This window comes from Streptomyces sp. XM4193 (assembly GCF_023072595.1).
Classification (GTDB): domain Bacteria; phylum Actinomycetota; class Actinomycetes; order Streptomycetales; family Streptomycetaceae; genus Streptomyces.
In genome coordinates this window covers 802,534-915,654 of record NZ_JALLGK010000002.1, presented here as the reverse complement: position 1 = coordinate 915,654, position 113,121 = coordinate 802,534, and the positions used below count along the sequence as shown (strand labels likewise).

Genomic DNA, 113,121 nt, shown 5'->3' with positions numbered 1-113,121 from the left:
TGTTACTCACCCGTTCGCCACTAATCCACCACCGAAGCGGCTTCATCGTTCGACTTGCATGTGTTAAGCACGCCGCCAGCGTTCGTCCTGAGCCAGGATCAAACTCTCCATGAATGCTTTCACCAGACAGAACAAATCCATCCGATGGCACAGTCACAAGAGCGGAACCGGCACGAGCGGAAATACCCGACCGGTTCACAGCGTCCTCGCTGTGTATCTCTCAAAAGAACCACGTCTCCCACATGATGCGGGGACGGGGTATCAACATATCTGGCGTTGACTTTTGGCACACTGTTGAGTTCTCAAGGAACGGACGCTTCCTTTGTATTCACCCAATCTCTCGGGCTTTCCTCCGGGCTTCCCTTCGGTGTTCTCTACTTTACCGATCCTCCCGCCAAACTCATAATCGAGTTCTGCGGGAAATGCTGCGGACATGCCGAAGCAGGACCCTGTGAAGGTCGGTAGTAGAGGTTTGTCGCGATCTTGGCGGCTTCGCCGGACCCAGAGAGGTCTCGAAGCACCCGCCGTTTTCAGCGACTCGGACTACGTTAGGGGTTCCGCGGTGCGCGAGTCAAGCTCGGGCCGGAATCCGTCAGCGAGTGCGTCGTTTGCGCGGCTGATGCGGTCGGTACGGGCTGACCGTCGGATCGCCGTCGATCCAGAAGCGCCACGGGCGGGCGGCTCCCTCTCCCCCGACGCCGGTGCGCGGGCCCCTGCGGATTCGCCGGGCCGGCACCGGGTCGCCGTCCTGGGCGAGCAGGGGCGCAGGGGTGCTTGAGGGACACACGTCCGTTCCGTTCAACCTGCGGTCCACCGAGAGAGCGGTCGCCAGCCGGGCCGGGCCCTTGGCCAACTCGTGGTCGTTCCTGGCCTTCGGCCGGTTGGAGCGCGCCTGCTCCGTGCCCTCCAGGACCTCGCCCCCGCGCAGCAGCAGCCCGCTCGCGACGCCTTCCTCGCCGCAGACCAGGTTGAGGCAGTGCCACATGCCGTAGGTGAAGTAGACGTAGGCGTGGCCGGGCGGACCGAACATCGAGGCGTTGCGCTCGGTGCGGCCCCGGTAGGCGTGCGAGCCGGGGTCCCTACTGCCGTTGTACGCCTCGACCTCGGTGATGCGCAGGACCATCGGCCCCTGCTCGGTGGTCCGCAGGAGGTGCTTGCCCAGCAGCTCCGGGGCGACGTCCAGCACAGGCCGGTCGAAGAAGGACCTGGGGAGCGCAGTACGGTCACGGCCGACGAACATGTCGCTCAAGCGTAGTCGAGTCTCGGGGAGTGGAGCATGGCCATCAAGAAGCTGTTCGCGAGTCTGGGTATCGGGGGTGCCTCGGTCGAGACCGTCCTCGCCGAGCCGAACGTACTTCCCGGTGGGGTGGTGCACGGCGAGATACGGATCGAGGGCGGGTCCGTCGCCCAGCAGGTCCAGGGTCTGTCCGTGGGTCTGCAGGCACGGGTCGAGGTGGAGACGGCGGACGGCGAGCGCCGGGAGGACATCTCCTTCCACGGTCAACCACTGGGTGGGGCCTTCGAGTTGGCGCCCGGCGCGGCCCACACGGTCCCCTTCTCGCTCTCCATCCCGTGGGAGACCCCGGTGACCACGGTCCTGGGCCAGCCGCTCGCGGGCGTACGCGTCGGCGTCACCACACAGTTGGACATCGCGCGGGCGATCGACTCGACGGACCTCGATCCGATCGCGGTGCACCCGCTGCCGGCGCAGCAGGCGCTGCTCGACGCCTTCGGGTCGCTGGGATTCCGCTTCAAGAGCGCGGACCTGGAGAAGGGCCGAATCCACGGGACGCGGCAGCAGCTGCCCTTCTACCAGGAGATCGAGTTCAGCGCGCCGGAGAGGTACCGCGGGCTCAAGGAGGTGGAGCTCTCCTTCGTCGCCGACGGTCAGACCATGGACGTGGTGCTGGAGATGGACAAGCGACCCGGGGTGTTCAGCTCGGGCAGCGACGCCTACCGCTGCTTCCAGGTCGACCTCGCTCAGTTCCAGCAGACCGACTGGACCGCGTACCTCAACCACTGGCTCGCGGAGGTGGGCGGCCAGCGCAAGTGGTTCTGAGCACGGCGCTGCGCACGCTCGCCGTGTGACGGGGCTGCCGTACGGGTCCTGCCGGCTCAGGGCTGGACGTCCGGTGCCGGCGAGGATCCGGGCGGCAGTCCCTGGACGAGCAGCGCGGTGAACGGGATGGAGCGGGCCGACCAGTAGGCAGCCGCCGCCGCGAGGATCTCCTCCGCGGTGGCGGCGTCGGCCGGGGAGGCGGTCTCGAACCCGCGCCAGCCGGTCGCCACGAGGAGGTGACCGGCCGGCTCGCCCCACCAGGAGAGGTCCGTCAGGCAGTCGGCGAGCGCGTCCCAGTTGCGGCCGAACCACCCGGGCAGGTCGAGCGCGGCGGCGCAGCGGTCGAGGAACTCGGACTTCCCGCGCACACCGGTGAGTTCCAGCAGCGCCGGGTGCCAGCCGACGGTCGAGGCACGCGCCGGCAGGTCGGCGGTCTCCGCGGCGTCGGGCTCGGCCCGCAGGCGGTAGACGCCCGGCGGCAGCGAACCGTCGAACAGCCGCGGCAGCTCCCGGACGGACAGCTCGGGTGCGGAACCGGTCACGGGGTCACCACCGCCTTGAACGACTCGTAGTGGTCACTGGTGTAGTAGCGCTCCCGGTCGGCGCCCGCGACGATACGGCGGGCGCCGCGGTCCCGCTCGCCCGGCGTGGGCACGGTGTACTCGCGGTAGTGGCCGCGGTCCTGTTTCGGCAGCAGGCCCTCGTGGTTGCCGAAGACGCTGCCGTCCTTCTCGTACGGGAACGGCCCGCCCTCGTCGATCAGTCGCAGCGTGGTGCGCGCCTGTTCGGGGAGTTTCGCGGAGGTGATGACGGTCAGGCCCTCGGCCCAACCGGGGCTGGGGAGCGAGGAGTTGGCGTCGGGTGTCCCGCCCCGGCTCTCGTTCCCGATGCAGCCGGCCGACAGCAGTGCGACCGCGGCCAGCAGGGCGACCAGAATTCTTCGCAGCACCCGACCATGATCGCAGGGCAGCCGCCGGGCGCCTGGTTAGGCTGGCCGGGAAGAGCATTCCCGAACAGGAGGTTCCACGTGACCGAGCAGCGGCGACCGCTTCCGCACGCGTTCCACCCGCCCGTCGCGGACTTCACGGTGACCAGTACGGACGTCCGGGACGGCCGGCTGGCCGACGCCCAGGTGTACGCGGAGGGCAACACCTCGCCACAGCTGCGCTGGGAGGGCGCTCCCGAGGGGACGAAGAGCTACGCGGTGACCTGCTTCGACCCGGACGCGCCCACCGGCAGCGGGTTCTGGCACTGGTCCGTGATCGACATCCCGGCGGAGGTCAACGAGCTGCCCGCCGGGGCGGGTTCCGGCTCCTTCGCAGGGCTGCCCGAGGGGGCCGTGCAGGTGCGCAACGACTACGGCACCGCGGACTTCGGCGGCGCGGCACCGCCCCCCGGCGACGGCCCGCACCGGTACGTGTTCACGGTCTACGCAGTCGGCGAGGACCGGCTCGGACCGGACGCCGACGCGACCCCGGCGGTGGTCGGCTTCAACCTGCGCTTCAAGGCGATCGGCCGCGCACAGCTGATCGCGGAGTACGAGATCCCCGGCGAGTAGACGGGAGTCGGGCCGCGCGGGCGGGGCGTTCGCGCGGACCCGGCCGGCGCGCGCCCGCTGCGCACACGCACCGGGGCGCACACACGCGCCCCCGTCCGTCGCAGACGCGCGTCCCCGTCCGTCGCACACGGCGGTGTACCCCGACCGTCCATCCGCCGTACACCGCGGGGAAATTGCGTTGTCCCCACCAGTGGGCACCGGCACAGTGGTGCCACCCGCCACGGCGGCGGGTCTCACGGGGAGGTGGACGGGATGCGCGAGACGCTCGTACTCAACGCAAGCTTCGAGCCGCTGTCGACTGTCGCGCTGCGGCGGGCGGTGGTGCTCGTCATGCAGGAGAAGGCTGTTGTCGAGCAGTCGCATCCCGGGCTGAAGGTCCGTGCGGCACAGGTCGAACTGCCGGTGCCGCAGGTGATCAGACTCCGCAGGTTCGTGAAGGTCCCGTTCCGACAACGGGCGCCGTGGTCGCGCCGGGGCGTACTGGTGCGCGACCGTCATCGGTGCGCGTACTGCGGACGCCGGGCGACCACGGTGGACCACATCGTGCCCAAGTCCCGCGGTGGCGGGGACAGTTGGCTGAACACCGTGGCCTCCTGCGCCGCGGACAACCACCGCAAGGCCGACCGCACTCCGGTGCAGGCGGGGATGCGGCTGCTGGCCCAGCCGTTCGAGCCGACCCCGGCGGACGCCCTGCTGCTGGCGCTGAACCTCCGGGACGGTACGACGCTGCCGGAGTGGCTGCCGATGCCGAGCGCCGCCTAGCGACGAGAACGGGGCCGGCCCGCCGCGGAGGAGCGGCGGGCCGGCCCCGTTCCGTTGCGGAGCACGGGCGCGGTGCGGGCGGGGCCCGCGGGGCGCGGTGGTGTGTCGGTCAGTCGATGGCGGGACGCTCGGTCGGCGGGCGCACGCTCCTGGACTCGCCGCCCCCGCCGCCACCGTGGCCGGTGAAGCCGTCCAGCGCGCCGCCGAGACCCTTGAGCGCGTCGCCGATCTCGCTGGGGACGATCCAGAGCTTGTTGGCGTCGCCCTCGGCGATCTTCGGCAGCATCTGGAGGTACTGGTAGGAGAGCAGCTTCTGGTCGGGGTCTCCTGCGTGGATGGACTCGAAGACCGTACGGATCGCCTGGGCCTCACCCTCGGCGCGCAGTGCCGCGGCCTTGGCGTCACCCTCGGCGCGCAGGATCTCGGACTGCTTGTGGCCCTCGGCCTGAAGGATCTCCGACTGCCGTACACCCTCGGCCTGGAGGATCGCGGCGCGCTTGTCACGGTCGGCGCGCATCTGCTTCTCCATCGAGTCCTGGATGGAGGTCGGCGGCTCGATGGCCTTCAGCTCGACGCGGTTGACGCGGATGCCCCACTTGCCGGTGGCCTCGTCGAGCACGCCGCGCAGCGCGGCGTTGATCTCCTCGCGCGAGGTGAGCGTCCGCTCCAGGTCCATGCCACCGATGATGTTGCGCAGGGTGGTGACGGTGAGCTGCTCAATGGCCTGGATGTAACTTGCGACCTCGTACGTCGCGGCCCTCGCGTCGGTGACCTGGTAGTAGATCACCGTGTCGATGTTGACCACCAGGTTGTCCTGGGTGATCACGGGCTGCGGCGGGAACGGGACGACCTGCTCGCGGAGGTCGATCCGGTTGCGGATGGTGTCGATGAACGGCACCACGATGTTCAGACCCGCGTTGAGAGTGCGGGTGTAGCGGCCGAAGCGTTCGACGATGGCGGCGCTGGCCTGCGGAATGACCTGGATCGTCTTGATGAGTGCGATGAATACCAGCACCACCAGGATGATCAAGACGATGATGACTGCATCCATCGCGTCCCCCTGGACTCTTGTTTGCGGGACTGAAGTCGCGCTGCGGCAGGCCTGGTTGGGCCGCGCCGTCGTGTACGACCAGTAACTGTGCGGTTGTCGGGAGCCATCACATCACGATGGCGGTGGCTCCGTCGATCTCGACGACGTCGACCCGGCTGCCCGGCTCGTAGGTGTCCCCCTCGAGAGCTCTGGCGGACCAGATCTCCCCGCCGATCTTGACCCGGCCGCCGTGGTCGTCCACGCGCTCGAGCACCACGGCGCGCTGCCCCTTGAGGGCGTCGACACCACTGGCCAACTCCGGCCGCTCGGCGCGCATCCGCCTCGCCACCGGCCGGACCACCACGATCAACGCGGTCGAGACCAGCGCGAAGACCACCACCTGCGCCACGGGGCCTCCGCCCAGCGCAGCGGTGATCGCACCCGCCGCCGCACCGATGGCCAGCATGCCGAACTCCGGCATGGCCGTCAGCACGAGCGGGATGCCGAGCCCTACGGCGGCCACCAGCCACCACACCCATTCATCCACCACCCCATCGTACGGGCGCCCGGGGGTCCGGAACAGGGCGCCTCGGGGACGGGAATCAGCCGACCCCGGCCGCCGACGACGCTCTCGCGACCGGGTGGCGGCGGGGAACCGGCGGGATTCGGCTGGGTTCAGGCGGGATTCGGGCTGGGTTCGGGCGGGTCAGCTCAGCGGAAGCCCGCTCGCGGTCCAACGGTCGCCGCGCTGCTCGACGACGAGCGGCAACCCGAAGCAGCGGGAGAGGTTCGAGGACGTCATCTCGGTCTCCAGCGGGCCGGCGGTGAGCACCTTGCCCTGCCGGATCATCAGGACGTGGGTGAAGCCCGGCGGGATCTCCTCGACGTGGTGCGTGACCATCAGCATCGAGGGCGCGTACGGGTCGCGGGCCAGCCGGCCGAGGCGACGCACCAGGTCCTCGCGCCCGCCGAGGTCCAGACCGGCGGCGGGCTCGTCGAGCAGCAGCATCTCGGGGTCGGCCATCATCGCGCGGGCGATCTGGGTGCGCTTGCGCTCGCCCTCGGAGAGGGTGCCGAACTTGCGGTCCAGGTAGTCGCTCATCCCGAGCCGGTCGAGGAACGCCCTGGCACGGTCCTCGTCGATCGTGTCGTAGGACTCCTGCCAGCCGGCGGTCATGCCGTAGGCGGCGGTGAGCACGGTCTGGAGCACGGTCTGGCTGCGCGGGAGCTTGTCGGTCAGCGCGCTGGAGGAGATGCCGATGCGCGGGCGGAGCTCGAAGACGTCGACCGCACCGAGCCGCTCGCTGAGGATGGAGACCGTCCCCGCGCTCGGGAAGAGGTAGCTGGAGGCGACGTTGAGCAGGGTCGTCTTCCCGGCGCCGTTGGGGCCGAGGATCACCCAGCGCTCGCCCTCCTTGACCGACCAGGAGACGTCCTCCACCAGAGCGCGCCCCCCGCGGACCACGGATACGTCCACCAGTTCCAGTACATCGCTCATGTCCGCGCTGTCTCCCAATTGACTCGCGTTTGCCCGCACCTGTGGGCACGGTCCCCTGCAAACCTACGTCACCGGACCGGCGTCCGGTTCCGCAGGCTTGTACCTATGGTGGTGGGATGCTCGAAGAACCTCGGTCCGGGCGCCTGGCCGCCTGGGGGAACGCACTGTACGCAGGCGCGGTCTCGCCCGACGAAGCGGCCCTGGAGGCCGTCGCGGACGATGCCGTGCACCGTGTCGGCAACCTGCCGGGCGAAGAGGGCCCGGTGGGGCTGACGTTGGCCCTGGGACGGTTGCGGTCGCTCGGCGCGACCGGACTGCGGGTCGCGCTTCCGGTGCCCGGACACCCGCTGGGCCTCACCGGCCCTCCCGACTTCAACTCCCGGGCGCTGGAGGCGGGCGAGGCCGTGCTCGTCTGCGGCGCGCGGCTCGGACTGGTGCCGCGGGTCGATTCCGCGGGCCCCGAGGGGGACCGCCGCGTGGAGGTGCGCTGGGAGTGCGCCGAGGTGCGGGAGGCCCCGCCGGCCGACGTGCCGAGTCTGGGCGAGGCGGAACGGGAGCTGGCGGACGCCCTGCGCGATGCCACCGCTGCGCTGACGCGGCTGGACGTAGCGGGCTCGGGACCGGTCGCGCGTGCGGCGCTCGAGGCGTACCAGGCACGGGCGGAGGCGGGCCGGCAGCTGCTGGCGCCCGGGTATCCGCCGCGGGCGGTCCGGGTGCTGGAGCTGGCTCAGCGGGTGGCCGCGGTGGTGGCCATCGCCCGCGAGCCCGAGCACGGCGGGGCGGTGAGTGCTTCCGAGATGGCGGCGCGCGGCGAGCTGCTGCGTCCGGTGGAGCGGGTCGCGCGGCGGGCCCAGGTGGCGGCGTACAACGCGTACGCGGAGGAGTGGGAGCGGCGCAACTCCTGAGGTGCGGCCGGGCTTTGGGCGGCGGCACACGGCGCGGCGCCCGGGCTTTCGGGAGCACCCGGGGCGGCGGGGCGGCAGGCACCGGCGCCGCGGGTCGGCCAACGCGGGGTCGGCCGGAGCAGGGGCGGCCGGCGCAGGGGCGGCCGGCGCGCTGCGGCGAACACTGCTCCGGGTTCGCGCGCGCCGGGTCCGGACATGCCGAGGGCCCCCGCACCGGGCGGGGGCCCTCGTTGCTTCAGACGCTCAGCCTGTCCTGGTGGACCTGGCTCAGTCGTTGATGCAGGTGTTGCCGAACGCCGGGTTCAGAACGCCGATGACGTTGATGGTGTTGCCGCAGACGTTCACCGGGACGTGCACCGGAACCTGGATCACGTTGCCGGAGATGACGCCGGGCGAGTGCGCGGCCTTGCCCTGGGCGCCGGAGTCGGCGAGAGCGGTACCGGCGGCACCGCCGACAGCGGCGCCGGCAGCGGCGAGAACGACGGCGGCCTTCGTGGCTGCGTTCATGAGATGTTCCTCCTGGTGACGGACCGTGACTCCGACCGCGGAGTCACACGCTGGGCAACGCGGCTGGTCGGAGAGAGACACGGTCTGGTGCGGTGTTCTGCGGCAGATACGCTCGTTCGGAGCAACTGCCGCACCCGGCAACGGATTTGTCGTCCGGGCCTCCCCGGGGCTCGTGCGGTGACGGCCCTCGGGGTGAGCGGCGCCGTGACGCCGCTCGAGGTCACTTGTTGATGCAGGTGTTGCCGAAGGTCGGGTTCAGCAGAGCGATGACGTTCACGGTGTTGCCGCAGACGTTCACCGGGACGCTCACCGGAACCTGGATGACGTTGCCGGAGACGACGCCGGGCGAGTGCACGGCCTGGCCCTCGGCGAGCGCGCCACCGGTCGCGGAAGCGGCACCGGCGGTGGCGGCAACGAAGCCACCGGCCGCCATCGTGATGGCAGCGGCCTTCTTCAGGTTCTTCACTTTCTCAACCCTCCTAGCGGTTGCCGCGGCGAGTTCGCCGCAGCACGCCATGGAGAACGGCGGTGCGCCCCGGCAGGGTGCGCGCTGTCCCGCCCAACCACCCGAGAGAGTGATTCGCGAGATCGCCCAGCAGGGGGTCTTGCCAGCGGCGTCGGGATCTGTCAGCGGGCGGCCGGTGGACCGGTGTTGACCGGCTCGGGCCGGGCGCGGAACTGCCGCCGGCCACGCTTCGGACGGTCGCCGAACAGGCGCGGAGCAGCTGCTGAGCAGGTACGGGCCGCCCGCGGGCCGCCCGGCTCGCGGACGGCCCGGGGCCGGTGCACGGAGCAGCGCGGGGCCGGGCGCGGGAGTGGGCGCGGGCGGGGTGTCAGTCGCCGATGCCGTGCCGAACGGCCCACAGTGCGGCCTGCGTCCGGTCCGCGAGGTCGAGCTTCATGAGGATGTTCGAGACATGGGTCTTGACCGTCTTCTCCGAGAGGACGAGGTGGCGGGCGATGTCCCGGTTGGACCGTCCGTCGGCGATCAGCCCGAGCACCTCGCGCTCGCGGTCGGTCAGCGTGCCCGGCCTCCCCTGCCCGGCGGCGGGGCTCTCCTGGGTCAACAGGGCGTCGGCGACCTCGGGTTGGAGCAGCACGTGGCCGGCGTGCACCGAGCGGATGGCGCCGGCGAGCGCGTCCGGGTCGATGTCCTTGTAGACGTAGCCGGCCGCGCCCGCTCGCAGCGCCGGAACGACGGTGCGCTGTTCGGTGAAACTGGTGACCACCAGCACCCGGGCCGGGTTCTCCGACCGGCGCAGCTCCCGCAGTGCCTGGATGCCGTCCGTCCCGGGCATCTTGACGTCCATCAGGACCACGGCGGGGCGCAACTCCTGCGCGAGCGCGACGGCCTGCGCGCCGTCCGCCGCCTCGCCGACCACCTCGATGTCCTCCTGGACCTCCAGGAAGGTGCGCAGACCTCGCCGTACGACCTGGTGGTCGTCGACCAGCAGTACGCGGATCCGGTCAGCCACCGGGCATCTCCAGCTCGATCGACGTGCCACGCCCGGGTGCGGACGAGACGGTGAGGGTGCCGCCGACACCGGCGGCGCGGTCGTTCATGGAGACCAGGCCCAGATGACGGCCGGCTCTGCGCACCTCGCCGGGGTCGAAGCCGCAGCCGTTGTCGGTGACCGCGAGACGGGCGCCGCCCGCGGCGGTGCGGTCCAGCGCCACCTCGACCCGGTCGGCGTCGGCGTGCCGCAGCGCGTTGTGCAGCGCCTCCTGGGCGACGCGCAGCACCGCCTCCTCCTGGGGCGAGGGCAGCACCCGTACGCCGTGGGCGGTGAAGGTCACGGTCGCGGCGTGGGCGCGGTGCAGCACCTGTACGTGCGCGCGCAGGGCCGCGACGAGACCGTCGTCCTCCAGCGCGGCGGGGCGCAACTCGACGACGGCGGCGCGGAGTTCGTCGGCGGCTTCGGCTGCCAGGGCGGCCACCTCGTGGAGCTCGGCCCTGGCCCGTTCGGGGTCGCGGTGCACCAGGGCGGCGGCGGCCTGCGAGGTGAGGCGCAGGGAGAAGAGCTTCTGGGCGACGGCGTCGTGGAGCTCGTGGGCGATCCGGGTCCGCTCGGCGGCGATGGTCAGCTCCCGCCCCCGTTCGTGGAGCCGGGCGTTGGACAGGGCGATGGCGGCGTGTTCGGCGAGCAGGCCGAGCAGCGCCTCGTCCTCCTCGGTGAAGGCGGACACGTCCTCGGGTGCGACCGCGCGCTCGTCGTCGGCCCCGGGACGGCGCTTGTTGGACAGGAAGAGCGCGCCCAGCACCTCCTCCCCGTCGACGACCGGCATGCCGAGGAAGTCGGTCAGCTCCGGGTGGGCCTGCGGCCATCCGCCGAACCGCGGGTCCCGGCGCACGTCGGCCAGTCGCTGCGGGGTGGCCTCCTGCAGCATCGCCGCGAGGATGCCGTGCTGGCGCGGCAGCGGGCCGATGGCCCTCCACTGCTCGTCGCTGACGCCGTCGACGACGAACTGGGCGAAACCGCCGCGGTCGTCGGGCACGCCCAGCGCCGCGTACTCGGCGTCCAGCAGCTCCCTGGCGGAGCGAACGATCGTCTGGAGCACCTCGCGCACCTGAAGCTGGCGGTTCATGGCGAGGATGGCGGTGCTGACGGCCGCCAACCCGGTGGTGAGCATGGGCTCACGGTACCGGCGGCCCTCCGCGCGCGGATCGGCCGCAGGGCCGGTTCGGCGACTGGTCGATGGTCCTAGGACGGCGGCAGGGCAGCGGCCGGGCGACGGTCTTGGGACGGCGGCCGGGCGACAGAAACGAAACGGTCGTGGCGGGACGGCCGGGGGCGAGCCCCGGAGTGACTCCGCGCACGAGACGCGGGTCACCTACGAAGGCGCTTCGGCGGCGAGGGCCGGGCGCGACGGCTCCGGGAGGCCGTACGCCGTGTTGTCGCGCCTCTTCGGGCGGCCGAGGACGAAGCCGGTTAGTAGCAACCACCTTTGTCCGTTTCGCCATGACTTGTTACCCATATCGGGAGCGCAGGGCGTCTGCGCGACTCTTCCGGAAGGTGAGCACCGCCATGTCCGTGCGCTCAGGACTCGACCGCCTCGCGGGCCGCGCCGAGTCGAGGCTCTCCAACTGCTCCACCGGCCGCCGGGTCGTCGTGGCGGGCGCCGCGACCATCGGCGCGGCGACGCTCGCCCTCTCCGGCCTGTCCGGGCACGCGCACGCGCAGCCGCTCGCGGCGCAGGACACGGTGGACCGCAGTGTGGTCGCCGACGCCCAGCAGGCGGCACGGGAGGCCACCGGGGGCGACCGCCAGTACGAGTGCTTCTCGCGGATCGTCGAGCAGGAGAGCGACTGGGACCACACCGCCCAGGATCCGCAGAGCGACGCGTACGGCCTCCTGCAGGCCGACCCGGAGGACGGGACGGCCGACGCCGGTTCCGACTGGCGCACCGACCCGGCGACGCAGGCCCGGTGGGCCGTGCAGTGGCTGGACGAGCGGTACGGCAGCACCTGCGCGGCCTGGGACGTGTGGAAGCAGCACGACCAGCCCTGAGGCCCGAGGCGCACACCCCCGAGGCGCACACCCCGAGGACGCACGAACGGCGGCGGTGCCCCTGGCGAGGGGCGCCGCCGCCGTGGTGACCGTGCTCCGGACGCACCCGGAGGAGCCGGCCGTTACTTGCGCATGACCTCGGGCTCGTGCCGACGCAGGAAGCGGGCGACGACGAAGCCGCACAGGACCGTCATCCCCAGCAGCACGCCCATGTTCAGGAACCAGGTGCCGAGTTCGTTCTGCCAGAGCCCGTCGTAGTCGTCGGGGTCCTTGGGGTTCCACGGCAGCAGGACGTTCAGCTGGACGGTGTTGCCCATACCGGCGACGGCCCAGCGCGAGGGCATCAGCCAGGCGAACTGCTCGATGCCGGGCTTGTCGTAGATCTGGAAGAGCACACCGGTGAAGACGACCTGCACGATCGCGAACATCACCAGCAGCGGCATCGTCTTCTCGGAGGTCTTCACCAGCGAGGAGATGATCAGGCCGACCATCATGGAGGCCATGCCGAGCGCGATGACCACCAGCGTCATCTCGATCGCGGGGGTGTCCGCGAAGAGCAGGCCCTCCTCGGGCATCTTGCGCGGCAGGAAGCCGATCGCGCAGATGATCACGCCCTGGAGCGCGGTGATCATTCCAAGCACGATGACCTTCGACATCAGATACGCGGACCGGGAGAGGCCGGTCGCGCGTTCGCGCTCGTAGATCACCCGTTCCTTGATGAGTTCCCGCACGGAGTTGGCCGCCGCCGAGAAGCACATGCCGACCACCAGGATCAGCAGGATGGTGCTCGCGTCCCGGTTGGTGAAGGTGGGCTCCGCGCCCAGGCCCAGCCCGTGGTCGGAGGGGATCACCACGCTCACGATGCCGAGCACCGCGGGCAGGATGAACATCAGTCCGATGAAGCCGCGGTCGGAGGCGATCACCGAGCAGTAGCGCCGCATCAGCGTCCACAGCTGGGAGCCCCAGCTCTGGGGTTTCTGCAGTCTGGTCTGCTGCTGCTGCCAGTTGACCGGCTGCGGGGCGACGGCGTCGATGTCGGCGGCGTACAGCTGGTAGTGCTCCGAGCCGCGCCAGCGGCCCATCCAGTCGTAGTCGCGGTAGTTCTCGAAGGCCGAGAAGACGTCGGCCCAGGTGTCGTAGCCGAAGAAGTTCAGGGCTTCCTCGGGCGGGCCGAAGTAGGCCACGCCGCCGCCCGGCGCCATCACCAACAGCTTGTCGCACAGCTGGAGTTCGGCGACGGAGTGGGTGACGACCAGCACGGTGCGGCCGTCGTCGGCCAGTCCGCGCAGCAGCTGCATCACGTCGCGGTCCATGCCCGGGTCCAGGCCCGAGGTCGGCTCGTCCAGGAAGATCAGGGACGGCTTGGTCAGCAGCTCCAGCGCCACCGACACCCGCTTGCGCTGGCCGCCGGAGAGCGAGTGGATGCGCTTGTCGGCGTGGATGTCGAGCTTCAGCTCGGCCAGGACCTCCTCCACGCGCTGGTTGCGCTCGGCGTCGGCGACGTCCCCGGGGAAGCGGAGCTTGGCGGCGTACCGCAGCGCGGTGCGCACCTTGAGCGCGGTGTGCAGGATGTCGTCCTGCGGAACGAGCCCGATGCGGTGCCGCAGCTCGGCGAACTGCAGGTAGAGGTTCCGGTTGTCGTAGAGCACTTCGCCCTGGTTGGCGGGCCGGTAGCCGGTGAGCGCCTTGAGCAGCGTGGACTTGCCGGAGCCGGACGGGCCGATCACCGCAATGACGGACTTCTCGGGCACGCCGAAGGAGACGTCGTTGAGGATCGTCTTGCCGCCGTCGACCTGGACGGTCAGATGGCGGGCGGCGAAGGAGACCTCACCGGTGTCGACGAACTCCTCGAGGCGGTCGCCGACGAGTCGGAACGTCGAGTGGCCGACGCCGACGATGTCGCTGGGGCCCAGCTGCTGGCGGCCGTTCTTGGGCAGCTGCCGGCCGTTGACGTAGGTGCCGTTGTGGCTGCCGAGGTCGTGGATCTCGTAGCGGCCGTCGGGGCTCGCCAGGAACTCCGCGTGCAACCGCGATACCTGGAGGTCGGAGACGACCAGCTCGTTCTCCAGGGCACGGCCGATGCGCATCACCCGGCCGAGCGCCAGCTGGTGGAAGGTGGTCGGGCTGCGGTCGCCCCCGCCCGACGCGGGCGCCCCCTGCGCCTGCGGGCGTCCCTGCGCCTGCGGGCGTCCCTGCGCCTGCTGCCCCGGCCCGCCCTGCTGACCCGACTGGCCCGGGTACTGCTGCGCCTGCTCCGGCTGGCGCTGCTGCGGAGGCGCGCTCTGCGGCGCGGCCTGCTGGTACCCCTGCACCGGCGCCGCCGGCCCGCCCTGCTGCTGCGGCCAGCCTCCCTGCGGCGACTGGTGTCCCTGTGGCTGGTGGCCCTGCTGCGGCGGCTGCTGATACCCCTGCTGCTGCATCTGCGGGGACTGCTGCCAGCCCTGCTGCGCTGCCTGCTGCTGGGCTGCCTGCTGCGGCGCGGCGGGCGCGGGCGCACCCTGGGCCGCCGTCTGCGGCGACATCGCGGGCGAACCGCTGAAGGTCAGCCGCGGCCCGTCCGTCGCGTTGCCGAGGTTGACCACCGAACCGGGCCCCACGTCCACGTGCTGGACGCGATGGCCATGGCTGAAGGTCCCGTTGGTGCTGCCCACGTCCTCGACGATCCAGCCCTGACCGCCCCACCGGACGGCCGCGTGCCGCCAGGAGACGCGAGCGTCGTCGATCACGAGGTCACCCTGCGGATCACGGCCCAGGGTGTACGACCTGGACGGGTCCAACGTCCAGGTCCGACCGTTCAGTTCCAGTACGAGTTCCGGCACTCCACGCCCCACAAATTGGTCCCCCGAGCTACCCCCGGTCCAGGGGGTCTTGGGATGGCGAACATCGTGGGGAACTATTCCAGGCTCGACCTGTTTATCGGAAGTCGGGCCGTGGAACTGCCACCGTCCGGAGACATGCCGCCCGAACTTGCCCTCGACAAAGCATCTCGAAAGCGGCATTCGACGCGGGTCACTCCCCCGGCGCACTCCGCCGGTACGCTCCGCCGGTCCGTACGCCCCCGTACGCCGGACGAGCCGAATCTCCGTCCGTCCGGCACCGCGCTCCCCCGCCGGGGCGTCCTCGTCCCCCGCCGGCCGCCGGTGCGCGCGGAGCCCCACCGCCCGCCGCCGGTCGACGGACAGCGGGCGAACAGCCGGTGACCATCCGTCGACCGGGATACGGACGCGCGTACGGACCCGTCCCACTCCCGATACCGTGGGGATCACCATGAGCGCATCGCACGCATCGCACATCACGCCCGCGGTCACCGACTCGACCGACGAGGACGCCCCCACCCTGCTGGTCAAGATCTTCGGCAGGGACCGCCCCGGCATCACCGCCGGACTCTTCGACACCCTGGCCGCGTACGGGCTGGACGTCATCGACATCGAGCAGGTCGTCACACGTGGCCGGATAACGCTGTGCGCGCTGGTCACCGCGCCCACCGGGGAGGCGGACGGCGCCACCGAGGGCGAGTTGCGGGCCACCGTGCACAGTTGGGCCGACTCGCTGAAGCTCCAGGCGGAGATCATCTCCGGGCACGGCGACAACAGCCCGCGAGGCACCGGCCGTTCACATGTGACGATGCTCGGCCACCCGCTCTCGGCCGAGTCCACGGCCGCCATCACGGCGGCCATCACCGGCACCGGCGGCAACATCGACCGCATCTTCCGGCTGGCCAAGTACCCCGTCACCGCAGTGGAGTTCGACGTCTCGGGCGCCGACACCGCCACCCTGCGCACCGCGCTCGCCACCAAGGCCGCCGCGAAGCGGGTGGACGTCGCGGTGGTCTCCTCCGGGCTCCAGCGTCGCGCCCAGCGGCTGGTGGTGATGGACGTGGACTCCACGCTCATCCAGGACGAGGTGATCGAGCTCTTCGCCGCGCACGCGGGCTGCGAGGCGGAGGTGGCGGGCGTCACCGAGGCGGCGATGCGCGGCGAGCTGGACTTCGAGCAGTCCCTGCACGCCCGGGTGGCGCTGCTGAAAGGCCTGGACGCCTCGGTGGTCGAGAAGGTCCGCTCCGAGGTGCGGCTCACTCCGGGCGCGCGCACCCTGGTCCGTACGCTCAAGCGGCTGGGTTACCAGGTCGGAGTGGTGTCGGGCGGCTTCACCCAGGTCACCGACGACCTCCAGGAGCGCCTCGGCCTGGACTTCGCCTCCGCCAACACCCTGGAGATCGTCGACGGCCGGCTGACCGGTCGGGTCACCGGCGAGATCGTGGACCGCGCCGGCAAGGCCCGGCTGCTGCGCAGGTTCGCCGAGCAGGCCGGCGTACCGCTGGAGCAGACCGTGGCGATCGGCGACGGCGCCAACGATCTGGACATGCTCAACGCCGCCGGCCTCGGGGTGGCGTTCAACGCCAAGCCGCTGGTCCGCGAGGCCGCGCACACCGCGGTGAACGTGCCGTTCCTGGACACCGTGCTCTACCTGCTGGGCATCACCCGTGACGAGGTCGAGGCCGCCGACATCCGGGACTGAGCCGGCGCACCCGGCCCCGCGAGGCGTACGGGCCCGCGCGCCGGCCGTCGGCGCCCCGACGCTCGAAGGGTGCGGCCACGGTGCACGCACCGCGACCGCACCCCGGGGTACGGCTCAACTCATCTGTGCCGAAACGGCGTTGACGCTCCTGGTCCTGCCCTGGCCGCGGTTACTCGTGCGGCGCCCAGTGCTCGGTGAGCCTGGCCGAGCCGGGCTGGAGCGCCTTCCAGTCGCCGGCGAAGGCGAGCACGGCGACCGCGGAGGTCGGGAAGCCCAGCCGCTCCATGTGGCCGGCCGCCGCGGGCTCCGCCTCTCCGGTGAGCACCTCGGCCACGCCCTGGATGCCGGGGTTGTGGCCGACGACCAGAAGCTCGGTGCAGTCCTCGGGCAGCTCGTTGAGGACGGCGATGATCTCGCCGGGCGAGGCTTCGTACAGTCGGTCCTCGTAGACGGTCTTCGGCCGGTGCTCCAGGCGGGAGACCACGAGCTTCCAGGTCTCGCGGGTGCGTACAGCGGTGGAGCAGAGAGTCAGGTCGAAGTTGATCCGCCGGGCGGCGAGCCAGTCCCCGGCGACCGGGGCGTCCTTGCGGCCTCTCTCGGCGAGCGGACGGTCGTGGTCGGCGCCGTCGGGCCAGTCGGCTTTGGCGTGGCGGAGTAGAACGATTCTGCGGGACACATCGACGCTCATGCCTCCAGCTTCGCACGAAATGGCGCGCACAGCCCGGGGAGTTGGGGACTCACTTGACGCGTATGCGCAGCCGCAGAAGGGGCCTCGGCGTCGCCGCGGGCACGGGCGGTCAGCCGCCGAAGGTCTGCTGCACCCGCGCCACCAGCTCGCTGAGCACCCGCCCCGAGGAGACCTCCGAGGGCGCGGGCGTACCGAGCGAGGGCAGCGTCAGCAGTGCGACGAACGCCAGCACCGGGAGGGCCAGGGCCCACCAGGGCAGGGAGGAGGCGCGGGGAGCGAGTGGGCGGGAGGTGTTCGGTCGGGCACGGCCGGTCATCGTCGCTCGCCTCCGTGGCTTCGTCGTCACCGTCGTTGTGACGTTGCTTCGACGCTACGGCGCCCGGCGACGACTTCCCATCCGGTCAACCACCCATCCCACCCTGAGCAACTCCCCCTAGGGGTGCGGGGGCAGGCACCACCACGGCCCCGCGATCCGCAGGTCGCAGCCTGCGCGACGCCGGTCGCCCCGGTGCGCTCAGGGCGAGGCGATGGTGGCGATCACACCGATCACCACGGAGATGCCGATCATGGCGCCGAAGACCAGCAGCAGCTTCTTCTGGCCATCTCGGGGGTTCGGTTCGAGTACGGGCATGACGCCAGTGTCTCACTCAGCCGCCGTCCTCCACGAAGCGGTGCCGACCGGCGAGGACCCCGACGGCGAGCTGCACCACGAGCAGCCCGCACATCATCAGCAGCGGCGGGTTCCAGCTGCCGGAGGCGTCGTGGAGCACGCCCACCAGGAGCGGGCCGGGAATGGCGATCAGATAGCCCGTGCTCTGCACGAAGGCCGACAGCTTCGCCACCCCGACGCCCGTCCGGGACCGCATGCCGATCATGGTCAGCACCAGCGGGAACGCGCAGTTGGAGACGCCGAGCAGCAGCGCCCACAGCACGGGGGCCGACGTCGGGGCAAGGATCAGACCGGTGTATCCGCCCAGACCGCACAGCGCCAGTACGGCGGCGAGCGGTCCCTGGTGGCTGAGCGCCGCGGCCACCCGGGGCAGCACGAAGGAGAGCGGGATGCTCACGCCCATGGCGACGGCCATCAGCGCGCCCGCGGTGCTCGCGGACAGCCCCGAGTCGCGGTAGATCTGCGCCAGCCAACCGATCACCACGTACGCGCCGGTGGCCTGCAGGCCGAAGAAGACGCCGAGCGCCCAGGCGGTGGCGGAACGGCTCATCCGGAACGCCGGCGCGGGTGCGCCCGGCGGGGCGACGGCCGCGCCGCCGGTCGCCGCGGCCTCCCTGCGGCGCCGGAGCAGCAGCACCGCGCCGAACGGCAGCATCGCCACCAGCGCGAGCAGCGCCCACACCCCGAGCCCGAAGCGCCAACTGCCGCCCACCGCCTGGGTGAGCGGCACCGTCAGCGCGGCGGCGCCCGAGGTGCCGACGGCCAGCGCGGTGGAGTACAGCCCGGTCATGGTGCCGACCCGGTCGGGGAACCAGCGCTTGACCACGACGGGCATCAGTACGTTGCCGACCGCGATACCGGCGAGCGCCAGCGCGGTCGTGAGCAGGAAGACGGCGGTTCCGCCGGCCAACGCGCGCAGGGCCAGCCCGGCCGCGAGCGCGCCCATGGCGGCGACCACGACGACGAGCGGCCCGAATCGGCGGGCCAGCCGCGGGGCGAGGCTGCCGAAGACGGCGAAGCACAGCGCCGGCACCGAGGTGAGCACCCCGAGGACCGCGCCGCTGAGGCCGAGGCCGGTGCGGACCTCCTCCAGCAGCGGCCCCAGTCCGGAGACTGCCGGACGCAGGTTGAGCGCGACCAGGACCAGTCCCACGGCGACCAGCACCCGCGTGCCGCGCGAGGCGAGCGCCGAGCGCACGGGCCCCCCGGGCTGCCGACCGCCCGGGACTTCGCGGGGAGCGTCGGTGGTGCCGGCCTCTCCGGTCACGGTTTCGGTCGCGGTTTCGGTCGCGGTGGTGTCGAGGTGGCCGGTGGTGTCGACGGCCGCGGTGGGAGGGGCGGACGGGGCCGTACCGCTGCCGAAAGTGGTCGAGCCGCCGTCGGCCGTGTGCTGTAGTGCGATCCGTTCGTCCTTACCCATGCGGTCCATCATAGAATGATGGGATGAATAAGGGCCAACGGTCCCACCCATCACCGACGCCCGACCGAGGAACCCGATGTCGCTGAACACCCCACGCCGCTCCGCGCTCTCCGACCAGGTCATCGACGCGGTACGCCAGCAGATCGTCTCGGGCGCCTGGCCGGTGGGCAGCCGCATCCCCACCGAGCCCGAGCTCGTGGAACAGCTGGGTGTGGCACGCAACACGGTGCGCGAGGCGATCCGGGCGCTCGCCCACAACGGGCTGCTCGACATCCGGCAGGGCGCCGGCACCTTCGTCGTCGCCACCAGCGAGCTGGCCGGGGTGATGCAGCGCCGCTTCGCCGAGGCCGACCCGCAGCACATCGCGGAGCTGCGCTCGGCGCTGGAGGCCGAGGGCGCCCGACTGGCGGCCCACCGACGCACCGACGCCGACCTGGTCCAGCTCGACCTGCTGCTGGAACGCCGTGAACTCGCCTGGGAATCGGGCGAGGTGGGACGTTTCGTGGAGGCCGACGCCACCCTGCACCTGGCCATCGTCCAGGCCTCCCACAACGAGGTGCTCACGGCCCTGCACGCCGACCTCGGCGACGTGCTGCGCGACTTCCTGCGGTTCGACGTCGGCGAGGAGCTGCGGGAGGAGCGCTACATCGAGCACGCCGCGATGGTCGAGGCGATCCGCCGACAGGACGCGGAGGCAGCGGCGCGGGAGGCGGGCTCGTACGCCGGCGGCTGCCGGAACGTGCGCCGCAAGCGCCGGTAGCCCTGGCGGCCCCGGCGGGCGCGGCACCGGGCGACGACGGTGCGGCGGCAGGGCGGTGCGTGCCCTCGCGGTGCGCGGCCCGGGCGGCCCCGGCGGCGGCTCGTACCCCGGCGGTACGCGGCCCGTACGGAACGCGACGACGCCCGTACCGTGCGGCGGAGCACGGTACGGGCGTCGGTCTGCGGGTGGCGTCGCCGCCCGGCGGATGCCGGGGTGACCGGCACCGGACGACTCGGGCCCGGGGCCCGGGAGTCGCGGGGCGACGGAGTGTCAGCGGGGCGCCGGCTCAGGCACCCATCATGTGCACGCCGCCGTCGACGTGGACGATCTCGCCGGTGGTCTTGGGGAACCAGTCCGACAGCAGCGCGACCACGCCGCGTGCGGCCGGCTCCGGGTCGGCGAGGTCCCAGCCGATGGGCGCGCGGTGGTTCCACACGTCCGCGAGGTCCTCGAAGCCCGGAATGGACTTCGCCGCCATGGACTTGATCGGTCCGGCGGAGATCAGGTTGCAGCGGATGTCCTTGTGGCCGAGGTCGCGGGCCAGGTAGCGGGAGGTCGACTCCAGTGCGGCCTTGGCCACGCCCATCCAGTCGTACTTCGGCCAGGCGAACTGGGCGTCGAAGTCCATGCCGACGACCGATCCGCCGCGCTTCTCCAGCAGCGGAAGCACCGCCGTGGTCACGGACTTGAGCGAGTAGGCCGAGACCTCCACCGCGGTGGCCACCGAGTCCCACTCGGTGTTGAGGAAGTTGCCGCCGAGGGCGTCCTGCGGGGCGAAGGCGATCGAGTGCACGACCCCGTCCAGGCCCACTCCCTCGCCGAGCTGTTCGGCGACCCGGTCGCACAGGGTGTCGAGGTGCTCCTTGTTCTGGACGTCGAGCTCCAGGACGGGCGCCTCCTTCGGAAGGCGCTTGGCGATGCGCTGCACCAGGCTGAGCCGCCCGAAGCCGGTCAACACGACCTCGGCGCCCTCCTCCTGGGCGAGCCGCGCCGCGTGGAAGGCAATCGAGGAGTCGGTCAGCACTCCGGTGACCAGAATGCGCTTGCCTGCGAGAAGTCCGCTCATGATCAGTGCCCCATGCCCAATCCGCCGTCGACAGGGATGACGGCTCCGGTGACGTATGCGGCATCCTCCGATGCCAGGAACCGCGCGGTGGCGGCGATTTCGTCGGGCTGCGCGTAGCGGCCGAGCGGCACCTGGCCGACGATCTTCTCGCGCTGCTCGTCGCTCAGCGCACGGGTCATGTCGGTGTCGACGAAACCGGGCGCGAGGACGTTGCAGGTGATGTTGCGCGAGCCGAGCTCACGGGCGATCGAACGCGCGAACCCGACCAGACCCGCCTTGGAGGCCGCGTAGTTGGCCTGCCCCGCGGAGCCCAGCAGGCCGACGACGGAGGAGATCAGCACGACACGTCCGCTGCGGGCCCGCAGCATGGGACGCGTCGCACGCTTGACCACGCGGAAGGTGCCGGTGAGGTTGGTCTCCAGGACCGAGGTGAAGTCCTCCTCGGACATCCGCAGCAGCAACTGGTCGCGGGTGACGCCGGCGTTGGCGATCAGGACCTGGACCGCGCCCTGCTCCTCCTCGATCGTCTTGAACGCCTGCTCCACCTGCTCCTGGTCGGTGATGTCGCAGCGGACGGCCAGGAAGCCCTCGGGCGGTTCGCCGGACCGATAGGTGATGGCCACCCGGTCCCCCGCGTCGGCGAAGGCCCGCGCGATGGCGAGACCGATGCCGCGGTTGCCTCCCGTGACTAGTACGGAGCGGCTCAAGAGAGACACCTTCTCTGTCGTAGTTCTGTCGTACGGTTCTGTCGTACGTTCTGTCGTGGTCGCACAGAACGGGCGCCGCCGTCGGGGCCGGGCCCCGGACCGCGTACACCTGCACTCCGCAAACTACCGGGCCGGATGCCGCCAGCCGCTCTCAGTCCTCCACAGCGGCATCCACCGACTCCTGTCGGGTCCCGACAGACATCCCCCCGACCTGACAAGGTCCCGCCCTTCCGGCCCCCTTCACGCTCCGCCCTCCGCTTCCCCGCACCGTTCGGGGCCCGTTCCGCACGGCCTGCCCGAAGTGCCCGCTGCGGCGGCCGCGGCCCGCTCCGACATCCGCAGCGCCGTCACGGTCCGACAAGGCATGATCGGTGGCCGACCCCGGGAGGTAGTTGTGCCCCAACCGATTGACGAGACGTTCACCGCGCTGCCGCTGCGCCCGCTCGCAGACGCCGCGCTGGCCCGTGCCAGGGCGCTGGGCGCCGAGCACGCCGACTTCCGCTGCCAGCGCGTGCGCGACGCGACGCTGCGGCTGCGAGACGGCCGGGTGGCGGGGTCCGGTGACTCCACCGACGTCGGCTACGCGGTGCGCGTCGTGCACGACGGCGCCTGGGGCTTCGCCTCCGGCGTCGACTTCACCATGGACGCCGCGGCCCGGGTCGCCGGCCAGGCCGTGGCGATGGCGAAGCTCTCCGCACGGGTACGGCGCACGGCCGGCTCCCAGGAGCGCGTGGAGCTGGCGGAGGAGCCCTCGCACGGCGAGCGCAGCTGGGTCTCGGCGTACGAGAAGAACCCGTTCGACGTGCCCGAGGAGGAGCGCGCCGAGCTGTTGGCCCGATGGAGCCGGCGGCTGCTGGCGGCCGACGGGGTGGACCACGTCGACGCGACGCTGCTCGCGGTGCAGGAGAACAAGTTCTACGCGGACTCCGCGGGGACCGTCACCACCCAGCAACGGGTGCGCACACACCCGGAGCTGACCGCTGTCTCGGTCGCCGACTCCGGTGCCTTCGACTCGATGCGCACCCTCGCGCCGCCGGCCGGCCGCGGCTGGGAGTACCTGGAGGGCACCGGCTGGGACTGGGACGCCGAACTCGCCGAGATCCCGGAGCTGTTGGCGCAGAAGATGGCCGCGCCCAGTGTCGAGGCGGGCGCGTACGACCTGGTGATCGACCCGTCCAACCTCTGGCTGACGATCCACGAGTCCATCGGCCACGCCACCGAACTGGACCGCGCCCTGGGCTACGAAGCGGCGTACGCGGGCACCTCGTTCGCCACCTTCGACCGGCTGGGCACACTCGAGTACGGCTCCTCCTTGATGAACGTGACCGGCGACCGGACCGCCGTGCACGGTCTGGCGACCATCGGCTACGACGACGAGGGCGTCGCCGCGCAGTCCTGGGACCTGGTGCGCGACGGGGTCCTCACCGGCTACCAGCTGGACCGCTCGATGGCCCGGCTGACCGGTCTGGGGCGTTCCAACGGCTGCGCGTTCGCCGATTCGGCCGGCCACGTGCCGGTCCAGCGGATGGCCAACGTCTCCCTGCAGCCGGCGCCGAGCGGCCCGAGCACCGAGGAGCTCATCTCCGGGGTGGAGCGCGGCATCTACGTCGTCGGCGACCGCTCCTGGTCCATCGACATGCAGCGGTACAACTTCCAGTTCACTGCGCAGCGCTTCTACCGGATCGAGAACGGCAGGCTCGCCGGCCAGCTCAAGGACGCGGCGTACCAGGCGACCACCACCGACTTCTGGGGGTCCATGGAGGCGGTGGGCGGCGAGGAGACCTACGTGCTCGGCGGCACCTTCCGCTGCGGCAAGGCCCAGCCGGGCCAGGTCGCCGCCGTCTCGCACGGCTGCCCGAGCGCGCTCTTCCGCGGCGTCAACATCCTCAACACCACCCAGGAGGCCGGCCGATGACCAACGCATCCACCCCCGCACCGCACGAGGTCGTCGAACGCGCGCTCGCGCTTTCCAGGACCGACGGCTGCGTGGTCATCGCCGAGGAGCGCTCCACCGCCAACCTGCGCTGGGCCGCCAACGCGCTCACCACCAACGGCACCACCCGCTCCCGCAACCTCACCGTCATCGCCACGGTCGACGGGCAGGAGGGCACCGCCTCCGCGGTCGTCTCCCGATCCGCCGTCACCGACGGGGAGTTGGAGACGCTCGTACGGGCCGCGGAGCAGGCCGCGCGGAACGCCGGCCCCGCAGAGGACGGACGCCCGCTGGTCCCGGGCGGAGCAGCCGACGAGGACTTCGCCGCTCCGCCCGCCGAGACCTCGCCCGAGGTCTTCGCCGACTTCGCCCCCGCGCTCGGCGAGTCCTTCGCCCGCTCCCGCGCGGCCGACCGCGAGCTGTACGGCTTCGCCCTGCACGAGATGGTCAGCACCTACCTGGGCAGCTCCACCGGGCTGCGGCTGCGCCACGACCAGCCCACCGGGACCCTGGAGCTCAACGCCAAGTCCGGCGACCGTACGCGCTCGGCCTGGGCCGGCCGTGCGACCCGGGACTTCGCCGACATCGACCTGGCCGCCGAGGAGTCCGCGCTGGGCAGGCGCCTGGAGTGGGCGCGACGCCGGGTGGACCTGCCCGCGGGCCGGTACGAGACGCTGCTCCCGCCGAGCTCGGTAGCCGATCTGCTGATCTACCAGCTGTGGTGCTCCGCGGCCCGGGACGCCGCCGAGGGCCGCACGGTCTTCTCCGCGCCCGGCGGCGGCACCCGCGTCGGCGAGCGGCTCACCGACCTGCCGCTGAACCTCTACAGCGATCCGCACGCCGACGGCCTCCAGAGCGCGCCCTTCCTGGTGGCTCACTCCTCGGGCGAGGACACCTCGGTCTTCGACAACGGCCTGCCGCTGGCCCGTACCGACTGGCTGGAGCGGGGCACGCTGGAGCGGCTGGTCACCACCCGCCACTCCGCCGAGCTGACCGGGCTGCCGCTCGCCCCCGCCGCGGACAACCTGGTGCTGGACGGCGGCGGCGGTCGCTCGTTGGAGGAAATGGTCGCCGACACCGAGCGCGGGCTGCTGGTCACCTCGCTGTGGTACATCCGCGAAGTCGACCCGGCCTCGCTGCTGTTGACCGGGCTGACCCGGGACGGCGTGTACCTGGTCGAGGGCGGCGAGATCGTCGGCGCGGTGAACAACTTCCGCTTCAACGAGTCGCCTGTCGCGGTGCTCGGCCGCGCGAGCGAGGCAGGCGTCACCGAGCGCACCCTCTCGCGCGAGTGGGGCGACTACTTCCCGCTCACCGCGATGCCGGCACTGCGCGTTCCGGACTTCAACATGAGCTCGGTCAGCCCCGGCGTGTGACACGGCGGTCCGAACCGGCCCGGCGCACGACACGGGCGGGCCGGTCCGGACGCAGCCGCCCACGCGGCCGGCCACCACCGCCCACACGGCCCGCCCCCGGCGCCCGCCGACCGGCGACCGGTGTCCGGCCGGATCCGCGGGCGGGCCGCCCCACTAGACTCGGCCCGTACCTCCGCGGCCGTCGCAACCACGCCGGCCCCTGCCCGTACCTCGTCGAACCCCTCGTCCGCCCCGGTCGAGCCCTTGTCGAACCGTCGAATCCCACCGACCCGAACCACAGGAACCCCCGATGACACGCCTCGGCGACTCCGTCGCACGTGCCGGCAGGCTGCTGGCGCAGGACCTCTCCTCCGACTCCGCCGTGGAGCAGCTGCTCACCGAGACGACCGCGAGGCGCGGTCTGGATCTGACGGATCTCTCGGCCGACGAGCAGGCCGCTCTGATCGCCGCGCGCACGGTGGACGTGCTGCCCGGAGTGGAGCAGCTGGCCGCCCGCATCGAGCGGCGCCGCTCCGAGGGCACCGGCCTGCGGGTGAAGCTGGGGGTGGACCCGACCGGTTCGGACATGCACCTGGGCCACGCGGTCCCGGTGCTCACCCTGAGTCGCTTCCAGCGCATGGGCCACGAAGTCGTCCTGATCATCGGGGACTTCACCGCCAAGATCGGCGATCCGTCCGGGCGTACGGCCGAGCGGCCTCCGCTCACCGACGAGGACATCGCTCAGAACATGGCGACCTACAAGGAGCAGGTCCGGCCCTTCCTCGACTTCGAGCAGGTCCGTTTCGCGCAGAACAGCGAGTGGCTCGGCCCGTACACCTTCCCTGAGCTGCTGGGGCTGCTCTCCCAGGTGCCGGTCTCCCAGCTGCTCCAGCGCGACGACTTCCGCACCCGGCTCGCCGAGGGTTCGGGGCTGACGATGTCGGAGCTGCTGTACCCGGTGGCGCAGGCGCTGGACTCGGTGGCACTGGAGAGCGACGTCGAGCTCGGCGGCGCCGACCAGCTGCTCAATCTCCAGATGGGCCGCAAGCTGATGGAGTTGCGCGGGCAGACCCCCCAGCTGGTGGTCACCAACGCGCTGATCGAGGGCACCGACGGCACCGGCGCCAAGATGTCCAAGTCCAAGGACAACTACGTCGGTCTGCGGTCCACCGCCGAGGACGTCTTCGGGAAGATCATGTCCATCCCGGACCGGCTGATCGAGCCCTACCTCAAGGCCTGGACCGAGTGGTCCGACGAGGAGGTCGCGCTCGCCCTCCGGCGGGTGGCGGAGCGGGATCTGCACCCGATGGACCTGAAGAAGATCCTTGCGGGCGAGGTCGTGTCGGTGCTCTTCGACGTACCGAGTGCGATGAAGGCCCGTGCGGGCTTCGTCGCACAGTTCTCCAAGAAGTCCTTCGGCGACGTCGGCACGCTGCCCACCGTCGACGCGTCCGTGTACGGCGCCGAGGGCGTCGCCGCCGTGCTGGCGCGGGTGCTGGAGTTCGTGCCCAGCGCCTCGGCCGCACGGCGACTGGCCAAGCAGAACGCGCTGCGCGTGGTCGTCGAGGCCGCCGAAGGGCAGCAGACGGCCGTGCTCTCGGAGAGCGACGCGCTGCGCCCGCTGGCCGAGGTCGTGCGGGAGAAGCTGGCCGAGTCCGGGGCGTCCGGCTCGGTCTACCTCAAGGCCGGGCGCAAGTTGGCCGAGATCACCGGCCTCTGAGCCCGCAAGCCGACGCCTCCGAGCCGGCGGGCCGGCGCACGGCGACCGGAGCGAGACACGGCAGCGGCCGGTCCCCTGACGCGGGGGCCGGCCGCTGCCGTGTGTGCCGGGGGGCGGGGCTCAGGTTCTCCTGCCGCCGTCGCCGCCGCGTTTCATCGAGGCGTACAGCGGCGCGCCGAGCGCGACCACGAGGACCGCTCCGCCGAGTTGCAACGCGTGTCTGATCCAGTCGATGCCCTTGGTGTTGTCCACGCCGATCCATCCGGCCACCAGGTTTCCCAACAGGCTTCCGATCATTCCGAAGATGACCGTCAACCACAGCGGAATGCCCTGCTTGCCGGGAAGGATCGCGCGGGCCAGCACGCCGAGGATGAGCCCGACGATGATCGCCCACAACCAGCTCATGACGCCTCCGTCTCATGCGCACCCTGCGCGGCCTTCAGGCTGCTTCGCGCCACCGCCAGGCGCACCGCGACGTGAGCCGAACGCGTGAACGCACCCGCCCGGACCTGGGCGGGACCGGCCGCGCACCGAGGCGTACCGTGGGGGTCGTCAAGGGGTGGTGGTGACGGTGAGCAGACGGCACGAACCAGAGGTCTTCCGGATCAGCGGAGCGCGTCGCGGCCTGTCGGAGGATGTGCGCGGCAGGGAGCGGCGGTATGTCGTCTCGATGCTGGCGCGCACCCTCTCGGTGCTGCTGACGGTCGCGCTGTGGAACGTCTCGCGGCCGCTGGCCGTGGTGATGCTGGCCCTCGGGGTGGTGCTCCCGTACATCGCCGTGGTGATCGCCAACGCGGGGCGGGAGAACTCCCCCGCCATCCCGTCCTCGCTGCTGGGCGCGCCCTCCAGGCCCCGGCTCGGTGCGGGCGCCGACACTCCGGCGGAACGACCCCCCGAGCCGACCGGCGAGCGGTCCCGGCAGGGGGCCGGCGGAGGACCTGCCGAACCGCCCGGTCGGACCCCGGGGCCCGACGGGCCCGCTGCGGCGCACGGACCGGGCGCGCCTTCGAACGGGCCCTGAGCCGGGGGAAGTTGACGAAGGGTCATCGCGCCGGGCGCACACTGCACCGGGGCGGCGATTCGGGAGGTTGCGGTCACCGGCGCGGCGATGCCGTGCGATACTTCTAGCGCGCTCCGCATCCCCCGTCGGAGCGACCGAACGACGCCGGGCAGCTCCCCCCGTGGCTGCCCGGCGTCGTCATGTCCCGGCGCGGTTCGCCCCCGTGCACATGTTTGGATGGGGCGCGTGACGACTGAGGACACCGCCATCTGCTCCGCCAAGGGCTGCCGCCTCCCCGCGGTGTGGGTGCTCGCCTGGAACAACCCCAAGCTGCACACCCCGGACCGCCGGAAGACCTGGCTCGCCTGCGAGGACCACCGCGAGCATCTGTCGAACTTCCTGGATCTGCGCGGCTTCCTCAAGGATGTCGTCACCCTCGAGGAGTGGCACGACTCAGCCGCCGATGGCTGACATCGGGCGGTCCGGCTGCACGAAGGAGGGGTCGTCGATGCCGGCCCCGGCCTTCTTGCCCCACATCGCGGTCCGCCACAGAGCGGCGACCTCCGCGTCCTGCGCGCCGCCGCGCAGCGCGCCCCGCAGATCCGACTCCTCGGTGGCGAACAGGCAGGTGCGGACCTGCCCGTCGGCGGTCAGCCGGGTGCGGTCGCAGGCCCGGCAGAACGGTCTGGTCACGGAGGCGATGACGCCCACGGTGTGCGGGCCGCCGTCCACGGTCCAGCGCTCGGCGGGCGCCGAACCGCGCTGTCTGCTGCCCTCGTTGTCGAGGGTGAAGCGGGTACGGAGCGAGGCCAGGATGTGCTCGGCGGTGATCATGCCCTCGCGCTGCCAGCCGTGCTGGGCGTCCAGCGGCATCTGCTCGATGAACCGCAGCTCGTACTCGTGCTCGATCGCCCAGGCGAGCAGATCGGGTGCCTCGGTGTCGTTGAGACCGGGCATCAGCACCGCGTTGACCTTGACCGGGGTGAGCCCGGCCTCCTTTGCCGCGGCGAGCCCGCGCAGCACGTCGGCGTGGCGCTTGCGGCGGGTCATCCGACGGAAGACCTCGGGGTCGAGCGTGTCGAGGGAGACGTTGACCCGGTCGAGCCCCGCGGCGGCGAGGGCGGTCGCGGTGCGCTCCAGCCCGATGCCGTTGGTCGTCAGCGAGAGCTTCGGACGGGGCGAGAGCGCGGCGCACCGCTCGACGATCGAGACCAGTCCGGGGCGCAGCAGCGGCTCTCCCCCGGTGAACCTGACGTCCCTCACGCCCAGCTCGGCCACCGCGATATCCACCAGCCGGACGATCTCGTCGTCGGTGAGCAGCTCGGGCTTGGCGAGCCACTGCAGCCCCTCCTCGGGCATGCAGTAGGTGCAGCGCAGATTGCAGCGGTCGGTCAGCGAGACCCTCAGGTCGGTGGCGACCCGGCCGTAGGTGTCCAGCAGCATCCGGAGTCAGCCTCCCAGCAGTTCGTCGCGCCTCTTGCTTCCGACAGTACGCCAGCCCGCCGACATTCAACAGATCGTTGAACTCGATTGTGTACCGCCACGCGTTGCCTTTTGATCTCGTTTTGACCGAGCTCTTGTAGCACGTTTATCGCCGTCGATACGTTCCAGCGATCACCCGAACGTGAACTCCGTTATCCGAACGGGTGGTTGATGACCAGCGCTCACTGAAGGAGATCTACATGGGTTTGAGCCCCCTGTCCGGAAGACGCCGCTTCATTGCGGTTCCTGCCGGTCTCGCTCTCACCGTCTCGCTGGGTCTGCTGCCCAGCGCCAGCGGCGCCCTCGCCAAGGACGACGCCCCCAAGGACGGTCCGCAGCTGTCGTACGTCGTCAACACCGACGCGGGCGCGAGTGCGGTCAAGAAGGCCAAGAAGGCCGTGAAGAAGGCCGACGGCACCGTCGTCAACGCCTTCAAGGACATCGGCGTCGTCGTCGCCCACTCCAAGAACCCGGACTTCGCCGCCGAGGTCCGCGCGGTCAAGGGCATCGACTCGGCGGGGGCCACCCGTACGGCCCCGATCAAGACGGCCGCCACCACCGACGTCGGCAAGCCGGAGTACCTGAACTCCGCGCAGCAGCGCCGGAGCGCCCAGAGCGCCGACAGCGGCGAGGAGCCGCTGGAGTCCATGCAGTGGGCGCTCCCGCAGATCAAGGCCGACCAGGCGCACAAGGTCGACCAGGGCAGCAAGGACGTCACCGTCGCCGTGATCGACACCGGCGTCGACGACACCCACCCCGACCTGGCGCCGAACTTCGCCGCCGACAAGTCGGCCAACTGCGTGGGCGGCAACGCCGACACCTCCAAGGGCGCCTGGCGTCCGTACGCCGACGGCAGCTACCACGGCACGCACGTGGCCGGCATCATCGCCGCCGCGCGCAACGGCCAGGGCATCGCCGGTGCGGCCCCGGGCGTCTCGGTCTCCTCCATCAAGGTGAGCGAGCCGGGCGACAGCTGGTTCTACACCGAGGCTGTCGTCTGCGCCTTCATGTTCGCCGCCGACAAGGGCGTCGACATCACCAACAACAGCTACTACGTCGACCCGTGGATGTTCACCTGCACCGACGACCCCGACCAGCAGGCGCTGGTGGAGGCCGTCACCAGGTCGATGAAGTACGCCCAGGGCAAGGGCACCGCCCACGTCACCTCGGCCGGCAACAGCAACTTCGACCTGGCCGCGAAGACGATCAAGGACGACTCCAGCCCGAACGACTCCACCCCGGTGGAGCGCGAGATCGACCCGACGGTCTGCCCGGATCTGCCCACCCAGGTGGAGGGCACCATCTCGGTCAGCTCCACCGGTTCGCAGAAGCTGAAGTCCTACTTCTCCAACTACGGTTCGGGCCAGATCGACCTGGCCGCGCCCGGCGGTGACGGGCGCTACCAGACCCCGGACGCCCCGGCGAAGAACGGCGGCATCCTCTCCACGATGCCCGACGGCGAGTACGCCTTCCTGCAGGGCACCTCGATGGCCGGCCCGTACGTGGCCGGTGTCGCGGCGCTGCTGAAGAGCAAGGACTCCGAGGTCTCTCCGCAGGAGCTGGCGTGGCGGCTGAAGGCCCAGGCCATCAGCACCCCGTGCCCGGAGGAGTACGACCCGAGCGGTGACGGTGAGTTCGCGGCCGAGTGCGTCGGCACCGAGCACGTCAACAGCTTCTACGGCTACGGCATCGTCGACGCCCACAAGGCCGTGACGAAGTAGCCACCGCGCCGAGCGGCCGGGCGGGCACCAACACCCGTGCCGGACAGGGCGGTTGAGCGGCGGGGGTCGGACCACTGACGGTCCGGCCCCCGTCGTCGTCCCCGCACCGCGGACGACCGGCGCCACCGTCCGCCGCGCGCCGCCCTGCCCGCGGCCTCCGCCGCTGGTCACCGGCCGGGCGCGCTACTCCCCCGCCGTGCCGCCCTGCTGACGGGGCGTGAGGCGGCGGGAGTGGTCAACGGGCCGCGGCGCGGGGAGTGTCAGAGCCGGCCCGTATCCTCTGTGACCATGCTCGAAGACCACACGGCAGCCGCCCCGCTCTTCCCCGCGCAGCAGACTGCCGCCGCGCGGACGTGGCCCTCCGGCTATCCGGACGGATACGCGGTGGTGGACGTCGAGACCACCGGCCTGGCCCGCGACGACCGCATAGTCTCCGCCGCCGTCTACCGGCTGGACGCCAGGGGCGAGGTGGAGGACCACTGGTACACCACCGTCAATCCGCAGCGCGACCCCGGGCCGACCTGGATTCACGGCCTCACCTCCGAAGTCCTCGCCGACGCGCCGCTGTTCGGCGAGATCGCCGAGGATTTCGCCGAGCGTCTGAAGGACCGTGTGCTGGTCGCGCACAACGCCGTCTTCGACTGGACGATGATCTCCAGGGAGTTCGCCCGCGCCGACCGCGTCGCCCCGGTCCGGCAGCGGCTGTGCACCATCGCTCTCGCCAAGCAGCTCGACCTCCCGCTGCCCAACCACAAGTTGGAGTCGCTCGCCGCCCACTACGGCGTGCAGCAGCGCCGCGCGCACCACGCGCTGGACGACGCCCGGGTGCTCGCCGAGGCGTTCCGCCCGAGCCTGCGGCTCGCCGCGCGCCAGAGCGTCCGGCTGCCGCTGCTGGCGTGTCAGCCGCTCACCGAGTGGAACGACACCCCCTCCGCTGCGGGCTCCACCCGCGGCGGATACGCCCCCCGCACCTGGCGCCCGGCCCGCAGACGCCCCGCCTGCCCGTACCCCAACCCCGGCAGATACGCGCCGGGCGGCACTCTGGTGCAGGGGATGCGGGTGGCCTTCTCGGGCGACACCTCGGTCGACCGCGAGCTGCTGGAGGACCGTGCGGTCGAGGCCGGCCTGCATGTGGCGACGAGCGTCTCGCGGCTGACGAGTCTGCTGGTGACCAACGACCCGGAGGCCGGCACCTCCAAGGTGAGCAAGGCGCTCGCCTTCGGCACCCCGGTGATCGACGAGACCGCGTTCAGCCACCTCCTGAGAGACGTGGCCCCCGCGCCGTCGCGCTGACCGGCGTCGCGATAACGTCGAAGCGTGTACCGCTTCCTGTTGTCCCGGCAGTGGGTGATCCTCACTCTGGTCGCTCTCGTGCTGATGCCTGCGATGGTCGAGCTCGGGTTCTGGCAGTACCACCGCCACCAGGAGCGGGTCGCGCACAACGACCGCATCGCCGCCAGCCTGTCCGCCGACCCCGTGCCGGTCGACGAGCTGACCGGCACGGACGGCGAGGTCACCGACCGGGAGCGGTACCGCGCGGTCACCGCCACCGGCACCTACGACACCGAGCACGAGGTGGTGGTGCGCCGCCGCACCGCCGAGGACGGCCAGAGCATCGGCTACTTCGTGCTCACCCCGCTGGTCCGCGAGGACGGCACCGCGCTGCTGGTCAACCGCGGCTGGGTGACCTCGGGCGCCAGCCAGACCGCCTTCCCCGAGGTGCCCGCGGCGCCGAAGGGCGAGGTGACGCTCTCCGGCCGGCTGATGCCCGACGAGACCGAGGCCGGCAGCGGCATCAAGGACCGCGCGGGGCTGCCCGAGCGCCAGGTCATGCTGATGAACAGCGAGCAGCAGGCGAAGGCGACCGGGCTGCCGGTGCTGCGCGGCTACCTCCAGCTGACCGGCACCGACCCCGCCCCCGCGCGCGGCGAGACGGCACAGCCCGTGCCGGAGCCGGACCACAGCGGTATCGGCGCGCACATGGCGTACGCGGTGCAGTGGTGGCTGTTCGTCGCGGCGGTTCCGGTCGGCTGGTTCGTGCTCTTCCGCCGCGAGGTGCGCGACCGCACCGCGGCGGCCGTCCCGGCCTCCGGCCCGAGCCCGGCCGGCGGCGACGACCGCCCGCAGCAGCGTGTGCCGGACGAAAGCGCCGAGCAGCGCACCGAGGGCGGCCCCTCGCTCGCCGCACGGGCGGGCGGCACGGCAGACTGAGTCCATGGATCTTGGACTGAAGGACAGGGCGTACATCGTCACCGGCGCCAGCCGCGGGCTGGGTTACGCGGTCGCCGAGCAACTGGTCGCCGACGGCGCGAAGGTCGTCGTCAGCAGCCGTACCGAGGAGGCGGCCTCCGATGCCGCCGCGCGGCTGGGCGGGGGTGCGGTGGGCATCGCCGCCGACAACGGCGACCCGGCCACGGCCGGACGGTTGACGGACGCGGCACTCGCACACTTCGAGCGGCTCGACGGTGTGCTCATCAGCGTCGGCGGTCCGCCCGCCGGCCCCGCCGAGGCGATCACCGACGAGCAGTGGGAGACGGCCTTCGAGTCGGTCTTCCTCGGCGCGGTACGGCTCGCGCGGGCCGCCGCCGAGCGGCTCGGCGAGGGAGGGGTGATCGGGTTCGTGCTCTCCTCCTCGGTCACCGAGCCGGTGCCGGGGCTGACCGTGTCCAACGGGCTGCGGCCGGGCCTGGCCGGCTTCGCCAAGTCCCTGGCGAACGAGCTCGGCCCGCGCGGCATCCGTGTCGTCGGGCTGCTGCCCTCGCGCATCGACACCGATCGCGTGCGGGAGCTGGACGCGCTCTCCGGGGACGCCGCGGCCTCCCGCGAGCGCAACGAGGCGCAGATCCCGCTGCGCCGCTACGGCACCCCGGAGGAGTTCGGCCGGGCCGGTGCCTTCCTGCTCTCCCCCGCCGCTTCGTACCTCACCGGCACCATGCTGGCGGTCGACGGCGGCGCGCAGCACCGCATCTGAGGACGCGGGGCTGCGTAGCCCCGACCGGGGTCTGTCGTTCGGGTCCCGACGGGGTCGGCCCGAGCCCGGCGAATGCCCGAACGACAGGCCCTAGTTGACGCGGCTGGGCCGGTGCCGCACCGAGCTCAGACGGATCTCGGCGGGGAGTTCGCCCACGTCCGCGGAGGTGCGGGCGTGCTCCAGCACCTCCTGCTCCAGGCGGTGCACCACCTCGTCGGGCACGGCGTGCTCGTCCAGCACCACCCGCATCCGCACCGACGGGTCGCTTCGTTTGCCCACCAGCGTCACCCGTGCTCGGGAGACGCCGTCCAGCGCGGCGGCCTCCGAACCCATCACCTGCTCCAGGGCCCGTCCGCGCAGCACCGCCCCCGGGCCGTGGCCCGAGGACTCGTCGTCGCCGGAGACCGCGAGTTCGCCGGCCCGCCGGCGGCGCAGCTGGGAAAGCGCCAACCACAGTGCGATCAGGGTCAGCAGTGCCAGCGCCCCGATGACCACCGGCCACCACCAGCCCTGGTCCCGCCACTGGGTGCGGTCCGCGCCGGTGAGCACCACTTCCTGCGGTCTGCTCCAGGCCCATCCGGAGGGCATGCCGAAACCCCAGCGGTTGGGCAGGTCCAGCGCCCCGACGAGGGCGCTGAGCCCGAGCAGCAGCAGCACCAGCCCCAACAGGGCGAGCAACAGGCGGTTCAAGGTTCTCAGCACCGTGGATCCCTCACTGCTTGGGCCGGTGGACCCGTACGTCCAGCCGCGGCTCTCGGGCCAGCCCCAGCTCTTGTACGCCGTCCTGCAGGGCCGTGGTCAATTCGCCGCGTACGGCGTCCAGTTCACCGAAGTGCGCCTCCGCGCGGGCGCGCACGCCGGAGCGGCGCACCTTCACCGAGGCGCTGCGCACTCCGTTGACCTCCATCGCACGGTCCCGCAGCACCAGGGCCGCGGCGTTGCGTTCGACGGCGGCACGCACCCGGGGCTCGCCCCGCATGGTCAGTACCGAGCGCAGTCCCGGCGTCAGCGCGAGCACCAGCAGCCAGAGACCCAGCAGCAGCGCGAGGATCGCCGCGATGATCACCACGGTGTCGTCGAGGCGGCGCGAGGACAGCTCGTCGGCGAGATTGCGGCGCCAGCTCGCGGCGTCGGAGCCCGCGCGCACCCGCACGATGTCGTACAGGAGCAGCGCGCAGGCGACGAGCGCCAGCAGGCTCGCGAGGAGCGCCGGCAGTCTGCGGGCGGACCAGAAGCGTCCACCGCCGCCGTCCTCGCGTCCGCGCTGGACCGGTTGGTAGGGGGCGCCGTCGACCCGCGGCGACGGCGCCGGGGGCGCACTGTCGGAGGCGTTCTTCTCCAGGGTGGGCACAGGCCCCGTGCTGTCGTGGCTCACCGCACTCGCTCCGTCCCTTCGCCGTTGAGATGGACAGAGTGGAGGCGTTGGACCTCGACCACCACCTCGCAGGCCGTCATCCCCGCCAGTTCACCCAGTCGTGCGCTGACGACGCGCCGTACGGCGGCGCACTGGGCGCCGATGTCGGACGGATAGCCGAGCTCCACGGCGACACGCACCCGCGCCTGTCCGCCCTGGTTGTCGTGGTCCGGCAGCCGTCGTACGGATGCGGCCGCGTGCGGGGCGTGCGCGCCCACCGCACGACGGCCGGGGTCCCTGCGCAGCGCCTCGTGGGCTGCCTGAGCGGCGATCTTGGCCACCACGCGGTCGTCGAACCGCAGAGAGCCCCGCTCGGGTGCGCCGACCGTCTGCTGAGACGACATTTCCTAGCTCCGCCGCCCGTTGTCGCGGGCACGGAGGAGGTCGGACGGCTCCAGATCGCCGTCGGCGATCCTGCCGGCGAGAAACCCGATGGCACCCAACGCCGCCACCAGCAGAAAGGCACCGAAGCCGCCAAAGTACCCGGCGAAGCCCAGGGCCATTCCCGTGATCAGACCGATCACAGCCATACTCATCTTGCGCTCCCTCAGTCGACGCCCCGCCGGGCACCCTGGTGTCCACGCGGTGCAGTGCGCCGCGTGCCGTGCCTGCCGCGGTGGACGCACCGCGGCACTCGCTCAGTCAGTCACTGCAGACGCCGGTCGGAGTCGTCCTCGTCGTCCTCGTCGGGCAGCTTGACGTCGTCGACCGCGATGTTGACCTCGACGACCTCGAGGCCGGTCATCTGCTGGACCGCGCTGATGACTTCCTTGCGCACGGTGTTGGCGACGTCGACGATCGACACCCCGTACTCGACGACCAGTTGGAGGTCGAGCGCGGTCTGGGTGTCGCCGACCTCGGCCTTCACCCCGCGGCTCACCGCCTTGCCGCTGCCGGGCACCTTGTCGCGCACGGCTCCGAAGGTGCGCGAGAGCCCGCCACCCATCTCGTGGACACCGTCCACGTCTCGGGCCGCCATGCCGGCGATCTTCTCCACCACGCCGTCGGCGATGGTGGTCTGGCCACGGTTGGCGGCGCTGTTGGCGTTGTTGGAGGCCCCTCGGCGTCCTGCCTGAAGGGTCTTGTTGTCGCTGACTTCCTTGGACGCGGCGGAGGTCTCGGACATCTGCTGCACCCCTTTCCCGCTTCGGCTCAGGGCGTCCGGCAAACCCCGGACGGAGCGGCACGGCCGCTCCCGGCTCACGCTAGCGGCGGGTCGGTGGAGGCGCGCGGCGCGAGTGAGCCATCCGGGTAGCGGCCTCTGCCGCCCCGGACACGGCTGTGCCCCCGACCCACGGGCCGGGGGCACAGCGGTGGGCCGGGGGGACTACTCGCCGCCGCCCACCAGGTCCTGCAACCGCCTTGCCTGGGCGGCACGTTCAGCGGCGGGCTGCTGCTCGAAGGGGCGGTCCACGGCGCCGGCCAGGAGCGCCTTGGTCTCGATCACGGCGTCGCGCGGGGCGGCGAGCAGTGCCGCCGTGAGGTCCTCGGTGGCGGCGGCAAGATCGGCCGCGGGCACCACGACGTTCGCCAGGCCGATCCGCTCCGCCTCTTCGGCACGCACGAAACGGCCCGTCGCGCAGATCTCCAGCGCGCGGGCGTATCCGACGTGGCGCACCAGCGGGTGGGTACCGGTGAGGTCCGGGACCAGACCGAGACTGGTCTCCTTCATGGCGAACTGGACGTCGTCCGCGCAGACCCGCAGATCGCAGGAGAGTGCCAACTGGAAACCGGCGCCGATCGCGTGCCCCTGGACCGCGGCGATGGTGACGAGGTCGTTCCGGCGCCACCAGAGGAAAGCCTCCTGGTAGCCGGCGATGACGCGTTCGATCTCCTCGACCGGGCCCTTGCCCATGGTGAGGAAGGAAGCCTCGCCGTCGAAGCCCTCGGGCGTGAACGCCTGGCGGTCCAGTCCGGCGGAGAAGGACTTGCCCTCGCCGCGCAGCACCACCACGCGAACGCTTCCGGGCAGCAGCTGCCCGGCTTCCACCAGCGCCCTCCACATCGCGGGCGACTGGGCGTTGCGCTTCTCGGGGCGAGTGAGCGTCACCGTGGCGACGGCGTCATCCACCGTGAGGCGAACGCCTTCCTTGTCGAGCAGAGTCATGAGCCCTCCGGTGGTTACTCATCAGTTAAGTGACTGAAGAGTAACCACCAGCGGGCGGCATACGAAAGTCTGCTCAGGACGTGGTCTTCTTGCCCCGCGTCGCACCGCCGCGACCGCGGAGGGTCACGCCGGCCTCACTGAGCATCCGGTGCACGAAGCCGTAAGACCTGCCGGTCTCCTCGGCCAGTGCGCGGATACTCGCACCGGAGTCGTATTTCTTCTTCAGGTCAGCCGCGAGCTTGTCGCGCGCGGCGCCGGTTACCCGGCTGCCCTTCTTCAGAGTCTCGGCCACCCGTGCCTCCTCGTGGGAAGTGCGCTCTGGACTCTCATGATCACCCCTTCCCGGCAGTCTGGCCACCCATTCGACAAGGTCTTGGACGGCCGCTTGCCGACGGGACGGGCGGTGCGGACGGCTACACGAGAGGCGCGATGGACGGTCGTCGGGGCCGCGCCGGACCGGCTGAACAATCGTTTCAGCAGGTCAGCGGCGTCACGACGGGCGGCGGGTGGGTTCGAGCAGGGCAGCCGGAGAGGGCACGCGGGGACCGCGGGAACCTCGCAGCCGCCTCGCCGGGGTGCCAGAAGGTCTCACTCAGATGATGGATCTTCACTGGACCGAATGATCCGCAACGAGTCCTCAACGCACCTCGGCCGCGCCCGCCGGTGGTGCTCCGCGGGCGCGGCCGAGGGCTCGGGTGCGAGCGGGCGGGTCAGGCGAGCGCGACCAGGTCCGCGTAGTCCTGGCCCCACAGGTCCTCGACACCGTCGGGCAGCAGGATGATCCGCTCGGGAGAGAGCGCGTCAACGGCTCCCTCGTCGTGGGAGACCAGGACGACGGCGCCGCTGAAGGTGCGCAGCGCGCCGAGGATCTCCTCGCGGCTGGCCGGGTCGAGGTTGTTGGTCGGCTCGTCGAGCAGCAGGACGTTCGCCGAGGAGACGACCAGTGAGGCCAGTGCCAGCCGGGTCTTCTCACCGCCGGAGAGCACACCGGCGGGCTTGTCGACGTCGTCGCCGGAGAAGAGGAAGGAACCGAGCACCTTCCGCACGTGCACCAGGTCCAGGTCGGGCGCCGAGGAGCGCATGTTCTCCAGGACGGTGCGGTCGGGGTCGAGCGTCTCGTGCTCCTGCGCGTAGTAGCCGAGCTTGAGGCCGTGGCCCTCGATGACGCGGCCGGTGTCCGGCTTCTCGACCCCGGCCAGGAGCCGCAGCAGCGTCGTCTTGCCCGCGCCGTTGAGGCCGAGGATGACCACACGGGAGCCTCGGTCGACCGCCAGACCGACATCGGTGAAGATCTCCAACGAGCCGTAGGACTTGGAGAGGTCCTCGGCCATCAGCGGGGTCTTGCCGCAGGGCGCGGGATCGGGGAAGCGGATCTTGGCGACCTTGTCGGAACGGCGCTCGGCCTCCAGTCCGGAGAGCAGCCGCTCGGCGCGCTTGGCCATGTTCTGCGCGGCGACGGCCTTGGTGGCCTTGGCGCGCATCTTGTCGGCCTGGGAGTTGAGGGCCGCGGCCTTCTTCTCGGCGTTGGCACGCTCGCGCTTGCGCCGCTTCTCGTCGGCCTCGCGCTGGATCTGGTACTGCCGCCAGCCCATGTTGTACTGGTCGATCTGCGCGCGGTTGGCGTCCAGGTAGAAGACCTTGTTGACGACCGTCTCGACCAGGTCGATGTCGTGGGAGATGACCACCAGACCACCGCGGTAGGTCTTCAGGAAGTCGCGCAGCCACACCACGGAGTCGGCGTCCAGGTGGTTGGTCGGCTCGTCGAGCAGCAGGAAGTCCGCGTCCGAGAAGAGGATGCGGGCCAGCTCGACTCGGCGGCGCTGACCGCCGGAGAGAGTGTGCAGCGGCTGGCCCAGCACCCGCTCCGGCAGCCCCAGACTCGCGGAGATGGTGGCGGCCTCGGCCTCGGCGGCGTATCCGCCCTTGGTCAGGAACTCGGTCTCCAGGCGCTCGTACTTGCGCATGGCGCGCTCGCGGGTGGCGCCCTGGCCGGTGGACATCCGGGTCTCGTTCTCCCGCATCCGGCGGATGACGTCGTCCAGTCCGCGCGCGGAGAGGATGCGGTCGCGGGCGAGGACGTCGAGGTCGCCGGTGCGCGGGTCCTGCGGCAGATAGCCGACCTCGCCGCTGCGGGTGATGGCGCCGCCGGCGGGATTGCCCTGGCCGGCGAGGCACTTGGTGAGCGTGGTCTTGCCGGCGCCGTTGCGGCCGACCAGGCCGATGCGGTCGCCGCGGGAGATGCGGAAGGTGGCGGACTCGATCAGGACGCGGGCGCCCGCACGCAGTTCGACGCCGGTGGCGGTGATCACGAAAATCTCCTGGACAGGATGAAGGGACGAGGCAGGCAGACAGCGCGCACCGCGGACACCGATCGGCGCCGCGGTGGGGGTACCTCGTCAGCTAGTGCAGGAGTGAGTAGGCCATGCGGCCAGTCTAGCCACTGCGTGCAAGCCGCCGTGCCCCCGCGGTGGCGCCCCGCCGCCCGTGAGGCGTGGCGAGGCGCGGAGCCGTCAGGCGCCGCCGGTGTGGACCTGGAACGCCGCCCGCCGTACCGCCCTGGCCATGGCCGGGTCCGGGTGAGCGGCGGCGAGCGCGACCAGCACCTGGACGGTGCGGGGGTGGCCGGTGGCGCGCACCTCGTCCAGCAGCTGCGCCACGGAGTTCTGCACGGCCGACTCCAGGTGGTCCACCAGCAGGCCGTTCTCCCCGTGGTCGGCGACGGCGGCGGCGGTGTCGACCCACAGCCAGGTGGCTTCCTCGCGGGTGAGCGGTCCGCCGCCGGCGAGCTCGTCGGGATCGGCGCCCTCCTGCTCGGCGATCCACAGCAGGGCGTACGGACGGAGCACCGGCTCGGTGTCCACCACCGCGCGCACGGCCGACTCCGCGGGCGCACCGACCACGCGCAGCGCCTCGAACGCCAGGGCCCGCACGAGCGCGTCCTCGCCGCGCGCGGCGTCCAGCAGCTCGGCGACGGCGGGCGCGGTGGGCCTGGCCGCGAGCCAGGCGCGGTACTCGTCCCGGGCCGGGCCGGGGCTGAGCCGTACGCAGCCGCGGAGCATGTCCTCGGCGGGCTGCTCGATGTTGCCGACCGGGCTCAGCGCGGCGACGCAGATCTGCTCCAGCTTGACCCACACCGCCCAGTTCCCGAGCGGGGTCAGGACGGCCTGGTTGACCGAGCCGGGGTCGTGGCAGCGGGTGAGGGCACCGACCGAGGCGAGTCCGTCGAGCGCCCAGTCCAGCAGGGCGTTCAGCTCGCCCGGCGTCGGCAGCTCGGGCACGTCGCCGGGCGCCGCGCGTTCGGTGCGCAGCTCGGCGATCCGCTGGGTCAGCAGTTCCAGGAGGGTCAGTTCGGTGACCGGGCCGGAGGAGAGGTGCATGACCGACAGGAACTGCGGAGCGGCCACCACCACGTCGCCCACCAGCACCGAACTGGCCTCGGCGGGTGCCGGATAGACCAGGGACCAGGCGTCGAAGAGCGCGACCCAGCCGCGCAGCACCGCCGAACGGTCGCGGTCCCAGGCGTGCAGCCGCCAGCCGGGGCGCGCCGCGTCCTCGTGCAGCTCGATCAGGCCGGCGAGCCGGGCCCGGTCCCAGTGCTGGGCGAGCTGCTCCTCGGGCATCCGCAGGTCCCCGGCGGCCTGTGCGGCCACGGTGAGCGGGGAGATCCCGGAGGCGGCGGCCCAGCGGGCGAGGCGTACGTCGTTGGCCAGGGCAGCGCGCGCCTGCTGCGCGAGCTGCTCGCGCGGAGCCAGGGACGCGGGTGGTCGCGGGGCGGGCCGGGCACGGCTGCCGGCCACCGAGCGACGGGCGGCGGCAACCGCCTGCCGGGGTACAAGGCTCAGTCTGGTGTCTCGCGGAGTACGGGACGTCACGGTGGCAGTCTTCCTGGTGACCCGCCAAAAGCCCAAACCGCACCCACGTTCCCGTGCCGGACGCGGGGCGCCCCGCGGTGTGCGGGGCGCGGGCCGCTACATCAGCGGGGTCAGGAAGCGGCGCAGCGTCTCCTCGTAACCTTCCTGGTCAGCGTTCCAGGAGGCGGCGTGAGTGGCGTCGGGGAAGACGTCGAGCGTGACCAACTCCGGTCGTGCCGCGGCGAATTGGCGCGCGGTCGACCAGTCGGCGATCGGATCGTCCCGGCCCTGGAGGACAAGAGTGGGAACGGTCAGCCAGGACGGGTCGGCGAGCCGGTCGAGCCGCTCCGGGTCGAGCGCGGCGCGGGCCCTGGCGGCACGCACGGCGAGCGGCAGCAGCGGCCCGGGCACGCGCCGGGCGACCAGCGCACGGACCGCGGCGCGCCAGTCCAGCAACGGCGAGTCCAGCACGAGGCCGCTGATGTGCGCGCGCAGCGCGGAGTGGGCGGCGGCGTGCAGCGCCATGGAGGCGCCGGTCGACCAGCCGTGGAGCACGATGCGGTTGGCGCCGTGGCGTACGGCGTAGCGCATCGCGGCGTCCAGGTCGCGCCATTCGGTGGCACCCAGATGACCGATGCCGTCGGGGCTGCGCGGCGCGCCGGCGTCGCCGCGGTGACAGGGGGCGAGGACCGGGGTCTGCATCCGGTCCAGCAGCGGCATGGCCACCATCGGGTGCTCCCGGGTGGTGCCGAGGCCGTGGACGGTCAGGACCCAGGTGTCGCGGGTGCCGGGCAGGAACCAGGCGGGCAGCGTGCCGAGCTCGCCGGGCACCTCGACCTCGGCGTACGGCAGGTCCAGGGCGTCGCCGGGGTTGCCGGCGAAGACCTGCGGGGTCATCCGGACCCGGGTGCCGGGGCGCAGCTCCCCGCTGTCCACCCGCTCCAGGCGGCGACGCAGGGTGTCGGGGGTGGGGCCGGTGCCCAGCACCTCGCCGACGGCGGCACGGCAGCCGGGGGCGACGAGGCCGTAGCGGCCGGGCAGGGCCGAGTCCAGGGAGCGGGTGAGGGTGATCTCGCCCCGCTCCGGATCGAGGTCGTGGACGGTCAGCCCGCCGGGTGCGAAACCCGGTGGAGCGGCGGCGGCCGAGCCGCGCCCGAGGGCGGCGCCCGCACCGTACCGGCCGGCGGCCACTGCTGCGGCGCCGGCGGTGAGCATCGTTGTCGCGGCCACTGCCGCGGTGGTCCCCACTCGCACCGGCCCAGTCTCGTCCCGTCAGCCGCCCGGTGGCCAGTGGGTCGCGGCGGCGGAGTGACGGGAGGCCGGTGCCGGTGCGGCGGACGGGGCGCGGGTGAACTCCGGGGCGGTCGGGACGGTTCAGGGTGCCGCGGGCCGCGGGCGGTAGTCGCGCAGGGGCTCGGCGGCGTCGGCGAGTTCGGCGGCCGACAGGAGGCTGGGCGTGAGACCGGGCACCGAGTGCGCGGTCAGCCACAGCCGGCACATCCACTCCAGCTGCGCGGTGCGCTCGAACGCCTGGTCCAGATCGTCGCCGAGGACCACGGTGCCGTGGTTGCGCAGCAGGCACGCCTGTCGGTCCTCCAGTGCCGCGAGGGCGGCCGCGGCGAGCTCCGCACTGCCGTAACGGGCGTACGGGGCGACCCGGACGGGACCGCCGAGAGTCGCCAACTGGTAGTGCACGGCGGGGAGTTCGTCGACGAGCGTGGAGACGGCGGTGGCGTGCAGCGCATGTGTGTGCACCACTGCGGCGGACGGCCTCACCCGGTGCACGGCCAGATGGAGCGGCAGCTCGCTGGTCGGCCGCAGGCCGCCCGCCAGACGGCGGCCGTCGAGGTCGACGGCGCACAGGTCGTGCGGACCGAGCCGGTCGTAGGGCACCGCGCTCGGCGTGACCAGCACGGCGTCGCCCACGCGGAGCGAGACGTTGCCGGAGGTGCCCACGACGAGGCCGTCGCGGACCGTTCGCCGAGCGGTCTCGACCACCTGCCGCCAGCCCTCCTGCCAGGCCGCCGGCGGGGTCGTCGAGTTCGCCGCGGGTTCATCCATGGATCGCCTCTCGTTTCCGAACGGCCCCGTGGGGCCGGTCTGTTGACGGTCGCCCCGGCGCCGGCCGCGGTCCGCGGCGGCAAGGGGTCGACGACGTTGGCGCAGTACGTGACGCGGATCTCCCCGAAGCCTCGTCACGGGCGGGAAAAGGGCGGGCACCAGGGGCTGTCGAGGGGTGCGGGAAGAGCCCTCACAGGTGTCGCCGCCCCGCGACACCCGACCGCCCGCCCCAGTTCATCTTCCGTTCACTCGGCGTCCCTACGTTCACCGAGCCAGCTTTGACCGCCGAACTGATTGCCGGGTGAATGGAACACATCACGCTTCTCATCGGGATCGTGATCGTCACGGCCTTGGTGTTCGACTTTACGAACGGCTTCCACGACACGGCCAACGCGATGGCCACCACCATCTCCACCGGGGCCATGAAGCCCAAAGCAGCTGTGGCGATGTCCGCCGTCCTCAACCTGGTCGGCGCCTTCCTCTCCGTCGAGGTGGCCAAGACCATCTCCTCCGGCATCATCGACGAGGGCGCGGGCATCAAACCCGAAGTGATCTTCGCCGGTCTGGTCGGCGCGATCATCTGGAACCTGCTGACCTGGCTCGCCGGACTGCCGTCGAGCTCCTCGCACGCCCTGCTGGGCGGCCTGATCGGTGCCACGCTCGCCTCGGTGGGCATGGGCGCGGTCAACGGCGACGTCGTCGTCATGAAGGTCCTGATCCCGGCACTGGCCGCTCCGCTGGTCGCCGGAATCGCCGCGACCCTGGCGACCAGGCTGACCTACCGACTGGCGCGCAACGCCGACGAGAAGCAGACCGCCAAGGGCTACCGCGCGGGGCAGATCACCTCGGCCGCGCTGGTCTCCCTGGCGCACGGCACCAACGACGCGCAGAAGACGATGGGTGTCATCACCCTGGCGCTGATCTCCGGCGGAGCGCTCGGCGCCGACGCCGACCCGCCGCTGTGGGTCATCACCTCGGCCGGTGTCGCGATCGCGCTCGGCACCTACCTCGGCGGCTGGCGCATCATCCGCACCATGGGCAAGGGCCTCACCGACATCAGGCCGCCCCAGGGCTTCGCGGCCCAGACCAGCGCCGCCGCGACGATCCTCGCCTCCTCGCACATCGGGTTCTCGCTCTCCACCACCCACGTCTGCTCCGGCGCGGTCATGGGCTCCGGCCTGGGCCGCAAGGGCGGTGTGGTGCGCTGGTCGACCGCGACCCGGATGTTCACCGGCTGGGCCATGACGCTGCCGGCCGCCGGCGGTATCGCCGCGATCTCCGCGGTCATCGCCGACCAGGGCGACTGGGGCGTGACGGTGGTCGCCGTGCTCCTCGTGGTGATCTCCGGAGGCATCTACCTGGCCTCCCGCCGCGAGGTCGTGGACCACACCAACGTCAACGACGTCGACCCGATCGCTCCCGAGGAGCCCGGCGTCGTCACCACCGCCATGCAGTCCGTCGCCCCGCCGCCGGCCCAGGCCACCATCCCGGCGCAGCTCAGCGCCGAGCAGGCCGACGCCCGCACCGCGCCCGCCGCGGAGGGCGGTCCGGACAACGGGAGCCGGACGCCGAGCACGGACGCCGCGGACGCCGACTCCAAGGACACGGCGGACGGCCCCGGCGCGGCAGGTCCGCAGAACGCGGAGCGGCCCGTGACCGAGGAGAAGCCGCAACGACCCGCCGGACTGCTGCCGTGACCCCGGGCATCCGCCCCCGCACCCCCGCGAAGGACACAGGACGATGAACATCGACTGGGCCGCCCTCGGCCAGGTATTCGGCGTCAGCCTGCTGGCGACCGTGGCACTCGTCGGCATCTTCACCCTCGGCATCCTCGGCACCTCCGGGGCCGGCCGCTCCGGCACCGCGGAGGGCGGTTCCGCCCCCGCCGGCGGAGGCACCGCGGTGGCCAGGGCCGGCGCCTACCTGTGCTTCGCCGTCTGCGCGGCGGCCGTGGCGTACGGGATCTACATCATCGCGGCCTGAACCCGGACACGTTCCGGACAAACGGGCGAGCCCGCCGTGCTCCGTGCACGGCGGGCTCGCCCGTGTTCTCCCCCTGCCGGGACTGCTCGTTGCCCTGCACATGAGGCCACTCACCGCAGGTCAGGGGCGAGTTGACGCCCTCGGCGGCGCGTGGTGGACTGCCGAAAGCCAAGCGGCGGCAGAGAGGGAAGACCGGTGAGAATCCGGCGCGGTCCCGCCACTGTCACCGAGGCAGGCCGACTCCCCGACGGGGAGGGGGCGTTCGCCTCGGGAGCCAGACGACTCTCACCGTCGACGACGTCGATCCAGGGCGCGGACCCTGAGTGAGGACACCCCGTGATGCGCGCTTCCCCTGCGCCCCGCGCCGCTGCGGCGCACGCACTGCCCCCGCTCGACACGGGCCGAACCGCCTGCGGTGGTTGAGGCTCCGCGGGTGACGGCCGCTCCGCTCGGCATCGCGCTGGGGTACCTGGCAGACGCGGCTCTCGGTGACCCCGCGCGTTTCCACCCGGTGGCGGGTTTCGGTCAACTGGCGGGCCGCCTGGAGCAGTTGCTGTGGCGCGACAGCAGAGCCGCCGGCGCGCTGTACACCGCGCTGTGCGTCGGCGGCACGGTCGCGGCGGGCGCGGGGCTCCTGCGGACCGCACGGCGCTCGCCGTCCGCCGCCACGGCGCTCGCCGCGGCGACGACGTGGTCGGTACTCGGCGGCGCCTCGCTGGCACGGGAGGCGCAGTCGCTCGCCCGGTGCCTGGAGGAAGGCGAACTGGCGGCGGCACGCGAACGGCTGCCCCGGCTGTGCGGACGCGACCCCCAGTGCCTGGACGCCGACGGGATCGCCCGCGCGGTCGTGGAGTCGGTCGCCGAGAACACCTCGGACGCGGTCGTCGGCGCGCTGCTGTGGGGCGCGGTGGCCGGAGTGCCCGGGATGGCCGCCTTCCGCGCGGCGAACACGCTGGACGCGATGGTCGGCCACCGCTCGCCGCGGCATCTGCGGTTCGGCTGGGCCTCGGCCCGGCTGGACGACGCGGTCGGCCGGCCCGGAGCACGGCTGACCGCCGCGCTCGCCGCGGTGCTCGGCCCCGACCACCGTGCCGCGCTGCGCAGTTGGCGACTGGACGCGGCCGCCCACCCGAGTCCGAACGCGGGGGTGGTGGAGGCGGCGTTCGCCGGTGCGCTGGGCGTACGGCTCGGCGGCACGCTGGCGTACCGCGGGCGCGTCGAGCACCGCGCGGTCCTCAACCCCGGGGGCCGCCCGCCGGAGGTGGCCGACATCGCCCGCGCGGTGGCGCTCTCCCGGCGGGTCGGCCACGCCGCGCTGCTGCTCGCCCTGGGCGGCGCGGGAGCCCGGCGGGCGCTGCGCTCCCGGAGCGCGCGGGCCGCGGCGCACCGGGGGGTGGGGTCGTGAACTCCCCCTCGGCACACGGCGGTTCGGCACCCACCGACCCGGCCGGCGGTACGACGGGCAGCGGCACCGCGGGCAGCGGTCCGGCGGGAAGCGGTCCGGCGCGGGGCGGGGCTCTCGGCGGTGGGCTGCTGGTCGCGGGTACGACCTCCGACGCCGGCAAGAGCGTCGTCACCGCCGGGATCTGCCGATGGCTGGCGCGCAAGGGACTGCGGGTGGCGCCGTTCAAGGCGCAGAACATGTCGCTCAACTCCTTCGTCACCCGGGACGGCGCGGAGATCGGACGCGCCCAGGCGATGCAGGCCGCCGCGGCGGGCGTGGAGCCGTCCGCGCTGATGAACCCGGTACTGCTCAAGCCCGGCGGCGAGAGCACCAGCCAGGTCGTACTGCTCGGCCGGCCGGTGGGCGAACTCAGCGCACGCGGCTACCACTTGGAGCGCCGGGAGCGGCTGCTGGGCACCGTCACCGAGTGCCTGACCGAGCTGCGGCGCACTCACGACGCGGTGATCTGCGAGGGGGCCGGCAGCCCGACCGAGATCAACCTGCGTCGGGGCGATCTGGTGAACATGGGCCTGGCCCGGGCCGCTTCGCTGCCGGTCCTGGTGGTCGGCGACATCGACCGCGGCGGGGTGTTCGCCTCGTTCTTCGGCACGACGGCGCTGCTCGCCGCCGAGGACCAGGCGCTCCTGGCCGGCTATCTGGTGAACAAGTTCCGCGGCGACCTCTCGCTGCTGGAGCCGGGCCTGCGGATGCTGCGCTCGGTGACCGGTCGCGCCTTCTACGGCGTGCTCCCGCACCGCCGGGGCCTGGGCATCGACGAGGAGGACGGGCTCGGCCTCTCGCTGCGCGAGCACGCGCGCGAGGCGAGCACCGCGCCGCCGTACGGCCGTGAGGTGCTGCGGGTGTCGGTGCTGCGGGTGCCGCTGATGTCCAACTTCACCGATGTGGACGCGCTGGCCGCCGAGCCCGGGGTGGTGCTGCGCTTCGCGGACCGGCCGGAGGAGCTGGCCGACGCCGATCTGGTCGTCGTGCCGGGCACCCGCGGCACGGTGGGGGCACTGCGCCGGCTGCGGGAGCGCGGCCTGGACCGTGAGTTGGCCCGGCGCGCGGCGCAGGGCCGTCCGGTGCTCGGCATCTGCGGCGGGTACCAGCTGCTGGGCGAGCACATCGAGGACGAGGTGGAGTCGCGGGCCGGATCCGTGGCGGGCCTGGGGCTGCTGCCCGTACGGGTGCGGTTCCACCGCGAGAAGACGCTGGCGCGGCCGGTCGGCACCGCGCTGGGCGCCCGGGTGGAGGGTTACGAGATCCACCACGGCGTCGCCGAAGTCCTCGGCGGGCAGCCGCTGTTCGAGGACTTCTCCGGACAGCCGCTGGACGGCTGCCGGGTGGGGCCGGTGCGCGGCACCCACTGGCACGGCTCGCTGGAGAACGACGACTACCGCCGCGCGCTGCTGCGCGAGGTGGCGGCCGAGAGCGGGCGGAGCTTCGCACCCGCGCCCGACACCGATTTCGGCCGGCTGCGCGAGGAGCAGTTGGACCGGCTCGGCGATCTGATCGAAGAACACGCAGACACCGCCGCCCTGCTGCGGCTCATCGAAGACGGCCCGCCGAAGGGCCTGCCGTTCCTACCGCCGGGAGCACCTGAATGAGCACCCACACGCCCTACCCCTTCACCGCGATCGTCGGGATGGACGACCTCCGGCTCGGACTGCTGCTGAACGCCGTGTCCCCGGCTGTCGGCGGCGTACTGGTGCGCGGCGAGAAGGGCACCGCCAAGTCCACCGCGGTACGCGCGTTGGCGGCGCTGATGCCCGCGGTGCCGGTCGTCGAGGGCTGCCGCTTCTCCTGCGACCCGGCCGCGCCCGACCCGCGCTGCCCCGACCTCGCCGCCGTACCGCACGGCACCGCCGCGTCCGCCGGAGCGGCCGGGGGCGCCGTCGGTGCGGGGGCGGTGCGGGCGGCGCGCATGGTGGAGCTGCCGGTCGGTGCCTCGGAGGACCGGCTCGTCGGCGCCCTGGACATCGAACGGGCCCTGGCCGAGGGCGTGAAGGCGTTCGAGCCGGGCCTGCTGGCGGAGGCGCACCGCGGTGTGCTCTACGTCGACGAGGTCAACCTGCTCCACGACCATCTGGTCGACCTGCTGCTGGACGCCGCCGCGATGGGCGCCTCGCACGTCGAGCGCGAGGGCGTCTCGGTGCGGCACGCGGCACGGTTCCTGCTGGTGGGCACCATGAACCCAGAAGAGGGCGAGTTGCGCCCGCAGTTGCTGGACCGGTTCGGGCTGACCGTGGAGGTCGCGGCGTCCCGCGACACCGACGAACGGGTTGAGGTCGTACGGCGGCGGCTTGCCTTCGACGCCGATCCGCGGGCGTTCGCCGAGCGGTTCACCGACGAGGAGAAGGCGCTGCGCCGACGCATCGCGGACGCGCGGAAGCTGCTGCCCGAGGTGGTGCTCGGCGACGCCGCGCTGCGCCAGATCGCCGCGACCTGCGCGGCCTTCGAGGTGGACGGGATGCGGGCCGACATCGTGATGGCGCGCACCGCGACGGCGCTGGCCGCGTGGGCGGGCCGCACCGAGGTGGAGGCGCAGGACGTACGGCAGGCGGCGCTGCTGGCGCTGCCGCACCGCCGACGGCGCAACCCCTTCGACGCGCCCGGTCTGGACGAGGAGAAGCTCGACCGCACCCTCGAGGAGCACCGCGAACCGGAGGACACCCCGCCGGAGGGTCCCGGCGGAGGGGAGGCGGACGGGCAGCGGGACGAGGACCCGGACGACGACCCCGACGGGCCGCCCGGCGGCGGCGGTGGCGGTGCCCCGACCGATCCCGGGCCGGAGAGCGGGCCGCCCGAGGCCGGTGGCGAGCCGAGCGTGCCCGAGCAGCCGGACGGCGGGGAGCGTACGCCCGACGATTTGGGCCGCGCTCCCGCCGACGCGCCGGCCGGTTCCGGCGGCGAGGCGCCGGGCGGGCCCGCGGAGGCCGCGCCGGTGGCCGCCGACGACCCGTTCAAGGCCCGAACGCTCTCCGTGCCCGGTATCGGCGAGGGAGCGGCGGGCCGGCGCTCGCGAGCCCGTACGGTGCACGGCCGGACCACCGGCGCCCGGCAGCCCCGGGGCCGGCTGAGCCGGCTGCACCTGTCGGCCACGGTGCAGGCCGCAGCCCCGCACCAGCGGGCAAGAGGCAGGCGGGGCAACGGACTTGTGGTGCGGCGCGAGGATCTGCGGGAGACCGTCCGGGAGGGCCGCGAGTCCAATCTGGTGCTGTTCCTGGTGGACGCCTCCGGCTCGATGGCGGCCCGCAAACGGATGAGCGCGGTCAAGGGCGCGGTGCTGTCGCTGCTGCTCGACGCTTACCAGCGCCGGGACAAGGTCGGCATGGTCACCTTTCGCCGCTCCGACGCGGAGCTGGTGCTGCCGCCCACCTCCTCGGTGGACGCGGCGGCGGCACGGCTGGCGCAGCTCTCCACCGGCGGACGCACCCCGCTGGCGGCCGGTCTGCTCCGGGCCCGGGAGGTGCTGCGGGTCGAGCGGCTGCGCGACCCGTCCCGCCGTCCGCTGCTGGTGACCGTCACCGACGGCCGGGCCACCAGCGGGGTCGAGCCGGTCGCGCGCGCACACCGCGCGGCACGGCTGCTGGCTGCGGACGGTACGGCGAGCGTGGTCGTCGACTGCGAGCGGGGCCCGGTCCGTCTGGGCATGGCACAGACGCTCGCCCGCGAGCTGCGCAGCACCGCGGTCACCTTGGACGAACTCCGCGCGGACACCGTGTCCGCGCTGGTCAGGGACGTACGAAAGGCGGCGTGATGCCGAAGGGACAGCCGAGTGTGGTGCCGGACGACGGCCTCACCACCCGACAGCGGCGCAACCGTCCGCTGGTCGCCGTGCACACCGGCGACGGCAAGGGCAAGTCGACAGCGGCCTTCGGTCTGGCGCTGCGGGCGTGGAACCAGGGCTGGCCGATCGGGGTGTTCCAGTTCGTGAAGTCGGCGAAGTGGAAGGTCGGCGAGGAGCGCGCGCTGCGGGTGCTGGGCGCCAGCGGCGAGGGCGGCACGGTCGCCTGGCACAAGATGGGCGAGGGCTGGTCCTGGGTCCAGCGCGATCCGACCTCCAACGAGGAGGCCGCCCGCGAGGGTTGGGAGCAGGTCAAACGCGACCTCGCGGCCCAGACCCATCGGCTGTACGTGCTCGACGAGTTCGCGTACCCGCTGCGCTGGGGCTGGGTGGACACCGCCGAGGTCGTCGAGGTGCTGCGGGAGCGGCCGGGCACCCAGCACGTGGTGATCACCGGCCGCGGTGCGCCGGCGGAGCTGATCCAAGCCGCCGATCTGGTCACCGAGATGGGCAAGGTGCGCCACCCGATGGACGACGGCCAGAAAGGCCAGCGCGGCATCGAGTGGTGAGGCCGCCGGCCCCGCCGCGAAGCCCTCGGTGCGTCGCCGGCCCTCGCGACGGGCCGGGGCCCGGTCGCCCGTACGCCGGTCCGCCGCCGGCGCCCCCTTCCGTACAGCACCCGACACCTCGGCACGTCGATCAGGAGAGCGCCACCATGCACCACACCGCCCAGTGCCCCGGGAGCGGGCGATGACCCGGCTGCCGCGGCTGGTCGTCGCCGCGCCCGCGTCCGGCTCGGGGAAGACGACCGTGGCCACCGGGCTGATGGTCGCCTTCGCCCGCGCGGGCCTCGATGTGTCCCCGCACAAGGTCGGCCCGGACTACATCGATCCCGGTTACCACGCGCTCGCGGTCTCGGGCGCCCGCGACGGGGCCGGGCGCTCCCCGGCAGGGTCCCCGGGGCGCCCCGGACGCAATCTGGACGCGTTCCTGTGCGGTTCCCAGCTGCTGGCGCCGCTGCTGCTGCACGGCGCCGCCGGAGCCGATCTGGCGGTGATCGAGGGCGTGATGGGGCTCTACGACGGCGCTGCCGGACGCGGCGAGGAAGCCTCGACGGCGCAGGCCGCCAAGGTGCTGCGCGCGCCCGTGGTGCTGGTGGTCGACGCCTCCTCGCAGTCGCGGTCGGTGGCGGCGCTGGTGCACGGTTTCGTCTCCTGGGACCCGGAGGTGCGCATCGCCGGCGTCATCCTCAACAAGGTCGGGTCCGCACGCCACGAGGAGCTGCTGCGGGAGGCGATGGAGGCGGTCGGCATCCCGGTGGTCGGAGTGCTCCACCGCGCCGATCCGGTACGCACCCCGGCCCGGCACCTGGGGCTCGTACCGGTCGCGGAGCGGCGCCGGGAGGCGGTCGAGGCGGTGGCAGAACTGGCCGACCGGGTGGCCCGAGGTGTGGATCTCCAGGCGCTGTTGGCGCTCGCACACAGCGCTCCCCCGCTCCCGCAGCAGCCGTGGAGCGCCACCGGGGCGGTACGGTCCGCGGCCGGCCGGCATCCCCAGGAGGACCCGCGCGCGGAGGAGGACGGGCCCGCGAGGAAGAACGGCGCCGCGTCGGGCGAGGCCGCGGAGGACTGGCCCGCGGGGGTGGAAGGAGCGCCCGCGGGACGGCCGGTGGTGGCGGTGGCGGGAGGCGCGGCGTTCACCTTCTCCTACGCCGAGCACACCGAACTGCTGCACGCCGCCGGGGCGCAGGTGGTCACCTTCGACCCGCTGCACGAGGAGCGGCTGCCCGAGGGCGCGGACGCGCTGGTCATCGGCGGCGGCTTCCCCGAGGTGTACGCCGACGAGCTGGCCGCCAACGAACCCCTCGCCCGCGAGGTGGCCGCCTTCCGCGGGCCGATCGCCGCGGAGTGCGCGGGACTGCTCTACCTGGGACGGGAGTTGGACGGACGGCCCATGTGCGGGCTGCTGGACCTCACCGCCACCATGACCGACCGGCTCACCCTCGGCTACCGCGAGGCGGTCGCGGTGGCGGACAACGTGCTGGCCGCCGCGGGCACCCGGGTCCGCGGCCACGAGTTCCACCGCACGGCCACCGCGCCCGCCGCCGGCGACCCGCCCGCCTGGGGCGTGCTCGGCCCGCCGCGACGCACCGAGGGCTTCGCCGACGAGCGGCTGCACGCCTCGTATCTGCATCTGCACTGGGCCGCGCATCCGGAACTCGCGGGGCGGCTGGTCGCCCGTGCCGCGGCCCACCGGGCCGCACGGTGAGCGGCGGCCACCGGGCCGGCGACGCGGCCGGGACCGAGGACCTCGACGGCTGCGTCGTCGGGGTGGGCTGCTGCCGGGACGCCGACCCGGCCGAGATCATCGGGCTGGTCCGGCAGACCCTGGCGGGCGCCGGGATCACCGAGCGGCGGGTGCGGGCGCTGGCGACCGCCGAGCTGCGGGCGCGGGAGCCCGGAATCCTGGCGGCGGCCGAGGAGTTGGGCGTACCGCTGCGCTGCTACCCGGTCCGGACGCTGGCGACGGTGGAGGTGCCGCACCCCTCCGCCACGACGGACACCGCGCTCGGCACTCCGAGCGTCGCCGAGGCGGCCGCGCTGCTCGGCGCGGGCGAACCGTACGGCGACGCGGCCGAACTGCTCGTCCCCAAGCGGAAGTCGGCGCCCGCGGGCCGGCCCTCGACGGCCACCTGCGCCGTGGCGCAGCGCGCCCCCGCCGCCCTGCTGCGCCACCACGGCGACGCCGAGGTGCGGAGCTCCCCGGCCGGACCGCACGGTGGCACCGAAGGCGCCCGGGGCCCCGAGAGTTCCGGGGACGAGGACTCCGACGGCTCGGGAAGCGGAGGCTCGGGCGGCTCGGCGCTCGGGGGCTCGGGGCTCACCGATCTCGCCGTCAACGTGCGCAGTGGTACGCCCCCGGCGTGGCTGGTGGAGCGGCTGACCGCCTCGCTGGCCGGGCTGGCCGCCTACCCCGACGGCCGGGCGGCCCGTCGTGCGGTGGCGCGACGGCACGGGCTCGCGCAGGAGCAGGTGCTGCTGACCGCGGGCGCCGCCGAGGCGTTCGTCCTGCTCGCCCGTACGCTGCGGGCGCGTCGGGCGGCGGTGGTGCACCCGCAGTTCACCGAGCCCGAGGCCGCGCTGCGGGATGCGGGCACACCGGTGTCCCGGGTGCTGCTGAGGGAGCACGACGGCTTCCGGCTCGGCGCCGTACCGGTGCCCGAGGACGCCGATCTGGTGGTGGTCGGCAATCCGACCAACCCCACCTCGGTGCTGCACCCGGCCGCCGAGCTCGCCCGACTCGCCGCCCCCGGGCGGACGCTGGTCGTCGACGAGGCCTTCATCGACGCCGTGCCGGGCGAGGCCGAGTCGCTGGTGCCCCTGCTCGGCCGGCTGCCGGGACGGCTCGTCGTGCTCCGGAGCCTGACAAAGACCTGGGGGCTGGCCGGACTGCGCATCGGCTATGTGCTCTCCGATCCGCGGACCGTCGAACTGCTCGGCACCGGGCAGCCGTTGTGGCCGGTCTCCAGCCCCGCGCTGGTCGCGGCGCAGGCGTGCAGCACCCCCGAGGCGCTCGCGGAGGCCGAGGCGGCAGCTCGTACGACGGCGGCACACCGGGAGCATCTGCTGCGCGGGCTGGGCGGGTTGACCCGGTTGCGGCCGGCGCGGGTGGCGGCGCGGGCGCCGTTCGTCCTGGTGCACCACCCCGACGCGCCCCGGCTGCGTGCCCTGCTGCGCGAACGCGGCTTCGCCGTACGCCGTGCGGACACTTTCCCCGGGCTGGGCAGGGAGTGGCTGCGCCTGGCGGTGCGCGATCCGGCGACCAGTGACCGGCTCCTGCACGCCCTCGCCGAGCTGGAGGCGCGGGAGGGATGAGCCGCGCGCCGGTGGCAGAGCGAGGAGGCCCGCTCTGCCACCGGCGCGGCACACCCACCGCACGTACGCGGTTCCGCCCCGCGCGGCAACGCCGCCGCCCGAGTGCGGCCCCGCCGCTCCCCCGGCCGGACGCCCGGGTCTCTCGGGCGGGCTCAGGCCCGGCGGCGCCTGGCCAGGAGCAGGGTGCCGCCGATGGCGAAGAGCGCGACCGCGGAGCCCAGCAGGTAGGGGGTGCGCGAATCGCCGCCGGTGGCCGCGAGGCGCGGGGACTCCTCGTCGTCCCTGCGCTCGGCCGATGTCTGCTCGGTGGCGCGCCGCTCGGTCTGCGGGGCGGCGCCCTCCTTCTGCTCGGGAGTCTGCTTCTCGGGCGTCTCGGGCTTCTCCTCGGTGGTGACCTCCTTCGCCGCGCGCGGGGTCCGGCAGCTCGCCTCCGCGAGCGTGACCCGGCCCTCGACCTCGGCCACGTTGAGGTTCAGCGGGTTGACGGAGACCGACAGGTCCAGGGCGCTCGCGGCCGCGGTTCGGCTGGTGGTCTCGGTACGGGCCAGCTCGAGCTTCACCTCGCCCACCCCGGGCACCCTGAGGTGGGTCGGGCCGGAGGAGCTGAGCGTCGTGCGCCGGCCGAGCAGCTTGACGGTGGTCAGCGGGTTCGCCTCGGCGACGGGCCGGCCGTCCACCGCGCAGTGCGCACGCGCGGTGACGGCGTCCACCTCGATGAGCGAGAGGAGCGGCAGACCGGGCACGTGCACCCGCGTGTTGAGCAGCTCGACCTCCGCCTGCGCGGACTTCTTGTCGACGGAGGCCGTCGTACGCGCCACATCGGCCCTGAGCACGCTGAACGGGCGGCCCTTGTCGACGCCGTCCAGGTGTGCGGTGAGCGCGGTCTGATCGGCCTTCTCCCGGCCGCCGCCGGGCACCGTCACCTCGTTGAGGGTCAGGCTCAGCGGTACGTGCACGGTCTTGTTGAGCAGACCGACGTCCAGACCGGCGCGGAGCACCGAGGCGCTCGCCCGGCCGGGGTCCGCGCCGCTGTCGGTCGCCGAGGCGGGAACGGCGGAGGAAGCGAGCAGGGCGGTGGCGGTGAGCAGAGTGAATGCGGCTTTGGACACGGTGGTGGAACTCCCACAGGGGTTGGAGGCCACCGACGCGCCTGGCAGGGGACTTCACGCGCACCGGTGACGGGACGACGCCATCGTTGACGTCCCACGCGTGTCGCGTCAGCCGCGCGCCACGGCTTCACCCGGACGGGGTCACACCGTACGGATGCGCGAACACCCCTCGGCCCCACCCGGCCCCGCTCCGGCGGCAGTTGCGCACCGCCGGGCCCGCGCCGGGACTCCGCGCCGACGCACCCCGGCGTCGTGGAGAGCACGGCAGTGCGCGGGCGGGCACTCCGCCACCCCGGCGCGTTCGCCGCACGGGCTCACGGCGCCGCACGGGCTCACGGCGCCGCACGGGGCGTCAGCGCGTCGTCGAGACCACTCGGCCGCGGAGCACCACAGTGCGCGGCCCCGCCAGCGCCCGGACGTCCGCCCGGGGGTCGGAGTCGCAGACCAGCAGATCGGCGGGCGCGCCCTCCTCCAGCCCGGGATGCCCGAGCCACCGGCGGGCCGCCCAGGCGGCGGCCGAGAGCGCGTCGACCGCCGGGATGCCGGCGCGCACCAGCTCGGCCACCTCGTCGACGACCCGGCCGTGCGCGATGGTGCCGCCCGCGTCGGTGCCGACGTAGATCGGGATTCCGGCCTCGTACGCCGCTCGTACGGTGTCGTGGCGGCGTTCGTGGAGCCGGTCCATGTGGGCCGCCCAGCGCGGGAACCGGGCCCGTCCGCCCTCGGCCAGGCGCGGGAACGTGGCGATGTTGACCAGGGTCGGCACGACGGCGGTGCCGCGTTCGACGAAGAGCGGAATGAGGTCCTCGGTCAGTCCGGTGGCGTGCTCCACGCAGTCCGCGCCGGCCTCGACCAGATCGCGCAGCGAACTCTCGGCGAAGCAGTGCGCGGTCAGCCGGGCGCCTTCCCGGTGGGCGGCGGCGACGGCCTCCTCCAGCGCCCAGCGCGGCCAGCACGGGGCGAGGTCGCCCTGCTCCCGGTCGATCCAGTCGCCGACGAGCTTGACCCAGCCGTCGCCGCGCCTGGCCTCCTGCGCGACCCTGGGGGCGAGCTCCTCGGGCTCGATCTCGTGGGCGAAGTTGCGCAGGTAGCGGCGCGGCCTGGCGAGGTGGCGCCCCGCTCTGACGATGCGGGGCAGGCCCTGCTCGTCGTCGATCCAGCGGGTGTCGGCGGGCGAGCCGGCGTCGCGCACCAGCAGCGTTCCGGCGTCGCGGTCGGTGAGCGCCTGAGCCCGGCTGGTGGCGCGGTCGACCGCGCCGCCGGCGTCCAGTCCGATGTGGCAGTGGGCGTCGACGAGACCGGGCAGCACCCATCCGGCCAGTGCGGTGGTGTCCGCGGTGCGAGGCGGCCGTTCGAAGGTGATGCGGCCCTCGCGCACCCACAGCTCGTCCCGGACGTCCTCGGGGCCCACCAGGACCCGGCCTTTGATGTGCAGCACCGCGCTGTCGCTCATGTGCCGCACACTAATCCGTGCCCCGATCCGAATGCGATCGACGGCTCTTCACCGCTCGTTCGACAACTGATCGCGGGCCGTTCTGCCAAGGAACAGCAGCGGAACAACCGCGGACAGTAATCCCGAAAAGTCACTCGCGCCACTCATGGAATCCGCTACGATGCGTTCGGATTCGAAATCGCGATCTTAGTCACCGACTCTCTCCTGCCCGGCGCTCCCAAGCCCAAACGCACTGGTTTTGCGAGCTACGCCACTGCAATTCGGAGGGGTCTCCACAGCGTTACGCGACTGTGACGCATCCAACATTTCGTCCGCTTGGCCCGTTTTATCCATGACAAACCGGCCAATTCCGCGGCCTCGCGCCCGCTGTTCGCGGGTTCGCGCGATAACACATCCTGCGCTTCTGCGTAACCCTGATCCGCGATGCAATTTCGGATTCTCCTCGGTAAATTTAATGAACATGACCCCCGCACAAGCAGACCTTGCAGGTGCCCGCAGCGACGTACGCGAAGTACTGGAAATCCCGGAAGGACTGAAGCTCGACACTCCCCGGGTCGAGGACGGCGCTGCGTTTTGGCGCATCGCCCGCGACTCACAGGTGCTCGACCTCAACTCCTCCTACAGCTATCTGCTGTGGTGTCGGGACTTCGGCGCCACCTCGGTCGTGGCGCGCGACGGGGACGGGGAGCCGGTCGGCTTCATCACCGGCTTCGTACGGCCCCGGCACGAGCGGACCCTGCTGATCTGGCAGGTCGCCGTGGACGGCTCGCAGCGCGGACGCGGTCTCGCCGGTGCGATGCTCGACGGTCTGACGGCACGGGTCGCCGACGAGTTCGGCATCGACCACCTGGAAACCACCGTGACCCCCGACAACGCCCCCTCCAACCGACTGTTCACGTCCTTCGCCGAACGCCACGGCGCCGACGTGGAGCGCGAGGTGCTGTTCGACGGCACGGCCTTCCCGGACGAGGGCCACGAGCCCGAGGTGCTCTACCGGATAGGTCCGATTCCGCGGCTTCTGCGCGCGGAGCACTGACCGGCCCACCCCCACGGCCGGCTCCCGCAGCCGGCCGCGACCGCGGGCCTGCCCGGGCTCGAACCAGAGACTTTCTTCCCTCCCGCGACTCACTCCCAGGAGTTCCTGTGACCATCACCCAGCCGGACCTGAGTGTCTTCGAGACCCTGGAGTCGGAGGTTCGTGGCTACTGCCGTGGCTGGCCGACGATCTTCGATCGCGCCCAGGGCAGCTACATGTACGACGAGGACGGCCACGCCTACCTCGACTTCTTCGCCGGCGCGGGGTCGCTGAACTACGGCCACAACAACCCGGTTCTCAAACGCGCCCTGATCGACTACATCGAGCGCGACGGCGTCACCCACGGACTGGACATGTCCACCGTGGCCAAGCGGGCCTTCCTGGAGACCTTCCAGAACCTGATCCTGCGCCCGCGCGACCTGCCGTACAAGGTCATGTTCCCCGGCCCGACCGGCACCAACGCGGTCGAGGCCGCGCTGAAGCTCGCGCGCAAGGTCAAGGGCCGCGAGTCGATCGTCTCCTTCACCAACGCCTTCCACGGCATGTCGCTGGGCTCGCTGGCCGTGACCGGCAACGCGTTCAAGCGCGCCGGCGCCGGCATCCCGCTGGTGCACGGCACCCCGATGCCCTTCGACGACTACCTCAACGGCCAGACCCCGGACTTCATCTGGTTCGAGCGTCTGCTGGAGGACTCGGGCTCCGGCCTGAACCAGCCGGCGGCGGTCATCGTCGAGACGGTCCAGGGCGAGGGCGGCATCAACGTCGCACGTGCCGAGTGGCTGCGTGCGCTGGCCGACCTGTGCGAGCGCTACGACATGCTGCTGATCGTCGACGACATCCAGATGGGCTGCGGACGCACCGGCGCCTTCTTCTCCTTCGAGGAGGCCGGGATCGTCCCGGACATCGTCACGGTCTCCAAGTCCATCAGCGGCTACGGCCTGCCGATGTCGCTGACGATGTTCAAGCCCGAGCTGGACATCTGGGAGCCGGGCGAGCACAACGGCACCTTCCGCGGCAACAACCCGGCCTTCGTCACCGCGACCGCCGCCCTGGAGACGTACTGGGCGGACGGCCAGACGGAGAAGCAGACCCGTGCCCGGGGCGAGCAGATCGAGGAGACCTTCAGAGCCATCCGCGCCGAGCACCCGGACGCCACGGTCGAGTACCGCGGCCGGGGTCTGGTGTGGGGTCTGGAGATGCGCGACAAGCCGACGGCCGGGAAGGTCGCCAAGCGCGCCTTCGAGCTCGGGCTCCTGGTGGAGACCTCGGGCCCGGAGAGCGAGGTAGTCAAGCTGCTGCCGGCGCTGACCATCAGCGCGGAGGAGCTCGACGAGGGGCTTCGCATCCTTTCGCGCGCCATCCGTGAGACCGTTTGACCCACTGTGCCCCGGCCCGTCCCGTACTGGGGCGGGCCGGGGCTTTTATCCACTGCTGTACTGGGCAGGCAGGATCTGAGAACTCAACAGAAGGGCACCAGCACCGTGATCGTTCGTTCTTTCCAGGAAATCGAAGGCACCGACCGTGATGTTCGCTCCGCATCGGGCACCTGGCGCAGCAAGCGCATCGTGCTGGCCAAGGAGCGGGTCGGTTTCTCGTTGCACGAGACGACTCTCTACGCCGGCACCGAGACGTCGATGTGGTACGCCAACCACATCGAGGCCGTGCTCTGCGTCGAGGGCGAGGCGGAGCTGACCAACGACGAGACGGGTGAGACCCACTGGATCAGCCCGGGCACGATGTACCTGCTCAACGGCCACGAGAAGCACACCGTGCGCCCGAAGACCGACTTCCGTGTCATCTGCGTCTTCAACCCCCCGGTCACCGGCCGCGAGGACCACGACGAGAACGGCGTGTACCCGCTGCTCACCGAGGACGACGACAGCTGAGACGACAGCCGGGCCGCAACGGCCGATCCGGCTGACCGCAGACCGACCGACGAGAGAAAAGGACCGTAACGAGAGGAGAGGAAGGCAACCTCATGACCCTCGCACCCGAGCGCACCATCGACCTCTACCCGACGCGCGGAGCCACCGAGGTGGCGATCGAGCGGCAGGACCCGGTGGTGTGGTCCCCACAGGGCACACCTGGGCCCATCGAGTCCCAGGACCTGGCGGACTACGAGCGGGACGGGTTCCTCGCGATCGACCGGCTGATCACCCCTGACGAGGTGTCGGTCTATCGCGGCGAACTGGAAAGGCTCATCTCGGACCCGGAGATCCGAAAGAATCCGCGCTCCATCGTGGAGCCGGCCTCTCAGGAGATTCGGTCCGTGTTCGAGGTGCACAAACTCAGCGAGATCTTCGCCGGACTCGTGCGCGACCCCCGGGTCGTCGGACGGGCTCGGCAGATCCTGGGCTCGGACGTCTACGTCCACCAGTCCCGCATCAACGTCAAGCCCGGATTCGGAGCCAAGGGCTTCTACTGGCACTCCGACTTCGAAACCTGGCACGCGGAGGACGGTCTGCCGAACATGCGGACCGTCTCGGTGTCGATCGCGCTCACCGAGAACCTCGCGACCAACGGCGGCTTGATGATCATGCCGGGATCGCACCGGACATTCCTCGGCTGTGCCGGGGAGACCCCGAAGGACAACTACAAGAAGTCACTCCAGATGCAGGACGCCGGCATCCCGTCCGACGAGATGCTCAGCCGCTTCTCCGCAGACCACGGGATCCAGCTGTTCACCGGCGCGGCGGGGTCGGCCACCTGGTTCGACTGCAACTGCATGCACGGCTCGGGTGACAACATCACTCCCTATCCGCGGAGCAACGTCTTCATCGTGTTCAACAGCGTGGAGAACGCCGCCGTGGAACCGTTCGCCGCCCCCAGGGGCAGGCCGGACTACATCGGGGCCCGCGACTTCCAGCCCGTGCGCTGAGGTCGGCGGAGCCTTCGGGGCGGGCACCCCCGTCGCGGAGACGCTCCGATGGATCGGCTGGGCGCCGCCCGTACGCGTCAGAGCGGGCGGCGCCCAGGTGTGTCCGGGGTCGGCCGGGCTGCGGTGCGCCCGGCGCGAGGCCGAGGGGTGGTCGCGCCCGGCGCAGGCGGGCGGTGCTCGGCCCGGCTCGGGCAGGCGTTGGTCGCCCGGCTCGGGCAGGCGTTGGTCGCCCGGCTCGGGCAGGCGTTGGTCGGCCCGGCGGGCGGGGTGTTCAGGCGGTGAGTGCGCGCAGCAGGGCGTCCGCGTCCGCCTCGGTGTTGTAGAGGTGGAAGGCGGCGCGCAGGTCGCCGGCGCGCACCGAGACCCCCACACCCGCCCGGGCGGCGCGGGCGCGCCCCTCCTCCCCCAGCCCCGGCAGCGAGACGATCGCCGAGTCGCCGGGCACCACCGCGAGACCGGCGCCGGAGGCCGCGGCGCGGAAGCGAGCGGCGAGCCCCGTGTTGTGCGCCGCGACGCGGTCCACACCGATGCCCGCCAACAGCCGCAACGACTCGGCAGCCGCGAGATAGGGCAGGAACGGCACCGGCTCGTCGTAGCGGCGCGCGCCCGGCGCCGGCCGCGGCACGGGGCCGTAGCACATCTCCCAGGGGCTCTCGCCCGCCACCCAACTCGCGTGCAGCGCAAGCAGCGGACCGCTCTCGTCCGTGACGACCAGGAAGGACGTGCCCCGGGGACAGAGCAGCCACTTGTACGCGCCGCAGACCGCGTAGTCGAAACGGCCGAGGTCGAGCGGGAGCCAGCCGGCGGCCTGGGTGGCGTCCACGAGGGTCCGGCAGCCGTGCCTGCGAGCGGCCGCACGCACGCCGTCCAGGTCGGCGATCCGTCCGTCGGCGGACTGGACGGCGCTGAACGCGACCAGGTCGGTGTCCGCGGTGACCGTGTCCGCGAGCTCCGCCAGCGGTACGGCGCGCACGTGCAGATCGTCCCGGACGGCGAAGGGGTTGACCACCGAGGCGAAGTCGCCCTCGACCGTGAGGACCCGGGAGCCGGGCGGCAGCGAGGCGGCGACCAGCCCGACGTGCACCGCGACCGAGGTGCCGACCGCGACCTGCTCCGCGGCCACGCCCGCCAGGGCGGCGAAGGAGGCGCGGGCGGCGTCGACCTGCTCGAAGCAGCGGACCATGTCCAAAGTGCCGGCCGTCATCTCGGACACCGCGGTGCGCAGCACCGCGGCCGAGCGCTCGGGCAGCAGCCCCTGGGAGGCGGTGTTGAGATAGCGCACGGCGCCGCCGGTCCGGTCTGCGGTCCCGGCACCGAACTCGGCGGCGACCAGCTCGTTCGTCGAAGCGTGCACGAGGGACGGAGTCTGCGTGGGGTCCATCGTCCAACTGTGCGTCCGGGCCCTGGGGTTGTCCATCGGCGCTCGGCCTTGACCGCCGCCAAGCCGGCCTTATCGGCGCAGCTCGGCGGCGGTGCGCGGCGCACTCCGCACGGCGGATTCGGGTCCGCTCGGGTGCACTCCGCACGACGGCGCGGTGCGTTCCGTACGACGGCGCCGTGCGCTCCGTACGACCGTGCGGCGCGCTCCGTACGACCGTGCGGCGCGCTCCGTACGACCGTGCGGCGCGCTCCGTACGACCGTGCGGCGCGCTCCGTACGACCGTGCGCGGCGGGACGTACGGGCGGGCCGGGCGCCTGGTTCAGGCGCCGATCCGGCCGCCGTCCTCCCGGGTGATCACCAGGGTTGCCGAGCGCGGACGACCCTCGGGGTCGAAGTCCGGCCAGTTGCTGACGTCCCGCGGGTTCTGCGGGGTGGGTTCGCCCCACGCCTCGGTCGCCTCGCCCGGGTGCTGGACGTTGACGAACATCGTCCGCTGGTCGGGCGTGGTGATCACGCCGGTGATCTCGGCGCCGCGCGGGCCGACGAGGAACCGCCGGATCTCCCGCGTCCTGGGGTCGGCGGCGAGCATGGCGTTGTTGCCGATGTTGTCGTACCCCTTCTCCGGCAGGTTCTGCGAGGAGTTGGAGACGTCGGTCTGGATCCACAGCCGCCCGTCGGCGTCGAACCACAGGCCGTCGGGCGAGCCGAAGAGGTTGTCGCCGAGCTTCACGCTGTCGTCGTAGGCCGGGTCGCCGGCCAGGACGAAGATGTCCCAGTGGAAGCTGGTGGCGGTGTTGTCGCCGCCCTTCTCGCGCCAGCGCACGATGTGGCCGTACGGGTTGGGGTCGCGCGGGGTGACGGCGCTGTCCCAGCCGCTGCCGTTGGTCAGCGAGACGTAGACGTCCTTGTTCTTCGGGTTGACCGCCAGCCACTCGGGGCGGTCCATCCTGGTCGCGCCGACGGCGTCGGCCGCCTCCCTGGTCCGGATCAGTACGTCCGCCTGGTCCTTCCAGCCGTTGTCGGTGGTCAGCTCGCCCTCGCCGTGCACCAGGGGCAGCCAGTCGCCGCTGCCGTCGTCGTTGTAGCGGGCGACGTAGAGGCGGCCGTGGTCGAGCGGGCTGCGGCCCGCCCTGCGGTGCTCGCGCCAGGGGCGGTCGCCGACGAACTTGTAGACGTAGTCGCCGTCCTGGTCGTCGCCGGAGTAGCCGACGAACCGGCCGCGCGCCTCGGTGACCATGCAGCCCTCGCGCTTGAAGCGGCCGAGCGCGGTGCGCTTGACCGGCGTCTGGCGCGGGTCCTTCGGGTCGATCTCGGTGATCCAGCCGAAACGGTTCACCTCGCCGGGGTTGGTGGCGACGTCCCAACGCTCGCTGGCCGTGTGCCAGTTGTAGCCGAACCCGACGTTGTCCACGCCGTAGCGCTTCTGCAGGGTGTCCGGCTCCCAGTCGGGGTCCTCGGTGCCGAAGTAGGAGTTGAAGTTCTCCTCGCAGGCGAGGTAGGTCCCCCACGGGGTGACGCCCATGGAGCAGTTGTTGAGCGTGCCCATCGGCCGGTTGCCGGCCTGCAGCGCGGGGTGCTTCTCGGTGACCGGGCCGGAGAAGGTCACCGGGGTGTTGCCGTGCACCTTGCGCGCGTAGCGGGACTTCACGCGCTGCCACTGGCCGTCCTTGCCCCGGGCCACCTCCACGATGCTCACGCCCTGGGCCGCGAGAGCTTTGTCGACCTTCTCGGCGGTCATCTCCTCGTCGCCGTCGGCGAAGAGGATCTGCTGGTCGATGTACTCGTGGTTGAGGACCAGCAGCCCGCGCTCGTTGCCCTTGCCGTGCCGGTCGCCGCCGCGGTGGTGGCCCCGGCCGAGCGGGAAGTAGTGCATGCCGTCGTGGTGCATGCCGACCTGCTGCTCCTGGTCGGCGGCGGAGTTGGAGGCGTCCTTGAGCCAGCGCGGGCCGTCCGGCTGGATCGGGGTGCCCCAGGGGATCAGCACCTGTACGCGGTAGCCCTCGGGGACGACGAGTTCGTCCCGGTCGTGGGTCTCGACCTGACGGAAGCCGAGCAGCCCGTGCCGATCGCTCTCGGCCGCGGGCGCTGCCGCGGACTCCTCACCGGCTGCCGGTCCGCGCCGGGGAGCCGCCTGTGCGGAACCGCCGGCCATGACGAAGGCGGCGGCTGCTGCCGTACCGCCAGCCAGCGCCGCGCGGCGGCTGAGGCGAGTCGCCACGACGTCCCCGAACGACCGGTTGTCCGAGGGGTTCGAGCTCACCTCGTCGGGGTCGAACTCGGGGAAGACAGGGCGTTTTTCAGACATGTTCCGTCCTCACTGATCGTGGAATCAGAGCGTTCGGCGCACCCTCCACGAGGATTGCGGTGCCCCGTGCCGATGAACCGGGCGTTGACGAGGATCGGATGTTAGGTGCCGGTGGCGGCGGTGCGACACCCCTTGGACGCCCCTGTTCCCTCCGGCGATCGAGCGCGGCGCCCAACTCGATCACTTCCGGCCAGTTTTCCGGGAGTTCTCCCGGCGTTCACCCAGGAGTCGCCGAAACCCTCGTCGCACGGCGCCGCAGACGCACCGGAACGCACCCCCGCACCGGTCGCAGGACGCGCTCCCCCGCCCGGGGGATCCGGTTCGGACCTCCGCAGGACGTGCCCGCCGCAGTCGCCCGGCCACGCTGAGCGCATGACTTCCACGACTCTTCTCCTCAGGAGGCCCCCGCGACCGGTGGGCAGGGTGCGCAAGGCGTTCTGCGCGCTGGCGATCATCGGCTGTCTGCCCTATCTCGGCCTCAAACTGCTCTGGCTGGGCGGCAGTCGGGCCGGCATCCCGGCGGACAGCGTGCTGCTGGAGGGCGACGGCACGATGCTCCTCGCGATCAACGCCCTCACCCTGGTCATGGACGCGCTCGTCGTCCTGCTCGCCCTCGCCCTGGTGCGTCCTTGGGGCCGGGGGCTGCCCGCCGCCCCGCTGCTGCTGCCGCTGTGGGCCGCGACCGGACTGCTGGCTCCGATGATGTCCGCGGTGCCGGGGCAGACGCTGCTCGCCCTGTTCTCCGACCGCCCCAGCACCAGCGGCACCGAGGCGCAGGCGTTCCTCGACGGCTGGGTCAGCCAAGTGGTGTACGGCAGCTTCACCGTGCAGGGGCTGGCTCTCGGAGTGCTGCTGATCGGGTATCTGCGCGACCGGTGGGGCCATCTGGTGCGTGGCAGGGCGCGCGATCTGCCCTCGACCCGGGGCGATCTGCTGCTGCGGGTACCGGCCGGTGCGGCGGTCGCCGTCGCGGCGGTGACCGCGACGGTCCATCTGCTGTGGGCGGCCGGCACCGGCTGGGGGCTTGAGGAGGAGTACGCCCAACGCCTGGACGCCGGGCTCCGGTTGAACGAGGCCGGCCACACGTTCTTCGCGCTCGCGGCCGTCACGGCTCTGCTCTCGCTGGTCTTCCGGGTGCTGCCGAACCTGCGGCTGCGCACCGCCGTACTGCTGGGGTGGGTCGGTGGCAGCACCCTGGCGAGCTGGGGCGGCTGGTGGCTGCTGATGGCGTTCGCCTCGGTGGGCGGACGGGACGGCGGCGAACAGGGCACCACCGCGGTGCAGTGGTTCACCTATTCTGCGCAGATGACCTCGGGAGTGCTCGTACTGCTGACGAGCGTGCGGCTCGCCGGAAGATACCTGGACGCACCTCGCGCACGGCCGCGGCCCACCGACCCGACGAACGCCGTCCGGACCGCCCCGCCGACGACGCCCACCCTGCCGACGACGCCCGCCACCCCGCCGACGCCCGCCCCGCCCACGAGCGGCTCGTCGGCCGGGGGCCCGCTGCTCACCGACCCTCCGGAGAGCAGCCTTCCGGAGGGGAGTCTTCCGGCGAACGGCCTTCCGCCGAGCGGCTGTCCCGCGAGCGGCTTCCCGCACAGCGAGATTCCGCCCGCCGCGCCCCCGTCCCCCCGCGGACAGCCGTGACGGCGGTGCGGCCGGGGCTCGGCGGAGTACGGGCGACAGGCCGCTCCTGGGCCCATCTGCTGCTGGGCGGCGCTGTGTTCATGCCGCCGTTCCTGCTGGCCTCGGTGGTGGTGGGGACCGCACTGCGGGCCGATCTCACCGATCCGCGCACGCAGTTCGCGGCGTACGCGCTGGCGCTGCCGGTGGTGGCGGCGATCGGTTCGCTCGCCCCGGTCCGGCCGCTGTCGGCGGCGGCGGCCCAGGCGCTGCTGGAGGTGCCCGCGGATCGGCTGTCGAGCGCGTCCGGGCAGTCCGCGGCGGCGCGGCGGCGCAGCGCGGGGTGGCTGGTGCTGCACACCGCCACCGGCGCGCTGGTCGGCGCGCTCTCGCTGACGGTGCCGCCCGCGGTCGTGGTGATGCTGCTGCTCCCGTTCGTCGGTGACGCGGGCCGCGACTGGCCGTGGACGAAGGTGTTCGAAGCCGCACCGCCGGTGCTGGCACCGCTCGCCGGAATGCTGCTCGGGGTGGCGCTGCCCATTCTCGCGATCTTGGCCGGAAAGCTACTGCGCGGGGTTGCGCCCGTGCTGCTGGGCCCCACTCCTGCCGATCGACTGCTGGAGGCCGAACGACGGGCCGAGCGGCTGGCGGAGAGCAACCGCATCGCCCGCGAGCTGCACGACTCCGTCGGACATGCGCTCAGCGCCGTGACCCTCCAGGCGAGCGCCGCCCGGCGAGTGCTCGACCGGGACCCGGAGTTCGTACGGCGGGCACTCGCCGCGGTCGAGGAGACCGGCCGCCGCGCGGTGGAGGAGCTGGACTCCGTGCTGGGCGTGCTGCGGGAGGGCGCGGACGGTCGCCGCAGTCCCGGACTGGAGGCGCTGGGGTCGCTGCTGGAGAGCACCGCGGCAGCCGGGGTGGAGCTGACCGTGCGCGGCGATCCGCACCCGGCCGGACTCACCGCCGAGGTCTCCCGGGAGGCGTACCGGATCGTCCAGGAAGGGCTGAACAACGTGCTGCGGCACGCCGGCCCCGCACCGACCACTCTTGAACTGCACGCGGACAGCGAGGAGTTGACGATCACCATGGACAACGAGCTGCCCGGCCCCGCCCGAGGGGGACGCCCGACCGGCGGGCGCGGGCTGACCGGAGTCGCCGAACGGGCGCGGCTCCTCGGCGGCAGCGCCGAGTCCGCACCGTACGGGGACGGCTGGCGGCTGACCGCCCGGCTGCCGCTGGGAGGCAGGCCGTGAACAGCGTCGGCGGCGGACCCGGCGCCGAGGCGGAGGGGGAGCACCCTCCTCGCCCGGGCACGAAGCGCATCGTGCTGGCCGACGACGAGCAGCTGGTGCGCGGCGCACTCGCCGCGATCCTCGGCGGCGAGCCCGACATGGAGATCGTCGGCGAGGCCGGCACCGGCACCGAGGCGGTGTCCCTGGCCGCACTGCTGCGCCCCGACCTCGTGCTGATGGATGTGCGAATGCCCGGGCTGGACGGCATCGCGGCGACCGAGCAGCTGCTCGCCGCCGTCGACCCTCCCCCGCGCGTACTGGTGGTCACCACCTTCGAGAACGACTCGTACGTCTACGACGCCCTGCGCGCGGGCGCCCACGGCTTTCTGCTCAAGCGCTCCTCCGCGGACGAACTGGTGCGCGTCGTACGGATGGCCGCCGAAAGCGACAGCCTCCTCTTCCCCGCCGCCGTACGCGCGCTGGCGGCCCGGCACGCACCGCCGAACGCCCGGGACCGGGTCACCGGACGCCTCACCGAACGCGAGGCGCAGATCCTGCGGTTGATGACGCGCGGCCTGAACAACGCGGAGATAGCGGGCGAGTTGACGCTCGGCGCCGAGACGGTCAAAACGCATGTCGCCTCCGTGCTGGCCAAGCTGCGGGTGCGGGACCGCACCCAGGCGGTCATCGTCGCCTACGAGCTGGGCTTCGTCCGGCCGCACTGACACCGGTACGGGGTACGGCACGTCCGGCCGGCGCACCGCCCGCACCCCTGCGCGGCGCGCCGATCGGGCGGCGCGGGGCAGTCCGGCTCAGGCAGTGGGGCAGTCCGGCTCAGGCGCGGGGCAGTCCGGCTCAGGCGGTGGGGCGGGGAAGCGGCGGGATCTCGCAGCGGTCGGAGAAGCCCTGTCCGACCAGTCCGAGCGCGGCGTTGGTGCGCGAGCGCATGTTCTCCACCGCGACCAGCGCGGTCAGTTCCACGAACGCCCGCTCCCCCAGCTGCGCCACCAGGCTCTGCGCCATCGCGTCGGTGACCGCGGGCTCGGTCTCCGTCATCGCCTCGGCGTACTCCATCACCTCGATCTCCAGAGCGGTGTACAGCTGCCGGTGCTCGCGCCACACCGGGACATGCCGCAGCTGCTGCGCTCCGGCGCCGTGCCGGGTCCCCTCCCAGTAGCCGAAGTCCACGCACCAGGAGCAGCCGATGCGCACCGCCGACGCCATCACCGCGAGCTGCTGGAGCCCGGGATCGAGCGTCTTCCAGTGGGCGACGCCCGCTTCGAGCGCGCCGGTGGCCAGCAGGACGCCGCGGTGGTGGCCGGCCGCCTTCAGCGGGTCGAGCACCTTGCCGTAGCGACGGCGGGCGTACCACTCGCCGATGCGCACCAGCGGGGTGCGTCGCGGTTGCAGGGAAATGCGCGCCATGGGTGATCTCTCCTCGGCATCGACGACAACAGTGCCTTTGCCGAGGAGACGTGCCGGGGCGCCGCGGTGTGACATCGCCGCACCGGCAGCCGCTCGGGGCGGCGGGGGCGGAGGAACCCGGGGGTGCGTCGAGTCGTTGGCCGGGCATGACCGCTATGACACCTGGTTCCAACCTGCCGCTGGCCACCGCCCGGATCGCGGTGGACGTCACCGCTCCCGCGCGCCTCGACGTCTCGGGGCTGCTGCTGGGGCCCGACGGCAAGGTGCGCTCGGACGCCGACTTCGTCTTCTACAACCAGCCCGCCGCCCCCGGCGTGCGCCACAGCGGCGGCGGTACGGACACCATCTCGGTGGACACCGCCTCGGTGCCCGCGGACGTCGAAAAGATCGTGGTCACCGCGAGCCTGGACGCTGCCGGTGCGACGTTCAGCGGCGTCGAGCCCACCGGCACGGTGCGCGACGAGACGAGCGGTGCGGTGATCGCCACCTTCACCCCCACCTCGCTCGGCGCGGAGACGGCGCTGGTGCTGATCGAGGTCTACCGGCGGGGCGGGGCTTGGAAGGTGCGCGCCGTGGGGCAGGGGTATGCGAACGGCCTGGCGGGCATCGCCACCGACTTCGGCGTCGCGGTCGAGGAGCCCGCCCCGGCGCCCGCAGCCGCGCCCGCGGCAGCACCCGCCGTACCCGCGGCAGCACCCACCGTACCCGCGGCAGCACCTCCCGCTCCGGCAGCGGCGCCCGCCGCTGCGCCGGCGGCACCCGCGCCGGGAGCCGGAAAGATCAATCTGGACAAGGGCACGGTCAACCTGCAGAAGCACCAGAGCGTGTCCCTGGTGAAGAACAACCAGCCGCTGACGTCCAGGGTCACCATGGGGCTGGGCTGGGAGCCGGCCTTCCGCGGCAAGAGCATCGACCTGGACGCCTCGGTCATCGCCTACGACGCCCACCGCAAGAAGCTCGCCACCTGCTACTTCGGCAAGCTCAAGATCCTCGGCGGCGCGGTCCAGCACTCCGGCGACAACCTCACGGGCGACGGCGCGGGGGACGACGAGACCATCACCGTCGACCTGGGCAGTCTGCCGGCGGAGGTGACGGGGCTCGTCTTCACGGTCAACTCCTACACCGGGCAGAAGTTCAACGAGGTGGCCAAGGCGTACTGCCGCCTGCTCGGCAGCCGGGGCGAGGAGCTCGTACGCTTCGACCTCACCGACGCCGAGCCGCGCACGGCGGTGCTGATGGCCAAGTTCGTACGGCAGTTCACCGGCGAGTGGGACATGACCGCGCTGGGCGACTACCACGACGCGCGGACCGTGCGCGGGCTGGTCAAGCCCGGCGCCGCGGCCCTGTAGCCGGGGCCGGTGCCCGCGGCCCCGCACTCGGAGCTGTGCAACCGGGGCTCTGTGCCGGGGGCCGCCGAGACTTCCGGCCCCGCGTCGCCGACGGCGCGCCGCGGGCCCGGGCGGCTCGCGACCGGGGCGCGGTCGCTCACCGACGCGGGCCCGGGCACGGCTCCCCGGGTGCGGTTTCCCTGGCCCCGGGCGCAGTTGCGGCGCCGTGGGCCCGGGGGCTCTGCCACGTGGCCTCTGCGCCGTGGCCCGCGCCCCTCGGCGCAGCCGGACGGGCCCGGAGCGCGGTCGCGGCGCCCCGGGCCCGTCCGGTGGTTCAGCCGAGCGAGCGTGCCCGGTGGGCGGCCTTGCGTGCCTCCTTGGCCGCCTGCCGGTCCGGGTGCAGCCGGCCCATCGCCTCCAGCACCTCGGCGGTCGCCGGGTGCGACACCCGCCAGACCCGCTCGAAGAAGCCGCTGTGCTGGTCGACCAGACCGCGCATCAGCTCCTGCACCTCCTGCGACTGCTCCTCGGTCAACTCGCCGACGAGCTGGGCCGCGAAGGTGTCCACCGTGAGCCAGAAGACCATGTCCTCGCTGGGCGGCGGGACGTCGTCCGCGCCGTGCTCGGCCAGCCACACCCGGGCGAGCCCGCCCAGTTGCCCGTCCTCCAGCACCTCGCGGAGCGCCGGCTCGACCTCCTGCCCGGCCGCGGCAAGGATCTGCTGGCACAGCAGCCTGCGCCAGGGCGCCAGACCGTCCTCGCCGCGAGCGGCGGCCAGCAACTCGCGCACCGCCGCGAGCGGTTCGCGCACCGCGATCCACTCGTTCAGTTCCGCCAGCGCGGCCGACTCCGGGTAGTGGCCGGCGATCTCGGCGAACAGCTCCGGCGCCTCCAGCTCGGTCAGCTCGCCGACCAGCGGGGCGTGGACGCCCTCGTCCTCCATGAGCTGCCGCACGCCGTACTGCCCGAGCGGCGTCAGCCGGACCACGCCGTAGCGGGACACGTCCTCCTCGCCGTCCGGGCCGTCGGGGTCCGCGCTCTCGGCCCAGTCCTCCTCACCGGCCTCGACCAGCAACTCCTCGTCGATGGGCCGGTACTCGACGGCTCCGGTGGGCTCCAGGATGCGGAACTGGTCGTCCAGCCGCATCATCACGGCGGAGACCTCGGCGAGCATCTCCTCGGTCGGCTCCTCGACGTCCTCCGGGACGGCGAGCGAGGATGCCAGGACCGGGAGCGGGATCGGCGGCGCCGGGTCCTCGCCCGTCAGGTTCTCCGAGGCGGTGAGGACGTAGAGGTTGGCGAGCGCGCTGTCCAGCAGATCGGCCTCGGCCTGCGGGTCCCAGTCCAGCTCCGCGCCGTCCGGGTTCTGGGGGTCGAACCCGCCCTCGCCGCCGGTCAGTTCCTCCAGCAGGTCCTCCATGTTGGGCATCGCGGCGTCGCCCACCATGACCCCGAAGACGCCCTCCCACACCGCGAGCACATCGCTCGGGCCGCTGGTGTCGAACGCCTCCAGCTCCTCGCCGGGGGTGGCCAGCGCCACCGCCTCGTCGGCGTCCGGCATCGGGCCCTCGTCGTCGGCCGTCTCGTCCTCCACAACCTCGACGAGGTCGATGTCGACGGCGATGTTCCACGCCTCGGCGGCGAGCGCACGGGCGTCCTCCCCCTCCAGACCCAGGTGCTCGGCGGCGGAGAGCAGTTGGTCGCCGAGGAGTTCACCTCCGGCTCCGACCCGGATGCCGCCCTTGGCCCACCTGGCCAGCGCCACCGCGCGCACCAGCAGCGGGGAGGCGAGCGCCGCACGGGCGAGCTCGGCCTCCGGGGGCAGCCGCAGCGGCGGCAGGGTGGGCTGGTCGTCACCGTTCATCGGCGTCTGGCTCCTCGCCTTGGCACGTCGTTGGGCAATCACCCAGCCTACGGCCTGTTCCGACACCGTTTGCCCCAGTCGCGCGGGCCGGTCGCGGGGCTTTTGCGACCCGGGGTACGCACCGGCGAACCGGCCGGGAGTACGGCGGGCGGGAGACGCGGAGGGAAACGCGGGACTCGGATGGGCGGCGCGGAACGGCCGGTGGGAGGCGCGGACGGGCGCGGGGGCCTGCGCCTCCGGAAAGGCTCCGGGAAGGGCGGGCGACAGCCGACGGCGGGGTGAACGCACCGGCAAGGACGGGTGGAGGCACCGGCGTTCATCCGGCCGCCTCCTTCCGTACGTCCCGGATGCCTTGACAAGGGGACCCGGCTCCGGAAGTTTTACGCGCGTAGAGCAACGTCGGGCGCGTACCGACAGCCGACCTCCGGCGCCCGCGGGCAGCACCACCGGGCGCACACCCGCAGGCCGGCCGCCCCCACACCCGCAGCAACACCCCTCTTCGGAGCGAACCTTGACCACTCGCCAGACCGCGGCCGCCCTGTGCGCACTGACCGCCGCCGCCCTCACCTCCACGCTGCTGATCACCTCTGCCGGCGCGGCCTCCAACGAGCCGGCAGCCGGTGAGGTCCGCATCCACGACATCCAGGGCAGTACCCGGATCTCGCCGCTCGCGGGCGAGGAGGTGCGCGAGGTGGCCGGGATCGTGACCGGTGTGCGCGGCGAGGGCTCTCGCGGCTTCTGGATCCAGGACGAGGAGCCGGACGACGATCCGGCCACCAGCGAGGGCGTGTTCGTGTACACGGGCAAGGAGGCCCCCGCGGTCCTCGTCGGCGACCGGGTGCGGGTGAGCGGCACCGTCGCCGAGTACCGCCCGGGCGGCGAGGACTCCGGGAACCAGACGCTGACGCAGATAACCGCTCCCGAGGTGACCGTCGACTCCAGCGGCAACGAACTGCCCGATCCGGTGCGTCTGGACGCGCGCGGGATCCCCCGGGCCTACGCGCCGAAGGGCGGCGGGGAGAGCGGCATCGAGGACCGCGAACTGCGTCCGCGCGCCTTCGCGTTGGACCTCTGGGAATCACTGGAAGGGATGAACGTCGAGGTCCGCGACAGCCGCGTCGTCGGCCCCAGCACCTCCTACGGCGAGCTCTGGGTCACCGTCAGCCCGCGCGAGAACCCCTCGGCCCGCGGCGGCACCGTCTACGGCTCCTACCGGGACCAGAACGCCGGCCGACTGAAGATCAAGAGCCTCGCCGACCCGGACGAGCATCCCTTCCCCGAGGCCGACACCGGCGACCGTCTCACCGGCCGCACCCAGGGCCCGCTCGACTACGACGAGTTCGGCGGCTACACCCTGGCGGCGGCCGAGCTCGGCGAGGTGGAGCGGCGCGATCTGGAGCGCGAGCGCACCCGTCCGCAGCGCAGGGGCGAGCTCGCCGTCGCCACGTACAACGTGGAGAACCTCCACCCGGGCAACGACGCGGAGAAGTTCGAGCGGCTCGCGCAGGGCATCGCGCGCGATCTCGCCGCCCCGGACATCGTGGCCCTGGAGGAGATCCAGGACAACAACGGCCCCGAGGACGACGGCGAAACCGCCGCCGACCGTACGCTCGAAACACTGATCGAGGCGATCGTCGACGCCGGCGGCCCCCGCTACGAGTGGCGGAGCATCGACCCCGAGGACAAGGCCGACGGCGGCGAGCCGGGCGGCAACATCCGCACCGCCTTCCTCTTCAACCCCGAGAGGGTCACCGCCGAGGACCGCCCCGGCGGCGACGCGACCACGGCGACCGCGGTCGAACGCCGGGACGGCAGGGCCTCCCTCACCCTCTCCCCCGGCCGTGTCGACCCCGCCGACGAGGCGTGGGAGGACAGCCGCAAGCCGCTCGCCGCACAGTTCGCCTTCCGCGGCGAGCCGGTCATCGTGGTCGCCAACCACTTCGGCTCCAAGGGCGGCGACGAGCCGCTGCACGGGCGCTTCCAGCCGCCGAACCGCGTCTCGGAGACCCAGCGGCTGGCGCAGGCCGAATCGGTCAACTCCTTTGTCAGGGACGCCCTGAAGGTCGACCGCAAGGCGCAGATCGTGGTCCTCGGCGACATCAACGACTTCGAGTTCTCCGACACCACCAAAGCCCTGACCGCCGGCGGCGCACTCCGAAGCACGGCGTACTCCCTGCCCCGCGACGAGCGCTACACCTACGTCTTCCAGGGCAACTCCCAGATCCTCGACCAGACCCTCGTCTCACCGGCCATCCGCCGCTACGACTACGACATCGTCCACACCAACGCCGAGTTCGCGGACCAGATCAGCGACCACGACCCGCAGGTGCTGCGCTTCCGCCCCTGACCGGCGGCGCGGCGCGCGGCAGATCCGGTGCGGGGCCGCTCCGGATCTGCCGCACACCGCACCCGGTCTCCGTACGGTCCTGCTCGCGGCCCTGCGGATTCGAGTGGACGTCGTGGCCGGCCCGGTCCCAGAATCGGCCCATGAACCAGGGACCCTTCGGCCGGGTGGCCGCCGCGATGATCACACCGTTCACCGACAGCGGTGCGCTCGACGAGGCGGGGGCGGCCAGGCTCGCCACCCACCTCGTCGACCGCGGCGGTTGCGACGCGCTGGTGGTCAACGGCACCACCGGCGAGTCGCCCACCACCACCGACGAGGAGAAGCTGAGCCTGCTGCGCGCGGTGGTCCGAGCCGTCGGCGACCGCGCCACGATCACCGCCGGAGTCGGATCGGCGAGCACCGCCCACACGGTCGCACTCGCGCGGGCGTGCGAACAGGCGGGCGCCGACGGCCTGCTGGTCGTCACGCCGTACTACTCCCGCCCCGGCCGGGAAGCCGTCGCACACCATCTCGCCACGGTCGCCGACGCCACCCCGCTGCCGGTGCTGCTGTACGACATCCCCTCCCGCACCGGAGAGGGCACCGCGCTCAGCGCCGACACCCTGCGCACGCTCGCGGAGCATCCGCGCGTCGCAGGCGTCAAGGACTGCGCCCACGACCTCCTGAAGACCGGATCGGTGCTCGCCGACACCGGGCTCGCCTACTACGCCGGCTGCGACGAGGAGATCCTCCCGCTGCGCGCGATCGGTGCCGCGGGCTGCGTCAGCACGGTCGCGGGCGTCGCGGGCGGCCTCGTGCGGGAGATGCTCGACGCCTTCGACGCCGGCGACCTCGACGGTGCCCGCAAGCGCCACCACGCTCTGGCGCCGCTCGTACGGGCGTTGCAGTCGGCACCCGGCACGGTCACGCTGAAGGCGATCCACCGGGCTGCCGGGCTCCCCGGCGGCCCGGTGCGAGGTCCGCTGCTGGCCGCCGACGAGACGCTCACCGCCGAGTTGGTCGCTGCCTTCCGGCAGGCCAACGCCTGAGGCGGGTACGGGAGTTCGGCGGCCCGCGCCGCGCTGCCGCCCCTTCCGTACCGCCCCGGTGCCCCGCCCCGGTCGCCTCGCCCCGGTACGCGAGGAGCCCGGCCGAGGCACCGGCGGTGAGCTCGGGAAGGCGCAGACCGCGCGCGGCCGGCTCAGAAACCGGCGGCGGTCTCGCCCTGTTCCGGACGGTCGCCGCTCCGCGCCTCGCCGGTCAGATCGCGCACCAGCAGTGTCGCGCCGGCCACCGCTCCGGGCATCAGGAACACCGCCACCACCGGCACCAGGAACGTCGCGGCGAGCGGCACGCCGAAGCCGAGCGCAAGGCTCTTGCGGGTCCGCAGCATCCGCAGCCGGGTGCGCACGTCGATGCCGCGCCGCTGCATCGCGACCGAGGTGAGCTCCAGGGTCAGGAAGAAGCCGGACACGGCGAAGCCGAGCGCGGGCACGATCGTCTGGCCGATCAGCGGGACGAAGCCGAGCAGGAAGAGCGGTAGCGCGAGGGCCAGCGCCCTCATCAGCACGTAGAGGCTGTCGGTCAGCGAGGTCCACAGCTCGCGCCACCATGGCAGGTCCGGCCCGTCGGGCAGTCCGCCCTCGCTCTCCTCGACCTTCTCCGAGAGCGATTCGTAGAACGGGTCACCGATCAGCAGCGTCACCGCGGTGAAGGTCAGGATCGCCACCATGAGGCCGACGGCCAGCAGCAGCACCACGAAGCCCAGCCGCAGCAGATTGCGCGGCAAACCCGACCAGTCGTCGGCGAACGGCGTGGCCCACACCGCCAGATCACCGGCCTGGAAGGCGAGCAGCACCAGCAGGACCACGTACAGGACCAGGGCGATCAGAGCGGGCAGCAGACAGAACGCGTACAGGCGGCCGTGCTGCGCGACCCAGCGCTGACCCTGCATCAAATACCTGGCACCGGTGGCTAGTTCCCTCATGGGCGCCAGCCTATCCAGGCACCGCGGCACCCACGACGCGGGCCGGTCCCCATCGGGGAACACCGGCCGCACGCGACAGGGACGCACGCGACGCGCACGGCCCGGAGACGCAATCGACAGGGGCGTGTGCGAGGAACGCGGGGCCCGTACCGCGTCGGGCACGGAGTCCGTACCCGACGGGCACGGGCCCCGTGCGCGTCCCCGGCCGCCTCCCGCACGGGCGGGAGGCCGACGGTCGTCAGTTGTGGCTGTGCAGCACCTCGTTGAGGCCGCCCCAGGAGCCGGTGCGGGGCAGTACCTCGACGACACCGGTGGTGGAGTTGCGGCGGAAGAGCAGGTTGTCGCTGCCGGACAGCTCCAGCGCCTTGACCACCTTGCCGTCCGGCAGCGTGACCCGGGTGCCGGCCGTCACGTAGAGGCCGGCCTCCACGATGCAGTCGTCGCCGAGCGCGATGCCGATACCCGCCTCGGCGCCGAGCAGGCAGCGCTCGCCGAGCGAGACGACCTGCTTGCCCCCGCCGGAGAGGGTGCCCATGATCGAGGCGCCGCCGCCGATGTCGGAGCCGTCACCGACCACCACGCCGGCAGTGATCCGGCCCTCGACCATGGAGGTGCCGAGCGTGCCGGCGTTGAAGTTCACAAAGCCCTCGTGCATGACGGTGGTGCCGGCCGAGAGGTACGCGCCGAGGCGGACCCGGTCGGCGTCGCCGATGCGCACGCCCGCCGGGACGACGTAGTCGGTCATCCGCGGGAACTTGTCGACGCTGGTCACGGTGAGCCGCTCCCCGCGGGCGCGGGCGACCAGCCTGGCCTCCTCCACCCGGTCCACCGGGACCGGACCGAGGTGCGTCCAGGCGACGTTGGTGAGCAGGCCGAAGACTCCGTCGAGGTTCTGTCCGTGCGGCTTCACCAGTCGGTGGCTGAGCAGGTGGAGTCGCAGATAGGCGTCGTGCGCGTCCAGCGGCTTGTCCTGGAGGGAGGCGATGACCGTCCGCACCGCGACGACCTCCACGCCCGGCAGCGCGGTGGCGCCGAGCGCCTTCGGGGCGTCCTGGCCGAGCAGTTCGGCGGCGCGGTCGGCGTCCAGTCGCTCGGTGCCGGAGGCGCCCGCGTCGGTGCTCAACTCGGGCGCGGGGTACCAGGTGTCGAGGACGGTGCCGTCGGTGGTGACGGTGGCGAGCCCGGCGGCGACTGCGCCGGTGTGCGTGTGCGTGGCTGCATCGGTCATGCCGAGAACCTAACCGCTGCCGCGCCGCCGAGGCGAACCGGTCTCACCGGGCGGCCGCACCCCGGGCGCGGAGCCGCGACCGGCCCCATCGGCGCCCCGGGCCGCAGCTCCGCGGCCGTGCGCCCCAAGCCCCGCGCACCGTACGGGAGTTGCGGCGGTCCCCGGGAGCGGGGCGGCTCGCCGGCCGTACCGCGCCGGGCGGGCGGTGGCGACGAACCGGCCGGGCCCGTCAGTGGGCGGCACCGCCGAGGTTGAGCACCACGACACCGGCGATGACCAGCAGCACCCCGGCCACCTTCGCCGCCGACACCGACTCCCCGATGAAGACCATTCCGATCAACGCCACCGCGGCCGTACCGGCACCGGCCCAGATCGCGTACGCGGTGCCCACCGACATCTCCCGCAGGGTGAGCGAGAGCAGGTAGAAGGCGATCAGATAGCCGACCGCCGTGCCGAGCGAGGGCCACAGCCGGGTGAAACCGTCGCTGTACTTCATCGAGGTGGTGGCCAGCACCTCGGCGAGGATGGCGGCGGCCAGCGTCGCGTATGTCATCCGGACGACTGTACCCACCACTTGTGTGCCTCCGGGCACCTCGCTCGGCACCTCGCGGCACGTCGTGGAACGTCGTGGAACGTCGTGGAACCTCGCGGCACCTCGTGGAACGGAAAAGCGCCGGCGGACCGATTCGATCCGCCGGCGCTCCCGGTGTTCCGGCCGACGCCCGGGGCCGCCGGGCAAAGTGCCCGCGACGCCTCGGACGCGAAGCCCCGGACGCGACGCCTCGGGGCCTGCCCCGAGCGTGACGCCTCAGACGTTGAAGCCGAGTGCGCGCAGCTGCTCGCGCCCCTCCTCGGTGATCTTGTCCGGGCCCCACGGCGGCATCCAGACCCAGTTGATCTTCAGGTCCTTGACCAGGCCCTCGGTCGCCGACTTCGCCTGGTCCTCGATCACATCGGTCAACGGGCAGGCGGCCGACGTCAGGGTCATGTCCAGCGTCGCGATGTTCTCCTCGTCGACGTGCACCCCGTAGATCAGACCGAGGTTCACCACGTCGATGCCGAGCTCGGGGTCGACGACGTCGTACAGCGCCTCGCGGACCTCTTCCTCGCTCGCCGGTGAGGTCGTGCCCACACCGCCTTCAGCAGCCTCGCTCATGCCGTCCTCTCCTTCGGGCCGTCCTCGTCGCCCGCGCCCAGTGCCTGGGCGGTGGCGTCCTTCCATGCCATCCAGCTCAGCAAAGCGCACTTCACCCGGGCCGGGTACTTGGAGACACCGGCGAACGCGACCGCGTCCTCCAGCAGCTCCTCCATGGCGTCGTCCGGGGTCAACTGCCCCCTGGACTGCATCAGTTCCAGAAAGGCGCCCTGGATGCGGCGCGCCTGCTCCAGCTCCTTGCCCACCAGCAGCTCGTTGAGCACCGAGGCGCTGGCCTGGCTGATGGAGCAGCCCTGGCCCTCGTAGCTGACGTCGGCGATCCGCTCGCCGTCGTAGCGCACCCGGAGGGTGATCTCGTCCCCGCAGGTGGGGTTGACGTGATGCACCTCGGCATCGCCGTCCCGCAGCCCACGGCCGTGCGGGTGCTTGTAGTGGTCCAGGATCACGTCCTGGTACATCGAGTCGAGCTTCACGAGTGACACGCCATTCTCATCCGGTTTCCCGTCAGGGCTCTCATCCGAAGAAATTCCGCACGTGCTCCAGACCGTCGACCAGGGCGTCCACCTCGGCCGGCGTGGAGTACAGATAGAACGACGCTCGCGTCGTCGCGGGAATTCCGTACCGCAGGCAGACCGGCCGCGCACAGTGGTGGCCGACCCGTACGGCGATGCCCTGCTCGTCCAGCACCTGGCCGACGTCGTGCGGGTGGATGTCGCCCAGGGTGAAGGAGATCGCCGCGCCCCGGTCCTCGGCCGTGGTGGGGCCGATGATCCGCAGGTCCGGCACCTGGAGCAGCCGCTCCAGGGCGTACTCGACGATCGCGTGCTCGTGGGCGGCGATCTTGTCCATGCCGATGCCGGACAGGTAGTCCACCGCGGCGCCGAGCCCGACCGCCTGGGCGATCGGGGGCGTACCGGCCTCGAACTTGTGCGGGGCCGGCGCGTAGGTGGAGGAGTGCATCGAGACGGTCTCGATCATCTCGCCGCCGCCGAGGAACGGCGGCAGGTCCTCCAGCAGCTCCTGCCGACCCCACAGCACGCCGATGCCGGTCGGGCCGCACATCTTGTGGCCGGTGAAGGCGATGAAGTCGGCCTGGATGGCCTGCACGTCGAACGCGGTGTGCGGTACGGCCTGGGAGGCGTCCACCACCACCAGCGCCCCGACCTCCTGGGCACGCCGGGCGATCTCCTCGACCGGGTTGAAGGTGCCCAGGATGTTGGAGGCCAGCGTGTACGAGACGACCTTGGTCTTCTCGGTGATGAGCTCGTCGATCCGGGAGAGGTCGAGCCGGCCGTCGTCGGTCAGCCCGAACCACTTCAGCTTCGCGCCGGTGCGCTGCGCCAGCAGCTGCCACGGCACGATGTTGGAGTGGTGCTCCATCTCCGTGATGACGATCTCGGTGTCGCTGTCCACCCGGTAGGGCTCGTCCGCCCAACCGAGCATGTTGGCGACGAGGTTGAGCGACTCCGAGGCGTTCTTGGTGAAGATCACCTCGTCGCGGCTCGGCGCGTTGATGAAGGCGGCGACCTTGTCCCTCGCGCCCTCGTACAGCGCCGTGGCCTCTTCCGCGAGCACGTGCACGCCGCGATGGACGTTGGCGTTGTGCTGCTCGTAGTAGTCGCTCAGTGCGTCGAGCACCTGGCGGGGCTTCTGCGAGGTCGCGGCGCTGTCGAGGTAGACGAGCTTCTTCCCGTCGTGGAGCACGCGGTCCAGGACGGGGAAGTCCTTGCGAATCGCCTCGGTGTCGAGGTGGCCGGGGAGTCCACGGCGGGAGGAAGTCACGTGCTGGTGCCGCCCTTCACGTACTGCTCGTAGCCCTCGGCCTCGAGCTTGTCGGCGAGCTCCGCGCCACCGGACTCGGCGATGCGTCCCTTGGCGAAGACGTGCACGTGGTCCGGCTTGATGTAGCGCAGGATGCGGGTGTAGTGGGTGATCAGCAGCGTGCCGACGTCCCCGCCCTCGCGGACCCGGTTGACGCCCTCGGAGACGACCCGCAGCGCGTCGACGTCCAGACCGGAGTCGGTCTCGTCCAGCACCGCGATCTTGGGCCGCAGCAGCTCCAGCTGGAGGATCTCGTGGCGCTTCTTCTCACCGCCGGAGAAGCCCTCGTTGACGTTGCGCTCGGCGAAGGAGGGGTCCATCTGGAGACGCGCCATGGCCTCCTTGACCTCCTTGACCCAGGTGCGCAGCTTCGGGGCCTCGCCGCGGGTGGCGGTGGCGGCGGTGCGCAGGAAGTTGGAGACCGAGACTCCGGGGACCTCGACCGGGTACTGCATGGCGAGGAACAGGCCGGCGCGGGCGCGCTCGTCGACGGACATCTCCAGGACGTCCTCGCCGTCGAGCGAGACGGTGCCGCCGGTGATCGTGTACTTGGGGTGGCCCGCGAGGGAGTAGGCGAGCGTCGACTTGCCGGAGCCGTTCGGCCCCATGATGGCGTGCGTCTCGCCCTGCTTCACGGTCAGGTCGACCCCGCGCAGAATCTGCTCGGGACCGCCCTCGGTGTTGACGGAGACGTGCAGGTCGTGGATCTCAAGGGTTGCCATGGGGACTTCAGGACTCCTGGGTGACGGAGACGAGCACGGCCGCGGCCGGCCCCTCGCCTTCGATCTTTACGGGGTATACGGGAACGGGCTGGGTCGCCGGCAGCCCGGACGGCTTGCCGGTGCGCAGGTCGAAGGCCGACCCGTGCAGCCAGCACTCGATGGCGCAGTCGTCGACCTCGCCCTCGGAGAGCGAGACGTTCGCGTGCGAGCAGATGTCGTTGATCGCGAACACCTCGCCCTCGGTGCGCACCAGCGAGACCGGCACGCCGTCGATCTCCACCCGCTTCGGGGTGTCCTCCTCCAGCTCCGCCAGCTTCGCTGCCTCGACGAAGGCACTCATGCGACCGACGCCTCCAGCTCGGCGTCGATCTTGGCGATGAGCCGCTCCTGGAGATCGGGCAGGCCGATCTGCTGGACCAGCTCGGCGAAGAAGCCGCGGACGACCAGGCGCCGCGCCTCGTCCGCGGAGATACCGCGCGACATCAGGTAGAACAGCTGCTCGTCCTCGAAACGGCCGGTCGCCGAGGCGTGGCCCGCGCCGACGATCTCGCCAGTCTCGATCTCCAGGTTGGGGACCGAGTCGACGCGCGCGCCGTCGGTGAGGACGAGGTTGCGGTTCAGCTCGTAGGTGTCGGTGCCCGCGGCGTCCTTGCGGATGATCACGTCACCGATCCACACCGCGTGCGCGTCCGCGCCCTGGAGCGCGCCCTTGTAGGCGACGTTGCTGCGGCAGTTGGGGGTGTCGTGGTCCACCAGCAGACGGTGCTCCTGGTGCTGGCCGTTGTCGGTGAAGAACAGGCCGTACAGCTCGGCCTCGCCGCCGGGTCCGGTGTAGCTGACGCGCGGGTTCAGCCGCACCAGATCCCCGCCGAAGGTGACCACCACGGACTTGAAGGTGGCGTCCCGGCCGACCAGCGCGTTGTGCTGCGAGCAGTGGACGGCCGTGTCGTCCCAGTCCTGCACGGACACGACGGTCAGCTTGGCGCCGTCGCCCAGTACGAACTCGACGTTGGCGCTGCGCACCGTGTCACCGGTGTGGTCGATGACGATGACCGCCTCGGCGAACTGCTTGAGCTCGAACACCGTGTGCCCGTACGTCACGCCGCCCTGGCCGTGCAGACCGACGCGGATCGGCTCGTCCAGCACCGCCTCCTTCGGCACGGTCACCACGGTGGCCCGCTCGAAGGAGCTGTACGCCTGCGCGGCGACCCGGTCGATCGGGGCGCCCGCGCGGCCGAGCCGGGCGTCCTCGCGGCCGACCGACTCGACGGTGACCTCGTCCGGGGCCGAGATCTCGGCCTTGACGCTGCCGGAGGCCTCGGCGGAGCCGTCGTGCAGCCCCTTCAGGCGGTCCAGCGGAGTGAACCGCCACTCCTCCTCGCGGCCGTGCGGCACCGGGAAGTCCGCCACGTCGAAGGACGGAGCAGCGCTCATCCGGGTGGCGACGGTGGACTCGCCGGCCACCGCGATCGATCCGGAGGTGTTGGCACCCGCCGGTGGGTTCTGAGCCTCAGCCATGGCTGTCGTCGTGCTCACTTTCTGCCTGTCGGTTCGGTGGGGAGGGCTGGGCGCCGGGCGCCCGGTGCGGGGCCGGTCAGCCGACCGCGCCCTCCATCTGGAGCTCGATCAGCCGGTTGAGTTCCAGCGCGTACTCCATGGGCAGCTCCTTGGCGATCGGCTCGACGAAGCCGCGCACGATCATCGCCATCGCCTCGTCCTCGGCCATGCCCCGGCTCATCAGGTAGAAGAGCTGGTCGTCGCTGACCTTGGAGACGGTCGCCTCGTGGCCCATCGTCACGTCGTCCTCGCGGACGTCGACGTAGGGGTAGGTGTCGGAGCGGGAGACGGTGTCGACCAGCAGTGCGTCGCAGAGCACGTTGGACTTGGAGCCCGACGCACCCTCGCCGATCTCGATCAGACCGCGGTAGGAGGTGCGGCCACCGCCCCGCGCCACCGACTTGGAGACGATGTTGGAGGAGGTGTTGGGCGCCATGTGCACCATCTTGGCGCCGGCGTCCTGGTGCTGGCCCTCGCCCGCGAAGGCGACCGAGAGGGTCTCGCCCTTGGCGTGCTCGCCCATCAGGTAGATGGCCGGGTACTTCATGGTGACCTTGGAGCCGATGTTGCCGTCGACCCACTCCATGGTCGCGCCCTCGTAGGCCACGGCGCGCTTGGTGACCAGGTTGTAGACGTTGTTCGACCAGTTCTGGATGGTCGTGTAGCGGCAGCGGCCGCCCTTCTTGACGATGATCTCGACGACCGCGGAGTGCAGCGAGTCCGAGTCGTAGATCGGGGCGGTGCAGCCCTCGACGTAGTGGACGTAGGCGTCCTCGTCGACGATGATCAGCGTCCGCTCGAACTGGCCCATGTTCTCGGTGTTGATCCGGAAGTAGGCCTGGAGCGGGATGTCGACGTGCACACCCGGCGGGACGTAGATGAACGAACCGCCCGACCACACCGCGGTGTTCAGCGCGGCGAACTTGTTGTCGCCGGCCGGGATGACCGTGCCGAAGTGCTCCTGGAAGAGCTCCGGGTGCTCCTTGAGCGCGGTGTCGGTGTCCAGGAAGAGAACGCCCTGGGCCTCCAGGTCCTCGCGGATCTGGTGGTAGACGACCTCGGACTCGTACTGGGCGGCGACGCCGGCGACCAGGCGCTGCTTCTCCGCCTCGGGGATGCCGAGCTTGTCGTAGGTGTTCTTGATGTCCTCGGGCAGGTCCTCCCAGGACTGGGCCTGCTTCTCCGTGGACCGCACGAAGTACTTGATGTTGTCGAAGTCGATTCCGCTGAGGTCCGAACCCCAGCTCGGCATCGGCTTCTTGCCGAAGAGCTTCAGGCCCTTGAGCCGCATCTTCAGCATCCAGTCCGCCTCGGACTTCTTCGCCGAGATGTCGCGGACGACGTCCTCGGACAGTCCGCGCTTGGCGGCGGCGCCCGCTGCGTCGGAGTCGGACCAGCCGTACTCGTAGTTGCCCAGCCCCTCCAGTTCGGGGTGAGCAGTCTCCGTGGGGAGAGTCATACGGGGTTCCTCCCGGCTGTGCTTTCGGATGCGGTTGCGTGCTGCTGTTGCTCTGGCTCGTGCGGTGGCTCGACCGGTCTCGCCGCGTGCGGCACGTAGGTGGTGCACACCCCGTCGCCGTGCGCGATGGTGGCCAGACGTTGGACATGGGTCCCGAGCAGGTGGGAGAAGATCTCGGTCTCCGCCTCGCACAACTGCGGGAACTGCTCCGCGGCGTGAGCCACCGGGCAGTGGTGCTGACAGAGCTGCTCACCGGCGGAAGCGGGCGCACTGCGCGCGGTGGCAGCGTACCCGTCCTCGCTGAGCGCCTCGGCCAGCACCTGTGCCCTCTCGTGCGGTGCGGCCCGCTCGACCCGCTCGCGGTATCGCTCGACCTGGGACTCCACCCAGGCCCTGGCGAACGCGGCCACCGCGGCCTGCCCCGGATCGCCGCCGCCGGCGGCGCGCGCGATCCAGCGCATGGCGTCGGTGGCGAGCTCGTCGTAGGCCTGGTCGAAGGCGTCCCGGCCGCTCTCGGTGAGCGCGAAGACCTTGGCCGGCCTGCCCCGCCCCCGAGCGCCGTACACCCGCTGCGCCCGCGGCTCGACCATGCGGTCGGCCACCAGAGCGTCCAGATGACGGCGGACCGCGGCCTGCGTCAGCTCCAGCCGCTCGGCCAGCTCCGCCGCGGTGGACGGACCGTGGTCGAGGATGGAGCGAGCCACCCTGTTACGGGTGCCGTGCTGCTCGTCGGGCGCCGAAGCGGCACCGACGCCCCCGGCGACCGGGCCGGTCGCCTGGCGCTCAGCAGGACCCGTGTTTTTCACAACGCCATTGTTGCGTAATTAAAAGAGCGGCGGCAAGCCGCCCTTGTGACCTGTGCGAATGGGGTGCATCACGTAAGGCAAGCCTTACCCGGCATGCCGGACGCAGCCCGGCCCGGCGCCCCGCACACCGCCCAACCCCCGCCCGGCACCGGCCCCGGGGCGCTCCCTAGACTCGACCGCATGCACGCAACCGCGGCTGTCGAGGTCGCAGGACTGGTGAAGCGGTACGGACGCAGCACGGCGGTCGACGGTCTCGACCTGACCGTGGAGCGCGGCACCGTCACCGCGGTGCTCGGCCCGAACGGCGCCGGGAAGACCACCACCGTGGAGATCTGCGAGGGCTACCGCAGACCCGACGAAGGCCGGGTACGGGTCCTCGGGCTCGACCCGCTCGCCGACGCGGCCCGACTGCGACCGCGGATCGGCGTGATGCTCCAGAGCGGCGGCATCTACCCCGGGGTCCGTGCGATGGAGATGCTGCGGCACGTCGCGAGCCTGCACGCCCACCCGCTCGACGCGGACGCGCTCGCCGAACGCCTGGGCCTCGGCTCCTGCGGACGCACCCCCTATCGCCGCCTCTCCGGCGGCCAGCAGCAGCGCCTCTCGCTGGCCATGGCCGTCGTCGGCAGACCCGAGCTGGTCTTCCTCGACGAACCCACCGCCGGCCTGGACCCCCAGGCACGGCGCGCGACCTGGGAGCTGGTGCGCGAGCTCCGCGCGGACGGGGTGAGCGTCCTGCTGACCACCCACTTCATGGACGAGGCCGAGGAGCTGGCCGACCGGGTCGCGATCGTGGACGCCGGCCGGGTCATCGCCCACGACGAGCCAGCGGCGCTGTGCCGCGGCAACGCGCGCAACACCCTGCGCTTCGAGGGCCGCCCGGGACTGGATCTGGACTCCCTGCTCACCGCGCTGCCGCCCGACTGCAAGGCGACCGAGGCGGCCCCGGGCAGCTACCTGATCACCGGCGAGGTGGAGCCCCAGCTCCTCGCCACCGTCACCGCCTGGTGCGCCCAGAACGGAGTCCTGCCGGACCGCATCGCGGTCGAACGGCACACGCTGGAGGACGTCTTCCTCGAGCTGACAGGCAAGGAGCTGCGCGGGTGAGCGCCACCGAGACCGGCAACTGGACCCCGCGCCCCGGCGCCGCACCGCTGCCGCGCATGGTCGCGGCCCAGGCCGCCCTGGAGACCCGGATGCTGCTGCGCCACGGTGAGCAGCTGCTGCTCACCGTGGTCATTCCGACGCTGCTGCTGGTGCTCTTCAGCGCCGTCGACATCGTCGACACCGGAGAGGGCGAGCGCGTCGACTTCCTCGCCCCCGGAGTGCTGGCACTCGCCGTGCTCTCCACCGCCTTCACGGGCCAGGCGATCTCCACCGGCTTCGAGCGGCGGTACGGCGTGCTGAAGCGACTCGCCGCCACACCGATGCCTCGCTGGGGCCTGATGTGCGCCAAGACCTGTGCGGTCCTGGTGATCGAGGTGCTCCAGGTCGCGCTGCTCGTCGGCGTCGCCCTGGCGCTGGGCTGGTCGCCCGCGGGTGGAGCGGCCGGCGCGGTCGCGGTCCTCCTGCTCCTCCTCGCGGGCACCGCGGCCTTCTCCGGGCTCGGGCTGCTGATGGCCGGAACGCTGCGGGCCGAAGCCACCCTGGCCGCGGCGAACCTGGTCTTCGTCCTGCTGCTGATCTGCGGCGGCGTCGTCGTACCGCTCGACCGCTTCCCCTCGGGCGTGCAGACGGTGCTGGAGCTGCTTCCGATCTCCGCCCTCTCCGAGGGACTGCGGTCCGTGCTCCAGGAGGGCGCGGCACTCCCCTGGGCCGAACTGGGCGTACTGGGCGCATGGGCCGTGGTCGCGCTGGGCCTGGCGGCCCGCTTCTTCCGCTGGGAGTGACCCGTCGGGCGCCCGGACCGCCCCGCCCTGCTCGCGCTCGGCTCCGCCGAGGAAGCCCCCGCGCCCGGAGTCTCCGGCTCCGCAATCCGCGGCTCGGGAATCCTCACCGCCGAGGCCCTGCGCTGCCGAAAGCTGTGCTCCCGAGAACTGCACTCCCGAAAGCTGTGCTCCCGAGGGCCGGAGCCCTCGGGAGCATCGCCACGGCAACGGAGCCGCGCGCGTCAGGAGGAGATCGGCGGACGGAGATCGGCCGGCAACTCACGCGCCGCCGCCCGGTCCAGCAGCCACAGGGTGCGGTCGCGCCCGTACGCACCGGCCGCCGGCGCCTGGAGCTCGCCCGCTCCGGAGAGGCTGAGCGCCGCCGCGCCCGCCTTGTCCTCACCGGCCGCCAGCAGCCACACCTCCCGGGCGCCGCGAACGGCCGGCAGTGTCAGGGAGATCCGGGTCGGCGGCGGCTTGGGCGCGCCGCGCACGCCCACCGCGATCCGCTCGGCCTCCCGCACCGCGGGCGACTCGGGGAAGAGCGAGGCGATGTGCGCATCGGGCCCGACGCCCAGCAGCAGCACGTCGAAGCCGGGTGCCGCCAGACCGGCCGGTGCCGCCTCGGCCAGCTCCGCGGCGTACGCGGCGGCGGCCGACTCGACGTCCGTACCGTGCGGGCCGTCCGGACCCGGCATCGAGTGCACTCGCGCGGGATCCAGCGGCACGCTGTCCAGCAGGGCGGCACGGGCCTGGGTGTCGTTGCGGTCGGGGTCGCCCGAGGGCAGATAGCGCTCGTCGCCCCACCACAGATCCAGCCGCGACCAGTCGACCGCGTCCCTGCCCGGTGAGGCGGCGAGCGCGGCGAGCACGCCGTTCCCGTTGCGACCGCCGGTCAGGACGACCGAGGCGGTGCCGCGCTCGCGCTGCGCCGTCACGAGCGTGGTCGCCAGTCGGGCCGCGGTAGTGGCGGCCATGTCCTCCTTGGAGGGATGGACGACCACCTGGGGCTCGGGCCTGCCGGTCATGAGCCTGCCTCCTTCCGCCCGCGCCCCGCCGCGCCGGCCGACTTCGCGCGCCCGCTTCCGGCCGCGCCGCTCTTCCCGCTGCTCTCGGCAGAGAGCTCGGCCCGGCTCTCGACGCGCTCCTGCCCGCCGGCCCCGGACTCGGACTGCGTATCGCCGGACCCGGTCCGCGAGCCCGTCCCGGTCGGCGTGCCGGCCCCGGTCTGCGTATCACCGGACCCGGTCTGCGAGCCGGTCCCGGGCGCCGACGCGGCGGGGCCCAACCGGTCGAGGCCGAAGCAGAGCGCCTCCTGGTACGTCTCGTCCGGATCGAGCCTGCGCAGCTCCTCGGCGATCAACTCCGCCGTCGTACGCCGGTGCAGGGCGACGTGGCGGTCCGGCTGGCCGGGGACGGCGAGCTCGGCGAGCCGCTCGTCCGGCCGGTCCAGGCAGATCTGACCCTCCGGTGTGCCCAGCCGCACCGCGGTGATGCCCGGACCCTCGGACACCACCCGGTCCACCGGCACCCCGAGCCTCGCGGCGAGCCAGAGAGCCAGCAGCTCGGTGCTGGGGTTGTACGCCTCGCCCTCCACGACGGCCTCGCTGATCGGGCCGTGCTTCTGGTCCAGCGCCGCGGCGAGCACGCTGCGCCAGGGCGTCACCCTGGTCCACGCCAGGTCGGTGTCGCCCGGGGCGTAGGACTTGGCGCGCGTCTCCAGGGCGGCGACCGGGTCCTCGCTGGCCGCCGCGTCGGTGATGCGGCGCTGGGCGAGCGTGCCGAGCAGATCCTCGGCCGGATTGACTGGGGCGTCCTCCGGCCACCAGACGACCACGGGGGCGTCGGGCAGCAGCAGCGGCAGCACCACGCTGTAGGCGTGCGCGGCCAACTCGCCGTGCAGGCGCAGCAGTACGGTCTCGCCGGTGCCGGTCTCGCCGCCCATCCGCACCTCGGCGTCGAGCTGGGCGCGGGCACGGGCACGCGGTGAGCGACCGGGCCGGCGGATCACCACGAGGATCCGGGAGGGGTGCTCCTTGGACGCGTCGCTCGCCGCCCGCAGCGCGTCGTAGTGGTTGCCCTCGTCGGTCACGATGACCAGCGTGAGCACCATGCCGACGGCTGGGAAGCCGGCGGCACGGCGGGTCCGCACCAGAGCCGCGTTGATCTGGCTCGATGTGGTGTCGGTGAGATTGGTGTTCATGGCCGGCGCCAGCTCCTACCGTCGCGCGCGAGCATCTCGTCGGCGGCCTTCGGCCCCCAGGTCCCCGCCACGTACGGCTCCGGCCTGCCGTGGGTGTCCCAGTACTCCTCGACCGGGTCGAGGATCTCCCAGGACCTCTCGACCTCCTGGTGGCGCGGGAAGAGGTTGGAGTCGCCGAGCAGCACGTCCAGGATCAGCCGCTCGTACGCCTCGGGACTGGACTCGGTGAAGGACTCTCCGTACGCGAAGTCCATGGTGACGTCGCGGATCTCCATGGAGGTGCCGGGCACCTTGGAGCCGAAGCGGATCGTCACGCCCTCGTCCGGCTGCACCCGGATGACCAGTGCGTTCTGGCCCAGCTCCTGGGTGTCGGTGGCGTTGAAGGGCGAGTACGGGGCTCGCTGGAAGACCACCGCGATCTCGGTGACCCGCCTGCCGAGCCGCTTGCCGGTGCGCAGATAGAACGGCACGCCCGCCCAGCGGCGGTTGTCGATCTCCAGCTTGATCGCGGCGAAGGTGTCGGTCTTGGAACGCGGGTCGATGCCGTCCTCGTCGAGGTAGCCGGGCACCTTCTCGCCGCCCTGCCAGCCCGCGGTGTACTGGCCGCGCACGGTGTGGCGGCCCAGGTCCTCCGGCAGCCGCACGGCGCGCAGCACCTTCAGCTTCTCCAGGAGCAGCGCCTTGGCGTCGAAGGAGGACGGCTCCTCCATCGCGGTCAGGGCGAGCAGCTGGAGCAGGTGGTTCTGGATGACGTCCCGGGCGGAGCCGATGCCGTCGTAGTAACCGGCCCGACCGCCGATGCCGATGTCCTCGGCCATGGTGATCTGCACATGGTCCACGTAGGACCTGTTCCACAGGGGCTCGAACATCGTGTTGGCGAACCGCAGCGCCAGGATGTTCTGGACGGTCTCCTTGCCCAGGTAGTGGTCGATCCGGAAGACCTGGCTGGCGCGGAAGACGCCGTAGACGACCTGGTTCAGCTCCTGGGCGCTCTTGAGGTCGTGGCCGAAGGGCTTCTCGACCACGGCTCTGCGCCAGGAGCCCTCGGGCGCGTCCGAGAGGCCGTGCTTCTTGAGCTGCTGCACGACGGTGGGGAAGAACTTGGGCGGCACGGAGAGGTAGAACGCGAAGTTCCCCCCGGTGCCGCGCTCCTTGTCCAGAGCCTCGATGGTGTCGCGCAGCCGGTCGAACGCCTCGTCGTCGTCGAAGACGCCCGGGACGAAGCGCATCCCCTGGGCCAGCTGCTCCCAGACCTCCGCCCGGAAGGGCGTGCGGGCGTGCTCCTCGACCGCTTCGCGCACGACCTCGGCGAAGTCCTCGTGCTCCCAGTCCCGGCGGGCGAACCCGACGAGGGAGAAGCCCGGTGGGAGAAGCCCGCGGTTGGCCAGGTCGTAGACCGCGGGCATCAGCTTCTTGCGGGAGAGATCACCGGTGACGCCGAAGATCACCAGGCCCGACGGCCCCGCGATGCGCGGGAGCCGTCGGTCCTGGGCGTCACGCAGCGGGTTGGCGTCGTCGACGCCGGATTCGCCGCTCAACTGTGTCAGCGCTCCTCGGGGGCGAGGCGGTTGAGTTCCTTCTCTGTGGAGGCCAGGAGGCTGTTCCACGGCTCCTCGAACTTCGCGACGGCCTGGTCCTCCAGCAGCTGGACCACCTCGTCGTAGGAGATGCCCAGCTTCTCCAGAGCGTCCAGGTCGGCCCGGGACTGCTCGTAGGTGCCGTGCACGGTGTCGCCGGTGATCTCGCCGTGGTCCTCGGTCGCCTCCAGGGTGGCCTCCGGCATGGTGTTGACCGTGCCGCGCACGACCAGCTCCGTGACGTAGAGGGTGTCCGGGTACGCCGGGTCCTTCACGCCCGTGGACGCCCACAGCGGACGCTGGGCGTTGGCGTTCTTGGTGGCGAGCGCCTGCCAGCGCGGCGAGTCGAGGACCTCCTCGAACGCTTGGTGGGCGAGGCGGGCGTTGGCGAGGGCGGCCTTGCCGCGCAGCGACTTGGCCTCCTCGGTGCCCAGCTCGTCGAGCCGCCGGTCGATCTCGGTGTCGACCCGGGAGACGAAGAAGGAGGCGACCGAGTGGATCTGGGAGACGTCCAGGCCCTTGGCGTCGGCCTTCTCCAGACCCGAGAGGTAGGCGTCCATCACCTCGCGGTAGCGCTCCAGCGAGAAGATCAGCGTGACGTTGACGCTGATGCCGTTGGCGATCACCTCGGTGATCGCGGGCAGGCCGGCCCTGGTGGCGGGGATCTTGATCAGCGTGTTCGGACGGTCCACCAGCCAGGCGAGCTGGCGGGCCTCGGCGACCGTGGCGGCGGTGTTGTGCGCCAGGCGGGGGTCGACCTCGATGGAGACCCGGCCGTCCCGGCCGCCGGTCGCCTCGTGGACCGGGCGCAGGATGTCGGCGGCGTCGCGCACATCGGCGGTCGTCACCATCCGTACGGCTTCCTCCGTGCCGACCCGGCGCACGGCCAGATCGGTCAGCTGCTGCTCGTACCCCTCACCGGCCGAGATCGCCTTCTGGAAGATCGCCGGGTTGGTGGTGACGCCGACGACGTTCTTCTGGTCGATGAGCTCGGCGAGGTTGCCCGACGTGATGCGCTCGCGCGACAGGTCGTCGAGCCAGATCGCGACGCCTTCCTCCGAGAGGCGGCCCAGTGCGTCTGTCATGGGTAATGCATCTCCTACGTAGCGTGTGTGTGCGTCAGCGCCGAGCGGCGGCGAGTGATTCCCGGGCCGCGGCGACGACCGCCTGCGAGGTGAGCCCGAACTCCTCGAACAGTTTCAGGTAGTCGGCCGAAGCACCGAAGTGCTCCAGCGAGACGAGCCGACCGGCGTCGCCCAGGTAGCGGTACCAGCTCTGCCCGACGCCGGCCTCGACCGCGACCCTGGCCCGGACCGAGGGCGGCAGCACGGAGTCGCGCCACTGCTGGTCCTGCTCCTGGAACCATTCCATGCAGGGCACCGAGACGACCCGGGTCGGCACGCCGGCCGCCTCCAGCTCCTCCCGGGCCTCCACCGCGAGCTGCACCTCGGAGCCGGTCGCCAGCAGCACCACCTGCGGATCGCCGTCGACGGCCTCGCGCAGCACGTAACCGCCCCTGGCGGCCTCGGGGTTGGCCTCGTAGGTCGGGACGTTCTGCCGGGTGAGCGCGATGCCGTGCGGAGCCGGCCGGTCGGAGTGCCGACGCAGGATCTCGGCCCAGACGGTGGCCGTCTCGTTGGCGTCGGCGGGGCGTACGACGTTCAGGCCGGGGATGGTGCGGAGCGCGGAGAGGTGCTCCACCGGCTGGTGGGTGGGGCCGTCCTCGCCGAGGCCGATGGAGTCGTGCGTCCACACGTAGGTGACCGGGGTGCGCATCAGCGCGGCGAGCCGCACCGCGGGGCGCATGTAGTCGGAGAACACCAGGAAGGTGCCGCCGTAGATCCGGGTGTTGCCGTGCAGGGCGACGCCGTTCATCACCGAGCCCATGGCGTGCTCGCGGATGCCGTAGTGGACGGTGCGGCCGTACGGGTCGGCCTCGGGCAGGCTGTTGCCCGCCGGGAGGAACGAAGTGTTCTCGATGGTGGTGTTGTTGGAGCCCGCGAGGTCGGCGGAGCCGCCCCACAGCTCGGGCAGCACCGGGCCGAGCGCCTTGAGCACCGCACCGCTCGCCTTGCGGGTGGCGACGTCCTTGCCTGCCTCGAAGGAGGGGAGCTGCTCCTCCCAGCCCTGCGGCAGCTCGCCGGCGCTGATCCGGTCGAACTCGGCGGCGCGCACGGCGTTGGCGCCGCGCCAGGCAGCGAGCTCCTTCTCCCACGCCTCGCGCGCCTCGCGCCCGCGGTCGAGCGCGGCGCGGGTGTGGGCGATGACGGCGTCGTCCACCTGGAAGCTCTGCTCCGGGTCGAAGCCGAGGACGCGCTTGGTCTCGGCGACCTCCTCGGCGCCGAGTGCCGAGCCGTGCGCGGCCTCGGTGTTCTGCGCGTTCGGCGCCGGCCAGGCGATGATCGAGCGAGCGGCGATCAGCGAGGGGCGGCCCGTTTCGGCCCGTGCCGCGACCAGTGCGCGGTAGAGGCCCTCGGGGTCGAGGTCGCCGTTCTCCTGCTGCTCGACGCGCTGGACGTGCCAGCCGTACGCCTCGTAGCGGGCGAGGGTGTCCTCGGAGACGGCGGTCTCGGTGTCACCCTCGATGGAGATGTGGTTGTCGTCCCAGAGCATGACGAGGTTGCCGAGCTTCTGGTGGCCGGCGAGCGAGGACGCTTCGGCGGCCACGCCCTCCTGGAGGCAGCCGTCGCCGGCGAACACCCAGATGGTGTGGTCGAAGGGGGACTCGCCCTCGGCGGTCTCCGGGTCGAAGAGCCCGCGCTCGTAGCGTGCGGCCATGGCCATGCCGACGGCGTTGCCGATGCCCTGGCCGAGCGGGCCGGTGGTCGTCTCCACTCCGGTGGTGTGACCGACCTCCGGGTGGCCCGGGGTCTTGCTGTCCCAGGTGCGGAAGGACTTGAGGTCCTCCAGCTCCAGGCCGTAACCGGCGAGGTAGAGCTGGATGTAGAGGGTGAGGCTGGAGTGGCCGACGGACAGCACGAACCGGTCGCGGCCGGTCCAGTCGGCCACCGCCGGGTCGTGGCGCATGACCTTCTGGAAGAGGACGTGCGCGGCGGGCGCGAGACTCATCGCGGTGCCGGGGTGTCCGTTGCCCACCTTCTGCACGGCGTCCATCGCCAGGATCCGGGCGGTGTCGACGGCGCGCTGGTCCAATTCGGTCCACTCGAACGCCTGCGCGTCCGACTCGGTCTCTGTGATGGTCGGCTTGATGCTCACCCTGGCTCAGGGCTCCTCTCACACAAACGAAAAGCCGGCGGCCTTCTCCTTCACCCGGCGCACTCGAGCCTACCCCCGCGCCGGGGCGGCGGTTCCCGGCGTTCGTACCGTGGTACGGGCGTGCTGAGCACGCCGTTCGGGCCGCTCTGCGCGGCGATCCGGGCGCGGTCGGCGACACCGTCACCGGGTGCGGCGGACTCCGCTCCCCCGGCCCCGACGCTCGATCGTGTACGAATTCCCCGGCGCACCTGCGCGGTGGGAACAGCGTTCGAGCGCGAGAGAACGGGAGGACGAAGGACGGGCGGGAGCGGGCACCGGGCCGGGACGCACTCCGCCGGCGGCGCCCGGCAGGGTCCTCCGGCATCCTTCCGTCCCCTTCGGCGGCGACCGTCCGCGCCGCCGTACGCAACGCCGTGCGCACCCCCGCCCGCACCGGTCGGTGTACGGGGTCGGCACCGGGCCGTGCGGCGCGCGGTCCTGCCGACGGACGAGGCCGCGCGGCGCCCCGGGCGGTGTGCGCGGAAGCGCCAACCCGACCACCCCGGCGCCGAGTCGGGTATGGCGTACGTCTAAAGTGGCGTGGTATGCGCGAGCCCTGCGGGGACGGAACCCCCTGGTGCTCGACGGTTTCTCGCGGCGCCTGCCGCGGATGTCACTTGATTCAGGGGTGTTCGTGACGGACGTCGAATCCCGTCCCGCGGGAGTGATCGCTGCGGGGCCGGCACCAGCGGCCCACCGGCCCTCACTGATGGCAAAGGTCAAGGCGTACGTCGCGCTCACCAAGCCCCGCATCATCGAGCTGCTGCTCATCACCACGGTCCCGGTGATGTTCCTGGCGGCGCAGGGTGTGCCCGACCTGTGGCTGGTTCTGGTGACCTGCGTCGGCGGGTATCTCTCCGCCGGCGGCGCCAACGCGCTCAACATGTACATCGACCGCGACATCGACGCGCTCATGTCCAGGACCGCCCAGCGGCCGCTGGTCACCGGGGTGCTGACGCCCCGCCAGGGTCTGGTCTTCGGACTGACCCTCGCGGTCGTGTCCACCCTGTGGTTCGGTCTGCTGGTCAACTGGCTCTCCGCCGCGCTCGCGCTCGGCGCGCTGCTGTTCTACGTGCTCGTCTACACGATGCTGCTCAAGCGCCGCACCTCGCAGAACATCATCTGGGGCGGGATCGCCGGCTGCATGCCGGTGCTGATCGGCTGGTCCTCGGTCACCAACGAGGTCAGCTGGGCCGCCGTGGTCCTCTTCATGGTCATCTTCTTCTGGACGCCGCCGCACTACTGGCCGCTGTCGATGAAGGTCAAGGAGGACTACGCCCGCGTGGGCGTCCCGATGCTGCCGGTCATCGCCTCCAACCGCGTGGTCGCCCGGCAGATCGTCCTCTACAGCTGGGTCATGGTCGCGGTGTCGCTGACCCTGTGGCCGCTGGGCTACGTGGGCTGGTTCTACACCGCCGTCGCGCTGGCCGCGGGCGGTTGGTGGCTCTGGGAGGCACACGCCTTGCAGAACAGGGCGAAGGCCGGGGCAGCGGGCGCCAAGCTCAAGGAGATGCGCCTCTTCCACTGGTCGATCACCTATGTCTCGCTGATCTTCGTCGCGGTGGCGATCGATCCTTTCGTGCGCTGATCCGTCGGCCCTTCGCGGCTTCCGGCTCCGCCGACGCCACGGCCCCTCGCCTTTCGGGCGGGGGGCCGTTCGCGTCCCGCCCGAACGGCGAGGGGCACGCTCCACCCGCCCGCGCTCGTCCGCCGGAGTCCGTGTCGTCCCGTCGCGCCGAGGCCGCTGTCCGCAGGAGGGAGTGGCGCAAACCACCCGCAGGCACGTCGCCGGATGATCTACCCACGGGTAGCATCAGCGCATGGCAGAGACGAAGCAGGCTGACGAGAGCGGGAGCCGCGCGAGCCGTACCAAGGCGGATCGCCAGGCGGCCCGACTGGCCAAGCAGATCGACGCGTTCGCCAGGAGTCACGGCGGCAGCGCGGAAGGACAGGTCGCCTACCTCGGCCAGCGGGGCGCCCGCATCGTCCTGGTCGGCGAGAACGGCGAGTGGGGCGATCTGGTGGCCACCAGCCACGAGATCGCCGTACAGGCCGTGGAGCGCGCCGGCATCACCGTCCACAAGGACTTCGACGGCGCCTTCGCCGCCCGGGTGCGGACCGGCCCGTACGAGTGGTCGCGGATGGCCGGGATGCAGATCGGCGGCCCCGACAACGGCTGAGCGCCGGAACCGAGTACGTGCAAGGGGCGTGCCTGCCGGATCTCCGGCGGACACGCCCCTTGCACGTGCTTCAGCGGCGGCTCACGCCGAGGCCGGCTCCGGCTCCGACGCCCGGTCCGCCGGAAGGTCGGCGGTGGGCGGCACCGGGGCCGCACCGCGCTCGCGGAGCGAGACCAGTACGCGCACCACCGCGATCCACACCAGGGTCGAGCCGAGCAGATGGATGCCGACCAGCAGCTCCGGGGAGTCCAGGAAGTACTGCGCGTAGCCCACCAGGACCTGGGAGGCGAGGACCACCAGCAGCTCCGTGACACGGGCCCGCGGGCCGCGCGGCGCGTCGACCACGCGCAGCAGCACCCACAGCGCGACCGCCAGCGCCACCACCAGCCAGGCGAACGCCGAGTGGATCCGGGTGATCAGCTCCCAGTCGACGGGGATGCGCGGTACGTCGCTGCTGTCCCCCGCGTGCTGCCCGGCACCGGTGACCACCGTGCCCACCACGATCAGCGCCACCGCCGCCGCCGTCATTGCGACGGCCAGCTGCCGCACCCGCGGGCCGACCAGCGGACGCGGCGGCTCGTCGCCCTCGCGCGCCCGCTCCCAGGTCACCAGCGTCACCGTGATCAGTGAGGTGGCGAGGAGGAAGTGGCCGGCGACGGTGTACGGGTTGAGGCCGGTCAGCACCGTGACGCCGCCGACGACCGCGTTCGCCATCACGATCCAGAACTGCGCCCAGGCGAGGCGGGTCAGGCCGGTACGGCGTGGTTTGACGCTGCGCGCCGCGATGATCGCCCAGCCGACGGCCGCGCAGAGCACGTAGGTGAGCATCCGGTTGCCGAACTCGATCGCCCCGTGCAGACCCATCTCCTGGGTTGCGAAGAGGCTGTCGTCGGTGCACTTGGGCCAGGTGTCGCAGCCGAGCCCGGAACCGGTCAGACGCACCGCGCCGCCGGTCACCACGATCACCACGCTCATCACCACGGCGGCGAGGGCGGCCCGCGCGAGAATGCGCGGGGAGGGGGTCCAACGCGCGGCGATGTACGCGAGCGGGTTGCGTACCAGAGCAGACATCTTCGACACGGGCCCATCGTAGGACCACGCTTGTGCACGCTTTCACGAGGGGTCCCCGACGGTGTGCCCACCACGCACCGAAGGCGCGTGACGGGCCGCACGTCCGAAACGGCCCCCGGGCGGCGCACGCTCCGGCGGGGCCGGGAGCCGGGGCCCGAATCGGGGTGCCCGGGGAACGGCGAGCCCGTCCGGTCCGGTGGCGGCCGGACGGGCTGCCGACCCGTGCGGTCAGCGTCCGCGGAACTTCCGGTAGCGCTCCACCAGTGCGCTGGTGGAGGAGTCCAGGCCCGCCACCCGGTCGCCTTCGGTCAGGGCGGGCTCAAGCCGCTTGGCCAGCACCTTGCCGAGCTCCACGCCCCACTGGTCGAAGGAGTCGATGCCCCAGATCGCACCCTGCACGAACACCTTGTGCTCGTAGAGCGCGACCAGCTGGCCGAGCACGGACGGGGTGAGACTGCCCGCGAGCACCGTGGTGGTCGGCCGGTTGCCCGGGAAGGTGCGGTGCGGCACCAGCTCCTGCGGCACCCCCTCGGCGCGCACCTCCTCGGCCGTCTTGCCGAAGGCGAGCGCCTGGCCCTGGGCGAAGAGGTTGGCCATCAGCAGATCGTGCTGGTCGCGCAGGGCGCCCAGCTCCTCGACCGGCTCGGCGAAGCCGATCAGATCCGCGGGGATCAACCGGGTGCCCTGGTGCAGCAGTTGGAAGTACGCGTGCTGGCCGTTGGTGCCCGGGGTGCCCCACACCACGGGGCCGGTGTGCCAGTCGACGGGCCGGCCCTCCCGGTCGACGCGCTTGCCGTTGGACTCCATGTCCAGCTGCTGGAGGTACGCGGTGAACCGCGAGAGGTAGTGCGAGTAGGGCAGCACCGCGTGCGCGTGCGCGTCGAAGAACCCGCCGTACCAGACTCCCAGCAGGGCCAGCAGCATCGGCGCGTTGCGGGCGGGCGGCGCGGTGCGGAAGTGCTCGTCCATCAGCCGGAAGCCGTCGAGCATCTCCCGGAACCGGGTGGGTCCGATCGCCACCATCAGCGACAGGCCGATCGCGGAGTCGTAGGAGTAGCGTCCGCCGACCCAGTCCCAGAACTCGAACATGTTGGCCGTGTCGATGCCGAAGTCCGACACCTGCTCGGCGTTGGTCGACACCGCGACGAAGTGCCGGGCCACCGCCTCCTCGCCGGCTCCGAGCCCGTCGAGCAGCCAGCGGCGCGCCGCCTTGGCGTTGGTGATGGTCTCGATGGTGGTGAAGGTCTTGGAGGCGACGATGAACAGCGTCCGCGCGGGGTCCAGATCGCGTACGGCCTCGTGCAGGTCCGCGCCGTCCACGTTGGAGACGAAGCGGAAGTCCAACTCGCGTGCGCTGTAGGGGCGCAGCACCTCCTGCGCCATGGCCGGGCCGAGGTCCGAGCCCCCGATGCCGATGTTGACCACGGTGCGGATGCGCTGCCCGGTGTGGCCGGTCCACTCCCCCGACCGCACCCGGTCGGCGAACTCGGCCATCCGGTCCAGGACTTGGTGGACGGCGGGTACGACGTCGACGCCGTCCACCTCGACGACCTCGCCGCGCGGGGCGCGCAGGGCGGTGTGCAGCACCGCGCGGTTCTCCGTGTTGTTGATCCGCTCGCCGCGGAACATCGCGTCGCGCAGCCCGGCGACGCCGGTGGCGTCCGCCAGCGCGGTCAGCCGCCGCAGCGTCTCGTCGGTGACCAGGTGCTTGGAGTAGTCGAGATGGAGGTCCCCGACCTCCAACGAGAGTCGGTCGGCGCGATGCGGATCGGTCGCGAAGAGCTCCCGCAGCCCCACCTCGCCCAGCACCGCACGGTGGTCTGCCAGTGCGGCCCACTCCGGCAGCCGGTCGAGCCGCTCGCGGTCGGCCGCGTCGTGTGCGTTCATCAGAGAATCCAGCTCATTCCTCGTGTGCGTACCCCGCCGCGGCCCAACCTAATGGAGAACGACCCCGGCCGCGCACTCCCGAGGGGAGGCACGGCCGGGGTGTTCAACAGGGGTTCGCCGGGGCGCCGTCGCGCGGCCATCCGGCGCGCACGCCGCGCACGACTCCCGCACGGGGGCGGGGAGTTCGAGGTCGCCGCGGGGTCAGACCTCGCCGCGGAGCTTCGCGAGGGCCTCGGCGAGGATGGCCTCGCCGTCGGCGTCGGTGCGACGCTCCCGCACGTAGGCGAGGTGCGTCTTGTACGGCTCGGTGCGCGGCGGGTCCGGCGGATTGTCCTGGTCCTTGCCCGCGGGGAAACCGCACCGCGGGCAGTCCCACGTCTCGGGGACCTGTGCGTCACCGGCGAAACTCGGCTGTGTCTCATGCCCGTTGGAGCACCAGAAGGAGATTCTCAGCCTGGGCGCCGCATCGCCGCGCTCGGCCTCGCCCATCGGTCCGGCGCCCACTCGGCTGCCACGGATCGCGTTGCCACCTGCCACGGTCGTAACTCCCTGCCTCGTGACTCCTCCCCCGCTCGGCGGGGGCTTCTCACCGGCCACTCGCTCACCGTGCGGGCGACCGCGCGACGGACAGGCACTGCCCGGTGCCGTGAGGCACGCCACAGAGCTTAGCAGGCCCGATTCCGCAACCGGAGGGATGAATTCGCCATCAGGACGAAGGAGGCAGAACGGGGCCCACCGACTCGAATCCGACAGTGTGCAGGCTCAGTTGCTCTTCATCATGATGCCGAGCGCCACGATGATGGCGGCCCACACCAGGGCGACCACGATGGTGATGCGGTCGAGGTTCCGCTCGGCGACCGAGGAGCCGCCGACGGAGGACTGCATGCCACCGCCGAACATGTCGGAGAGCCCGCCGCCCTTCCCCTTGTGCATGAGGACCAGCAGCACCAGCAAGCCACTGAAGATAAGCAGGGCGATCGACAGACCCAATTCCACGGCTGGACCAACTCTCTCGGGCTTCACAGAAGACGTACGGACAGATCAATCGGGGCCGGGCGCGGGGCCCGGCCCCGACAGGGTACGACGGGTGGGACCGCTGAGCCTAGCGGCCCGGTTCTTCCCGGGCCGCCGCCGCTTCGGTCCCGCGACCTCTACTGGTCGCGAAAACGGACGATCTTGACGAACTCGTCCACATCCAGCGCGGCACCGCCGACCAGCGCGCCGTCCACGTCCGGCTGCGCCATGATCGCCGCGACGTTGCCGCCCTTGACCGAACCGCCGTACTGGATACGGACCTTGTCGGCCAGCTCCTGGCTGTAGAGCTCGGCCAGGCGTCCGCGGATCGCACCGCAGACCTCCTGGGCGTCCTCGGGGGTCGCGACCTCGCCGGTGCCGATCGCCCACACCGGCTCGTAGGCGATCACGATCGTCTCGGCGTCCTCGGCCGCGACGCCCTCCAGCGCCCCGTCGACCTGGGCGAGGGTGTGCGCGACCTGGTTGCCCGCCTTGCGCACCTCGAGGCCTTCGCCGACGCACAGGATCGGGGTGATCCCGTGGCGGTGGGCGGCCTTGACCTTCGCGTTGCAGACCGCCTCGTCCTCGCCGTGGTACTGGCGGCGCTCGGAGTGGCCGATCACGGCGAAGGTGCAGTTCAGCTTGGCCAGCATCGGCCCCGAGACCTCTCCGGTGTAGGCACCGGAGTCCTGGGCCGAGATGTCCTGCGAACCGTAGGTGATCTTCAACTTGTCGCCGTCCACCAGCGTCTGCACGGAGCGCAGGTCGGTGAAGGGGGGCAGCACGACGACGTCGGTGCCCTCGTAGTCCGTGTCGGCGAGGGCGAAGGCGAGCTTCTGGACGTGGGCGATGGCCTCGAGGTGGTTGAGGTTCATCTTCCAGTTGCCCGCCATGATGGGCGTACGGGAACTCACGGTGTTCAGTCCTCCAGTGCGGCGAGGCCGGGGAGCGTCTTGCCCTCGAGGTACTCGAGGCTCGCGCCGCCGCCGGTCGAGATGTGGCCGAATGCGTTCTCGTCGAAGCCCAGCAGCCGGACCGCGGCGGCGCTGTCGCCGCCGCCGACGACCGTGAAGGCCGAGCTGTCCAACAGCCCCTGGGCGACGGCACGGGTGCCCTCGGCGTAGTCGGGGTGCTCGAAGACGCCCATCGGACCGTTCCAGAAGACGGTCTCGGCGTCGGCGAGCTTCGAGGCGTAGAGCTCCTGGGTCCTGGGACCGATGTCCAGGCCCATCAGGTCGGCCGGGATGGCGTCGGCGTCCACCGTCGCCGGGTGGGCCGGTGCCTTGGTCTTGAGGTCGGGGAACTCGCTCGCGCCGACCACGTCGACGGGCAGCACGAACTCCACGCCCTTGTCCTTCGCCCGCGCCAGGTACTCCTGGACGGCCGGCACCTGGTCCTCCTGGAGCAGCGACGAACCGACCTCGTGGCCCTGGGCCTTGAGGAAGGTGTACGCCATGCCGCCGCCGATCAGGATGCGGTCGGCGCGCTCCAGCAGATGGTCGATGACCAGCAGCTTGTCGGAGACCTTCGCGCCGCCCAGCACCACCGCGTACGGCCGGCTGACGTCGTCGGTCAGCTTCTTCAGGACGTTCACCTCGGTGGCGATCAGACCGCCGGCGGCGTGCGGAAGCCGCGCCGGGAGGTCGTAGACCGAGGCGTGCCTGCGGTGCACGGCACCGAAGCCGTCACCGACGTAGAGGTCGGCCAGCTCGGCCAACCGGTCGGCGAACGCGCCGCGTTCGGCGTCGTCCTTGGAGGTCTCGCCGGCCTGGAAGCGGAGGTTCTCCAGCAGCGTAACCCCGCCGTCGCCCAGTGAGGCGACGGTGGCCTTCGCGCTGTCCCCCACCGTGTCGGTGGCGAACGCGACCTCGCGGCCGAGCAGTTGACCCAGCCGCTGCGCCACCGGCGCGAGCGAGAACCGGGGGTCCGGCGCGCCCGCGGGGCGGCCGAGGTGCGAGGCGACGACGACCCTGGCGCCGGCCTCGGCCAGCCTGGTGATCGTCGGAACGGCGGCACGGATGCGGCCGTCGTCGGTGATGGTCTCCCCGTCCAGCGGGACGTTGAGGTCCGCACGGACGAAGACGCGCCGGCCGGCGACGCCGTCCTCGACGAGCTCGTCGATCGTCTTCATGGTTTCTGACTCCTTGAGTGAGGGCCGGACACGACACCGGGCCCGCACAGCGCGTGTGCGCCGCGCGGGCCCGGTGCTGTCACGTCTCGGTGCCTGAAGGGCGAACCGCGATCAGAGCTGACCGCCGACGAAGACCGTGAGGTCGACGAGACGGTTCGAGTAGCCCCACTCGTTGTCGTACCAGCCGACGACCTTGACCTGCTTGCCCTGGACCATGGTGAGCCCGGAGTCGAAGGTGCAGGAGGCCGGCCAGTTGACGATGTCCGAGGAGACGATGGCGTCCTCGGTGTACTCCAGGATTCCCTTGAGCTGGCCCTCGGCCGCCTTCTGGAAGGCGGCGTTGATCTCGTCGCGCGAGACCTCGCGGTCCAGCTCCAGCACCAGGTCGGTGACCGAACCGGTGGGGACCGGCACGCGCATGGCGATGCCGTCCAGCTTGCCCTTGAGCTGCGGGAGGACCAGAGCGGTGGCCTTGGCGGCACCCGTCGAGGTCGGAATGATGTTCTCCGCGGCGGCGCGGGCGCGGCGCAGGTCCTTGTGCGGGAAGTCCAGGATGCGCTGGTCGTTGGTGTAGGCGTGGACCGTGGTCATCATGCCCTTGACGATGCCGAAGCTCTCGTCGAGCACCTTGGCCATGGGCGCCACACAGTTGGTGGTGCAGGAGGCGTTGGAGACGACGTGGTGGTTGGCCGCGTCGTACTTGTCCTGGTTGACGCCCATCACGATGGTGATGTCCTCGTCCTTGGCCGGAGCCGAGATGAGGACCTTCTTCGCACCGGCGGCGAGGTGCTTGGCGGCGTCCTCGCGCTTGGTGAAGATACCGGTGGACTCGATGACGATGTCGGCGCCCAGCTCGCCCCAGGGGAGGTTGGCCGGGTCGCGCTCGGCCATCGTCCTGAAGGTCTGGTTGCCGACGGTGATCGTGTCGTCGGTGTGGCTGACGTCCTGCTTGAGACGGCCCAGGATGCTGTCGTACTTGAGCAGGTGAACCAGGGTCGCGTTGTCGGTCAGGTCGTTGACACCGACGATCTCGACATCCGCTCCCTGCTCCAGGAGGGCGCGGAAGTAGTTGCGACCGATGCGGCCAAAGCCGTTGATGCCTACGCGGATCGTCACGAACCGATCTCCTCGTTGGGTACGCCGGTGCGGACACCGACGAAGGGTTGTATGGGATGTCCCCGACCACTTCCGACCCTACCGCGCCGGTCCCGGGCGGGTGACATCGGCCGCCCCCACGATTCCGGCCCGGGCGCGGGCCCGGGCCGGACAGGTGGAAGGCGTCGACGTCAGCCGACCATCTCCTCGGTGAGACTGGACTCCGTGCCGGGAATGCCGAGGTCTCCGGCGCGCTTGTCGGCCATCGCCAGCAGCCGGCGGATACGGCCCGCGACCGCGTCCTTGGTCAGCGGCGGGTCCGCCAGCGCGCCGAGCTCCTCCAGCGAGGCCTGCTTGTGCTCCATGCGCAGCCGGCCGGCGGCGGCGAGGTGCTCGGGCACGTCGTCGGCGAGGATCTCCAGCGCGCGCTGGACCCTGGCACCGGCGGCGACGGCCGCGCGCGCCGAGCGGCGCAGGTTGGCGTCGTCGAAGTTGGCCAGGCGGTTGGCGGTGGCGCGCACCTCCCGGCGCATCCGGCGCTCCTCCCAGGAGAGCACCGACTCGTGGGCGCCGAGCCTGGTCAGCAGCGCGCCGATGGCGTCGCCGTCGCGCACCACGACGCGGTCCACGCCCCGCACCTCGCGCGCCTTGGCGCCGATCTGGAGCCGGCGGGCGGCGCCGACCAGCGCGAGGGCCGCCTCCGGCCCGGGGCAGGTGACCTCCAGGGAGGACGAGCGGCCCGGCTCGGTGAGCGAGCCGTGGGCCAGGAAAGCGCCGCGCCACGCGGCTTCGGCGTCACAGGTCGCCCCCGAGACGACCTGCGGCGGGAGCCCGCGGATGGGACGGCCCCGACCGTCCACCAGCCCGGTCTGACGGGCGAGTTGGTCACCGCCGGCCACCACCCGCACCACGTACCGGCTGCCCCTGCGCAGCCCGCCGGGAGCCATCACCACGAGGTCGGAGGCGTGGCCGAAGATCTCCAGAATGTCCTTGCGCAACCTGCGCGCCGCGATACCGGTGTCCAGCTCCGCCTCGATCACGATGCGGCCGCTCACCAGGTGCAGGCCCCCCGCGAAACGCAGGATCGACGAGACCTCCGATTTGCGGCAGCAGGTCCTGGTGACGGGGAGCCGGGAGATTTCATCCTTCACCGCTGCCGTCATCGCCATGGGCCGATCCTTCCGTGCATCCGAAAAATACGGTCGTACGCGGCTGCCAGCAGCTCAGGGTCGTGCCGGGGAGCTCCGTCGGGAGCGGCCACCGCAGCAAGCTCCACGGTGCCGCCGAGCAACTCGGCGGCCTGCCGAAGGCTTTCCTGATCGGGCACTGTGTCCTGATCCGCCAGAACCACGTCGAAGGCGAGTTTAGGGGCGTGTCGGGCCAAAACCTCCAAATGACGCTGCGGAGAGAAGCCCTCAGTTTCGCCGGGCTGCGGAGCGAGGTTCAGCGAGAGCACTCTTCGGGCCTTCGTCTCGACCAGCGCCTGCAGCAGCTCGGGCACCAGCAGATGCGGAATGACCGAGGAGAACCAGGAGCCCGGGCCGACCACGACCCAGTCGGCGTCGAGCACCGCCGCGACCGCCTCGGGCACCGCGGGCGGGTCGTCGGGAACCAGCCGCACCTCCTGCACCTCGCCGGGGGTGAGCGCCACGGTCGCCTGACCGCGCACGACGGCCAACTCCTCGGGGCGGGCCGGGTCGTGGCCGCGCACCTCGGCCTGGAGCTCCAGCGGCACGGCGGACATCGGCAGCACCCTGCCGTGCGCGCCGAGCAGCTTGCCGACCAGGTCCAGCGCCGCGACGTGGTCGCCCAGCTGCTCCCAGAGCGCGACGATCAGCAGGTTTCCGACGGCGTGGCCCTGGAGGTCGCCCTCCCCGCTGAAGCGGTGCTGGACCACCCGGGACCAGGTCTGGCCCCACTCGTCGTCGCCGCAGAGCGCGGCCAGCGCCTTGCGCAGGTCCCCGGGGGGCAGTACGTCCAGCTCGTCGCGGATGCGCCCGCTGGAGCCGCCGTCGTCGGCGACGGTGACGACGGCGGTCAGGTCACCGGTGATCCTGCGCAGCGCGGTGAGCGAGGCGGACAGCCCCATCCCGCCGCCGAGGGCGACCACCTTGGGCTGGCCCTTGAGCCCCGGCAGGAGCTTGCGGCGTCGCAGCCGCAGCGAACGACCGGTCACAGTACTCATTCACGTCCCATGTCACGGTGCACGACGACGGTCTCCACTCCTTCTGCCGCCAGCCGCCGGCCCAGCCGCTCGGACATGGCGACGCTGCGGTGCTTGCCGCCGGTGCAGCCGACCGCGATCGTCACATAGCGCTTGCCCTCGCGTCGGTAGCCGGTGGCGATCAGATGCAGCAGCTCCGCGTACCGGTCCAGGAACTCCTTGGCGCCGGGCTGGTTGAAGACGTACGAGGAGACCTCCTCGCTGGTGCCGGTGTAGGGGCGCAGCTCGGGAACCCAGTGCGGGTTGGGCAGGAAGCGGCAGTCGACCACGTGGTCGGCGTCGACGGGCAGGCCGTACTTGTAGCCGAACGACATGACGGTGGCCCGCAGCTCCGGCTCCTCCTCGCCTGCGAACCGGGCGTCCATCTTGGCTCTGAGCTCGTGGACGTTGAGGCTGGAGGTGTCGATGACCAGGTCGGCGTCGCCGCGCAGCTCGCGCAGCAGATCCCGCTCGGCCTCGATGCCGTCGACGATCCGGCCGTCGCCCTGGAGCGGGTGCGGGCGGCGCACCGACTCGAAGCGGCGCACCAGGGCCTCGTCGGAGGCCTCCAGGAAAACGATCCGTCTGGTGACCTTCTGGGCCGCCAGGCCGTTCAGGGATTCGCGGAGGCTGTCGAAGAAGCCGCGCCCCCGGACGTCGACGACCACCGCGATCCGGGCGACGTTGCCCTGGGAGCGCGCGCCGAGGTCGACCATGGTGGGGATGAGCGCGGGCGGCAGGTTGTCGACGACGAACCAGCCGAGGTCCTCCAGACACTTGGCGGCGGTGCTGCGGCCGGCGCCGGACATGCCGGAGATGATCACGAGCTCGGGGATGGTGGCGCTGCCGTCGGGCCCGGCGGCAGCGGTGTCCGGAACGCCCGGACCTGTGGCCGGACCCGTGGCTGCGGGGCCCGTGGCGGTCGGGCGTGTCGGCCCCTCGGGGCGGGTGGAGTCGGCCTGCGACTGCGGGCCGGATTCGGACGGTTGTGTCGAGTGCTTGTCGTTGTTCGTCATCTCGTCCCCCGGAGCGTTGCTGTGCGCGTGGTGTGGGTGGTGTGAACGGTGTGGTGGATGGAGTCCGTCGAGCCTGCGCCGTCGCCGGCAGTGACGACAGCGGCGCTGCCAGCCGGTGGCCCGGTGTGGCGGCGGGTGACCCCGGTGGCGCGGACGTCGGTGCCGCCGGCACCGCATCCGGGCCGGCTGCCCCGACGAGTGTGCCGCCCGGACCCGGGCGGTGGAGCGGTCGGCCCCGGAGGCCGCCGGCGGACCGGCTCGGCCGCACCCGGGCCGTACGGTCGCCGCCTCATCGGCTTCCGCCCGCCCCTTCGCTTCTCGTCATGGTGTGCTTCTCGTCATCGTCGTCTCACTCATCATCGTCGATGATTTCGCCGGTCGCCGTGTTCACCGCGGGGGTGGTCGCGCGCTCGCCCGCCAGTGCGACCGCCACGGTCTCCGCCGTCTTGCGGCCGATGCCGGGAACCTCGCAGATCTCCTCGATCGTCGCCGCGCGCAGCCGCTTGACGGAGCCGAAGTGCTTGATCAGGGCCTGTTTGCGGGTCTGGCCGAGCCCCGCCACCGCGTCCAGCGGGCCCGCTCTCAGGGCGCCGGCGCGCTTGCTGCGCTGGTAGCGGATGGCGAAACGGTGCGCCTCGTCCCTGATGCGCTGGAGCAGGTACAGGCCCTCGCTGGTGCGCGGGAGCACCACCGGGTCGGTCTCCCCCGGCAGCCACACCTCCTCCAGCCGCTTGGCCAGGCCGCACACCGCGACATCGTCGATCCCCAGCTCGGTGAGCGCCGCCTGGGCGGCGGCGACCTGCGGCCTGCCGCCGTCGACCACCAGCAGCTGCGGCGGATAGGCGAACCGCTTGGGCCGCCCGTCGTCCTCGCGCGGCCCCCCGGCGACCGGATCGTCGGGGCCCGGACTCTCGGCGACCGGCACCGCGGTCTCCGGCGACAGGGCCTCGGAGCCCGCGCCCGCCCGCCCCGCGGCCGTCGCTGCCGCGGCCCCGCTGCCGGGCGCGGGGTCGGCCGACTCCTCGCCGGTGTCGGCGGGCTCCACCCACTCCCCGCTGCGCTGCTTCTCCCGCAGATAGCGGCGGAAGCGGCGCCCGACGACCTCGTTCATGGCGCGCACGTCGTCCTGGCCCTCGAAGGACTTGATCTGGAAGCGCCGGTACTCGCTCTTCCTGGGCAGCCCGTCCTCGAACACCACCATCGACGCCACCACGTCGTCCCCCTGGAGGTGGGAGACGTCGAAGCACTCGATGCGCAACGGGGCCGAGTCCAGATCGAGCGCCTCGGCGATCTCCTCCAACGCCTGGGACCTGGTCGTGAGGTCGGAGGCGCGCTTGGTCTTGTGCAGGGCCAGGGCCTGCTGGGCGTTGCGGTGGACGGTCTCCATCAGGGAGCGCTTGTCGCCGCGCTGCGGCACCCGCAGGTCGACCTGGGAACCGCGCAGCCCGCCGAGCCACTCCCCCACGGGCCGGGCCGGCTCCGGCAGGGCGGGCACCAGCACCTCCTTGGGAATGGCATCGCCGCGCTCCTCGCCGTACAGCTGCTGAAGGGCGTGCTCGACCAGATCGGCGGTGGACACGGCTTCGACCTTGTCGGTGACCCAGCCCCGCCGGCCGCGCACCCGGCCGCCCCGGACGTGGAAGATCTGCACCGCGGCCTCCAACTCGTCCTCGGCGAGGGCGATGAGGTCGGCATCGGTGGCGTCGGTGAGGACCACCGCGTTCTTCTCCATGGCGCGCCGCAGCGCACCCATGTCGTCCCGCAGCCGGCCGGCGCGCTCGTACTCCAGCTCCTCGGCCGCCTCCTGCATCTGCTCCTCCAGCCGCCGCAGGTACGCACCGGTGCGGCCGGCCATGAAGTCGCAGAAGTCCTCGGCGAGTTGGCGGTGCTCCTGCGGGCTGACGCGGCCCACGCAGGGGGCTGCGCACTTGCCGATGTAGCCGAGCAGGCAGGGTCTGCCGATCTGGGCCGAGCGTTTGAAGACCCCCGCGGAGCAGGTGCGCACCGGGAAGACCCGCAGCAGCAGGTCGACGGTCTCGCGGATCGCCCAGGCGTGGCCGTACGGGCCGAAGTAGCGCACGCCCTTGCGCTTGGAGCCGCGCATCACCTGGACGCGCGGAAACTCCTCGTTCATCGTGACGGCGAGGAAGGGATAGCTCTTGTCGTCCCGGTACTTGACGTTGAACCGGGGGTCGAACTCCTTGATCCAGCTGTACTCCAGCTGGAGCGCCTCCACCTCGGTCGACACTACCGTCCAGTCGACGGAGGCGGCGGTGGTGACCATGGTGCGGGTGCGGGGGTGCAGACCGGACAGATCCTGGAAGTACGACGACAGCCGCGGACGAAGGCTCTTGGCCTTGCCGACGTAGATCACCCGGTCGTGCGCGTCGCGGAACCGGTAGACCCCCGGCGAGGTGGGGATCTGCCCCTGCTCGGGGCGGTAGCTGGAGGGATCTGCCATGTCGGACAGCCTACGACCCGCCACCGACACCCGGGGCGGTGCTGTCCACCGGCCGCCGACCGCGCGGACAACGGGCGAAACGGGCTGCGGTCAGCTCCAGTTGACCCGCAGCGCGGTGGTCACGTCCAGTGGTGAACGGCCTCGCTGCGCCGCCAGCAGCCCGGCTCCCTCGGGGCTCTGGGTGTAGATCGGGTCGCCCGCGCTCACCCGGCTCCGCCAGGCCCCGGCCAGCGCGTCCACGGACCGCCTTCGGCGGCCGAGCACGGTGGGTACGGCGTGGTGGACGACGGCGTGCGGCGGCAGCTGCCGGCCGGCGGCCAGATCGTGGCGGTCCACCACATAGCGCGGCAGCAGGTAGCGCGGCGAGGTGAGCGGCGCGATCACTTCGTCGAAGGCGGTGGCGAAGAGCTCGGACTCCTCCAGTCCGACGCCCTCCAACTGCACCTGGTACGTGCCGTTCTCGTCCGGTTGTGCGGTGACCGCCTCGGCGCCCACCGGCAGCAGCCCGGCGTCCCGGAGCCCGTCGGCCAGGGCCCAGGCCAGCGCGCTGACGACCGGTTCCCGCGCGGCGGCACGCAGCAGCTGCGCACGGGCGCGGGCACGTCGGTGGGCGTGCGCCGCGCGGTGTGCCGCCCAGCCGGCGGGCGCCGCGAGCAGCGGCAGCAGCGGCGGGGCGAGACCGGCCAGCAGCGCGGCGCCGGCCGCCAGCACCGCACCGCCCGCTCCCGAGACCAGCGCCGGGCCGGGGGCGACCTCGCCCTCCGCGGGCACGGTGCCCCGGGCGGCCGGTACCGCGACGGGCGGGCGGGCGCGCAGCGTGCCGGTCGGCGGCGGCGCGGGCGCCGGCACGGAGCGCGAGCCGGGGCCGGGGGTGATGCGTACGGCGTGCCCGAGGCGGTCCTCGTACGGGGTGCCGATCCGCCACAACTCCCGTACCCGGTCGCGCTGTTCGGAGCGGCGGAGCATGGCGGCGTTGCGCGCGTCGAACTCGTGGTGCGGCGGGGGCGCGTACGGCGACAGGTCGGGGTGCACATGGGCGACGCCGGACATCACCGCACCGCTGTCGGTGACGCCCAGGTAGCCCTCGTGCTTGCGCACGAAGCGGTCCCAGTCGGTGGTGCCCCTCGGATGGCCGGGAGCGACGCAGACCACGGACCAGGTGGCGGCGGTCTTGGTGGGCCAGGCCGGGTCGAGCCGCAGGGCACGCCCGCGGGTCTGGACGACGGCGGTGGGGGTGGTGGCCTCGGTGAGGTCGACGAGGGTGTTGACGCCCTCGGCGTTCCAGCCCTCGCCGAGCAGCCCGCGGGTGCCGATCAGCGCGCGGCTGCCGCCCTGTTCGAAGAAGCGGGTGGCCAGCGCGACCCAGCGGCGGCTGGTCCAGGCCCCGCCGATCACCACGGCTCCCGGCAGCTCCTCCTCGGTCCCGGTCTCCAGTCGCAGCGAGGGACGGGCGCTTTTGCAGAAGTCGACGAAGCGATCGGCCGTGGTCGGATCGGCGGCCACCGTCGAACCGGTGACCAGCAGCGGGCACAGCGCGGCGGTGCGCGGATCGGCGATGAGCTCGGTCAGCACCAGTCGCGCCGAGCCGGCCTGCGCGTCCAGCACCCCGGCGAGACCGCTGGGCAGGGTGGCCCGGGCCCGTTCGTGGTCGCAGACGACGACCGCGCGCAACCGGCTGCCGAGCGAGGCGAGTTCGGCGGCGAGGATCTCCCGCACGGCGGCGGTTTTGGCGGCGCTGCGGGCCACCACCCGGTCGAGGGGCGAGCGGCCGGCCCGTACGCCCTGTTTGGTCAGCTGGTAGCCGATCGAGGGCAGGGCCGACCGGATCTCCTCCTCCGCCCGCAGATCCTCCGCGGTGCCGCCGCGGCGCAGACAGCCGCGCACCCAGTCGTCGAGCAGCCGCACCCAGTCGGCGGCGCCGGGCGGATGGCGGTGCGCCTCGAGCAGCCGCGCGCCCTCGGGCAGCGCGAGCAGACCGTGGTGGTGGAACCGCAGGGCGGCGTCGGCCAGTTCGGGGTGGTCGGCGGCGAAGCGGTGCCAGGGGACGGCGGGCCCCTCCTGCTCACTCGGACCGGCGTGGGTGCGCGAACGCCGTACGATCCGCTCGTCGAGCCAGTGCAGGAACGGCACCGGCGCGAACGAGGGCTCCAGCAGCCGCGTGGTGAGCCGGGTGAAGCGCTCGGCCTCCTCGCTCAGCCAGTCCGACTCCTGGCCGGTGGGGGTGGTGAGCCAGGCCAGCTCGGCGTACGGCGCCAACTGGCCCTCGCGCACCGCGGCGGGGATCGAGGGGCCCCGTACGGCGGGGCCGAAGAGCTCGCCGACCAGGGCGGCCTGCGCGGCGGTCATCCGCTCCGGCGGCGTGGCGGTCAGCCCCACGACGTGCGCCCGGGGCAGCTCGCGCAGCAGCTCGGCCAGCAACTCGCCCCAGGTGTCGAGCAGATGGTGGCACTCGTCGAGCAGCAGGGTGACCTCGCCCGCGCCGCGCAGCGCGGCGACCAGTGCCCTGCCCTGGGGACGCAGACGGTGCAGGTGGGAGCCCGCGGTGGCGCCCTCCTCGTCGATCTCCGCCTCGGGGTCGAAGCTCGCGAGCGCCTGGTAGGTGAGCACCGTGAGCGGCGCCGCGAGGTCCCTGTCGGTGCCCGCGGGCTCCGGTTGCGGCCGGAACCGGTCCCACTCGGCCACCCACTGGCCCTGTATCGCGGTGTTGGGCCCGAGCACGACGGTTCTGCGGCCGAGTCTGCGGGCCGCTTCGAGGCCGGTGAGGGTCTTGCCGAGACCGGGGGGCAGCACCAGCCAAGCGCGGCGCTGCCCCCCGGCGAACACCTCCGTCAGCCGATCGAGCGCCTCCTGCTGGTGGCGGCGGAGCGCGACGGGCGGACGTGTCCGGGCGAACGTCTCTACCGCCGCGTCACCAGCCGCGCTCACGCCACTCGGCGAGGTGCGGGCGCTCGGCGCCCAGGGTGGTGTCGTCGCCGTGGCCCGGGTAGACCCAGGTCTCGTCCGGCAGTTCGGCGAAGAGCTTGTTCTCCACGTCGTCCAGGAGGGAGACGAACTTCGCCGGGTCGTCGTGGGTGTTGCCGATGCCTCCGGGGAAGAGGCAGTCGCCGGTGAAGACGTGCGGGTGGCCCTGCGGGTCGTCGTAGACGAGCGCGATGGAGCCGGGGGTGTGGCCGACCAGGTGGCGGGCGGTCAGCGTGCACTCGCCGACGGAGATGCGGTCGCCGTCGTCGACCGGGGTGTCGGTCGCGACGGGGATGCCGTCCACGTCCTCCCGGCCGGCGAGGGTGCGGGCGCCGGTGGCGTCGACGACCTCGGCGAGCGCCTGCCAGTGGTCGCCGTGCTGGTGGGTGGTGACGACCGAGCGCACCCCGTCGTCGCCGATCAGGGTGAGCAGCGTCTGCGCCTCGTTCGCGGCGTCGATCAGCAACTGCTCTCCGGTGCGCCGACAGCGCAGCAGGTAGGCGTTGTTGTTCATGGGGCCGACGGCGACCTTGGAGATCATCAGGTCGGAGAGCTCATGGACTTCGGCAGGTCCGCCGACTTCCACCTTTCCGAGATAGGGCATGAGAGCAGTCCTTTCCGTGCCTGGAGGGTGGCTCAGTGTGTCAGAGGGCGGGGAGCGTCGGCAGCGGCGCACTCGCCGTCAGGCCGCTGCCGGTGCTGCGGCCGGCGAGCCAGCCGACGAGGGCCCCGGGCCCGCCCACCACGACCTGCCGGTCGCCGTCGGGGGCGGGCAGGGCGCCGGTGGTCCAGCTCCTGCCGTCCTCGGCGCGCAGCTCCAGCGCGGGTACGTCGCTGCGACCGCTGAAGCGCTTGGCCAGATAGCCCACGGCGCGGTCGGTGAAGGCGCCGGGGAGCTCGTCGAGCGTGTAGTCGACGCCGAGGTCGACGTGGTGCAGCTCCACCTCGACGAGTCGGCGGAAGGGGATGCTGTCCGCGGTGTCGGTGACGCCGTTGCGCAGTGCGACGGTCTCCCGCCACTGCGCGTCGGTCAGGCCGGCCATGACCTCCGCCAGCCCGGCCGCGGTGGTGCGCACGTCCTCGTACTGCTCGGCCAGGGGCCGGGCGGCGCCGGCCTCGATGTCGGCCTCCCGCGCCTG

The 113,121-nt window shown here is 72.2% G+C and carries 104 protein-coding genes, 1 rRNA gene and 1 riboswitch (1 of these 106 only partly in view); of the genes, 38 read left to right on the top strand and 67 right to left on the bottom strand.

From position 1 onward, the window contains the following. Positions 1–114: ribosomal RNA gene (locus MTQ01_RS11200) — 16S ribosomal RNA — on the bottom strand; the annotation flags it as partial. Positions 115–592: 478 nt separating this feature from the next. Next, positions 593–1,240, bottom strand: a complete 648-nt coding sequence (locus tag MTQ01_RS11195; protein ID WP_247489102.1) for a DNA-3-methyladenine glycosylase — start codon at positions 1,238–1,240, stop codon at positions 593–595. A 36-nt stretch (positions 1,241–1,276) separates the two neighbouring features. On the opposite strand from MTQ01_RS11195, the gene MTQ01_RS11190 reads away from it, so the two are divergent. Then, on the top strand, positions 1,277–2,059 hold the full coding sequence (locus MTQ01_RS11190; RefSeq protein WP_247489099.1) for a sporulation protein: 783 nt from the start codon (positions 1,277–1,279) through the stop codon (positions 2,057–2,059). A 56-nt stretch (positions 2,060–2,115) separates the two neighbouring features. Here the strand turns inward: MTQ01_RS11190 and MTQ01_RS11185 are convergent, their stop codons facing one another. Beyond that, on the bottom strand, positions 2,116–2,601 hold the full coding sequence (locus MTQ01_RS11185) for a barstar family protein (RefSeq protein ID WP_247489097.1): 486 nt from the start codon (positions 2,599–2,601) through the stop codon (positions 2,116–2,118). Then, entirely contained in the window at positions 2,598–3,008 is a 411-nt protein-coding gene (locus tag MTQ01_RS11180) for a ribonuclease domain-containing protein (protein WP_247489096.1), read from the bottom strand. Before MTQ01_RS11180 ends, MTQ01_RS11185 begins: the two co-directional genes overlap by 4 nt. Before the next feature lie 78 nt (positions 3,009–3,086). Here MTQ01_RS11180 and MTQ01_RS11175 point away from each other — a divergent pair, with 78 nt between their 5' ends. Together MTQ01_RS11175 and MTQ01_RS11170 are read left to right on the top strand one after the other, a co-directional pair. Continuing rightward, positions 3,087–3,617 (top strand): YbhB/YbcL family Raf kinase inhibitor-like protein, encoded by a 531-nt coding sequence (locus MTQ01_RS11175; protein ID WP_247489094.1) that lies wholly within the window; start codon positions 3,087–3,089, stop codon positions 3,615–3,617. A gap of 252 nt (positions 3,618–3,869) precedes the next feature. Beyond that, positions 3,870–4,379, top strand: coding sequence for an HNH endonuclease (locus tag MTQ01_RS11170; RefSeq protein WP_247489093.1), 510 nt, complete (start codon positions 3,870–3,872; stop codon positions 4,377–4,379). A 109-nt stretch (positions 4,380–4,488) separates the two neighbouring features. Here MTQ01_RS11170 and MTQ01_RS11165 read toward each other — a convergent pair whose 3' ends face one another. The 3 genes from MTQ01_RS11165 to MTQ01_RS11155 all read right to left on the bottom strand — a co-directional run bounded on the left by MTQ01_RS11165 (position 4,489) and on the right by MTQ01_RS11155 (position 6,907). Further along, complete coding sequence (locus MTQ01_RS11165) at positions 4,489–5,430, bottom strand: SPFH domain-containing protein (RefSeq protein WP_247489091.1); 942 nt, start codon at positions 5,428–5,430, stop codon at positions 4,489–4,491. Between the two features lie 106 nt (positions 5,431–5,536). Beyond that, the gene (locus MTQ01_RS11160) at positions 5,537–5,956 is read right to left on the bottom strand and encodes an NfeD family protein (RefSeq protein WP_247489090.1); all 420 of its coding nucleotides are present in this window, start codon (positions 5,954–5,956) and stop codon (positions 5,537–5,539) included. A gap of 159 nt (positions 5,957–6,115) precedes the next feature. Then, positions 6,116–6,907 (bottom strand): ABC transporter ATP-binding protein, encoded by a 792-nt coding sequence (locus tag MTQ01_RS11155; RefSeq protein WP_247489088.1) that lies wholly within the window; start codon positions 6,905–6,907, stop codon positions 6,116–6,118. A gap of 116 nt (positions 6,908–7,023) precedes the next feature. On the opposite strand from MTQ01_RS11155, the gene MTQ01_RS11150 reads away from it, so the two are divergent. Beyond that, a complete protein-coding gene (locus MTQ01_RS11150) occupies positions 7,024–7,812 on the top strand; it encodes a hypothetical protein (protein ID WP_247489087.1) in 789 nt (262 codons plus the stop codon). 267 nt (positions 7,813–8,079) lie between these two features. On the opposite strand, the gene MTQ01_RS11145 is transcribed toward MTQ01_RS11150, so the two are convergent. The 4 genes from MTQ01_RS11145 to MTQ01_RS11130 all read right to left on the bottom strand — a co-directional run bounded on the left by MTQ01_RS11145 (position 8,080) and on the right by MTQ01_RS11130 (position 10,950). Then, positions 8,080–8,319: a chaplin gene (locus MTQ01_RS11145; RefSeq protein WP_211041485.1), complete on the bottom strand. Its 240-nt coding sequence runs from the start codon at positions 8,317–8,319 to the stop codon at positions 8,080–8,082. 220 nt (positions 8,320–8,539) lie between these two features. Continuing rightward, complete coding sequence (locus MTQ01_RS11140; RefSeq protein WP_247489085.1) at positions 8,540–8,785, bottom strand: chaplin; 246 nt, start codon at positions 8,783–8,785, stop codon at positions 8,540–8,542. A 367-nt stretch (positions 8,786–9,152) separates the two neighbouring features. After that, on the bottom strand, positions 9,153–9,794 hold the full coding sequence (locus MTQ01_RS11135) for a response regulator transcription factor (RefSeq protein ID WP_247489083.1): 642 nt from the start codon (positions 9,792–9,794) through the stop codon (positions 9,153–9,155). Continuing rightward, positions 9,787–10,950 carry a GAF domain-containing sensor histidine kinase gene (locus tag MTQ01_RS11130; protein ID WP_247489081.1) on the bottom strand — a complete coding sequence of 388 codons (1,164 nt, stop codon included), beginning with the start codon at positions 10,948–10,950 and terminating at the stop codon, positions 9,787–9,789. The genes MTQ01_RS11135 and MTQ01_RS11130 overlap by 8 nt, the downstream gene beginning before the upstream one ends. A gap of 395 nt (positions 10,951–11,345) precedes the next feature. Here MTQ01_RS11130 and MTQ01_RS11125 point away from each other — a divergent pair, with 395 nt between their 5' ends. Continuing rightward, positions 11,346–11,828, top strand: a complete 483-nt coding sequence (locus MTQ01_RS11125) for a transglycosylase SLT domain-containing protein (RefSeq protein WP_247489079.1) — start codon at positions 11,346–11,348, stop codon at positions 11,826–11,828. Positions 11,829–11,950: 122 nt separating this feature from the next. On the opposite strand, the gene MTQ01_RS11120 is transcribed toward MTQ01_RS11125, so the two are convergent. Beyond that, positions 11,951–14,659 (bottom strand): FHA domain-containing protein, encoded by a 2,709-nt coding sequence (locus tag MTQ01_RS11120; protein WP_247489077.1) that lies wholly within the window; start codon positions 14,657–14,659, stop codon positions 11,951–11,953. A gap of 436 nt (positions 14,660–15,095) precedes the next feature. On the opposite strand from MTQ01_RS11120, the gene serB reads away from it, so the two are divergent. After that, the gene (serB, locus tag MTQ01_RS11115) at positions 15,096–16,346 is read left to right on the top strand and encodes a phosphoserine phosphatase SerB (protein WP_247489075.1); all 1,251 of its coding nucleotides are present in this window, start codon (positions 15,096–15,098) and stop codon (positions 16,344–16,346) included. Between the two features lie 169 nt (positions 16,347–16,515). Here serB and MTQ01_RS11110 read toward each other — a convergent pair whose 3' ends face one another. From MTQ01_RS11110 to MTQ01_RS11100, 4 genes are all read right to left on the bottom strand, one after another. Next, on the bottom strand, positions 16,516–17,034 hold the full coding sequence (locus MTQ01_RS11110; RefSeq protein WP_247489074.1) for a histidine phosphatase family protein: 519 nt from the start codon (positions 17,032–17,034) through the stop codon (positions 16,516–16,518). Between the two features lie 109 nt (positions 17,035–17,143). Continuing rightward, positions 17,144–17,350, bottom strand: a complete 207-nt coding sequence (locus MTQ01_RS11105; RefSeq protein WP_247489073.1) for a hypothetical protein — start codon at positions 17,348–17,350, stop codon at positions 17,144–17,146. Between the two features lie 198 nt (positions 17,351–17,548). Continuing rightward, positions 17,549–17,665, bottom strand: coding sequence for an SGM_5486 family transporter-associated protein (locus MTQ01_RS24935; RefSeq protein ID WP_282613422.1), 117 nt, complete (start codon positions 17,663–17,665; stop codon positions 17,549–17,551). Between the two features lie 16 nt (positions 17,666–17,681). Continuing rightward, positions 17,682–19,124, bottom strand: a complete 1,443-nt coding sequence (locus tag MTQ01_RS11100; protein ID WP_247489072.1) for an MFS transporter — start codon at positions 19,122–19,124, stop codon at positions 17,682–17,684. 76 nt (positions 19,125–19,200) lie between these two features. On the opposite strand from MTQ01_RS11100, the gene MTQ01_RS11095 reads away from it, so the two are divergent. Further along, on the top strand, positions 19,201–19,884 hold the full coding sequence (locus MTQ01_RS11095) for a FadR/GntR family transcriptional regulator (RefSeq protein WP_247489071.1): 684 nt from the start codon (positions 19,201–19,203) through the stop codon (positions 19,882–19,884). Positions 19,885–20,170: 286 nt separating this feature from the next. Here MTQ01_RS11095 and fabI read toward each other — a convergent pair whose 3' ends face one another. Both fabI and fabG read right to left on the bottom strand, forming a co-directional pair. Then, positions 20,171–20,950 (bottom strand): enoyl-ACP reductase FabI, encoded by a 780-nt coding sequence (gene fabI / locus MTQ01_RS11090; RefSeq protein WP_247489070.1) that lies wholly within the window; start codon positions 20,948–20,950, stop codon positions 20,171–20,173. A gap of 2 nt (positions 20,951–20,952) precedes the next feature. Next, positions 20,953–21,657, bottom strand: coding sequence for a 3-oxoacyl-[acyl-carrier-protein] reductase (fabG, locus tag MTQ01_RS11085; protein WP_211038883.1), 705 nt, complete (start codon positions 21,655–21,657; stop codon positions 20,953–20,955). A 364-nt stretch (positions 21,658–22,021) separates the two neighbouring features. Between fabG and MTQ01_RS11080 the strand changes: the two genes are divergently transcribed. The 3 genes from MTQ01_RS11080 (at position 22,022) to tyrS (ending at position 26,665) form a co-directional block, all read left to right on the top strand. Beyond that, positions 22,022–23,572 (top strand): TldD/PmbA family protein, encoded by a 1,551-nt coding sequence (locus tag MTQ01_RS11080; RefSeq protein WP_282613421.1) that lies wholly within the window; start codon positions 22,022–22,024, stop codon positions 23,570–23,572. Then, positions 23,569–24,966: a TldD/PmbA family protein gene (locus MTQ01_RS11075; protein WP_247489068.1), complete on the top strand. Its 1,398-nt coding sequence runs from the start codon at positions 23,569–23,571 to the stop codon at positions 24,964–24,966. Before MTQ01_RS11080 ends, MTQ01_RS11075 begins: the two co-directional genes overlap by 4 nt. Before the next feature lie 289 nt (positions 24,967–25,255). Further along, entirely contained in the window at positions 25,256–26,665 is a 1,410-nt protein-coding gene (gene tyrS / locus MTQ01_RS11070; protein ID WP_247489067.1) for a tyrosine--tRNA ligase, read from the top strand. A 120-nt stretch (positions 26,666–26,785) separates the two neighbouring features. Here tyrS and MTQ01_RS11065 read toward each other — a convergent pair whose 3' ends face one another. After that, on the bottom strand, positions 26,786–27,070 hold the full coding sequence (locus MTQ01_RS11065; protein WP_247489066.1) for a GlsB/YeaQ/YmgE family stress response membrane protein: 285 nt from the start codon (positions 27,068–27,070) through the stop codon (positions 26,786–26,788). Positions 27,071–27,236: 166 nt separating this feature from the next. Between MTQ01_RS11065 and MTQ01_RS11060 the strand changes: the two genes are divergently transcribed. Together MTQ01_RS11060 and MTQ01_RS11055 are read left to right on the top strand one after the other, a co-directional pair. Further along, positions 27,237–27,686, top strand: coding sequence for a DUF3099 domain-containing protein (locus tag MTQ01_RS11060; RefSeq protein ID WP_247489065.1), 450 nt, complete (start codon positions 27,237–27,239; stop codon positions 27,684–27,686). Positions 27,687–27,911: 225 nt separating this feature from the next. After that, entirely contained in the window at positions 27,912–28,136 is a 225-nt protein-coding gene (locus MTQ01_RS11055; protein ID WP_374207692.1) for a hypothetical protein, read from the top strand. Here the strand turns inward: MTQ01_RS11055 and moaA are convergent. After that, positions 28,119–29,108 carry a GTP 3',8-cyclase MoaA gene (moaA, locus tag MTQ01_RS11050; protein ID WP_247489063.1) on the bottom strand — a complete coding sequence of 330 codons (990 nt, stop codon included), beginning with the start codon at positions 29,106–29,108 and terminating at the stop codon, positions 28,119–28,121. The genes MTQ01_RS11055 and moaA overlap by 18 nt on opposite strands. A gap of 239 nt (positions 29,109–29,347) precedes the next feature. Between moaA and MTQ01_RS11045 the strand changes: the two genes are divergently transcribed. The 4 genes from MTQ01_RS11045 to MTQ01_RS11030 all read left to right on the top strand — a co-directional run bounded on the left by MTQ01_RS11045 (position 29,348) and on the right by MTQ01_RS11030 (position 33,839). After that, complete coding sequence (locus MTQ01_RS11045; protein ID WP_247489062.1) at positions 29,348–30,868, top strand: S8 family serine peptidase; 1,521 nt, start codon at positions 29,348–29,350, stop codon at positions 30,866–30,868. Positions 30,869–31,156: 288 nt separating this feature from the next. Continuing rightward, positions 31,157–32,161, top strand: coding sequence for a DEDDh family exonuclease (locus MTQ01_RS11040; protein ID WP_247489061.1), 1,005 nt, complete (start codon positions 31,157–31,159; stop codon positions 32,159–32,161). A 24-nt stretch (positions 32,162–32,185) separates the two neighbouring features. Continuing rightward, complete coding sequence (locus MTQ01_RS11035) at positions 32,186–33,079, top strand: SURF1 family protein (RefSeq protein ID WP_247489058.1); 894 nt, start codon at positions 32,186–32,188, stop codon at positions 33,077–33,079. A 4-nt stretch (positions 33,080–33,083) separates the two neighbouring features. Then, on the top strand, positions 33,084–33,839 hold the full coding sequence (locus tag MTQ01_RS11030) for an SDR family oxidoreductase (protein WP_247489056.1): 756 nt from the start codon (positions 33,084–33,086) through the stop codon (positions 33,837–33,839). A 90-nt stretch (positions 33,840–33,929) separates the two neighbouring features. Here the strand turns inward: MTQ01_RS11030 and amaP are convergent, their stop codons facing one another. From amaP to MTQ01_RS10975, 11 genes are all read right to left on the bottom strand, one after another. After that, the gene (gene amaP, locus MTQ01_RS11025; protein ID WP_247489053.1) at positions 33,930–34,541 is read right to left on the bottom strand and encodes an alkaline shock response membrane anchor protein AmaP; all 612 of its coding nucleotides are present in this window, start codon (positions 34,539–34,541) and stop codon (positions 33,930–33,932) included. 10 nt (positions 34,542–34,551) lie between these two features. Further along, entirely contained in the window at positions 34,552–35,214 is a 663-nt protein-coding gene (locus tag MTQ01_RS11020; RefSeq protein ID WP_247489051.1) for a DUF6286 domain-containing protein, read from the bottom strand. Then, complete coding sequence (locus MTQ01_RS11015) at positions 35,211–35,597, bottom strand: Asp23/Gls24 family envelope stress response protein (protein WP_211038869.1); 387 nt, start codon at positions 35,595–35,597, stop codon at positions 35,211–35,213. The genes MTQ01_RS11020 and MTQ01_RS11015 overlap by 4 nt, the downstream gene beginning before the upstream one ends. Before the next feature lie 3 nt (positions 35,598–35,600). Then, positions 35,601–35,789 carry a hypothetical protein gene (locus MTQ01_RS11010; RefSeq protein WP_247489048.1) on the bottom strand — a complete coding sequence of 63 codons (189 nt, stop codon included), beginning with the start codon at positions 35,787–35,789 and terminating at the stop codon, positions 35,601–35,603. Positions 35,790–35,899: 110 nt separating this feature from the next. Next, positions 35,900–36,379, bottom strand: a complete 480-nt coding sequence (locus MTQ01_RS11005) for an Asp23/Gls24 family envelope stress response protein (protein WP_247489046.1) — start codon at positions 36,377–36,379, stop codon at positions 35,900–35,902. A 201-nt stretch (positions 36,380–36,580) separates the two neighbouring features. After that, complete coding sequence (locus MTQ01_RS11000) at positions 36,581–37,360, bottom strand: enoyl-CoA hydratase/isomerase family protein (RefSeq protein WP_247489045.1); 780 nt, start codon at positions 37,358–37,360, stop codon at positions 36,581–36,583. 73 nt (positions 37,361–37,433) lie between these two features. Then, positions 37,434–37,652, bottom strand: a complete 219-nt coding sequence (locus MTQ01_RS10995; RefSeq protein WP_247489043.1) for a helix-turn-helix domain-containing protein — start codon at positions 37,650–37,652, stop codon at positions 37,434–37,436. Between the two features lie 418 nt (positions 37,653–38,070). After that, entirely contained in the window at positions 38,071–39,669 is a 1,599-nt protein-coding gene (locus tag MTQ01_RS10990; RefSeq protein ID WP_247489040.1) for an ABC-F family ATP-binding cassette domain-containing protein, read from the bottom strand. A gap of 201 nt (positions 39,670–39,870) precedes the next feature. Further along, positions 39,871–41,232, bottom strand: a complete 1,362-nt coding sequence (locus MTQ01_RS10985; protein WP_247489038.1) for a hypothetical protein — start codon at positions 41,230–41,232, stop codon at positions 39,871–39,873. 96 nt (positions 41,233–41,328) lie between these two features. Continuing rightward, on the bottom strand, positions 41,329–42,465 hold the full coding sequence (locus tag MTQ01_RS10980) for an alpha/beta hydrolase fold domain-containing protein (protein WP_247489036.1): 1,137 nt from the start codon (positions 42,463–42,465) through the stop codon (positions 41,329–41,331). A 120-nt stretch (positions 42,466–42,585) separates the two neighbouring features. After that, on the bottom strand, positions 42,586–43,272 hold the full coding sequence (locus MTQ01_RS10975; RefSeq protein WP_247489034.1) for a class II aldolase/adducin family protein: 687 nt from the start codon (positions 43,270–43,272) through the stop codon (positions 42,586–42,588). Positions 43,273–43,577: 305 nt separating this feature from the next. On the opposite strand from MTQ01_RS10975, the gene MTQ01_RS10970 reads away from it, so the two are divergent. From MTQ01_RS10970 to cobC, 8 genes are all read left to right on the top strand, one after another. After that, on the top strand, positions 43,578–44,969 hold the full coding sequence (locus MTQ01_RS10970) for an inorganic phosphate transporter (protein WP_247489032.1): 1,392 nt from the start codon (positions 43,578–43,580) through the stop codon (positions 44,967–44,969). Positions 44,970–45,012: 43 nt separating this feature from the next. Then, positions 45,013–45,255 (top strand): hypothetical protein, encoded by a 243-nt coding sequence (locus tag MTQ01_RS10965; RefSeq protein WP_247489030.1) that lies wholly within the window; start codon positions 45,013–45,015, stop codon positions 45,253–45,255. A gap of 186 nt (positions 45,256–45,441) precedes the next feature. Continuing rightward, positions 45,442–45,538, top strand: a riboswitch (cobalamin riboswitch). Positions 45,539–45,688: 150 nt separating this feature from the next. Next, positions 45,689–46,660, top strand: coding sequence for a cobalamin biosynthesis protein (locus tag MTQ01_RS10960; RefSeq protein ID WP_247489028.1), 972 nt, complete (start codon positions 45,689–45,691; stop codon positions 46,658–46,660). 125 nt (positions 46,661–46,785) lie between these two features. Continuing rightward, positions 46,786–48,306, top strand: a complete 1,521-nt coding sequence (locus MTQ01_RS10955; RefSeq protein ID WP_247489234.1) for a cobyric acid synthase — start codon at positions 46,786–46,788, stop codon at positions 48,304–48,306. Then, positions 48,303–50,459: a putative cobaltochelatase gene (locus MTQ01_RS10950; RefSeq protein WP_247489027.1), complete on the top strand. Its 2,157-nt coding sequence runs from the start codon at positions 48,303–48,305 to the stop codon at positions 50,457–50,459. Before MTQ01_RS10955 ends, MTQ01_RS10950 begins: the two co-directional genes overlap by 4 nt. Then, positions 50,459–51,055, top strand: coding sequence for a cob(I)yrinic acid a,c-diamide adenosyltransferase (gene cobO / locus MTQ01_RS10945; protein WP_247489024.1), 597 nt, complete (start codon positions 50,459–50,461; stop codon positions 51,053–51,055). The genes MTQ01_RS10950 and cobO overlap by 1 nt, the downstream gene beginning before the upstream one ends. Positions 51,056–51,236: 181 nt before the next feature. Then, positions 51,237–52,754, top strand: coding sequence for a cobyrinate a,c-diamide synthase (locus tag MTQ01_RS10940; protein WP_247489022.1), 1,518 nt, complete (start codon positions 51,237–51,239; stop codon positions 52,752–52,754). Next, positions 52,751–54,361, top strand: coding sequence for an Rv2231c family pyridoxal phosphate-dependent protein CobC (gene cobC / locus MTQ01_RS10935; RefSeq protein ID WP_374207689.1), 1,611 nt, complete (start codon positions 52,751–52,753; stop codon positions 54,359–54,361). Before MTQ01_RS10940 ends, cobC begins: the two co-directional genes overlap by 4 nt. A gap of 152 nt (positions 54,362–54,513) precedes the next feature. On the opposite strand, the gene MTQ01_RS10930 is transcribed toward cobC, so the two are convergent. Both MTQ01_RS10930 and MTQ01_RS10925 read right to left on the bottom strand, forming a co-directional pair. Next, positions 54,514–55,470, bottom strand: coding sequence for an SCO1860 family LAETG-anchored protein (locus MTQ01_RS10930; RefSeq protein ID WP_247489020.1), 957 nt, complete (start codon positions 55,468–55,470; stop codon positions 54,514–54,516). 352 nt (positions 55,471–55,822) lie between these two features. Beyond that, complete coding sequence (locus MTQ01_RS10925) at positions 55,823–56,923, bottom strand: amidohydrolase family protein (RefSeq protein ID WP_247489018.1); 1,101 nt, start codon at positions 56,921–56,923, stop codon at positions 55,823–55,825. 460 nt (positions 56,924–57,383) lie between these two features. Between MTQ01_RS10925 and ectA the strand changes: the two genes are divergently transcribed. The 4 genes from ectA (at position 57,384) to thpD (ending at position 60,837) form a co-directional block, all read left to right on the top strand. Continuing rightward, entirely contained in the window at positions 57,384–57,959 is a 576-nt protein-coding gene (gene ectA, locus MTQ01_RS10920; protein WP_247489016.1) for a diaminobutyrate acetyltransferase, read from the top strand. A gap of 107 nt (positions 57,960–58,066) precedes the next feature. Beyond that, positions 58,067–59,335 (top strand): diaminobutyrate--2-oxoglutarate transaminase, encoded by a 1,269-nt coding sequence (ectB, locus tag MTQ01_RS10915; protein WP_247489014.1) that lies wholly within the window; start codon positions 58,067–58,069, stop codon positions 59,333–59,335. Positions 59,336–59,440: 105 nt separating this feature from the next. Beyond that, positions 59,441–59,845 carry an ectoine synthase gene (locus MTQ01_RS10910; RefSeq protein ID WP_211038833.1) on the top strand — a complete coding sequence of 135 codons (405 nt, stop codon included), beginning with the start codon at positions 59,441–59,443 and terminating at the stop codon, positions 59,843–59,845. A gap of 92 nt (positions 59,846–59,937) precedes the next feature. After that, on the top strand, positions 59,938–60,837 hold the full coding sequence (gene thpD / locus MTQ01_RS10905; protein WP_247489012.1) for an ectoine hydroxylase: 900 nt from the start codon (positions 59,938–59,940) through the stop codon (positions 60,835–60,837). Positions 60,838–61,108: 271 nt separating this feature from the next. On the opposite strand, the gene MTQ01_RS10900 is transcribed toward thpD, so the two are convergent. Next, complete coding sequence (locus MTQ01_RS10900) at positions 61,109–62,218, bottom strand: aminotransferase class V-fold PLP-dependent enzyme (RefSeq protein WP_247489010.1); 1,110 nt, start codon at positions 62,216–62,218, stop codon at positions 61,109–61,111. Between the two features lie 319 nt (positions 62,219–62,537). Beyond that, entirely contained in the window at positions 62,538–64,523 is a 1,986-nt protein-coding gene (locus MTQ01_RS10895) for a PhoX family phosphatase (RefSeq protein ID WP_247489009.1), read from the bottom strand. Positions 64,524–64,895: 372 nt separating this feature from the next. Between MTQ01_RS10895 and MTQ01_RS10890 the strand changes: the two genes are divergently transcribed. The 3 genes from MTQ01_RS10890 to MTQ01_RS10880 are packed head-to-tail and all read left to right on the top strand — an operon-like array spanning position 64,896 to position 68,106. Beyond that, entirely contained in the window at positions 64,896–66,173 is a 1,278-nt protein-coding gene (locus tag MTQ01_RS10890; RefSeq protein WP_247489007.1) for a hypothetical protein, read from the top strand. Next, positions 66,170–67,402 carry a histidine kinase gene (locus MTQ01_RS10885; protein ID WP_247489005.1) on the top strand — a complete coding sequence of 411 codons (1,233 nt, stop codon included), beginning with the start codon at positions 66,170–66,172 and terminating at the stop codon, positions 67,400–67,402. Before MTQ01_RS10890 ends, MTQ01_RS10885 begins: the two co-directional genes overlap by 4 nt. Next, entirely contained in the window at positions 67,399–68,106 is a 708-nt protein-coding gene (locus MTQ01_RS10880; RefSeq protein WP_374207688.1) for a response regulator, read from the top strand. Before MTQ01_RS10885 ends, MTQ01_RS10880 begins: the two co-directional genes overlap by 4 nt. A 130-nt stretch (positions 68,107–68,236) precedes the next feature. Here MTQ01_RS10880 and MTQ01_RS10875 read toward each other — a convergent pair whose 3' ends face one another. After that, a complete protein-coding gene (locus MTQ01_RS10875; protein ID WP_247489003.1) occupies positions 68,237–68,806 on the bottom strand; it encodes a carboxymuconolactone decarboxylase family protein in 570 nt (189 codons plus the stop codon). Positions 68,807–68,961: 155 nt separating this feature from the next. Between MTQ01_RS10875 and MTQ01_RS10870 the strand changes: the two genes are divergently transcribed. Next, positions 68,962–70,155 (top strand): TerD family protein, encoded by a 1,194-nt coding sequence (locus tag MTQ01_RS10870; RefSeq protein ID WP_247489228.1) that lies wholly within the window; start codon positions 68,962–68,964, stop codon positions 70,153–70,155. Positions 70,156–70,468: 313 nt separating this feature from the next. Here the strand turns inward: MTQ01_RS10870 and MTQ01_RS10865 are convergent, their stop codons facing one another. Continuing rightward, positions 70,469–71,998: a hypothetical protein gene (locus tag MTQ01_RS10865; RefSeq protein WP_247489001.1), complete on the bottom strand. Its 1,530-nt coding sequence runs from the start codon at positions 71,996–71,998 to the stop codon at positions 70,469–70,471. 511 nt (positions 71,999–72,509) lie between these two features. On the opposite strand from MTQ01_RS10865, the gene MTQ01_RS10860 reads away from it, so the two are divergent. Together MTQ01_RS10860 and dapA are read left to right on the top strand one after the other, a co-directional pair. Then, a complete protein-coding gene (locus MTQ01_RS10860) occupies positions 72,510–74,345 on the top strand; it encodes an endonuclease/exonuclease/phosphatase family protein (RefSeq protein ID WP_247488999.1) in 1,836 nt (611 codons plus the stop codon). Between the two features lie 140 nt (positions 74,346–74,485). Continuing rightward, entirely contained in the window at positions 74,486–75,373 is an 888-nt protein-coding gene (gene dapA / locus MTQ01_RS10855) for a 4-hydroxy-tetrahydrodipicolinate synthase (protein ID WP_247488997.1), read from the top strand. A gap of 152 nt (positions 75,374–75,525) precedes the next feature. Here the strand turns inward: dapA and MTQ01_RS10850 are convergent, their stop codons facing one another. The 11 genes from MTQ01_RS10850 to MTQ01_RS10800 form a co-directional block, all read right to left on the bottom strand. Next, positions 75,526–76,311, bottom strand: coding sequence for an EI24 domain-containing protein (locus tag MTQ01_RS10850; protein WP_247488995.1), 786 nt, complete (start codon positions 76,309–76,311; stop codon positions 75,526–75,528). 238 nt (positions 76,312–76,549) lie between these two features. Beyond that, a complete protein-coding gene (dapD, locus tag MTQ01_RS10845; protein ID WP_247488993.1) occupies positions 76,550–77,539 on the bottom strand; it encodes a 2,3,4,5-tetrahydropyridine-2,6-dicarboxylate N-succinyltransferase in 990 nt (329 codons plus the stop codon). 229 nt (positions 77,540–77,768) lie between these two features. Further along, positions 77,769–78,092, bottom strand: a complete 324-nt coding sequence (locus MTQ01_RS10840; RefSeq protein WP_247488991.1) for a multidrug efflux SMR transporter — start codon at positions 78,090–78,092, stop codon at positions 77,769–77,771. A gap of 255 nt (positions 78,093–78,347) precedes the next feature. Then, on the bottom strand, positions 78,348–78,695 hold the full coding sequence (locus tag MTQ01_RS10835; protein ID WP_247488990.1) for a metal-sulfur cluster assembly factor: 348 nt from the start codon (positions 78,693–78,695) through the stop codon (positions 78,348–78,350). Then, positions 78,692–79,168, bottom strand: coding sequence for a Fe-S cluster assembly sulfur transfer protein SufU (sufU, locus tag MTQ01_RS10830; RefSeq protein ID WP_211038890.1), 477 nt, complete (start codon positions 79,166–79,168; stop codon positions 78,692–78,694). The genes MTQ01_RS10835 and sufU overlap by 4 nt, the downstream gene beginning before the upstream one ends. Positions 79,169–79,208: 40 nt before the next feature. Continuing rightward, positions 79,209–80,477 carry a cysteine desulfurase gene (locus MTQ01_RS10825; protein ID WP_247488988.1) on the bottom strand — a complete coding sequence of 423 codons (1,269 nt, stop codon included), beginning with the start codon at positions 80,475–80,477 and terminating at the stop codon, positions 79,209–79,211. Continuing rightward, complete coding sequence (gene sufC, locus MTQ01_RS10820) at positions 80,474–81,238, bottom strand: Fe-S cluster assembly ATPase SufC (RefSeq protein WP_247488986.1); 765 nt, start codon at positions 81,236–81,238, stop codon at positions 80,474–80,476. Before sufC ends, MTQ01_RS10825 begins: the two co-directional genes overlap by 4 nt. A 7-nt stretch (positions 81,239–81,245) precedes the next feature. Then, a complete protein-coding gene (locus tag MTQ01_RS10815) occupies positions 81,246–81,578 on the bottom strand; it encodes a non-heme iron oxygenase ferredoxin subunit (protein WP_247488984.1) in 333 nt (110 codons plus the stop codon). Continuing rightward, positions 81,575–82,756, bottom strand: coding sequence for a Fe-S cluster assembly protein SufD (gene sufD / locus MTQ01_RS10810; protein WP_211038816.1), 1,182 nt, complete (start codon positions 82,754–82,756; stop codon positions 81,575–81,577). The genes MTQ01_RS10815 and sufD overlap by 4 nt, the downstream gene beginning before the upstream one ends. A 76-nt stretch (positions 82,757–82,832) precedes the next feature. Continuing rightward, the gene (sufB, locus tag MTQ01_RS10805) at positions 82,833–84,254 is read right to left on the bottom strand and encodes a Fe-S cluster assembly protein SufB (RefSeq protein WP_247488982.1); all 1,422 of its coding nucleotides are present in this window, start codon (positions 84,252–84,254) and stop codon (positions 82,833–82,835) included. Next, positions 84,251–85,060: a helix-turn-helix transcriptional regulator gene (locus MTQ01_RS10800; protein ID WP_374207687.1), complete on the bottom strand. Its 810-nt coding sequence runs from the start codon at positions 85,058–85,060 to the stop codon at positions 84,251–84,253. The genes sufB and MTQ01_RS10800 overlap by 4 nt, the downstream gene beginning before the upstream one ends. 180 nt (positions 85,061–85,240) lie before the next feature. Here MTQ01_RS10800 and MTQ01_RS10795 point away from each other — a divergent pair, with 180 nt between their 5' ends. Both MTQ01_RS10795 and MTQ01_RS10790 read left to right on the top strand, forming a co-directional pair. Next, positions 85,241–86,167, top strand: coding sequence for an ABC transporter ATP-binding protein (locus tag MTQ01_RS10795; RefSeq protein WP_247488980.1), 927 nt, complete (start codon positions 85,241–85,243; stop codon positions 86,165–86,167). Positions 86,168–86,223: 56 nt separating this feature from the next. Beyond that, a complete protein-coding gene (locus MTQ01_RS10790; RefSeq protein WP_247489224.1) occupies positions 86,224–86,949 on the top strand; it encodes an ABC transporter permease in 726 nt (241 codons plus the stop codon). Between the two features lie 221 nt (positions 86,950–87,170). Here MTQ01_RS10790 and pgl read toward each other — a convergent pair whose 3' ends face one another. Genes pgl through tkt form a run of 5 tightly spaced genes read right to left on the bottom strand, consistent with a single transcriptional unit; the run spans position 87,171 to position 93,924 of the window. Beyond that, on the bottom strand, positions 87,171–87,956 hold the full coding sequence (gene pgl, locus MTQ01_RS10785; RefSeq protein WP_247488978.1) for a 6-phosphogluconolactonase: 786 nt from the start codon (positions 87,954–87,956) through the stop codon (positions 87,171–87,173). Further along, the gene (gene opcA, locus MTQ01_RS10780) at positions 87,953–89,131 is read right to left on the bottom strand and encodes a glucose-6-phosphate dehydrogenase assembly protein OpcA (protein WP_247488976.1); all 1,179 of its coding nucleotides are present in this window, start codon (positions 89,129–89,131) and stop codon (positions 87,953–87,955) included. The genes pgl and opcA overlap by 4 nt, the downstream gene beginning before the upstream one ends. Then, the gene (zwf, locus tag MTQ01_RS10775) at positions 89,128–90,669 is read right to left on the bottom strand and encodes a glucose-6-phosphate dehydrogenase (protein WP_247488974.1); all 1,542 of its coding nucleotides are present in this window, start codon (positions 90,667–90,669) and stop codon (positions 89,128–89,130) included. Before zwf ends, opcA begins: the two co-directional genes overlap by 4 nt. A gap of 5 nt (positions 90,670–90,674) precedes the next feature. Then, entirely contained in the window at positions 90,675–91,793 is a 1,119-nt protein-coding gene (gene tal / locus MTQ01_RS10770; protein WP_247488972.1) for a transaldolase, read from the bottom strand. 34 nt (positions 91,794–91,827) lie between these two features. Then, positions 91,828–93,924, bottom strand: coding sequence for a transketolase (tkt, locus tag MTQ01_RS10765; RefSeq protein ID WP_247488970.1), 2,097 nt, complete (start codon positions 93,922–93,924; stop codon positions 91,828–91,830). A gap of 673 nt (positions 93,925–94,597) precedes the next feature. Here tkt and MTQ01_RS10760 point away from each other — a divergent pair. Together MTQ01_RS10760 and MTQ01_RS10755 are read left to right on the top strand one after the other, a co-directional pair. Then, positions 94,598–95,551, top strand: coding sequence for a heme o synthase (locus MTQ01_RS10760; protein WP_247488969.1), 954 nt, complete (start codon positions 94,598–94,600; stop codon positions 95,549–95,551). A 232-nt stretch (positions 95,552–95,783) separates the two neighbouring features. After that, a complete protein-coding gene (locus tag MTQ01_RS10755; protein ID WP_247488968.1) occupies positions 95,784–96,143 on the top strand; it encodes a hypothetical protein in 360 nt (119 codons plus the stop codon). 81 nt (positions 96,144–96,224) lie between these two features. On the opposite strand, the gene MTQ01_RS10750 is transcribed toward MTQ01_RS10755, so the two are convergent. The 14 genes from MTQ01_RS10750 to MTQ01_RS10685 all read right to left on the bottom strand — a co-directional run. Next, positions 96,225–97,214, bottom strand: a complete 990-nt coding sequence (locus MTQ01_RS10750) for a heme A synthase (protein WP_247489222.1) — start codon at positions 97,212–97,214, stop codon at positions 96,225–96,227. A 228-nt stretch (positions 97,215–97,442) separates the two neighbouring features. Next, positions 97,443–99,101, bottom strand: coding sequence for a glucose-6-phosphate isomerase (gene pgi, locus MTQ01_RS10745; RefSeq protein WP_247488966.1), 1,659 nt, complete (start codon positions 99,099–99,101; stop codon positions 97,443–97,445). Between the two features lie 201 nt (positions 99,102–99,302). Next, positions 99,303–99,638, bottom strand: a complete 336-nt coding sequence (locus tag MTQ01_RS10740) for an RNA polymerase-binding protein RbpA (RefSeq protein WP_308294382.1) — start codon at positions 99,636–99,638, stop codon at positions 99,303–99,305. 225 nt (positions 99,639–99,863) lie between these two features. Beyond that, entirely contained in the window at positions 99,864–100,091 is a 228-nt protein-coding gene (gene secG / locus MTQ01_RS10735; RefSeq protein ID WP_211038887.1) for a preprotein translocase subunit SecG, read from the bottom strand. Positions 100,092–100,252: 161 nt separating this feature from the next. Beyond that, positions 100,253–101,029 (bottom strand): triose-phosphate isomerase, encoded by a 777-nt coding sequence (gene tpiA, locus MTQ01_RS10730; protein WP_247488964.1) that lies wholly within the window; start codon positions 101,027–101,029, stop codon positions 100,253–100,255. Between the two features lie 5 nt (positions 101,030–101,034). Beyond that, positions 101,035–102,246 (bottom strand): phosphoglycerate kinase, encoded by a 1,212-nt coding sequence (gene pgk, locus MTQ01_RS10725; protein WP_247488962.1) that lies wholly within the window; start codon positions 102,244–102,246, stop codon positions 101,035–101,037. A 111-nt stretch (positions 102,247–102,357) separates the two neighbouring features. After that, the gene (gene gap / locus MTQ01_RS10720; RefSeq protein ID WP_247488960.1) at positions 102,358–103,362 is read right to left on the bottom strand and encodes a type I glyceraldehyde-3-phosphate dehydrogenase; all 1,005 of its coding nucleotides are present in this window, start codon (positions 103,360–103,362) and stop codon (positions 102,358–102,360) included. Between the two features lie 170 nt (positions 103,363–103,532). Beyond that, entirely contained in the window at positions 103,533–104,510 is a 978-nt protein-coding gene (gene whiA / locus MTQ01_RS10715) for a DNA-binding protein WhiA (protein WP_247488958.1), read from the bottom strand. Then, the gene (gene yvcK, locus MTQ01_RS10710) at positions 104,501–105,517 is read right to left on the bottom strand and encodes a uridine diphosphate-N-acetylglucosamine-binding protein YvcK (protein ID WP_247489218.1); all 1,017 of its coding nucleotides are present in this window, start codon (positions 105,515–105,517) and stop codon (positions 104,501–104,503) included. The genes whiA and yvcK overlap by 10 nt, the downstream gene beginning before the upstream one ends. A 5-nt stretch (positions 105,518–105,522) precedes the next feature. Then, complete coding sequence (gene rapZ, locus MTQ01_RS10705) at positions 105,523–106,560, bottom strand: RNase adapter RapZ (RefSeq protein ID WP_247488956.1); 1,038 nt, start codon at positions 106,558–106,560, stop codon at positions 105,523–105,525. Positions 106,561–106,909: 349 nt separating this feature from the next. Next, positions 106,910–109,021, bottom strand: a complete 2,112-nt coding sequence (gene uvrC / locus MTQ01_RS10700; protein WP_247488954.1) for an excinuclease ABC subunit UvrC — start codon at positions 109,019–109,021, stop codon at positions 106,910–106,912. Positions 109,022–109,111: 90 nt separating this feature from the next. Next, a complete protein-coding gene (locus tag MTQ01_RS10695; protein ID WP_247488951.1) occupies positions 109,112–111,946 on the bottom strand; it encodes a DEAD/DEAH box helicase family protein in 2,835 nt (944 codons plus the stop codon). Beyond that, entirely contained in the window at positions 111,930–112,586 is a 657-nt protein-coding gene (locus MTQ01_RS10690) for an MBL fold metallo-hydrolase (protein ID WP_247488948.1), read from the bottom strand. Before MTQ01_RS10690 ends, MTQ01_RS10695 begins: the two co-directional genes overlap by 17 nt. A 40-nt stretch (positions 112,587–112,626) precedes the next feature. After that, positions 112,627–113,121, bottom strand: the 3' portion of a protein-coding gene (locus tag MTQ01_RS10685; protein ID WP_247488946.1) for a maleylpyruvate isomerase family mycothiol-dependent enzyme. 201 nt of this gene lie beyond the right edge of the window; 495 of the gene's 696 nt are visible here — the last part of the coding sequence; its start codon lies beyond the right edge, outside the window; its stop codon occupies positions 112,627–112,629.

What these genes read in the sequence shown, in the direction of transcription:
- cobO (WP_247489024.1), top strand. Translation starts at nt 50,459, where the DNA reads ATGCCGAAGGGACAGCCGAGTGTGGTGCCGGACGACGGCCTCACCACC.
- MTQ01_RS11075 (WP_247489068.1), top strand. Translation starts at nt 23,569, where the DNA reads ATGACCAACGCATCCACCCCCGCACCGCACGAGGTCGTCGAACGCGCG.
- MTQ01_RS10900 (WP_247489010.1), bottom strand. Translation starts at nt 62,218, where the DNA reads ATGGACCCCACGCAGACTCCGTCCCTCGTGCACGCTTCGACGAACGAG.
- moaA (WP_247489063.1), bottom strand. Translation starts at nt 29,108, where the DNA reads ATGCTGCTGGACACCTACGGCCGGGTCGCCACCGACCTGAGGGTCTCG.
- MTQ01_RS10750 (WP_247489222.1), bottom strand. Translation starts at nt 97,214, where the DNA reads ATGTCTGCTCTGGTACGCAACCCGCTCGCGTACATCGCCGCGCGTTGG.
- MTQ01_RS11000 (WP_247489045.1), bottom strand. Translation starts at nt 37,360, where the DNA reads ATGACTCTGCTCGACAAGGAAGGCGTTCGCCTCACGGTGGATGACGCC.
- MTQ01_RS11170 (WP_247489093.1), top strand. Translation starts at nt 3,870, where the DNA reads ATGCGCGAGACGCTCGTACTCAACGCAAGCTTCGAGCCGCTGTCGACT.
- MTQ01_RS11065 (WP_247489066.1), bottom strand. Translation starts at nt 27,070, where the DNA reads ATGAGCTGGTTGTGGGCGATCATCGTCGGGCTCATCCTCGGCGTGCTG.
- MTQ01_RS11015 (WP_211038869.1), bottom strand. Translation starts at nt 35,597, where the DNA reads ATGTCGTCTCAGCAGACGGTCGGCGCACCCGAGCGGGGCTCTCTGCGG.
- MTQ01_RS11130 (WP_247489081.1), bottom strand. Translation starts at nt 10,950, where the DNA reads ATGCTCACCACCGGGTTGGCGGCCGTCAGCACCGCCATCCTCGCCATG.
- thpD (WP_247489012.1), top strand. Translation starts at nt 59,938, where the DNA reads ATGACCCTCGCACCCGAGCGCACCATCGACCTCTACCCGACGCGCGGA.
- MTQ01_RS10850 (WP_247488995.1), bottom strand. Translation starts at nt 76,311, where the DNA reads ATGAGGGAACTAGCCACCGGTGCCAGGTATTTGATGCAGGGTCAGCGC.
- MTQ01_RS10875 (WP_247489003.1), bottom strand. Translation starts at nt 68,806, where the DNA reads ATGGCGCGCATTTCCCTGCAACCGCGACGCACCCCGCTGGTGCGCATC.
- MTQ01_RS11045 (WP_247489062.1), top strand. Translation starts at nt 29,348, where the DNA reads ATGGGTTTGAGCCCCCTGTCCGGAAGACGCCGCTTCATTGCGGTTCCT.
- MTQ01_RS11105 (WP_247489073.1), bottom strand. Translation starts at nt 17,350, where the DNA reads ATGACCGGCCGTGCCCGACCGAACACCTCCCGCCCACTCGCTCCCCGC.
- pgl (WP_247488978.1), bottom strand. Translation starts at nt 87,956, where the DNA reads ATGACCGGCAGGCCCGAGCCCCAGGTGGTCGTCCATCCCTCCAAGGAG.
- MTQ01_RS11100 (WP_247489072.1), bottom strand. Translation starts at nt 19,124, where the DNA reads ATGGGTAAGGACGAACGGATCGCACTACAGCACACGGCCGACGGCGGC.
- MTQ01_RS10840 (WP_247488991.1), bottom strand. Translation starts at nt 78,092, where the DNA reads ATGACATACGCGACGCTGGCCGCCGCCATCCTCGCCGAGGTGCTGGCC.
- MTQ01_RS10940 (WP_247489022.1), top strand. Translation starts at nt 51,237, where the DNA reads ATGACCCGGCTGCCGCGGCTGGTCGTCGCCGCGCCCGCGTCCGGCTCG.
- whiA (WP_247488958.1), bottom strand. Translation starts at nt 104,510, where the DNA reads ATGGCGATGACGGCAGCGGTGAAGGATGAAATCTCCCGGCTCCCCGTC.
- dapA (WP_247488997.1), top strand. Translation starts at nt 74,486, where the DNA reads ATGAACCAGGGACCCTTCGGCCGGGTGGCCGCCGCGATGATCACACCG.
- MTQ01_RS11195 (WP_247489102.1), bottom strand. Translation starts at nt 1,240, where the DNA reads ATGTTCGTCGGCCGTGACCGTACTGCGCTCCCCAGGTCCTTCTTCGAC.
- MTQ01_RS10950 (WP_247489027.1), top strand. Translation starts at nt 48,303, where the DNA reads ATGAGCACCCACACGCCCTACCCCTTCACCGCGATCGTCGGGATGGAC.
- MTQ01_RS11145 (WP_211041485.1), bottom strand. Translation starts at nt 8,319, where the DNA reads ATGAACGCAGCCACGAAGGCCGCCGTCGTTCTCGCCGCTGCCGGCGCC.
- sufD (WP_211038816.1), bottom strand. Translation starts at nt 82,756, where the DNA reads ATGGCTGAGGCTCAGAACCCACCGGCGGGTGCCAACACCTCCGGATCG.
- MTQ01_RS10965 (WP_247489030.1), top strand. Translation starts at nt 45,013, where the DNA reads ATGAACATCGACTGGGCCGCCCTCGGCCAGGTATTCGGCGTCAGCCTG.
- sufC (WP_247488986.1), bottom strand. Translation starts at nt 81,238, where the DNA reads ATGGCAACCCTTGAGATCCACGACCTGCACGTCTCCGTCAACACCGAG.
- MTQ01_RS10755 (WP_247488968.1), top strand. Translation starts at nt 95,784, where the DNA reads ATGGCAGAGACGAAGCAGGCTGACGAGAGCGGGAGCCGCGCGAGCCGT.
- tyrS (WP_247489067.1), top strand. Translation starts at nt 25,256, where the DNA reads ATGACACGCCTCGGCGACTCCGTCGCACGTGCCGGCAGGCTGCTGGCG.
- pgi (WP_247488966.1), bottom strand. Translation starts at nt 99,101, where the DNA reads ATGAACGCACACGACGCGGCCGACCGCGAGCGGCTCGACCGGCTGCCG.
- tal (WP_247488972.1), bottom strand. Translation starts at nt 91,793, where the DNA reads ATGACAGACGCACTGGGCCGCCTCTCGGAGGAAGGCGTCGCGATCTGG.
- MTQ01_RS10690 (WP_247488948.1), bottom strand. Translation starts at nt 112,586, where the DNA reads ATGCCCTATCTCGGAAAGGTGGAAGTCGGCGGACCTGCCGAAGTCCAT.
- MTQ01_RS10890 (WP_247489007.1), top strand. Translation starts at nt 64,896, where the DNA reads ATGACTTCCACGACTCTTCTCCTCAGGAGGCCCCCGCGACCGGTGGGC.
- MTQ01_RS11165 (WP_247489091.1), bottom strand. Translation starts at nt 5,430, where the DNA reads ATGGATGCAGTCATCATCGTCTTGATCATCCTGGTGGTGCTGGTATTC.
- MTQ01_RS10870 (WP_247489228.1), top strand. Translation starts at nt 68,962, where the DNA reads ATGACACCTGGTTCCAACCTGCCGCTGGCCACCGCCCGGATCGCGGTG.
- MTQ01_RS11190 (WP_247489099.1), top strand. Translation starts at nt 1,277, where the DNA reads ATGGCCATCAAGAAGCTGTTCGCGAGTCTGGGTATCGGGGGTGCCTCG.
- MTQ01_RS10865 (WP_247489001.1), bottom strand. Translation starts at nt 71,998, where the DNA reads ATGAACGGTGACGACCAGCCCACCCTGCCGCCGCTGCGGCTGCCCCCG.
- MTQ01_RS11080 (WP_282613421.1), top strand. Translation starts at nt 22,022, where the DNA reads ATGATCGGTGGCCGACCCCGGGAGGTAGTTGTGCCCCAACCGATTGAC.
- MTQ01_RS10895 (WP_247489009.1), bottom strand. Translation starts at nt 64,523, where the DNA reads ATGTCTGAAAAACGCCCTGTCTTCCCCGAGTTCGACCCCGACGAGGTG.
- opcA (WP_247488976.1), bottom strand. Translation starts at nt 89,131, where the DNA reads ATGAACACCAATCTCACCGACACCACATCGAGCCAGATCAACGCGGCT.
- ectA (WP_247489016.1), top strand. Translation starts at nt 57,384, where the DNA reads ATGACCCCCGCACAAGCAGACCTTGCAGGTGCCCGCAGCGACGTACGC.
- MTQ01_RS24935 (WP_282613422.1), bottom strand. Translation starts at nt 17,665, where the DNA reads ATGCCCGTACTCGAACCGAACCCCCGAGATGGCCAGAAGAAGCTGCTG.
- MTQ01_RS11005 (WP_247489046.1), bottom strand. Translation starts at nt 36,379, where the DNA reads ATGTCCGAGACCTCCGCCGCGTCCAAGGAAGTCAGCGACAACAAGACC.
- MTQ01_RS11010 (WP_247489048.1), bottom strand. Translation starts at nt 35,789, where the DNA reads ATGAGTATGGCTGTGATCGGTCTGATCACGGGAATGGCCCTGGGCTTC.
- MTQ01_RS11125 (WP_247489079.1), top strand. Translation starts at nt 11,346, where the DNA reads ATGTCCGTGCGCTCAGGACTCGACCGCCTCGCGGGCCGCGCCGAGTCG.
- dapD (WP_247488993.1), bottom strand. Translation starts at nt 77,539, where the DNA reads ATGACCGATGCAGCCACGCACACGCACACCGGCGCAGTCGCCGCCGGG.
- uvrC (WP_247488954.1), bottom strand. Translation starts at nt 109,021, where the DNA reads ATGGCAGATCCCTCCAGCTACCGCCCCGAGCAGGGGCAGATCCCCACC.
- MTQ01_RS11155 (WP_247489088.1), bottom strand. Translation starts at nt 6,907, where the DNA reads ATGAGCGATGTACTGGAACTGGTGGACGTATCCGTGGTCCGCGGGGGG.
- fabI (WP_247489070.1), bottom strand. Translation starts at nt 20,950, where the DNA reads ATGAGCGGACTTCTCGCAGGCAAGCGCATTCTGGTCACCGGAGTGCTG.
- MTQ01_RS11150 (WP_247489087.1), top strand. Translation starts at nt 7,024, where the DNA reads ATGCTCGAAGAACCTCGGTCCGGGCGCCTGGCCGCCTGGGGGAACGCA.
- MTQ01_RS10970 (WP_247489032.1), top strand. Translation starts at nt 43,578, where the DNA reads ATGGAACACATCACGCTTCTCATCGGGATCGTGATCGTCACGGCCTTG.
- MTQ01_RS10925 (WP_247489018.1), bottom strand. Translation starts at nt 56,923, where the DNA reads ATGAGCGACAGCGCGGTGCTGCACATCAAAGGCCGGGTCCTGGTGGGC.
- MTQ01_RS10975 (WP_247489034.1), bottom strand. Translation starts at nt 43,272, where the DNA reads ATGGATGAACCCGCGGCGAACTCGACGACCCCGCCGGCGGCCTGGCAG.
- MTQ01_RS10790 (WP_247489224.1), top strand. Translation starts at nt 86,224, where the DNA reads ATGGTCGCGGCCCAGGCCGCCCTGGAGACCCGGATGCTGCTGCGCCAC.
- MTQ01_RS11110 (WP_247489074.1), bottom strand. Translation starts at nt 17,034, where the DNA reads ATGAGCGTCGATGTGTCCCGCAGAATCGTTCTACTCCGCCACGCCAAA.
- rapZ (WP_247488956.1), bottom strand. Translation starts at nt 106,560, where the DNA reads ATGACGAACAACGACAAGCACTCGACACAACCGTCCGAATCCGGCCCG.
- MTQ01_RS10835 (WP_247488990.1), bottom strand. Translation starts at nt 78,695, where the DNA reads ATGAGCGAGGCTGCTGAAGGCGGTGTGGGCACGACCTCACCGGCGAGC.
- MTQ01_RS11040 (WP_247489061.1), top strand. Translation starts at nt 31,157, where the DNA reads ATGCTCGAAGACCACACGGCAGCCGCCCCGCTCTTCCCCGCGCAGCAG.
- MTQ01_RS10815 (WP_247488984.1), bottom strand. Translation starts at nt 81,578, where the DNA reads ATGAGTGCCTTCGTCGAGGCAGCGAAGCTGGCGGAGCTGGAGGAGGAC.
- serB (WP_247489075.1), top strand. Translation starts at nt 15,096, where the DNA reads ATGAGCGCATCGCACGCATCGCACATCACGCCCGCGGTCACCGACTCG.
- sufB (WP_247488982.1), bottom strand. Translation starts at nt 84,254, where the DNA reads ATGACTCTCCCCACGGAGACTGCTCACCCCGAACTGGAGGGGCTGGGC.
- MTQ01_RS10795 (WP_247488980.1), top strand. Translation starts at nt 85,241, where the DNA reads ATGCACGCAACCGCGGCTGTCGAGGTCGCAGGACTGGTGAAGCGGTAC.
- MTQ01_RS11095 (WP_247489071.1), top strand. Translation starts at nt 19,201, where the DNA reads ATGTCGCTGAACACCCCACGCCGCTCCGCGCTCTCCGACCAGGTCATC.
- MTQ01_RS11030 (WP_247489056.1), top strand. Translation starts at nt 33,084, where the DNA reads ATGGATCTTGGACTGAAGGACAGGGCGTACATCGTCACCGGCGCCAGC.
- pgk (WP_247488962.1), bottom strand. Translation starts at nt 102,246, where the DNA reads ATGAAGACGATCGACGAGCTCGTCGAGGACGGCGTCGCCGGCCGGCGC.